This window comes from Clostridium merdae (assembly GCF_900176635.1).
GTDB classification, from domain to species: Bacteria; Bacillota; Clostridia; order Oscillospirales; family Acutalibacteraceae; genus Faecalispora; species Faecalispora merdae.
The window spans coordinates 689,597-803,443 of record NZ_FXLN01000004.1 but is presented as its reverse complement, the minus strand read 5'-3'; the positions used below and the strand labels follow the sequence as shown (position 1 = coordinate 803,443).

The window sequence follows — 113,847 nt, the reverse complement described above, 5'->3', positions numbered from 1 at the left end:
AAAACGCATAATGCCAGACCGAGCAATTTCGATACAAGAATTAATCGTAGAATGTAAAAATTATAGCAAGCCATTATTTCTTGTTGGAGATGGGGCAAAATTGTGCTATAATACGAACGGGTTTCAAGAGCTTGCTGCTGTTCTGCCACCAGAGCCATCGCAATACCAGCGTGCGTTCGGTGTGGGGAAAGCTGCTTTTGGTGCTTGGCAGCGGGGCGAAGCGATTACGGCTTCCGAGCTGCTTCCCATATACCTGCGCTTGCCTCAGGCAGAGCGGGAACTGAAAAAGAAGCTGGAAAATCAAAAGGAGGGCTGAGTATGGTAGTACTGGGAGCTGATCATGGCGGGTTCCGCCTGAAAGAAGCGGTTAAGGATTATTTAGAGAAAAATTCTATCCCCTATCACGATTATGGCTGTTACAGCGAGGAATCGGTTGATTATGCACCGTTTGCTTCAAAAGTAGCCTGCGATGTGGTTGACGGTAAAGCAGATAAAGGCATTTTGTGTTGTGGAACCGGAATCGGTATTTCAATTGCGGCGAATAAGGTTAAGGGGATTCGTGCGGCGGTTTGTACCAATGAATTCTGTGCCGATGCAACCCGCCGGCATAATGATGCCAATATTTTGTGCATGGGTGGGCGCGTAATCGATGAAGAAATGGCCGTAAAGCTAGCAAAGATTTTTCTGGAGACTCCGTTTGAAGGCGGGCGCCACGCTAGAAGAATTGCACAGATAAAGGAAATTGAAGACGGAGAAAAGCTATAAAGGAGTAATTGGATGGAACATCAGGTATTTGAAATGACACACCCCCTCATCCAGCATAAGCTGACTTTTTTGAGGGATAAGAACACTGGCTCGAAGGAGTTCCGTAGTTTGGTAGGCGAAATTGCCATGCTTATGTGCTATGAGGCAACCCGCGACCTTCCTTTGGAAGATACAACGGTTGAAACTCCGGTTGCTACGGCTACCACAAAGGTTCTTTCTGGCCGCAAGCTGGCATTTGTGCCGATTCTGCGCGCTGGTCTTGGCATGGTGGATGCTGTTCTGGAGCTCGTTCCTGCGGCAAAGGTTGGCCATATTGGTTTGTACCGCGACCACGAGACCTTACAGCCGGTAGAATATTACAGCAAGCTTCCGCTTGATACCAACGAGCGCGATGTAATTGTGCTTGACCCTATGCTGGCAACCGGCGGCTCTGCTGTGGATGCTATCACCATTATCAAACGCAGCCACCCCAAAAGCATCAAGTTTATGTGTGTAATAGCGGCTCCCGAGGGTGTGGAGACACTCAGTAAGGCACACCCTGATGTACCGATTTACTGTGCTCATATTGATGACCATCTCAATGAAGCCGGTTATATCATTCCCGGCCTTGGCGATGCGGGAGATCGTATTTTTGGTACCCAGTGATTCCTTTGCCATAATATAAAAGGTAAGAGGCCCTCCCGAAGGCATGGCAGTTATCTGCCAGCTTTCGGAAGGGTCTTTTTGATACCATGCAATCCGTTCGAACCAAATGCAGCACAAAATAATGTTTGATATTGGCAATGGAAGGGCGTTATAATAGAAACAAATATGTAACAGGGAAAGTTTTGAATGAGGAGGATTACAAATTGAAGATTGAGAAAAAGGATTGGGAACGAAAAGAGATATTCGATTTCTTTTCCGAGATGTCAAATCCGTTTTATATGGTTACTTTTACTGTGGACGTAACGCAGCTTTATGATCATGTGAAAAAGCACAATCTATCATTCTATTATTCTTTTATTTATCTGTGTAGCAGAGCGATTAATTCAATAGAAGCATTTCGGTATACGCTACTAAATGGGGAATTACATTTACTCGAGGAGCGGATTCCAAGCTTTACCGATTTAAAAAAGGGGAGCGAGCAGTTCCACATTGTAACCATTCCCTGTACCGGCAGTATGGAAGAGTTTTGCCGTACAGCGGCACAAACGAGTAAGGCACAAACCTGTTTTATCAATACAGATAACGATACCAATAATTATATTTATTATACCTGCTTGCCTTGGGTAGAGCTTACCGCTTTGTCCAACGAGCGCGACATGAATCCCGATGATGCCGTACCGCGCATAGCATGGGGAAAATATAAAGAAGAAAATGGCCGCAAGCGCCTGAACCTATCCATAGAGCTAAACCATCGTTTTGTAGATGGTTTGCATATCGGGCGTTTTTACGAAGCATTAAGCCAATTGATTTCTAAGCTCGATACATAAAACCAGCCAGCCCTTTCCAAACCTTACTTAAAATAGAATAGAAAACCGGCGGTTCCTCTTCCTTTAAAAGGGGATGCCGCCGGTTTTATTTCATCGTACTATAATTAGTCAGAACGTCTATAACCGTTTAATAAAGTTACCGCTAATATCTAGCCTATCATTTATAATAATGAAGGCCTGGGGGTCAATGTCCCGTACGATTCGTTTCATACGATTAATCTCAAATTTAGAAACCACCGTCATAAAAATATACGACTGCTCGTGAGTGTAAGCGCCATAGCCCTGCCAGCAGGTAACACCGCGGTGCAAAAGCTGAACAATTGTATCTGCAACCTCAGGGTGTTTGGTAAAAATCATAGCACTCGATTTGATATTCTGGTAATGGGTTCTGTCCACCACCAAAGAGGTTGCCGCAGAGAAGATAATAGAGTATACCACAACTGCTGCTTCAAAACGAAATAGGCAGTATAAGAAGACAATACTGCTAACGGAAATACCAAGCTTGCCAACACTCATATTGGGGTATTTTTTCGATAAATAAACTCCAATAATATCGGTTCCGCCACCAGAACCTCCGGAGCGAAGTGTGAGGCCAATGCCGGAGCCGGCAATCAGACCACCTATGATACATGCTGTTAAGTAATCTTCAATCAGCGGAGTTGTTGGTACCGGAATAATGGTCATCGCCATTGACTGGGATGCTACCGTGAGCACTGTTTTTAAAAAGAATGTACGGCTAATTTCACGGTAAGCAACAAGCATCAGTGGAATATTTAAGATTAACATCATTACGCCGGCTAAATTAAAGGTTTGCGGAATATTCAGGTGTAGTACATTAATAGCAAGGTCAGAGAGTACTTGAGAAATACCAACAAAACCACCATTGTACAATTTAAGAGGAACGATAATGGTGTTCAGGTTAGCAGCGCAGATGATTCCTCCCAATATGGAGAAAAAGAAGTTCGGAAGCATTTGTAGGTGTTCTTTGCGCAATATGTGCGATTTTTGCATGAATGATCCCCCTGATTTTATATCTAATTCCATTATATCGGCAACATAAAAGAAGTCAAGGGAAGAAATGTATGACTAAAAAATAACTATTTTATCAATATTATGTAAAGTAAGTTTTGGAATATCAAAAAAAATATTTTACTTTTATAAAAAATATGTTATAGTGGGTGACAGTGTTCCTGATATATTAAAAAAGGAGTGGATTCCCCGGGATGAATAGCCCGAATCATGTACTAATTGGGATGATTGTATATGAATATGTGTCTGCAAAATATGGTGTTCCGCTCAACAAAGCGAGTTTCTTAAAAGGAAATACCTGCCCGGATCATTCTCTCTCTTTCCTCAGGCCACACCGCATGCGTTATTGCAAAGATATGGTCAAACGTAAATTAGGCCGTACCTGCCGCTTGGAGTGGGAGGATGAAAACCGCCGACTTTCCAAAAAACTTGGGGTGCTGTGCCATTACTATTCGGACTTTTTCTGTTTGGCTCACAGCTCTAACTACACTGGAACGTTAGCTGAGCATATTCAGTACGAACAGAATTTGTTATTTTACATGGGCGACCACATGGAGTATTTTAAGGGCATAGACTTTGTGCCTGAAATAGAAGTTCCTATGACCGCAAATGAAATTTATGAACATATGCACGAGCGCGTTCAGCAAAAATACAGCCTCAGGCAAGATTTCGAAACAGAGCTGTTTTTTGCGATTCGCTCTTGTATTGAAATGGTGTTATTTGTGTATTATCAGGGTCGTTGCCTGGCAGAGCCAGCTGTACAGCCCTAAGATTCTTTTCGTATTTAATCTTCAAAGAAGAAAGGCACACGTTGTAATTACGTGTGCCTTCTATTGTTTTCGTAATTCCAATGCTTTATATTTTAGAAGAAAGAAATAAAAATAAGTCTCATAACAAGGTAAAAAGCTTCGTTGAGCCGTGAATTTATGACTCCATTGATGACAAATTACGACAATTATGCTATACTAATTATTAAGAAAAGTATATTGAGTGGTTAACGTCGCTCTTTTCGTCAAGAGGAATTGCCGCTCAAAATAAAATAAAGCCAGAAAGAAAAGGAGTTATTTTATGCAAGATGAGAAAAATCAGCAGCATAATAGCGAAACTGAGCCGAAGGACCCATATGAATTCGTATTTATCGATCCGAATTTAATTCGTAGTGCGGCTGCAACCGTGAAGCAACAGCAGGAAGAGTTGCAGGAGCTGATTGTAAGAGCGGAAGAAGAGGATGACATTGAAGCAAAAATGCAGCTTGCACAATGCTATTATAGAGGGGTAAGCGGAGCTGAAAAAGACGGCGACAAGGCCTTTTACTGGTTCCAGAAGGCTGCTGAGCAAGGTGATATTTCTGCCATTTACTATATGGGTGCTTGCTATGAGAATGGTATTGGCGTAGAAAAGGACGAAAAAAGAGCGTTCGAGCTCTACACGGAAGCCTCGGAGGAAGGCTTACCGTCTGCAAAATGTGCTTTAGCGCTTTGCTATGAAGTAGGCATTGGGGTGGAAATTGATAAAGAAAAAGCACTGGAGCTTTACCAAATCTCCGCAGATTTAGAGTATGCTCCGGCACAATGCAATCTAGGCTTTTTCTATTACCATGGTATTGCTGTGGAAGAGGATAATTACCAGGCTATGGAATTATTTGAAAAGTCCGCAGAGCAAGGGTACCCTCGTGCACAGTTTTTGCTGGCGGAATGCTATGAAAACGGTTATGGCGTTGATAAGGATATTGAGAAGGCACTCGAATTGTATGCGGTCGCAGCTGAGGACGAATATCTTCCTGCGCAAACACGTTTGGGTATGATTTACTTAAACGGAATTAATGTAGATGTTGACGAAGACAAAGCATTTGAGTGGTTAACAAGAGCGTCAGATAATGAGTATGGGCAGGCACAGTGCCTTTTGGGTGAATGCTATGAAAATGGCTGGGGCACCGAAGAGAATATGGAAAAAGCAATTGAGCTGTATCGGCTTTCCGCAGCGCAAGACTATTCTCCCGCACAATGCAATTTGGGCTACTTATATTATACCGGAACCGGTGTAGAGGAAGATAATGTTGAAGCCGTACGCTGGTTTAAAATTGCAGTAGAAAATGGTAATATTCGTGCGCAGTGCCTTCTTGGCTTGTGCTATGAGAATGGCTTTGGAATTGAACAGGACAAAGAAAAGGCCGCTGAGTTGTACCGTGCATCTGCGGATGCGGGGTATGTCCCCGCACAGTGCAACTTAGGTTACTTATATTACATTGGCTCCGGGGTGGAAGAGAATAACGAAGAAGCGGTTCTTTGGTTTACCAAAGCGGCAGAGCGTAATTACCCTCGTGCGCAGTATTTTCTTGGTATCTGCTATGAAAATGGCTATGGCATTGAAAAAGACCCAGCTCGCGCGGCAGAGATGTATCTTTCTGCCTCTGAAAGCGAGTACATGGAGGCTCAATGCGCACTTGGTGTTTTATACGAGTATGGCAATGGTGTAGAAGAGGATAAAGCAAAAGCGGTTGAATTGTATCGCAAATCCGCCGATAAGGGGTATGCTCCAGCGCAGTGCAATTTGGCGTTCTGCTATTTAAACGGAATTGGTGTAGAGGAAGATAAAGAACAGTCACTTATCTGGTTTAATAAAGCGGCAGAGCAAAACTTCCCCCGTGCCCTGTGCCTGCTTGGCGAGTTCTACGAAAATGGCTACGATGTAGAAGTTGATAAAGCGAAGGCGGTAGAATATTATACGCTCTCGGCAAATCAAGGCTATATTCCGGCACAATGCAATTTAGGTTTGTGCTACTACCTTGGTATTGGCGTTGAAGAAGACAACGCAGAAGCATACCGCCTGTTCTCCCTTGCGGCAGAAAAAGGTTACCCCCGCGCTCAGAATTTGTTGGGTGAATGCTATGAAAATGGTTACGGTGTAGAGCGAAATATTGAGACTGCTAAAGAGCTATATGAACAGTCTGCCGAACAAAATTACCCGCCTGCACTCTATTCTTTAGCGAACCTGTATTATTACGGGCATTCGGTGGAAAAAGATCCTGCAAAGGCATTTGAGCTATATAGCAAAGCTGCCGAGTTTGACCATTCCCGCTCTCAGCGTATGCTGGGTGTGTGCTATGAATATGGCTACGGTGTAGAGAGTGATCTGACAAAGGCAGTGGAATACTACCGCATTGCAGCCGACAAAAATGACGCCGATGCGCAGTGTGACCTTGGCCTCTGCTATGAGATGGGAGATGGCGTTGAGGAAAATAAGGAAAAAGCGATGGAGCTGTACCACCTTTCTGCCGAACAGGGAAATGCTCGTGCGCAATGCAATATAGGCTTTTTCTACTACCACGGTATTTTTGTAGACGAGGATAATGAAAAAGCTGTTTACTGGTTTGCTAAATCGGCGGAACAGGGCTTTACCCGGGCTCAGCATCTCTTGGGTGTTTGCTATGAACATGGTTGGGGCGTAGAGCGCAATCCGGAGCGGGCAGTAGAGCTTTATCAAATTGCAGCAGATAAAAAACATGCTATCGCACAGTGTGACCTTGGCTGGTGCTATGAAAACAGTGTGGGTGTAGAAAAGGATAGAGTTAAGGCGATAGAGCTGTATCACCTTTCAGCAGAACAGGGTTATGCTCGTGCTCAGTCTAATTTAGGGATTTGCTACTACTACGGCAATGGAGTAGAGGAAGACAATGACCAAGCTTTTTACTGGTTCTCCAAATCTGCCGAACAAAATCATCCTCGTGCTGTGTATTGGATGGGTGTATGCTACGCAAATGGCTACGGCACCGAAAAGAATACCGAAAAAGCCTTAGAATGGTACAATAAAGCTGCGGAGCTCAATGACAGTTTAGCTTTAAATACCCTTGGGTTCCGCTATCGAGATGGAAGAGATGTTCAGAAGGACAGTCAAAAAGCAAAAGAGTTTTTTGAAAGAGCCATTCAGGCAGGGCATGTGGGTGCCTTGGTGAGCCTTGGCCGTATGTATCGCTATGGTGATGGCGTTGAAATTGACTTCAAAAAGGCAGTTTCTTATTTTCAGCGGGCAGTAGAAAAAGGAAATGATGTTTCTTATGGTAATTTGGCAGACTGCTATGAAAGCGGAGAAGGCGTAGAACAGGATTATGCAGAAGCGTTGCGCCTGTTTGGGCTTGGCGCGGAGCGAAACGATGAGACTGCAATGTACAGCATTGGTCAAATATATGAAAATGGACACGGTGTAAAGCAGGATTATGTGAAGGCCGCAGAGTGGTATCGTAAAGCTGTGGAGTTAGGCGAACATCAATCCTGCTGCCAGCTCGGCCTTTTCTATGAAAAGGGTCTGGGTGTTCAAAAGGATATGGAAAAAGCGAAGGAATATTATCGTAAAGCAATCGAACTCGGCAATGATCAAGATGCCGAAAAGGCACTGAAACGCTTAGAGAGCAAAAAAGGCTTTTGGGGCAGTTTGCTTTCCCTATTCAAAGGCGACAAATAAGGCGTAAATTCAAAAAGGCTGGAAAGAGTATAAAATCTCTTTACAGCCTTTTTTATTCAATGTAACGTACATGAAATAATAAAACCAATGCTTTCAGATAATTATTCTTCAAAAATAAGGCAAGATAAAATAAAGCAACTTTTGAGGGTGTATAATATCTTGATTTTACATGAATTTAGTCTGAATTTCGTTACCGGAAATCAACAGAATAATGCTATGATAGGGTAACGGTAAGTCCGCAATGAGGGAGGAGACGTTCTCATGGAAGATAAAAAGAAAAACGAAGCTGCGTCCCCACAGAAAATGGCAGAATTACAGCACTTGGAACTCAAGAATTTCTATAAGCAGGCAGACGAAGAGGTAAAAAAGGAGCAGGCGGAGGATTGCCCCGGCTGCTATTACCCGCAGGCAGAAGATGACGAGAAGAAAAAGCTGAGCAAAGAATGTGCGCAGTGTTTTTATCAGACAGACGACGAACCGGAATCGGACGGAAAAAATCGCTGAGAAGCAGAAAAGGCTGCATCTTTCTATATAATGTGCAGCCCTTTCTTTTGCTTATTTACATACAAGGGGGAGCTGGCGTGAAGCTGGAAGAACTAAAAACACCGGGCGGTGAACGCCTTACGCGCATTGTGCAGGAGATTGTTCCTGGCAAACAAATCACGATGGCGCACGTTATTTGCAGCCCTGACCCCGTTATTTACCAAAAGCTCGGGCTTGACCCAAGGGTGGATTATGTGCATGCGGCGGTAGGGATTATTACCCTTTCCCCGAGCGAAACAGCAATTATTGCAGCAGATATCTGCATGAAAAAATCAGCAATCGAAATTGGCTTTATAGACCGTTTTAGCGGAACGCTGATTGTTACCGGTAGAATGGCAGATGTTATTGTCGCGTTGGAATCGGTACTGGAGTATACCGAAACGGTAATGGGCTTTACCGTGTGTAATTTGACAAAGGCATAGGTGTTAACATTGAAAAGAATTATTTTAATTGGCAGAGCAGAATGCGGCAAAACAACTTTGACACAAGCACTGCGAGGCCATAAATTGCAATACCATAAAACACAAGCAGTGAACCGGCACGATGTTGTGATTGATACGCCCGGTGAATATGCAGAAAATCGGGAGCTTGCAAGAGCTCTTATTTTGTACTCTTACGAAGCGGATGTAATTGCATTAATGCTCAGCGCTACGGAGGACTATTCTCTTTTTAGCCCCAATATAGCGGCTGGCGCGACGCGCCCGGTAATTGGAATCGTAACCCAAATTGACCAGGAAAATGCAAGGCCGGATCGTGCAGAGGCTTGGCTGCGCTTGGCTGGCTGTAAAATGGTATTTCATGTAAGTGCATTTACAGGAGATGGTATTGAGGAGCTGCTCACCTATTTGGATGCAAGCTCGGCCGCCGATGAAAATGTCTGAATTTTACCTGTGGATGTTTGAAATTCACCGGAGTTATTTACGGAAAGGAGCGGCTTTACTTGGGAAAAAACACCAAAGTGTTATTACTAACAGGGGATTTTACTGAGGATTACGAAATTATGGTTCCTTTTCAGACATTACAGACCTTTGGAGTGATTGCAGATGCAGTAACTCCCGGAAAAAGAGCAGGAGAGTACATAAAGACAGCGATTCACGATTTTGAGGGCGACCAAAGCTATACGGAGAAGCCCGGGCATCGCTTTTTACTCAACGCAAGCTTTGATTCTTGCAGTGTGGCTCAATACGATGGTCTGTATCTTACCGGTGGTAGGTGCCCGGAATACCTTAGGTTAAATCCCAAAGTCATCTCGCTGGTTCAAGCGTTTTTTCAGCAGAGAAAGCCCGTTGCCGCCATCTGCCATGGAATACAGATATTAACGGCTGCAAAGGTAGTAAAAGGGCTTCAATTAACGGCATACCCTGCAATCGAGCCGGAGATCGAGGCCGCAGGAGGCGTTTATCTTCCTATGGATGCAAACCAGGCTTACCGAGATGGCAATTTAATTACCGCTCCGGCGTGGCCGGCTCACCCGGCTATTTTACGCACTTTTTTAAAAGCATTGGGAGTTACGGGCTTCTAAATGAAGGCAGGCAAGCGAAAGTAAATAGTAAGAATGCAAAAACAGCAGGCAAAAATGAAGCCTGCTGTTTTTGCATTCTTCAATAAAAAAACCAAAATGGTTCTGTTTGCGTTCTGTTTTTAGTTTGTATTTTACAATTTTATGTCTGGATTGTGTTAGTGTGCGAAAGGAAATATCCCTTATAATGAGAGCGAAACAAAACAGCATCAATATCCACGTTCTGCGTGATTCAACGATTATAAGGGAGGTTGTAAAATGTTAGCGAAAGGTTTTTCACAGCCCACACAAAGGGTAGAGAAGCTGAAAAGAATGATTCTGGACGCGACACCCTATGTGGAGTCGGAAAGAGCGATGCTTGTCACCGAGTCTTTCAAAGAGACAGAAGGTCTTCCGGTTATTCTCAGAAGAGCGAAGGCGGTTGAAAAGATTTTTAATCAGCTGCCAATTACCATTCGGGATGATGAGCTGATTGTAGGTGCCATCACAAAAAATCCCCGCTCTACTGAAATTTGCCCCGAATTCTCTTTCGATTGGGTGGAGAAGGAATTTGAAACCATGGGCAGCCGTATCGCCGACCCATTCCAAATTCCGAAAGAGACTGCCGCTGAGCTTCACGAAGCATTCCAGTATTGGGAGGGCAAAACTACAAGTGCATTGGCAGATTCGTACATGTCTCAGGAGGCAAAATCCGCTATTGCAGCCGGTGTGTTTACGGTTGGTAACTATTTTTATGGTGGTGTGGGTCACGTTTGCGTTGACTACGGCAAGGTTATGCAAATCGGTTTCCGCGGCATTATTACACAAGTAGTAGAGGCCATGGAGAAAATTGACCGCACTGACCCGGAGTACGTCCGCAAAGAGCAGTTCTATAAGGCCGTTATTATCTCGTACAACGCGGCGATCCGTTTTGCCCATCGTTACGCAGAAAAGGCCAGAGAGCTTGCGGCTACCGAAGCAAATGCCAATAGAAAGGCAGAGCTTCTGCAAATTGCAAAGAACTGTGAACGTGTGCCGGAATACGGAGCCACTAATTTCTATGAGGCCTGCCAATCGTTCTGGTTTGTGCAGATGATGCTACAAATCGAGTCCAGTGGTCACTCCATTTCTCCTGGCCGTTTTGACCAATACATGTATCCTTTCTATCAGGCAGATAAAGACATAACTCCGGAGCACGCACAAGAATTAATCGATTGCATCTGGATTAAACTCAATGATGTGAATAAAACACGCGATGAGATTTCGGCTCAGGCTTTTGCCGGCTACGCGGTTTTCCAGAACCTGTGCGTTGGCGGCCAGAACGAAGAGGGACTCGACGCCACGAATGAACTCTCTTATATGGCAATGGAAGCCTGTGCACACGTTCGTTTGCCTGCTCCTTCCTTCTCCATTCGTGTATGGCAGGGCGCACCGGATGAGTTCTTGTACAGAGCTTGCGAGCTGGCTCGCCTTGGCATGGGTGTTCCCGCAATGTACAACGATGAAGTCATTATCCCTGCTCTGGTAAACCGTGGTGTTACCCTGCGCGACGCCAGAAATTACTGCATTATTGGCTGTGTTGAGCCGCAGTGCCCGCATAAGACGGAAGGCTGGCATGACGCCGCATTCTTTAACGTTGCGAAGGTGCTCGAGATTACACTCAATAACGGCAAGGCCGGCGGTAAGCAGCTTGGTCCGGTTACCGGCGAAATGACCGGTTGGAAGAGCATAGCCGACTTCTTTGCAGCGTTCAAAAAGCAGATGGAATATTTCGTCCATTACTTGGCGGAAGCCGATAACTGCGTTGATATTGCTCACCGTGAGAGAGCCCCTCTGCCGTTCCTTTCCGCATTGGTAGATGATTGCATCGGCCGCGGCAAATCCTTGCAGGAGGGCGGAGCGATTTACAACTTTACCGGCCCTCAGGCATTCGGTGTGGCGGACACCGGCGACTCTGTATATGCCATCCAGAAGCATGTGTTCGAAGAAAAAAGCGTTACAATGGAACAGCTCAAAGAAGCTCTTGATGCGAACTTTGGCTACCCAGTGAATGCTTCCCGCGCAGCCGCTCCCTCTGGCAACGCCAGTCAGGATACAGAGCTTAAGGTATACGAAGCAGTGAAAAAGATTTTGGGGAATGCCAGCACGATTAATCTGGCAGATATTCAAAAGAAGATCTCTGCCATGGATTTCTCCGAAACCACCGGTGACCCCGGCAAATACGACCATCTTCGTCGTATGCTGGATGCTACCCCCAGCTTTGGTAATGACGATGATAACGTGGATATGATTGCCCGCAAGTGCGCACAGATTTACTGCTTTGAAGTAGAGAAGTACCGCAACCCCCGCGGTGGTCAGTTCCAGGCTGGTGTTTACCCCGTATCTGCCAACGTGCTCTTCGGTAAGGATGTTGCTGCCCTGCCCGATGGCAGATTGGCAAAACAGCCTTTGGCAGACGGTGTATCTCCCCGCTCGGGCAAAGACAACAAGGGGCCAACAGCCGCTGCGAATTCCGTTGCCAAGCTCGACCACTTTGTGGCTTCGAACGGTACACTGTATAACCAAAAGTTCCTGCCCTCCGCTGTTGCGGGAGATAACGGTCTGAAGAACTTTGCAGCCGTAGTCAGAAGCTATTTTGACCATAAGGGAATGCACGTTCAGTTCAACGTTATTGATAAAGAAACACTGCTTGCCGCCCAAAAAGACCCCGATTCTTACAGGGACCTTGTTGTTCGTGTGGCAGGGTACAGCGCACATTTTGTTGTTCTGGCAAAAGAAGTGCAGGACGACATCATCAACCGCACGGCGCATACATTCTAATCGGCAGGCAGTCGGGTGAAACCCATGAAGCGCTGCGCGGGAAAGCATCACTCAAATGAAATGAAAACCAAGGGAGTTGTGAGAATGCCTTCACCAATCGATTATAGCGCCACCGGTACCGTGTTCAATATGCAGCGATACTCCATCCATGACGGACCGGGGATTCGTACAATCGTATTCTTAAAAGGCTGCCCGCTGTCTTGCCTTTGGTGCTGCAATCCTGAATCACAGAACCCAAAGCCGGAGGTAATGTACCAGGCCTCACTTTGTATTCACTGCGGTAAATGTATTAAGGCTTGTAAGTTTGGAGCAATAGACCCCGAAAATACAGGGCTAGTAAACCACACAAAATGCGTTGCCTGCGGGGAATGCGTAAATGTGTGCCCGACCGGTGCGCTGACCATGAAAGGCCAGCGCCTGACCGTGGAGCAGGTAATACAGGAGCTAAAGCGCGATGAAACCAATTATCGCAGGTCTGGCGGCGGAATTACACTGTCTGGCGGGGAACCCTTGCTGCAGAGCGGTTTTGCAGTTGAACTGCTGAAGGCTTGCCACGCAAAAGGGTGGAATACAGCTATTGAAACTACTGCATATGCTTCTGCCGAAGCAATTGAAACCGTATTTCCTTTTATCGATTTAGCTCTGCTTGATATTAAATCGCTAAATAATGAGATACATAAAAAGGTTACCGGAGTCTCAAATGAAATTATTTTAAAGAATGCAAAGCGGATTTCAGAGCTGACGGAGACCGTGGTGAGGGTGCCTACCATACCAGGAGTAAATGCAAGCCCAGAAGGGATTAAGGCTATATGCGAATTTGTACTCACACTGCATCAGGTAAAAACCATCCATTTGCTGCCCTACCATACGTATGGAGAAAATAAATATGAGCTACTGGGCAGAGAGTACCAAATGGAGGAGAAATTGTCGCTGTCAGAAGAAGAGGTTGCGCATTTGAAAAAGATTGTAGAGAGCTACGGTTTAAACTGTGTTATCGGTGGATAGCAAATTTAAGAGAAACGGAGGATAGACAATGGATCAGCAATTAATTGAGAAAGTGATTAATCAGGTCGCTGAGGAGCTTAAGCAAAAGCCAGAGGAAGCTTCGAAAGCCTCCACTCCTGCCTGCTGTGAGGCTTTGGGGGTGACGGAGTTTGTTGGTACTGCAATCGGCGATACGATTGGTCTTGTAATTGCAAGTGTAGACCCAATGCTGGTTGAAAAACTGAACTTGGGCAAATACCGTTCTATCGGAATTATTGGCGGAAGAGTGGGCGCAGGCCCGCAGATTATGGCCGTTGATGATGCCGTAAAGGCAACCAATACGGAGGTTATCTCCATTGAGCTTGCCAGAGATACCAAAGGTGGGGCAGGCCACGGCAGTTTAATTTACATTGGTGCAGATGATGTTTCAGACGCAAGAAGAGCGGTAGAAATTGCACTTGCCAGCCTCGATAAGTACTTTGGCGATGTGTATGGCAATGAAGCCGGCCACTTAGAGTTCCAGTACACAGCAAGAGCAAGCTACTGCCTCGAAAAAGCATTCGGCACTCCTCTTGGCAGAGCGTTTGGTATGGTGTGCGCCGGCCCTGCGGCAATTGCCACAGTTCTAGCCGATGTTGCCGTAAAAGCCGCTAATGTAGAGATCGTAAGCTACAGCTCACCCTCTCATGGCACCAGCTATTCAAACGAAGTAATTCTCACCTTCACCGGCGATTCCGGCGCTGTGCGTCAGGCAGTTCGTTCGGCAATTGAGGTGGGAAAAAAGCTGTTGGGCGCGTTGGGCAGTGAAGCAAAATCGAGCACACAGCCGTACATTTAAAGTAAGCGCCGGCAAAAAAGCCGGATGATAACAAAGGAGGATCCATATGAATTCAGATGCATTGGGCATGATTGAAACCAAAGGCCTAGTAGGAGCGATTGAAGCCGCCGATGCTATGGTAAAGGCAGCAAACGTTTCTTTGGTTGGGTACGAAAAAATCGGTTCCGGTTTGGTAACCGTAATGGTTCGTGGCGATGTTGGTGCAGTAAAAGCAGCAACAGATGCCGGAGCCGCCGCCGCCAGACAGGTTGGCGAGGTTGTTTCTATCCATGTCATTCCCCGCCCACACTCCGACACAGAAAAGATTATTCCCACAGCAGCTTCCAAGTAATAGCGAGTTAAAAGCCACGGCAGGTGCGGGTAGAATTTACCCCTACTTCATTTTACCCGCACCCATTGCCGGGCGTTAAATTCATGTAACATTTGATTGCGGAAAGGGGTTGTAATCTTTGCTGGATCATGAGCTGCTCAAGCAAATGGTATTAAAGGTAATCCAGCAGTTGGGAGAAGAAAACCTTCTTCCGCCTTTGCGACAGAAAGCCTGTTACCTTATTTTACCGGAACGCTGGCAAGACGATTATTTCGTAAGGCTGGGCGCCCTTTCGGTTCCCCATGATTATCAGGCAGTATTTGTATTGCCCAAAGCACTTTTTAACGATTACTACCTACAAAAGCTAAAAGAACTTTTCCCCGCTTGCTTGGTAATAGAGCAGGAGCATGCACTAAAAGAGCAAAGGGAAGAATCGTTCACGATATACCCTTTCCCCAGCAGGGAATTAATGGCCAAAACCGCACTTTGCATTGAGGATTCCTTTGAAACGAGGTGGGTAGGCCAATGTTTTTCGCAAGGGAAAAAGGTAGTAATGCTACAAAGCGGTATGGAGCCGCTTAGCGGAAAAGAACCCAAAGCTTACCGAATGAAAATAGAACATTATATCCGAACATTATCGGAATTTGGAATAGAACTCAATCAATCATTTATCTTAAACGAGCAACCAAAAGCAACGCCAGAACAGGCAATTACAAAACAGCAGAAAAAAAGAGTTATTACAGAAGCCGACCTCATCACCTGCCAAAAGGAAGGTAGGCTAACCTTGCAGGAGGGCGACATTATTACCCTATTGGCTAAGGAAAAAGCCAATGAATTGGGGATTCAGATTCACCGGGTGTAAGCCATAAAGAACAGGAAACGAGGTGGCCAAATGAACGACGCATTGGGTCTGGTTGAAATCAAAGGTCTTGCCGCGGCAATTGCCGTAGCTGATGCAATGGTAAAAACCGCAAATGTGGGTCTCATCGGCATAGAAAAAGCAAAGGGCTTTGGTTGGATAACAATTAAAATAACCGGTGATGTAGGTGCCGTTACTGCCTCCGTGCAAACAGGCAGGGCTGTGGCAGAGCAAAACGGCCAGCTCGTGTCTTTTAAAGTAATTCCTAGACCAGCGAAGAGCATTGGAGAGGTATTCTGTAAAACTACGCAGGAGCCGCCTCCTGAAGACCCGGAACCGGCTTCGTCGTTACCAGAGTTGCCAGAACCAGATTCACAATCAGAACCCATGGTAAACACGGATGAGCCGGAGAGTATTGCTATGCAGGAAATACCAGAATCAGCAGTAGAGGAAAAGGCTTACTTGCAGCAAAAGCTTGTCATACAAAACGAAGCTACATTAGAGGCTGCATTAATAGAACGAGAGCAGAACCAAATCCCAGTAGATAATCAGGTAATAGAGCCTGTTATGGAGGTCGATGCTCTGCATTCCGAAAGCGAAGCGAAAGAGGAATTGCAGATACAGGCAGAGGAGCAAAAAGAATCTGCTACGGAACAAGAAGCCGCAAAGCCCGCTAAAAAGGGTAGACCGGCAAAGTCACCGGGGCGTCCTCCCAAAAACAAGAAAAAACAAGGGGATTCCGAAATTGCACGTCCAGAGGAGGGGAGTAGATGAATACACAGCAGATTGAAGCCTTAGTCAGCCAAATATATCAGGAGCACCTAAGTGAGCAAACGCTGAAAAGCGGTGTCTTTTGCTCGGTGGATGATGCAGTTGCTGTTGCTTATAGTGCATATCAGCAGTATTCTCTGCTCACATTGAATCAGCGCCAGCAAGTTATTGATGCAATCAAAGTGGATTTATTTCCACTTGTTGAGAGGCTGGCTCAAATGACAGTTGAAGAAACCGGAATGGGAATCGCAGAGGATAAGAAAAAGAAGCTCCTTCTTGTCCTTGAAAAAACCCCGGGAACGGAAGATTTGATTACAGAGGTAAAAACCGGAGACTGCGGTATGACGCTGTATGAGCTATCTTCTTATGGTGTGGCATGTGCGGTACAGCCCTGTACCAATCCCTGCGAAACGCTAATTTGCAACACCATTGGTCTTCTCGCAGCTGGTAATGCAGTCATTCATGTTCCGCACCCAAGGTCGTTGCTTGTATCTCAATATGTAACGGAGCGGATTAGCCAAACAATCAGCCGAACCTGTGGAATTGATAATTTGGTTTCAACCCTCACAGAAACCTCGATGGCGGTCACTCGTGAACTAATGAATCACCCGGATATTCCCTTGGTAATTGCTACGGGAGGAGCAGGAATGCTACGGCAGGCAATGGCCTGTGGGAAAAAGGTGATTGGAGCTGGCCCTGCTAACCCAGTAGCCATTATTGATGAAACAGCAAATTTAAAAAATACAGCGCGAGATCTTGTTTTTAGCTGCTCATTTGATAACAACCTAACGTGTATCACAGAAAAAAGCATTGTGATTGTAGATTCAGTCGCGGATGAGTTTCTGTGTGAATTGCAAAAGCAGCATGCCTGCTGTGTTCAAGATGAGCAAAAAATGCTACAGCTAACGCTGGCTGCTATAACACCAGAGATGGCACCGAATAAAGCCTTGGAGGGCAAAAGTGCAGCTGAGATTCTTTCTGCCGCGGGGATGCAATGTGATAAAACCGTGAAGCTGATTGTGGTAGATACGGCTCGTCAGCATCCGTTTGTAACAGAAGAGCTGCGCATGCCACTCGTTCCACTGGTGCGTGCTAAGGATTTTGAGCAGGCCGTTGAGTTCGCCTGCGAAATTGAACAAGGGATGCGCCATACGGCAACCATTCATTCTCAGATGATAGAACGACTAAATTACGCTGCTCAAAAACTGCAAACAGCGGTGTTTGTGAAAAACAGCTCTGCGCTTGCTGGCATTGGGTTTGATGGCGAAGGCGATACTAGTTTTACCATTGCAACTGCAACCGGAGAAGGTACAACTACGGCCCGGCATTTCTGCCGAAGAAGAAGATGTACACTAGCCAACGCATTTACGATTCGCTGATAGAACAGGAGGAACACCTTTGCACAGCATCTACTTAAAAACGAAGATACATAGCGGAATCGGTTCTTTACAGGTTCTATCGAAGTATAAAGACCAGAAGATATTTTTAGTTTGCGATAATTTCTTGCTCAAAAATGGGGGCGTCCGTCAACTTTTAGAGGTAATAGATTCTACCTGCGATGTGAAAATATTTCATCAGGTTGTACCAGACCCACCTTTAGACACAGTGGCAAAAGCGTTGGCACAATTCCAGCACTTTGCTCCGCAGGTGATGATTGCCTTAGGTGGTGGCTCTGCCATTGATACCGCTAAGGGCGTTCTGTATTTTTCTAGACAAATGTCCGGCAGTTCTCACGTAAAGCTCATTGCAGTACCTACTACAAGCGGAACAGGGTCTGAGGTTACCTCTGTTACAGTGCTTACCGATACGCATTCGAAAATAAAGCACATGGTAGTAGAGGAAAGCATAATGCCGGATGAGGCAATTTTAGATGCTCGCTTGGTGCTCTCCGTGCCGCCCCAAATTACTGCTAACACCGGCATGGATGTATTCACTCATGCACTGGAGGCCTATGTGGCAACAGGTTCCAATCCTTTTTCGGATGCAATGGCTGAAAAAGCCGTAGAATTTGTACGCTCTTCTCTCTTTACTTGTTACAGCAAAGGGGATGATTTGCAGGCAAGAGGGCAAATGCACGAAGCTTCAACTTTTGCCGGTATTGCATTCGATAAAGCGGGTTTGGGTCTTTCGCATAGCATTGCACATCAATTGGGCGGCATTTTTCATATTCCTCACGGTTTAGCCAATGCGATAGTTTTAAAGGATGTGGTGCTGCACAACAGCAAAGATCTGAAGGTTCGCAGCAAATATGCAAAGCTTGCTTGTCACACTGGTATTTCATCCGCAAATAAAAATGAAGAAGAGGCAGTTTGGGACTTGGTTCGTTGTATCGAACACTTCAAATTCCAAATGAAAATGCCGGGAACTGTTCGAGATTGTGGTATTTCTCGAAGAGATTATAACGAGGCAATGCCTACTCTGGCAATCAACGCATTAAAAGATTGGTGTATGACGTCAAATCCGACAAGAATCGAGCCGGAAGATATAGCAAAATTATTAAATTCGATATATTAGTCTTTCCTTATTAAACAAGGGTATATATAATGAAGCTGTGACTTCAATTACTATATTCTTGAAGGAAGGGATGTTACCTATGGAAATGACAGAGAAACCAAAATTTCAACCCGGCTTCCAAACGATTGCTGAAGAAGATGGCTCCATGAGCAATTTCAGTATCGCACGTCTCTTTGGCATCAAGGTTTTAGAAAATATTCAAGATAAAATAGCAAAAGCAACAGGTCTTGCGTTTGTAACGGTAGATTATCGGGGTGAGCCCATTACAGAAATGACTTCGTTTACACCTTTTTGTCGGCAGGTTCGCAAAGAGGAAAGTGCCAAGAGAATCTGTATGTCTTCAGATGCGTTCGGGGCGATACAGGCAGCAGTTACGCAGAAAACCTATGTCTATTTTTGCCCTTGCGGACTTATTGAAATTGCTATTCCTATTATTGTACGAGGACATTATCTCGGTGGTTTTATTGGCGGGCAAATTCGCTGTGAGGATGCCCCAAAGGACATTTGCCGGTTAGAAAATGTACTCCACCACGACCGCAACCACAGAGAAGACCCCAAAATGGATGCGTTGTTTGATTCTATTGCAATTTATCCATACGAAAAGTTTTTTCACATTGCAAACTTAGTTTCTTTGATTGTAAATCAGCTTGCGGAAAAGGAACTATCTCGATTGGTCCTAAAGGAAGATCTCGATAAAGAACTGGAGGCACTTAACGAGCAGAAAAAAGAGAAAGAAGCCGAGCTCGCTGCCCTTAAAACGCAGATGAATCCGTATTTTCTGTTCAAGAGCCTGAATGCAATTTCGAATCTATCTGTGATAGAGGATGCTCCCCGTACCAACCGAGCGATTAATTTGTTCGCAGAATTTATGAAGTTTAATTTTTCTGAGACTAGGGATAACGTTTTCGTAAGTGAAGAAATAGAAAATCTGGAGCGCTATTTAAACATTCAAAAAGAGCGTATGGGTGACCAGCTGCAATATGTTCTTGACATTGCGGAAGATTTAAACATGCAGAAAATCCCGAGCCGCATATTGTTGCCTTTTGTGGAGCGAGCTGTATTTTATGGTATAGGCCAAAAGAGGGAACCTGGTATACTACGCATTACTGCACAGTACCAAGGGGATGATGTTGTATTCAAAATGGAGGATGACGGTCCGGGCTTTAGCGACAGAAAAATCGCTCAGCTGTTTAAGCAGTATAAAGGTTCCTATGAAGGATCTTCCATTGAAGCAAGTATCGCTTTTTCCCGCCAGCGGCTGATAAGTTCCTTTGGCAGTGAATATGACGCAGTGATAAAGAGCATAGACGGAGTTGGCACTACCAGTATAGTTCGTTATCCGAAAAACTTTGATGAAAAGGCTAATTGATATGTATAAGATATTGATAGCAGATGATGAACAGCTCATGCGGGATGCTTTACAGATAATGATTGAAAAGGTGCCCGGATTTGAGGTCGCGTTTTCCGTAGGCAATGGGGAAGACGCCGTAGAGCTGTGCCGTAAGGAAAGGCCGGACATAGTTTTTATGGATATCATGATGCCCGGTATGTCTGGTATTGAGGCTAGCAAACGAATCTATGCCAATAACCCTGAAATCACAATATACATATTGTCTTCGTATAACCATTTTGATTTTGCAATAGAAGCATTGCGTGCAAAAGTGAAAGAGTACATATCGAAACCGGTATCCTGCGGGACAATTCGTACTTTACTCGAAAAATTCAGTCATCATGCACAACCTGAGCTAATCTGCTGGAATATGACCTTGAAGGTCCTAAAAGAAAAAGACTTTAAGCAAATGTATTATCAGGTTCCCGAAATCGTTCAGGAGCTGTTTCGCACCTGCGGCGTAAACCGCGAGCAGGTAACTACCGCCGCCGAACAGCTTGGCCAAAATATACTGAATCATTTGGGGCACATTTCTACTCGGTCGGTTGATTGTGCAGAGCTATTTCCGCTCAGCGAAGCGTTTCTTGCATCTCCCGCAGGAATGGAAATTTGGCTCTTCCGAGTTATGGATTATGTTTTGCAGCAAGAAAGCATTCGCAAGTATGAGCTGCTGCAAAATGTATTTGCGTATATGAATGCACACATTCAGGAGGAAATTGGCCTAACACAGATTATTGAAAACTGTGCAGTCAGCCAAGGGTACCTTAGCCGCATCTTCAAAAATTGCCTGAATGTAAGTGTGATGGAATACTTGCATTTAAGGAAATTGATGCTCGCAAAAGAGCTCTTTCAATACACAGACTTGAGCATTGCAGACGTTGCATTTCGGTTAGGTTATAACGAAAGCGGCTATTTTAGCAAGGTATTTAAAAAATACGAGAATAAAACGGTGTATCAATACAAGAAAGCCGCTGGAGTAACCTCCGAGCGGTAGCTCTCAAGGGCAGGTGAAAACGATGAGTGATTATCTGGTGACTTCTGAATCCGTTACCGAGGGGCACCCCGATAAGGTGTGCGATCAAATATCGGACGCGATTTTGGATGCTTACCTAACCAAAGATCCGCATGCCAGAGTCGCGGTAGAAACAATGGTATCTCCCGGCGTAGTGATGATTGCCGGAGAAGTTACCTCTTGTGAAAAAGTCAATGCGGAAGATGTAGCCCGCAGAGTTTTACAAAACGTAGGCTATACGGAAGTGAAAAAAGGGATGGATTACCGTACCTGTATGGTGCTTACCAATTTAAATACTCAGTCTACGGATATTGCGAGAGGGGTAGACGGCGAAAACCAGCCGGTTGGCTCTGGCAGCTGCCTTGGAGCAGGTGATCAGGGTATTATGTATGGCTACGCGTGTAACGAAACGCCTTCCTACATGCCCCTCACCGCAGAGCTGGCACATAAACTGACCAAACGGCTGGCAGAGGTACGACACCAGGAGCTTTTACCGTGGCTGTATCCAGATGGAAAATCTCAAGTCACCATACGGTATTCTCAGAGTGGAAAGCCGCTTGAAATTACCAGCATTGTTGTTTCTGCACAGCACGATGAGGCAATTGGGTACGAGTACCTGCAAGACGCCATTTTAAATGAAGTGATACACGGCGTGATTGATTCCAACCTCCTTAGTTATCATACGAAAATACATATTAACCCTACGGGGCGTTTTGTTACGGGTGGCCCGGCGGCCGATGTGGGCCTTACCGGCAGAAAAATTATGGTAGATACCTACGGCGGTACAGGGCGACACGGCGGCGGTGCTTTCTCAGGCAAAGACCCAACAAAGGTAGACCGTTCTGCGGCGTACATGGCTCGTTATGTGGCTAAGAACATTGTGGCGGCGGGCTTAGCGGAGCGCTGCGAGGTCTCTTTGGCTTATGCCATTGGCTTGCCTGAGCCGGAGGCGGTAACGGTGAATCCCTTTGGTACACAGCGTATTTCCCTGGATGACCTGAACCAAATTGTAAATGAGGTATTTTCGTTTTCCGTCTCCAGCATTTTAGAACAACTAGAGCTTTGTAAGCCTCAATTTTTAAAGACAGCGGTGTATGGACATTTTGGTCGGGAAAATCAAGGCTTCCGGTGGGAAGAAACCGATAAAAAGGAAGCCTTGCAAAGTAAAGCGGTGAATTGTATTCGCAGTATGTTTCGTTAGTCAAAAAGGAAGGGTTGAGAGGAATGGATTTATTTGCATTGGCGGCGGCTTTTGGCGGGGGAGTTTTGGGTGCGATTTTGGGAGCACTACCGGTATTCATTTTAACAGGTGTGTTTGCAGTAGTAGGCGGCTTGATGGGTATGGCGGGAATCGCCGAGTTATCCGTTGGCAGTATCACATTCGGTTCTATGCTGGGGCCGCATATTGCGTTTGCCGGTGGTGTTGCTGCTGCGGCCTTTGCGGGTAAAAAGAAGCTTATTCCCAATGGAGCAGATATTTTATATTCTCTGAATGGCACCGGCAGCTCCGCAGTAATATGTGTAGGCGGAATGTTTGGTGTAATGGGGTATCTTATGAAGTTCCTCTATGGGGATATTCTTCACCTGAAAACAGATTTACCTGCTATTACGGTGATTACACTTGCCATTATTACACGCTTGGTGTTTGGTAGCACCGGGTTATTTGGCAAATATGAAGGGGAAGAAAAAAGAGCATGGGTACCCACGGGCAACCCGCTGGTATATAACATTCTGCTCGGGTTAGGGGTTGGTGTAGCTGTGAGCGGCGTAGCAGTATCGCTCTTGTCTTCGGGTGCCCCCAAAGAGGCGATGGCAATGTTCCCAATTGCCTGCTTTGGCTTGAGTGCGGTTAGCCTTATTTTTGTGCAAACGGGTTTTGCCGCTCCCGCAACTCATCACATTACATTGCCGGCGGCATCCGCAGCGGTAATGACCGGTAATGTGTGGGTTGGTGTTATCGTGGCAATTTTCTGCACCGTATTGGGAGATACACTGGCAAAAACCTTCAATAGCCACTGCGATACCCATATCGACCCACCCGCATTTACCATTTTTGTCAGCATGTTTCTTGTCAACGGGTTCTTTGCATAATCAATCCGTTTTGGAATAAAACCTTATTTTTAGGAGGAATGCAATATGTCAAGCGAAGCATTGGGTATGATTGAAACAAAAGGACTTGTTGGAGCGATTGAAGCTGCCGATGCCATGGTAAAAGCAGCGAATGTTGTGTTAATTGGTTATGAGAAAATTGGCTCTGGGTTAGTAACCGTTATGGTACGCGGAGATGTCGGCGCGGTAAAGGCATCCGTAGATGCTGGTGTAGCGGCGGCAACCGCTGTGGGCGAGGTAGTTTCTCGCCATGTGATTCCGAGGCCACATTCCGACACAGAGAAGATATTGCCGTAACCTACGGCAAGGATGAAACGGCCCGACCGCACCTTAGCGGCGGGCCGAAATCGAAAGCAGGGAGGTGTGCAAGGGTTGAAGCACACAGATCAAACGGTAGAAACCATTGCAAAGCTGGTTGTGGAGCGGCTGCATGAAATGCAAGCCTATATGGTTCCGGTTGGAGTATCGAACCGCCACATTCATGTTAGCCAGGCAGATTTAGAAATATTATATGGCTCCGGTTATCGGCTAACCCCCATCAAAGACCTTGGTCAGCCCGGCCAATTTGCCGCCAAAGAGACGGTTACTATTCGCGGGCCAAAAGGTAGCTTTGAAAATGTTCGCATTCTGGGTCCGGTTCGCAATAACAGTCAGGTGGAAATTTCTCTTTCAGACAGTTTTCGTTTAGGAGTAAAAGCGCCTATTCGAGAATCTGGTCAGCTGGAAAATACGCCCGGCTTACAAATTTGCGGCCCCGCTGGAACGCTTGAGTTGCCCTGTGGCGCTATTGTAGCACTACGCCATATTCATGCTACGCCAGAAATTGCAGAGCGCATGGGAATTTGTGATAAAGAAATTGTAGAGGTAGAAACCTGCGGCGAAAGGCGCTGTATATTGGGAAATGTGTTGGTTCGTGTTTCAAATCAATACGCTCTGGAAATACATCTGGATACCGACGAAGCAAATGCATGTGGACTTAAGAATAACGATTATGTACTCGTTCGCAAATGCCGCTAATTAGAAAATAATGTTGGTTTATTAGAAACGTAAGGGTTTTCAATAAATTCAATTTCTGTTATTTAAGGAGCTGAAAGCTATGACATTAGATGATAAATTGATTGAACAGGTTACCCGTTTGGTAATGGAAGAAATGAAGAGCAGCACCGCTGAGGAAAGCGAATCGAATAGCACCTGCGGTAACTGTGGAATTTTTGATTCCATGGATGACGCGGTAAAGGCCAGTGAAGAAGCGCAAAGAAAGTATTTGTTTTCTTCCATGGAGGATCGCCAGAAATATGTTGACACCATCCGGAAAACGGTACTGGCTCCAGAGATGCTCGAGAAGCTTTCTCGCATGGCGGTGGAAGAAACCGGAATGGGTAACTATGAACATAAGCTCATTAAAAATCGTGTAGCGGCAGAAAAATCTCCCGGTACGGAGGATCTAATCACCGAGGCGCTTACCGGAGATAAGGGACTAACTCTCGTAGAATACTGCCCCTTTGGCGTGATTGGTGCGGTTACACCTGCAACGAACCCGACAGAAACCATTATTTGCAATTCGATTGCAATGCTTGCCGGAGGGAATACCGTCGTATTCAGCCCTCACCCAAGGGCGAAAAATGTGACCCATGTGCTGGTAACCGCTTTAAATCAGGCACTGCAAGAGGTAGGCGCTCCTGCAAATCTAATTGTAACAGTACGCGAACCCTCTGTTGAGAATACCAATCAAATGATACAGCATCCTAAGGTTCGGGTTTTAGTTGCGACGGGAGGCCCTGGTATCGTGAAGATGGTAATGTCTACCGGTAAGAAGGCAATTGGTGCGGGCGCGGGCAACCCCCCTGTGGTTGTAGATGAAACTGCGGATGCAGATAAAGCCGCAAAAGACATCATGAATGGTTGTAGCTTTGATAATAACCTCCCTTGCATTGCTGAAAAAGAGGTCATCGTAGTTGATAGTATTGCAGACAGCCTGATTTGGCACATGAAAAATGCCGGTGCTTGCGAAATTAAGGAAGAAAGCACCATTAACCGTTTGCTGCAAATGGTTACGAATGATAAGGGTGGCCCTAAGGTAGAGTTTGTAGGAAAGAGTGCCCCATACATTTTAAATAAGCTTGGTATTAACGGTTGTGAGAATGTACGCGTAATTATTATGGAAACAAAGAAAGATCATCCCTTTGTCATGGAAGAATTAATGATGCCGATTCTCCCCATTGTTCGGGCGGCAGATGTGGATGAGGCAATCGAAATTGCATTGGTAGCGGAGAGAGGCAATCGCCATACAGCGATCATGCATTCCAAGAATGTAGATAAGCTTACTAAGATGGCAAAGCTGCTGCAAACCACTATCTTTGTAAAAAATGCACCGTCCTATGCAGGAATAGGAGTTGGCGGAGAAGGCTGTACGACCTTTACCATAGCCGGGCCAACAGGAGAGGGGTTAACCACTGCCCGCTCCTTCTGCAGAAAGCGCCGTTGTGTTATGTCGGACGCACTGCACATCCGCTAAGGAGCATTTCAGAAACGGAGGCGGCAGAGTTGTTGGAATTAGAACGAATCAATGAATATATTTCACAGGTAGAACGCTCAGAAAAAGAAACCTTTGAGCCATGCTCCGGTAAGCTGAAGGTTGGGCTGGATCTTGGTACGGCGTATATTGTACTGGTTGTGCTGGATGCCGAAAATCACCCGGTTGCCTGTGAAAAACAGGCGGCTAGTGTACTGCGTGACGGTGTTGTTGTAGATTACGTTGGTGCTTGCCGTATTGTACGGGAGCTCAAAGAAAAATTAGAGGAGCGGCTTGGCAGGCAGCTAGAGGAATGTGCAATTGCTATGCCAGCTGGAACCGACAGCAGCCTGAAAACACATATTTATGTAGCCGAGAGTGCGGGGATGCAGGTCATCCATGTTCTTGACGAACCCACCGCCGCCAATACCATTTACTGTGTATCAGAGGGTGTGGTGGTAGACATTGGCGGAGGAACTACGGGTCTTGCCATTCTAAAAGACGGTAAGGTGGTTCAAATTGAAGATGAACCAACCGGCGGCACCCACGTAACGCTCGTATTGGCGGGGAGTTATCAAATCCCCATTGCAGAGGCAGAGGCGATTAAGCTCGATTCCTCCCGGCACACAGAAATCTTTCCGGTTGTGAAAGCGGTTATTGAGAAAATGGCGACTATTGTAAAGAAATACGTTAGTAAAGACTCCGTGAGTGCTATTTATCTCTGTGGAGGAACCTGCTGTTTGGCGGGTATTGAATCCATATTTGAAAAAGAGACCGGTATTCCTACTTATAAGCCGGCAAATCCATTTTTGGTTACGCCAACGGGAATCGCGATGAATTGTATACAAAAATAACCCCCTCTATGGGAGTGGGAGGAGCTTTTTATGCTGGTAGGGAAAGTGATCGGAAACATATGGTCAACACGTAAGGAAGAAAGCCTGCGAGGACTTAAATTCTTAGTTGTTTGCCCACTCAATTTACTGGAGGGAGAGAAGCCTGGTACCCCCATCGTAGCGGTTGATAGTATTGGAGCGGGAATTGGTGAAACGGTATTAATCGTTAGTGGCAGCTCCGCACGCACTGCACTGGGGCGTTCTGATATTCCGGTAGATGCAACAGTGGTTGGCATTATCGACGATAAAGAAATTAATACGAATGTGCTCTAGCGAATATATTATTTCTACTTTTTCCAAGTAAAAGCATGTTCATGCGAATTCAAATAGCGACCGGTAGTAATGGCCGTTTAGGATGGTGACGGTATGGATTTCATAGAAGCGGTGAAAGCCGCAGGTGTTGTTGGGGCAGGGGGAGCCGGATTCCCCACCCATGTAAAGTTGGCGGCAAAAGCAGAGTGCTTTATTGTAAATGGAGCGGAATGCGAGCCGCTCATTGAAACCGACAAGTATTTTATGCGTACTTTCCCAATTCAAATCGTTGAGGCAATCAATGCGGTAGCTTCACATATTGGTGCCAAAAGGGCTGTTATTGCACTAAAGAAGAAATATAGCAGGGAGATTGCTGCTCTAAAAAAGGCAATTGCTGAATCAGGCGAACAAATTGAACTGTTTGAAATGCCATCCTTTTATCCCGCAGGGGATGAACAGGTGTTAGTTCAGCAGGTGTGCGGTTGTTCAGTGCCGGAGCGTGGAATTCCGCTTGATGTTGGAGTGGTGGTAGACAATGTAGGCACTTTGCTCAGTGTTTATGATGCTATGCAAGGGATTCCCGTAACAGAGAAGTACCTGTCCATTGTTGGCGAGGTTGAGCGCCCTGTGATGCGTAAGGTTCCAATCGGGACGCCGGTACGGGAATGCATAGCTAGCGCTAAGCCGAAGCTTTCCGAATATGGTGTCGTTGTTGGCGGCCCTATGATGGGTAAGGTGGTACTAGACTCCTCAGAAATAGATCGACTTTCCATCACAAAGACCACCGGCAACCTTATCGTTTTGCCTAAGAATCATTATCTCGTAAGAAGAGCAGTGTTACCACTCACACGGATTAAGCTGCAGGCCAAAAGCGCCTGTGTGCAGTGCCAAATGTGTACCAGCTTGTGTCCACGCTATTTAATCGGGCATCAAATTCAGCCACACCTTTTAATGCGTAATTTGTTTCGGGAGGAACTTATCTCTGATGCTAACGAGTACCAAAAGGTGTTCGGTATGGCTGCTAATTGCTGTGACTGCGGTTTGTGCGAAATGTTCTCATGCCCCATGGGGTTATCACCCCGAAAGGTGAATTCTTACCTAAAGGGCAGGCTGCGTGAGCAGGGAATACAGGTTCCGCGCAATCTTTCCCCAACAGTGAGAGAAGCCTCTTTGTATGGGAAGGTACCGACTGAGCGTTTGGTGGCTCGTCTTGGGCTTTCCGACTATTATCATCAGCACGCTGGGGATGACTGTACCGAGTTGTTCCCACAGCAGGTGTATATTTCATTCCGGCAGCACATTGGTAAGCCTGCTTTGCCTGTGGTAAAGGCAGGTGATACCGTGCAAAAAGGCGATTTGCTGGCAGCGGTTGCTGAAGGGCTTTCTGCCAACATTCACTCCAGTTTGGATGGCATCGTGACAGAGATAAATGCAGACGGCGCAGTGATTCGCCGCAGTAGGGAGGCTTAAGAACAATGAGAGAAGCAGTTGGTGTAATTGAGCTTTCCAGTATTGCACGCGGAATCGATGTTAGCGATCAAATGCTCAAAGTGAGTAACGCGCAGTTAGTGAAGGCCTCCACCGTTTGCCCCGGCAAATATATTGTGATTATTGGCGGCAGTACAAGCGACGTTGAGACCTCTATGAAAAGGGGCAAGCAGGCTGCGGGGGAGTATTATGTGGATAGCCTGCTGATTCCCAATATACACTCCCAATTAATTCCGGCAATCGGCTTGACAAACCCAGTAAATTCGTTAAAAGCGATTGGGGTAATGGAGTTTTACTCTGTAACTTCTGGTATTTGTGCGGCAGATATTGCCGCGAAAGCTGCCAATATTACTCTAATCGAAGTGAAAATCGGGTATGCCATTGGTGGAAAGGGGGTCGTGCTTTTTACGGGAGATGTAGAGGCTGTAAAAACTGCGGTTGCAGCGGCAATTGCAGAAACGGAGCTACTTCTCTCCACTACGGTGATTGCCAGACCCTCCGAAAAGATACTTCAAACCTTGCTATAAATTCATTTTAAGTAAAAGACAAGGGTGCCTAAATAAGCACCCTTGTCTTTTTGTAATTGTGAGTAATTATCTATTCCCACCGGAAGAATCGAATGGAGATGCCCGTACAAATCACTGCCAAACAAAGCATTATAATGGTGTGAAAGAGAATCGATTCGGTCGCCAACCCAAGTGAAGAAGATTTTAAAAGCTTAATTCCCTGTGTGAGGGGCAATAAATCTGCCGCTTTTTGCAGGGCTGGCGGCATAACCTCGTAGGGTAAGGTTGCACCTGAAAATAGTAGCATGGGAAAATAGAGAAGACTAGCCGCAACACCGGCAACCTTTGTATTGGGTGCGAGCCCTCCTACGAGAAGACCAATGCTGAAAATAGATAGCATCACAAGCAGATAAGCACCAAAGAATTGCAGCCAAGAGCCTCGAAGTTGATAACCGAAAAACAGTGCACCGGCAATATAGATGAGTACGAGAGAGGCAAAGGAATAAAGAGCGTAAATAACGACCTGCACGGCCAATAATAGTGCCGGGCTCGTTGGGGTTGTTTGGTACCTTTTTAGTATTTTCTTACTGCGGTAGTCAGAGATGACAAGGGGCAGCCCCATCACGCCCCCTGCGCAAATAGCAATGGTAGCTACCGCGCCAAAGGATTGCTCTAAAAAACTATATGGGGCACCATCGAACGCCGGCTTGCTGCCGAATAGTGCTCCTAAAAGAAGAATAACAACTACCGGCATACAAATAGCGAATATAAACATGTCGATTCCTCGCAGAGAAAGCTTGCACTCTGTTATAAAAATAGTTTTAAATGCTTTCAATTCTTATTTCCTCCTCGTCTGTATACCATAAATACGCATCTTCCAATTTTTCGCAGGCGCTTTCTTGCATCGCCTGCTGTACCGTACCGTAAAAGATGGTTTCACCGTGCTTTAAAATCATAATTCTATCGCAAAGGGCTTCTATCTCATCCATAAAATGAGAGGTTAATAAGATAGTCATTCCTCTTTCTTTTAGCTGTGATAAGCTTTTCCATACATCGCGTCTGGCTCTTGCATCTAGCCCGGTGGTTAATTCGTCTAAAAATACGACCTCCGGATCCGGTATTAACGCAAGGGTTATGAATAAACGCTGCTTTAGTCCACCGGAAAGCTCACTTACATAGCTTTTTTGTTTCTCCCATAGACCAAATTCTTTTAGCAGTGGTTTATAATCCAGCGCCTTTTTGTAGAGCGTTGCCGTAACCTCGCATAACTCCGCAACCCGAATTTTTTCTGGGTAATTGGCTTCTTGAAATTGTACTCCCACTTTTTCAAAAAGCTTTTTACGGTCTTGTTGTGGGCTCATGCCTAAAATCGAGATACTTCCCGTATCTGATTTTTTAGTTCCCAATATACATTCTATGGTTGTGCTTTTGCCGGAACCGTTAGCACCAAGCAAGCCAAACACTTCACCTTGCCTAATGGAAATATTCACATTTTTAACGGCATGAATGTGTTCAAAGGATTTGTTTAGGTTTTGAACCTCAATAACAGTTTCCATGTGTTAATACCCTCCTGTATTCTTATTAAAATAAGAATAACACCAGAGAAAACTCTGGTGTTAAAGTGTAGGGCTTGATGGAAACTGTTTTTTCATACGGTAAATATGAGCCAGCATTTCTTCTGCATTATTTTCAGCGTGTTGTAACGAGGTTAACAGCTTATCGCAGGCCGAAACAATGTCTTCATTTTCTTTTGGGGTGTTAATAATATCTCTTATATCTACTTTGGAATCACTCGATAAGGCGTTGAGCATACGCAAAATAGAGGCAAGAGAATAGTTTGCACAGCGCAAGGAGCGTATCATTTTTAAGCGCTGAATATCAGTTTCGGTGTAAACACGGTAGCCATTTTGCCTGCGTTTTACGGTCAGCAGGCCGTTCATTTCCCAGTTTCTTAATGTGTCGATTGATATTTGAAGGAGTTCGGCAGTTTTCTTCCTTGTTAATAGCAGGGGAGCGTTATCTGGCAAATCTGCTTTTAGTATTGCTTGGGTTATTGCAATGGCTTCCTCTGCATTTTTTTGCTCGCTTTTCAGTAGTTGAATCAATTGTTTTGTGAGGGAGATCGCTTGGTCATAATTTTGTGTCGCAACTATTTTTATTAGCTGAACCGCTTGTTTTCGAATCCCGTTTTGCAATACCTCCACTTTTAATGCCATTCTCGCAAAGCGGAATTGCTCTAAGTGCAGCTCGGTATACACGCGGTATCCATTTGCTCTCCGTTCAGGTTTGGTAATTAAATTCAGCTCCTCATACAGGCGTACTGTATTCGGGTGGATTCCAATACTCCGTGCGATTTCAGACGTTTTATAAATTTTCATTTGCTCACCCCATCGCTATTGTACCATAAATAAAAGTCTGGTGTTTTAATGTAGGGTTGTAGATGCTTTGATTTCTAAGTAATGGATAAATCAAGTTATTATTTCCTCTTGAAATTTTAAAACATATGTTCTATAATAATTGGAAAGAACATGTGTTTGGTGGTGGGCTTTTGGAACGAATGATATTACATTCCGATTGTAATAGCTTTTATGCCAGTGTTGAGTGCTTACATCGGCCAGAAATTCGGGAAAAACCGGTGGCGGTTGGCGGCGATGTGGAACAGCGCCACGGAATTATTCTAGCCAAAAACGAACAGGCGAAAAAATATGGCATTAAAACCGGAGAAGCTTTATGGCAGGCACAACAGAAGTGTCCCGATTTAGTAATTGTTCCACCGCGGTTTGAACTGTATAAGCGCTATTCAAGGCTTTGCCACCAGATTTATTTGGATTACAGCAATCAGGTTGAGCCATTCGGCTTGGATGAGTGCTGGCTTGATGTAACCGCTCAGGGAGTAAATGGGGTGCAGCTTGCAGAAGGAATTCGTGGGCGAATTCAAAAGGAGCTTGGAATCACCGTAAGCATTGGCGTTTCTTATAATAAAATCTTTGCAAAGCTGGGGTCAGATTATAAAAAGCCAAATGCCGTTACAGAAATTAACCGTGAGAATTTTAAAGAGATTGTCTGGCCGCTTCCGGTAGGGGATTTATTGTATGTTGGCAGAGCCACGCAGAGAAAGCTGCAATCTTACTGCAAGCATACTATAGGCGACCTAGCCATAACACCGGAAAAAACGCTCAAAGGTTGGTTTGGCAAATGGGGAAGTGTACTGTATGCCTTTGCAAATGGTTTTGACAACACACCCGTAGCCCGCTATGTTGACCATGAAGAGGTAAAAAGTATTGGCAACAGTACCACAACCCCTCGCGACCTTGTAGATAATGAGGACGTAAAGATTATTATGTATGTTTTAGCGGACAGCGTAGCTCGCCGTTTGCGTGAGCATGGCTATAAAGGAAGAACCATCAGCATAAGTGTGCGAGACAATCAGCTGGAAAGCTTTGTACGCCAGCACACAATGAACCACTATACCAACAGCACGGCAGAAATCGCTCAAGAGGGGATGGAGCTGTTTTTAAAGCATTACCATTGGCAACAGCCCATTCGCAGCCTTGGGATTAGCATTTCAGATTTAGTTAGTGACTCTGCACCTTTGCAATTGGATTTATTTGGAGCAGGAAAAGAGCAACTGCGAATGGAACAATTAGATATTGCCATGGATGACCTAAAAAAACGCTTTGGCACAAATGCAGTACATCCCGCTGTATTGCTGCAAGACCCACAATTATCGGGGTTTGACCCAAAGCGTGACCACACGATTCACCCGGTGGGATTTTTTTAATCAAATAAAATATTAGAATATTCAATCAGAGGATAAAAAAGTCCTCGTTGCAAATAGTTGTGCGGTTGCAGAATCTGCAATTATAGTTAATCTTTTGCTTGACCTTGCAGGGAACTCTATTGTATCAACGTAACAATAATAAAAGCAGGAGAGATGTTACTCCTCTCCTGCTTTTTGCGTATCCTTATGGCATTTATCATTTAGCACATTTAAGAATTCGGTTAATTCGGGGGTGCTTAAAGGAATGAATATTTCACTGCCGCCTGTTATCTCAATGTGTGCAAATTTAGCATCTTTATGGATGTAAGCAATATTTTTGAAACTGATTTTAGAAACTGAAATGCTGGATGTTGAAATAATCTCTGAGTCGGACAAACATAGAGTTTTATCAGTTATGAAAAAATTATGTCCGAGCCTATTAATTTTTGCTTCCGCTTGCTTTGTAATAATGTAATTTTCTAATTTGGAATTGATAAATATTACAATAATAAAAATAAATCCATAAATTACAGCAATCTTTATAGGCGAATGAGTGGAGACTAAAATCATGATAAAAAGCGCAGCAAGAAGTGAAGCTGCTATAAGTAGCGTCTTTTTATTCTCTTGCTTAGCCACAAGCAAGCAAAATTCAAGGTAATCACGCTCATCGTAGCTATATTTTAGTTCCATATTTATCGCCTCTTGCCAATATTTTACCATTTTGGTTTTATTTGTCAATCTATATAACAAAACTTAATGACTTGATCTTTAAATAGAAGTTATCTGCAATGGTTATGTGGCACAAAAGGTAAAATTGGCATGGAAGTGGGCGATGATATATTTTGGAGTAATCAATCTTATTAAAAAAGTGTATGAAAAAGATCCCCCGCTAAAAGAATTTAATTCTTAGCGAGGGATTCTTATTCTATGCAAAATTAAGAATATAAATAACAAAAAAACCGCTTAGTTATAAACTAAGCGGTTCGATTGGAGCTGCTAACGCGATTCGAACGCGTGACCTCGTCCTTACCAAGGAAGAACTGAACCCGCATTAACGCTGATAGAATCAAGCTTTTTTAGAAGATTGACCCTTTTTTGACCCTCCACTAAATATTTCGTTCAATTTTAAAGCCGCATCATCCAGCTTATCCTTTTGTATGTGGGTGTAAATTTCGGCTGTCATTTTAATACTGGAATGCCCTAAAAGGTACTGCGCAGTTTTCAAATCAATTCCTGCACGATATAGGGAAGTTGCATATGTGTGGCGGAGCATATGGCTATGAATGTCAAAGTCAACTGCCTTTGTTACATGCGCCCACATTCTGCGATAGGACATTAAAGTCATTTCGCCACCCATCGGAGGAACGATTACATATAACCCTTCTTTTGAAGCCGCGTTTAATATGTCCTCAAGGGGAGGGGGAACAGGGATAGTACGGTGCGCAGCTTTGCTTTTTAATTCATGATTCGGGTCTTGTTGATTTTTGAGGAAAGTAACCGCTCGATTTACCGTGAGCTTTCCGTCTTGTATATCTGTCCACATAAGCCCCAGAGATTCTTCTCTGCGCAGGCCACAAAACAAACCCAACGCAATGAACACTTTCGCCCGCGGATCTGTCACAGAGTCAAGAAGATGTTCCTGCTGCTCCGGAGACAGTGCTTTAACTTTCTTGGCAATGTTGTGAGCTGTAATCTTTATTCCTTTGCAGGGATTGGTTGAAATTAGCCGGTTCATAATAGCTGTTTCAAATATCTGATTCATCGTATTTAGAACTTTACGTTGCAAATCTTCGGAAAAGCCTGAAACTTGATTCATAACGCTCTGAATGTGAACAGGCCTAATTGCTTTTAAAGGTAGAGCTGCAATTTCAGGAGCAATGTGATTATTGTAAGCGTTCAAATAGTTTTTTATTGTGTTCGCTCGCAGATTCATTTTATAGGTTTTTAACCATATTGCGGCCCATTCGCCAACAAGCGTATTATCACCCACTAAAACTCCAGAATCTGCTTCTTTTAATAAAGCACGCACCTTTTCGTTCAGAGCTGGCACGCTAGCAGCATATACATATTTTACTGAGCCATCGGGCAAAGTTACACTTTTTCGATACCGCCCATCTGCTCTTTTTTTTGGCATAAAAATAGCCCTCCTGTTGATTTTTGAGGGCTAAACAGGTATAATTTAACTGTGATTTTATCATACTGTCAGCCCTTGGTTGATAGTGGCCGCTCTATCCTGCGCTAACAGGGTGGGGCGGTTTTTATTTATTTAGAACTAGATGAAGTATCGAAAGCATCAGGATATGTGGCGCTGTTTAGTACATCCCCGGTTTTAGAGTCAATAAAATCTACTTTTACAGAAATTTCATCTGACTTCTTACCGTCAAGAATCTGATAAAACATCCCTTGTAAACCCGCACCTAAAGCTACAAAAGCGTCCATACTATTTTCATATTTCTCTTTATCTGCTGTGAATTGAATTTGACTGAAATCGTCATTGTATTTCACGTCAGTTATAGATTCATACTCGCTGCTATCTTTGTATTCATTTAGAGTTTTGACAGTTGTATCTTTGGTTTCTTTCATAAGCTTGTTATGTTCAGATTTAGACATTTTGTAGGTGATAGAACCATCTGAATTCTGTGTTACGTTTTTTATACCCTGTTCACCAGCCTGCTTTTTTATAGCATCAAGATCTAATCCTGCAAACATAGAAGCTGGAAATGTGATAGAAACATCGAATACACCTTTGTTGACGTCAATACTTTTCTCCCCTGAGGAAGATAAAGAACTGGTAGAATCCTTTGATGGGGTGCCCGTTGAATTACTGGAACAAGCCGTTATTTGAGCACCCAGCAAGACGCAAATGAATAAAGCTAATAATTTTTTCATAGTTCTCCTCCTAAATTTACAATATTAACCAATACTGTATAATTAATAAAGGAGAGTCGGATGTGAATAACTTTCCATTTTGCCCCACACGCTATTTGCAGTAGTGTGTGGGGTTATTTATGCTTCCTGAGAAACTTGAGACTGATTATTTTTTGTGTACTTACTCGACGAGACTAAGTCATCTGAGTAATCTAACAGTTTTTCCTTGCCTTCATCATTTAAGGCACGGTAATTCTGTATTAGTGTTTGTTCTTGTTTATCTAATTCCCCTGTTTCGGCATTTGCCGGGGCGGGGGAATTTTCATTTTCTGGCATAGTGTCTTGAAACAAATAATTAGCATCTACTTGAAGAGCTTCAAACATTTTATACATAATCGGCTCCTTAGGATGACTAACTTCATTTTCATAGTTAGTTACGGCAGAACCTGTCACACCTAGCAAATCCCCTAATTCTTTTTGCGTAAGCCCAAGCTTTTCACGCGCTTCTTTTATACGCTTTCCAATTCCCATCGTATCACTCCTTGATGAATTCATATTACAACGCCATTATTCAAACGTCAAGAAAAAACATCAAGAAACTTTAGAAAAATATATTGACTCATAAAGTTTCTTGAGTTATTATAAAGCTGTGGACAAGATTCTTGAGATTGGAGGTGGAAAAAGTGAGTGAAACAAAAGATTCATTTATTGAAAGCATAGTTGCATTACAAAAGCTGATTATTAATTTAACAAAAAGTGCAGCCAGCCCAGAAGAGGTATTAGCTCTTGCTAGTCTGACTGCATCCACCGCGTCGTACCGCGAAAGTTTACGGTATAAATCATTAGATAGGTTATCTGTGAATAAGGAGAGCAAAATTACGATTGATCAGAAAGCTGTCGGGAAAGCCACTCGTGATACGCAGCAAGCATGTTCCGCGAAATGAGCAAATTAACAGTCGCTATAGAGGTAAGGTTTGCATTCAGAGAATCTTCACTCAATGGCAATAACTTCATTTTTAGTTGCGCTTCATTTGAGCTACTAACCCATTTAGCTATTTGATCTTCTGAAAGTGAGTTCCAGAAGTCTTGGAAGCTAGGAATTTCCATTATTTCACCCCCTTTCAACACTATTCTACCGCAGGCTTGGGAGGAGGGCAAGTACAAAGAAAGGAGCGATTTAGAATGGATTCTAATCTCGCAGTAAGCATAAGGCGTATTATTCGTCAGCAGGGATATAAGCAAAGTGCAATTGCTGAGCGCGCAGGCATCAACGAAAAAACTTTTAGTAATATGTTAAACGGGCGAAAAATTATTGCTAGCGAGGACATATACAAGATCCTTGCCGCCCTTGGCGTAACGCCAAACGAGCTGTTTGGTTTTGATGACCAGCCGCAAAAGTCGGCATAAAAAAGCCCCGCGCAAGCGGGGCGGATAGGAGGGGTGAGTGTGCACCAGCTTACTATTAAAAATGGTTGCATGTTTTTAGATGCAAAAGAAATTGACGGTGTAATAGGCTTTGAGTTAAAAAGCTCTACTGACGGCACGGCAGAGCTTTTGCTAAAACTAATTGTTGATATTGCTTCAATGTCAATTAGTAAGCATGTTGCTGATGACTTGAGCTGCAATTTGGGCGAGAATGCTTAAGGATTCGGAACCGACTTTTTTAGCGTTTTGCTTTACCTTATTCCAGTTAGTGTCCGTTCTAATATTTGCTAGAAATTCATGCCCGTAAGGTGATAAGTCGTAAATATAACAGTGTGATTCCATAGTCCAATCTACACGAGTTAGAAATCCAGTTAATTTACACTGATTTATGTGGTAGCAAACCTCATCCATTGAGTATTTCTGTAAGTGAACATATTCGTAATTGTTTTTAAAGAAAATTACATTTCTAAAGCTTGACTCTTCTTCAACCATTAGCAAGATATCACGAATACAATCCGGGTTTAATTTCATTGTTTCACCCCTTTCTCATAACCATTTTACCGCAGGCGGGAAAGAGGGACAACCATAAATATAGAGAAAGGAGGTGCATTCATGCAATTTTACACCGTCGAGCAGCTCGCTAAGATGTTTAATAAATCTAGCGACACTATACGGCGCAAAATACGTGCTGGAGAATTTGGAGATACCCTAAATGATGGTAAAGCACATATGGTAAGCGAATCTGGACTACAAGCTTACATAAAAAAACATACTGGCCCCGCAGAGGGATACCGTCGTAATTTTTCCGGCAGTAAAAAAAGAAGCAAGGTTAAATTTGAGCCGCTTCGAAAATTGACCTTAGAGGACGTGATGTCCTCATAAATCTGCCCGTACCCAATAAAAGAAAGGAGACAACATAATGAAATCAACAGGAATGGTAAGGCCGATTGACCAGTTTGGCCGCGTCGTAATCCCAAAAGAAATCCGTAAAAACTTAAGTATTGAAATTGGTACCCAATTAGAAATCTTCGTTGACAATAATCGAATCGTATTGCAGAAGTACCAACGCGATGCCTACACGCCAGAAGAGTTGAGGGAAGCGTTAATTATGGTTTGCAAAGAAACTGGAAAAGACCCAATGGTATACCTGCAAAAATGAAAGGAGTTGCACTATGAAGATTCCCCAGAAACACCTGGACAAGTTCGCCCGCTGTGCGGGTCAACTCAGGAACAAACATAATCTCTCTCCGCGAGAAGCCGGTTGCGCTGTCTGCTGGCTGGCAGGTATCAAACCGCAGTACATTTCGTCTCTTGCTGATGTGATGGACAAGCGCCGGCGGCTTGCTAGGAGGGGGAAAACATGAAATCAGAGTTTTATCCAGCTTTGCTGTTTCTGGCTATGATTTTGCTTATCATCTTTGTTTCAGGCACTGCCGTGTACTTAGATGGCAGGGTTGAACAGCGTCAGCAGAAAAAGGAGCATCAGCGACGTTATAGCAAAGAAACCCACGCGGCAATACGTACTTTTGAGTTGACTCGGGACAGAGTTGGCGGCGAACTCACCGAAGCAGAATTTCAAGCGGCCGTTCAGCAGATTCTCGATGATTATCATCTGGGTACCCGGTCAGGAGGACTGCAGTTCGCGCAGTATAACGTGTATCAGCTATCTATAATGCTCAGCGATGTCATCATTAAACAGCGCAATGACGAGCGCTGGAAGAATATATTTGAGAAGGAGAAATCAGCATGCTAGATTTTACAGAAATAAGGCCCCAGGCGGTGGAGTTATTCAAAAACTCACTTGAGGAGCTGACTAAGATTACTTCCCCTGACGGCACCCGGCAGGCATACCATCAGAACATAGGATACATTACTGGCCTAAATCGTTTGGGTGTACTTAATGATGCTCAGTACGCTGCAATGATTTCATTGCTTGGCTCGACAATGAATGCAAAAAAAGTCGCCCCCGGCGTTGGTAGCACCGAGAGCGATAAAGAAAAATCTATTAATTTCAGTTTAGAGCAAAATCTCAGCGATGTCAAGTCGCGGCCAGATGCCTTTGTACATGCCGACATTTACTCTGGAACAAATCTGCATATGGAAATGTACGGTGAAATACAAAAATTGCTTGCTATCTTAGCTTGCTATACGTTGGATCTGAGGAAAAACGGAGTCCCTGAAAGTGAAATTCAGAAGGCTTACCTTGAAAGCTTTATGGCAAAGGAGGGGAAGACGAATGCTTAACGATTATCAGATAACGGTTGTACGCCGGGCTATGGCTGTAGCTGTGGATAAGGATATTGAGGTTAAGCGCCTTGCAAAGGGGATGCAGGTGAAAGAAAGTGAGATACTGCAAGTTCTGGCACTAATGCCACAAATTCAATGTGATGTTCCGACTTTGCAGGAATCTAATAAGGAACGCTCCGGTAGAACTTGGTGGACCACCAAACAGCTTGAACAGTTGCATCAGTTACGAGCCGATGGCAAAGGTCCGTCTGAAATTGCCCGTATCATGGGGTTAAAAGTTCATCAAGTTCAAAGCAGACTTCATAGTGATAAAAAGTCACGCTCATCTGTAATGCCTTCCACTCCCATGGAAGCTGAGTCAGTACCGGTTGTCAACGATTCTGCGGTTTCTCCTCCAGAATCGCCCCCGGAACTTGAATCTGTAGCATGTGAACTAAAATCACCAAGCAAGAAGGAAGATACATCAGTTATATCAAAGGATAATCCAGACTCATTCCCTCTTTCTACGACCACCATTGTGAAGCGTCCTTTTCTATTTGCGGTTGAGTTAACAGGGTTGATGAGAAGCTTGGAGTATTCTTACCCTCCTGTAGAGATGGGGTATCTTGAAGCGAATCAAACCGCGGGGTGGGCAACCTGCCATTTTAAAGCCGCCGGTGAAGATTATATTATCAGCCTGCGCAGAGAGGAGCAAAGTCATGAAGTTGCTGAGTTTAATTCTTGATAATTATAAGGGAATCAAGCATTTTGAGCTTGGCGCCCAGGGTGCGAATGTAGATGTTTTTGGGGACAATGCTACTGGAAAAACCACACTGGCCGATGCGTATTTTTGGTTATTGTTTGGCAAAGACAGTGCCGGCCGCAGTGATAGTAATTTTGAAGTCAAGACCCGGGGTACCTCCGGGCTTGATTATTCTGTAAAAGGTGCTTTTCTTGGCAATGATGGCCAAGCCTTCACATTGCAGCGTGTCTACCGTGAGAAATTTCGCCGCAAAAATGGTGAAGCAGAACGTGAATTTCAAGGGCATGAAACAGACTTTTATATTAACGACGTACCAAAGCCCAAAAAGGATTATACCTCTTTTATTTCCTCCATCTGCGACGAACAGACATTCATGCTATTGACTGACCCGGATATGTTCGCGGGAAAACTCAAGTGGGATGCAAGGAGAGACATACTGCTCAAGCACTTCGCACCGACGGTGGATGATCTGGAAATCATTAATGCACATGATGAACTAAAGCCTCTCATTCACTATATCGGTACCAAGTCGGTAGATGATTATTCTGAGATAACCAAAGTGCAGCGTCAGAAAATCAATAAGCAGATGGGTGAAATACCTGGCCGGATTGATGAAGCAGAGAAAGCAAAACCTTTTGATTTGCCACAGTCCGATGATGGCCCCGCAATGCTGCGGCTCCAGAAGCAGAAAATGAAGCTGGAAAACGATATTTCGGCCATTCGCAATGGCGAGACAGCAGGTATTCTTCGCAATCAGATTCTGGAAATCAAGTCCAGAATTGCACAGTCATCGGCAGATTACAGCCGTAAATCCTCCACCGGAAACACCGCACTGGAAACAGAAATGGCGCTGGTGCGTTCGGAAATCAGCCAATTTCAAGGAGAGATTACCAAAGCCAAATATTCTGCACAGAGTACCCAAGGTGTTATTGATGGGTTGGCTGTCGAACTGGACGAGTTACGGCAGAAGTGCATGGATACGGCGAACCAGACCTTTGATGAGCATCAAACCGTTTGCCCAACCTGTGGACAAGATTACCCACCGGAGCAGCAAGAGAAAATTCGTGGGGATTTTAAGCAGCACAATGCAGAGTACTTGGAAAAGTTGGAAACCAAGGGCAAGGAGCTGGCAACCACCAAACAGGATCTGGAGAAATCCTTACAGCAACATTTGCAGCAGCAGGCTACAGCAGAAAAAACTCTTGCTGCGGCGAAGACTCGTCTCGAAAGACTCTCCACGCAATATGTAAAGCCGGAACCGTTTGAACATACTACCCATTACTGTGAATTAATACAGGAAGAAGAGCAGTTGGAAAATCAGTTGGTGAAGCTCGATTCTATTGGTGACCAGCGCGTCGCAGAACTGAATCAGCAGCTTCAGACCGTCACTGGCGAGCTGGAAACAGTCAAGCGCCGGGCACTCAATACTGAAATCATTGCCCAGCAGGATAAACGGATTGAGGAGCTCAAGCAGCAGGAAAGACAGCTGGGACAGGAGCTGATTGCACATGAAGATGGAATCCGTCTGGCAGAACTTTTCACTCAACTCAAAGCACAGGACATAGAAGAAAAAGTCAACTTTGCTTTTCGCTTGGTGCGCTGGAAGTTGTTTGATGTCCAGATCAACGGTGGAATCAAGCCATGCTGCGAGGCCACTGTAAAGGGCATTGAGTATGGTACTAACCTGAACAGTGCCGCCCGCATGAATGCTGGTCTTGATATCATCAATACGCTGGGACTTGCCGCTAGAATCTCTGTGCCGGTTTGGGTGGACAATGCCGAGAGTGTCACCAGTATGCTGCCGATCGATGCCCAGGTAATCCGCTTGCACGTTTCTGCTCGGGACAAGCAGCTGAGAGCGGAGGTGCGGTCGTGAGAAAAGATTTGGAACAGAAATTGCTAAGTGTGATTTTCTCCGGCAAGAATCCGGAACCTGTTTTCGGAGAAATATTTCAAGAATATTCTGGGAAAATCTGCAATGCAATTAATCCTATCAATCGAGTATCAGCACCATTTATCATCGCAGCACTGGAAATGTATAAGCGCCAGATTGCTTCCAAAGTTCCGGGTTCGGAAAAAGCAGCCCAGGATTTGATTGATAAGCTGCCTGTACAATATATCATGATGGCTATGAACCGAGGTGAACCGCAGTGACCATCTACACATGCAAATGTGGGAAAACCTTTGAGAAAAACACGGTGGCCGGGACAACCGGCTTCCGTATGCCCGATTATGGGCCGCAGCATGTATGCTATGGCTGCCCGTTCGTTTGCCCGGTTATGACATGGGACCCGACTACGCAAAAGGAAGCAGTACAGAATCATGAATGCCGAGCTAGTAAAGGAATCCGATACGATAGCACGGCAGCACTATCCCTCGGGGATAAATGTGTCGGCAGGATTGATAGCCTTGATTTTGATTTTCTGCACCTCATCCGGGAATATGCCGACAGCTTGGATGGTATCGAGCCTGACCAATACGCTTTTTCTAGTCGTGGTGCTGATTACGGAACTGATGGGCGGTACCGCTTGACCATTTACCCAGCAGCAAACAACAAGGGAATTTCCGCAAAGCAGCAGCTCTTTGATGAGTTTTTTAATCCGGACTGCAGCCGAAAAGATGTTTCACCGGAAGAAGAAAAAGAAATCGTCTTGAACCAGATTCAGGACGGAAAATGGGAGGCACAGCACATTATGATGCAGTACCAACACACCAACAAGGTCTATTTTGTCAAAGAAAATGATAACGGGAAGTTCCGAGCTCACTTTTACTATCTAGAGAACCCTTCTGTACATATTCCAGTAGGAGATATGCCTATTTGCGATACCCAGGAGGTTGCTCAGGAGATGCTGGACGATTATGCCAAGCAGCGTGAATTTGAGTTTTATGAGCCGGATTCCGACGGTGAGAAAAATCCAGAAGTGGAACAGCAGAATTTCGACGAATCTCTGGAAGGAAAAGATGATTCTGTTCCACTTGCCGATAAATTCCCTGAAACGGAACAGGAAGGTGATATTTCTGAATCCGTGAACGATGTTCACACAGAGCAGGAATTATTAGTTGATTCTGAGAACGACGATGGTGAGAATCCTTCGGAGGGTTGCTCCTGGCAGAATGCTTCTGGCGGTGAAGACGCTTCACAAGAAGATGAACAGAAGACCGTTCCTGTAGGTGAAAAAGTCAGCTTAAGAGATGATGATTTCTTTTTCCCGTTAATCGCTGCCTGCGATGATAAGATTAACTGGGCGCTACGTACAGCTGTAACAGCACGACAAGGATTTACCTTTACCGCAAAGGTTACCTTTGAACCTAGAGGGAATGCGTTTGCCGTCAAGTATGAAACCGGATATCAGTTCGAGCCTATTAAGGTAAAAGACAAAGGCGAGCTTTACGAAGAAATTCAGATCACATTGGACGATGCCGGTAACCCGATTATCCCCTATGACCGAGAGCACCAAATGACTTTTGATGAGGTGCCCGATTCGCCGCCAGTCACTACAACTGTAGATGGCAGCACCGGTTTGGTTGAATCGGTAGAGACAGCTGATGAATGGGAGCCGCCAACTTCTGATGACTTAACAAATGATATTTTGGGGGATGAGATGGAGTCAGAGGAGCTACAGAAAGCTCTTTACCCTTGTGGTTGCGCCAATTGCCCGTTTTTTACTGTGGGTGATGACGGCGAAGAGGGCTGCTACTTTGAATCTGAGGATTCGGAGAGCGACAGTTACCCCGGCGATATATGGGAAGCGGTTCATATGAACGGATGTGTGCGGCCGGAAGTGCTGCACTCTTACCATCAGAATGACCCCGAAAATGATGAGGAGGAAGTATCATGAAGACCAATGTGATTAAGTTGCGTTTTGTCCGCAATGGCGAGCCTTCCGGTAGAGAGTACACTTATTTTACAAATACAGAGGTTGCTGTTGGTGATATGGTGGATATTGATGGACGCTCTGGGTTATCCCAGGGCGTCGTCACCGCTATCAATGTACCGGAAGAGGAGATTGCTCCTTTCAAGGACGTTGCCAAGACTATTTTAGGTAAATCCAGAATTAAGGATGATTCGGAAAATCAGGAGGTAAAAACAGATGAGTGATAACAAGGAAATGACTACATCGGTTGGCAGAGATATTACACTTGGAACCAATATTTTCAGCGGATTTCAGGAGTTCCAAGTTGCACAGCGAATGGCGCAGGCACTGGCCAGTTCTACCATTGTACCAAAGGATTATCAGGGCAACATCGGTAACTGCATCATTGCTTTGGAAATGGCCAACCGGCTCAATACCAGCCCTATGATGGTTATGCAGAACTTATATGTTGTAAATGGGCGCCCAGCTTGGAGCAGCCAGTACATTGTAGCCATGATAAATGCAAGTCGAAAATACAAAACTGAATTGCAGTACGAGTTGACCGGCACTGGAACAGAGATGGCCTGCTACGCTTTTGCTGAAGACCATAACGGTCATATCGTAAAAGGCCCTGTTATTACCATGGCTATGGCAAAAGCAGAGGGGTGGATTGATAAGAACGGTTCCAAGTGGAAAACCATGCCCGAAGTTATGATTCGGTACCGTGCCGCCTCATTCTTCGGCCGTCTGAATTGCCCCGATATGATTATGGGAATCTATTCCACCGATGAGGTTGTCGAAATTGGCCCGGATGCCTACCGTGAGGTCAATCCTGCTATTAAAGTTCAGGAGGAAATTAAAGAAAAGGCGAATGCCGCCCCGATTGATCTTCAGATTGATGAGGAAACAGGTGAGGTGATGGACTCGGCGCCGCCCGCAGAGCCGCTAGAGGAAGAAGAGCCTGATGAATCCGAACCGACCCCGCCTGCGCCGGAGGAGCCGCCGAAAGAGAAGCCCCGGCAAACTTCCGCGCCCCGCCAGGCAAAGCCCAACGGCGGCTACATGCCAGGGTTTTAAAACATGATAGAAGTTAAATGCCTTGCTTCCGGGAGCACCGGGAACGCTTATGCCATCGATGACGGCGAAAGTGTCCTGCTTTTGGAGGCGGGCATTCCCGCCAAAAAGATTCTTTCCGGATTTCTGCCGCTGCTGCCACGTGTAGCCGGCTGCCTGATTACCCATGAGCACGGTGACCACTCCGATGGTGCCGCAGGGCTGGCTTCCCGAGGAATTGATTTGTACGCAACTGTCGGCACGTTTGCTGGAATCTCAGGCATAGACCGCCCTTACCGAAAGCATGTGGTACGCGCCGGAGAGCAGTTCCGACTTGGAAGTTGGATGGTGTTACCTTTTGAAACAAAGCACGACGCAGCGGAGCCCTGCGGATATCTGATTTATTCCTACACCGCTCGCGAGAAGCTGCTCTTTGCGACGGATACCTATTACATTCCAAACTCATTCAATGGTCTGAACATCGTCATGGTGGAGTGCAATTACAGCCTACCACTGTTGAATGAAAGCATCGCATCCGGCCGGATCCCGGAGAGTATGAAGCCCCGACTGCTTCGTTCTCACTTTGGGCTCGAGTACGTAAAGAATTTTATACTAGTAAACAACATGAGTACGGTGCGACATATATACCTGTTGCACCTTTCGGGGAACAACAGTGACGCCCGGTTATTTAAACAAGAGATTCAACGTGTTGCCGGTAAGCCGGTAACGGTATTCTAGAGGGCAGGTGATACACAGTGGCATGGATACAAGTCGATGATGGTATTAAGGAACATGATAAGATTTATAATTTGGCAGATGCCCTGAAAATAAGTAATGCGTATGCAGTAGGATTGATGGTTTGCTTTTGGACTTGGGCTGTTAATTCTGCCCCGGATGGTAACGTGACCAACTTCCCGCCGCGTGCAATTGCCAAGGCCGCAGGATGGGAAAAGAAACCTGAAACATTTTACAACGCCATTCTTTCAGATGAAATACATTTTCTTGAACGACGCAATGACGAGATATTTATCCGGAATTGGGAACAGCGCGCAGAACTGCTGATTGATTATGTGGAGCGCAATAAAGAAAAAACACGGCAAAGAGTACAGCGTTACAGAGACAAAAAGAAAGAGAAAGTAACACCAAAAGAAACGTTACCGAGTGATGACAGTGTAACACCTAGTAACGGCGAATGTAACGTTACAGTAACGCCAAGTAACGGTATATACCTAACCAGTACCTTACCTAACCAATACCTAACCAATAACACAACCCCCTTACCCCCGGCTCTTTCAAGGGAGGAATCTTGTGTTGGTATTACTCTGCCGACTGCTTCGGATGCGTTGCGTTGCGTTTTGGATTGTTTTGAAGAGTTTATCCATCCTCCGAAGGCTGGAGAAGCCGAAGTATTCAGGCTACTATGTGAATCCTACCCAGTACAAACCATCCTGGCGGCTATTGGAGAAGCTAAAGGCAAAGGACGAAGCGCAAACTACGTCAAGACCATCCTGGAAGAATGGAAGCGTACTGGGGTGAGAGAATCAAGCAAGCAGGAATCAAGTCAGCCTACATACGACCTTGAGGAATATGAGAAAATTTCAGGAGAAATGAGGGATACGCCTTGAAAGCCAAGCTAGATGCTCCGGCCGAGAACTACGAATTAAAGAGGAGGATTTGAACAATGGAAACTATAATTATCCCTGGATTTGTTCCACCTGCAGCAGCAATGCCCCAGGGACCACAAAGAATTCAATTCGTTGTCCCTGGCCCTCCGCAGGGTAAAGCCCGGCCACGAGTTGTACGAGCCAAGAACGGCATGAGTATGACCTACACACCGGACAAGACCGTGGTCTATGAAGAACTGGTGCGTCTCCGCTTTAAGGCCGCCACGCAGGGATTCCGCTTTTCGGATGATGCCCAGTTGGCTATGCAAATCACGGCATTCTATCCCATACCAAAGAGTAAAAGCAAACGGATTCAGGCTGATATGATGGCTGGTGTGCTCCGCCCAACAAAAAAGCCAGACTGCGATAACGTGATAAAGATTATTTGCGACGCCCTCAACGAGCTCGCCTACAAGGATGATGCTCAGATTGTCGTCACACAAATGTCTAAGTATTATGGAGAGATACCACGGACGCTAGTTAAGATTATGGAGGTAAAGTAAAGTTAGGCAGACCCCTTTGAGGTCTGCCTAACAATATGCAGTCTTATTTTTTATCTTGTGCTTTGTCATTGAAAGTGGAGGATGGGGCGGAAATTATTGCACTGCGCATTAAGGTGTAAAAAACTGGATCCATTCTTTTATTTCTTAGACCCCAGCTTTTAAGCCTTTATACGTTTTCATTAGCGTAGAATTATCGTGCAAAAATTGCAATCCATCTAAAGTAACATACGCCTCATCAATATATAAATCTAGTTCATCGTCTCCGAGAGAAATTACAGCGTTTCTAATATATCCTTTATCCTGCAAATCCAGTACTATATGGACAAATTGCCGGTCTGACAGACCGTAGTCTTTTTCTTTTGGAATACTTTCTTCTGATAACTCATGAAGAATGCTGAATGCGACTTTTAGCTGATCAATAGCCATTGTTATTTCGTCTCCTCAATAAGGTTAATCAACATGTATTTCCGCTCTCATACAATCTATTAATCGGCGTTTATTAACTGTTATAGAATCTTTGTCAATATAGGCACCATATTTAAAGGCGTTTTTTATGGTAACATCGAAGATCACCATCAAGTTTAGTACATCCTGACTAGCATATAAGTTCATTTCAGCCATGTGATTTTCTTTGAATTCGATAAGTTCGTTTTTTGATTTGTTATATTGAATTTTTAACTTCGCTAATTCTCTTTTAGTAAAAATTCTATTAGCAATGTCCGCCTCCAGTTCGTTTTTTTCAGCCAGATTGAGATTCCTATTTTCTTGAATTAGTTTTTCATTGTGCTGAATTTGTATATTTAAAATTCGCTTTACGGTATAAAAATCCCCTCTAAAATTTGGTGGGAAATCCAGTATACTTAAAACTGCATTTGGTATATCTTCAGGAAAAGGAATTAATATTTTAATTAATTTAATGTAAAGCTGTGCCTTCACTCTGTTTTGATAAATTATTTGCTCATTTTTCAAATCATGTACGCTTTTGATTTGACTAACTATGCCATCAATAATTGTCTCTACTATGGCCATTGTATCCCCCTTTTTCTATTTTTTATCCATTATATTCCATATTAGTTTAAACGTAAAGAAGTAACATGCAAAATATACTAACAGTCAGAGAATTAGACACTAGACTAGATATAATTCTAAAATATTACTTTAACTACCAATACGAAAGGATGATGGCGCTTGACAATTAACGAAGTAAAAGAGCTGCTTAAAATTTACTACGATATTCCCCAGATGATTGATGAGGAATTCGCCACCATCCGGCACTGCGAAGAGATGAAAAACACAATAAATTTGCCGTCCGTTAACCTCTCAGGGCTACCGGGCGGCAAAGGCCTGCCTGGGGACCGCACTGCCAACATGGCGCTGGCGGACCCGTCACGATATTATGAAGATGAGATCTTGAACTGCTACTGCCGGATTGCAGCGCTACGCGAGAAAAGAAACTGGCTCGGCCTGGCACTGGGACACCTGGACAAAACCGACCGGTACATATTGGAGCTAAGATACATGGGAGATCCACAGAATCGAAAATATTGCCGCCAGCCAACATGGAAAGAAATCGCAGGCAAAAGCGAATTGAGCGAGGGCCGGGTCCGGGAACGTGTGCGCGTTGCCCTACTCCAACTAATGATTATAGCAGATCAAATTACTTTCCAAGATATGACGCAATAAAAAGCCGCCGCTTTCCGCCTGAGACATTCGGAAACAGTTGATTTAATGCAGGTCAAAGTGTGGTATTATATGATTGGGCATTTCAGGAAAGCGTTCAACTAATAGCTGGGCGTTTATCTGTTCTTTAAAAATTAAACTATTTACTTCCAATTTTCTTCCAATAATTCAATTAATCTATTATAATTGAATTAACAAATTTGGGGAGGAAAATTTAATGCCTACAGACACTAAAAAAATAGAATCTGATTCTGAGCAAAAGAATACTTGTTTTGTTATTATGCCAATAAGCGATCCTGAAGGCTATGCTTCCGGGCATTTCCATAAAATTTATACTCAACTTTTTGCTCCAGCTATAGAAGAGGCTGGTTTTAAACCTCATAGAGTAGATGAGGATAAATCAAGCGACAGTATTCAATTGAAAATCTTACACGAGCTAATTGATGCACCTATGGTTTTGTGTGATTTAAGTACTAGAAATCCCAATGTTTTATATGAACTTGGAATAAGACAGGCATTCGACAAACCTGTTGTTTTAGTACAAGAAATCGGGACTCAACGTATATTTGATATTAATGGGATTGCTACAACAGATTACCGTTCAGGAAGAATATATGATGAGATTATTGAAGATAGGAAAAAGATTATAAAGGCCATTGAAGCTACAGCGAGTGGGAAAAATTTTGGTTCAATAATTAAATTACTTGGATTAAACAGTGCAGAGTTAAAAACTGGAAGTCTATCTCCTGATGATACAATAGCGGTAGTTCTACAAGGAATAATGAACGATATTGGAAGTATTAAGTCTCAAATACAGAATACCGGAGCGGTTATTAAATTTGATTCAGAACTGTACAATGATGTTAAAAATGTTCTTAGGATCAATAAATTATCAGAGGATGAAAAATTACAAAAGCAAATATCTGAATTAGATTATACAATTAAGAATCAGGTTTTGACAAAAAATCAAATAATGCAATGCCTTATGGCAATAGAAGTTATAAAAAATGAGATGAATACAATCAAATTAAATGCCAGTGATCGAAAAAAATATTCTCAAGTACTAGATGAAATGCAAACTTTCCTTGTGAACATTCCTTCTTAATAAGCTATTCTATATATAATTTTAGTACTCAGCTGAGGACGCTTTTCACAGCGTCCTATTTTATACCTGTTTTTAGGAGGTGACCACTCATGACTAATAAACAAAAGCAGTTCTGTGAGGAATATCTCATTGACCTGAACGCTACACAGGCAGCCATACGAGCAGGATACAGCCCTGAAAGCGCTGCTTCTATTGGCAGTGAGAACATGCAGAAACCTGAGATTCGCGCACGTATAGACAAAGCCATAGCTGAACGCTCAAAGCGCACAGGAGCCAACGCGGACCGCGTTATTCGCGAGTTAGCCCGAGTCGCCTTTATCAACGCCAATGATGTTATAGACATAGACAGTGCCACTTTGAAAGTGGATGCCTGTGAAGATGATACAGCAGCCATCGCTTCGGTAAAGGTCAAGACGATTCCCACAGCCGACGGTGAGGGGGTAGAGCGCGAAATCAAGCTGGCCGACAAGCTCAAGGCGCTGGAGCTTCTGGGCAAGCACCTTGGCATGTTTACGGACAAGGTGGAGCACTCTGGCAGTATTGATACGGGCGGTGCGGCTCTGACTTCTATTCTGGAACAGCTGCAGGACGATAACACGAGTAAGGAGCAGGAGCTAACTTCCGGTGATACTGGATGAAGCTGTCACAGAAGTATATTGCCTTCATGAAGCACCGGGCGAAGCTGGAAGTTCTGGAGGGAACCACCTATGCCGGTAAGACTACAGTTGGCATAGTGAAATTCATGTTCCGAGTAGCAGAATCCCACCAGCGGGCGCATATCATGGCTGGCAATGACTTGGGTACTCTTGAGAAAAACGTCATAACAAAAGACTTCGGGCTGCTGGATGTTTTCAGCGGCCTTATTTCTTATCATCCTTCCGGTGGTAAGGGTATTACAATGCCCCACCTGCGGTACTGTACACCGGCTGGAGATAAGATTGTTTATGTGCTGGGTTACGATAATAAAGCACGGTGGAAGAAAGCCCTGGGCGGTCAGTATGGTTGCGTGTACATCGATGAGGCCAACATCGCCGACATGGACTTTGTGCGTGAGGTTTCCATCCGCTACGATTACATGATGATGACCTTAAACCCCGATGATCCGAACCTACCGATTTACAGGGAGTACATCAATCGCTGCAGACCGCTCCCAGAATGGGAAAACGGAACACCGAAAGAACTGCTGAAACAACTGGACCAGCCTACAATGCCGAGGTGGGTACATTGGTACTTTACATTTGACGACAACCTCTCCTTAACTCCAGAGAAACGTGAACAGCTGCTTGCAGGTGTAGCACCAGGAACAAAGTTGTGGAAGAATAAAATCAAAGGTTTGCGCGGCCGCTCCACTGGTCTGGTTTTCGACCTGCAGAAAAAGAATCTTATTAAGGCTTCGGATCTCATGGAACAGATAAAGGACGGTACCGTAAAATTCCAACAGGTATCTGCCGGCGTGGATACTTCCTATTCACAGAAAACGGCCGACACCTTTGCTTTTGTATTCACCGGTATCACAACTGACCGCAAGAAGATAACGCTCGCAGCGCAGGAGCTCAGCAACCGAGGGCGTAATACACCTTTGGCACCGTCGGATATTCCACCTTTACTAATTGACTTTCTAGAGCGCAACAGGGCATTGTGGGGTTTGTTTGCACGTACTGTTTACATTGATTCCGCAGACCAGGCGACGATTATTGAATGTCAGAAGTATAAGCGACAGAACGGCTGCATCTACGACTTCGTACCGGCCTGGAAAAAGACCCAGATTATTGACCGTATCAACCTGCAGGCGGGCTGGATGGCACATTGTGATTTTCTTCTGGTGGAAGATTATTGCCAGCCTGAGATTGATGAACTCAATTCCTACAGCTGGAATGAAGAAAAGGATAATGTGCCGGAAGATGGCAACGATCACACCATCAACGCAGACCAATATAGTTGGTTGCCGTATAAGCATTTAATAGGGAGCGTGAAATTAGATGGGTAAAATCGGGGAGAAGGTGAAAAGTATGGTCAGAAATTGGCTGCAGATTCAGCCGGCAACGGTCAACAGCATTGTGATTCAGGAACCGCTTAGCTTTCAGGCGTCGGTTATCCGGAATCAAATTTGGTACCGGGGTGACGCCAGCGAACTGGAGCAGCTTTACAAACAGCTCGGTGCGCAGGACCCAACCAATGCAGCACGCTGGTGGGCGGCGGTGCCAGGCAATAATCTGAAGCTGCGAAAGATTCACAGCGGGCTTCCTGCCATTTTGGTCGATACTCTGGCTTATCTGGTAAAGTCGGATATGGATAATGTAACATTCAAAACTGACAAAGGGAAAGATGCCTGGGAGGAATTACAGGACAAACTGAACTTTCAAGAGATTGTAGGTAAAGGTATTGTAGGTGCTTTAAAATCCGGTGATGGAGCGTGGAAGATTTCCGTTGACCCGCAGGCTTCGGATATTCCTATTGTGGAGTTCTACGAAGCAGACCGTGTGGAGTATATCAAAAAGCATGGACATATTGTGGGGATACGCTTTTGGACTGATTATGCAGAGAAACATAAAACATATCGCCTGTGCGAAACGTACAGTATAAGCTCCGTATCCTATCGTCTTTATGATGGCGACAGTGAGGTTAATCTAGGCCGAGTTCCAGAACTGGCAGACCTAAAGCCAGTGCAGTTTGCTGGGAACTTTATGATGGCAGTACCATTTAAGGTCTTTGAGAGCGCAAAGTATACTGGCCGGGGGAAAGCGATTTATGAGGGCAAGCTGGACAGCTTTGATGCGTTGGATGAAGTAATCAGCCAATGGTGGGATGCGATCCGTGCCGGCCGTGTGAAAAAATATATCCCAGAAGATTTAGTACCCTCCGACATCACAACCGGGGAGAAGCAGCAACTTAACGATTTTGGCAGTGAGTATATTAAGACCGGCACCGACTCTCATGAGGATGCAATCAGTAAAATTGAGACGATTCAGCCAGAAATACGTTACGAAGCTTTCCTAGCATCGTATACGGCCGCTCTCGATATGTGTCTACAAGGGATTGTTTCTCCGGCCACACTGGGAATCGATGTTGGGAAAATGTCTTCTGCAGATGCCCAGCGTGAAAAGAAGGACGTTACCGGCTACACTCGCAACACCATCACCGGAGTTCTGGAGAAGGCCCTGCCTCAACTGATTTGTGCGATTCTGATGACCTATGATGTGATGCAGGGACGCACACTGGAAAATTATGAGCCCTCAGTTGAGTTTGGCGAGTATGGGGCGCCTAGCTTTGACTCCCGGGTGGAAATCGTGAATAAAGCCGCCACAGCGAACACCATGAGTGTGGAAACCCAGGTAAATGAAATGTGGGGAAATAGCAAAGACGATAAATGGAAGGCTGCCGAGGTAACTAGAATCAAGCAGCTTCGCGGAATAGAATTTGTGGATGAACCGCCGAAGGTTGGTGACGAACTGCAGGTTGGCGGTGAGGCGTAATGCTCTCATGGAAAGACATTGCCGATCTGTTTGTTGAGATGGAGCAGCGCCTGGTTGCCTCCTTAAAGCGCAACCTAGCGAGGCATAAAGCTTGGGAACGTGATGAGGGCTTTAACTGGCCTGCGTGGCAGGCTGAAAAGCTGCAGAACATCGAGCGATTCCGGCAGGAGAATAAGACCATTATGTCGGAATATACAGATGTGATTGATGCTGAAACTCAAACGATGCTGGCGGAACAGTTTGCCGAGGGTATCGATAAGGTAAACCAAGAAGCAAAAGAGGCTCTTGGGGTTTCCAGTATTCCGGACAACCATTTCTTCCGCGTGAATGACCGCCGTCTTGAAAACCTAATGCGGGATATGCACCAAGCCGAGAGTAAGGCACAGACGGCCGCCCTGCGCATGATGGACGATGTATACCGCCGAACCATATCACAGGCAGCTACGGCAATGGCGGCCGGCGCGACAACGCTGCCGCAGGCAATTGACATGGCGGTGCAGGATTTCCTAAAAGCTGGAATTAACTGCATTGAGTACAGAAACGGCTCACGGGTGAACATTGCTGATTATGTTCAAATGGCGCTACGAACGGCGGCAACGCGCTCTTTTCTGCAGGGGGAAGCAAAGCGCCGGGCAGAGCTCGGTATTGATACGGTGCTGGTCAGCCAATACGGAGCTTGCTCTGAGACTTGCCTGCCGTGGCAAGGGCGAGTTTATATTGATGATGTACGGGGGGAGTTCGCCGGACAGAGCAAAAGAGGTAGGGGGTTGAGTACAAACGACAACTGGTATCCGCTTCTATCAATTGCAGTAGAGGCTGGTTTGTTTCATCCTAACTGTCGGCACACAGTATCAACATGGTTCGAGGGAATCAGCCGTTTGCCGAATCCAATGGATACTGCCAAAGTTAAAGAGAACTCGGAACTGGAGCAACAACAGCGAGTACTAGAAAAGAAAGTTCGGGAATACAAGCGTATGGCAGAGGGTGTTCAACAACCTTCCCTGGAAAAGGAATATAAGCAAAAGGTTTCTGCTTTACAAAAAGAGCTCCGGGACTTCATCGCCGAACACGACGACGTTCTCCGACGAGATTATTGGCGTGAAAAAACATATGGTGTTCCTATTGAAATCTCTAGGGAAGATGCTATACTGAAAGCAGATATCCGTACGGAATCTATTCTAACAATATCTCCTGGAAAACAGGGTAAGCATATTCTAGGACATAATAACTACATCCCCGGGCGCAGTTATTTGACAATATCAACGCAGGAAGCCCAGGAGTTGGTGGAACAGTATGCGGGAACCGGTGAGCTGCTGCGGGATAGTAAGAATCGTTGGAAGCAAACGGAACTTGTGGAGACTGGAAGGGCAATCGGAATGGCGGTCGACCAGGATGGAACGGAAGTCTCTACTTCCAGATTTATTATTCATTATAGCAAGACAGGGACACATATAGTCCCAACAATGAGAGAGGTGAAACCCCGTGACGGAAAAAGAACTCTATGAATATCGCGGCAAAAATATCCACGTGAACTGTACCGACGGTCAAGTTCTCAGCGGCTTTTGCTGCATTGTAACCCAGGCATTGGACAATGACCCAGAAGTGGCGAGTATTGTGATTGAACGTGAGAGTGGTCTTACGGAGATTATGCTCCCGGAAATCGAATCCATTACAGTCGAATAAATACCACCTGCCGAAATGGTAAGGTGGTATTTTTATACCCATTTTCAAGAGGTGATCCGAATATCTCGCTCTAAAGCCTAGCGTAATAGGCTTTATTTTTATGCCAAAAACATGCTGATGGCACAAAAAGCAGCAAGGAAATTACAGCCGACAGCCTCTAAAAGGAGTTGTTTATTATGAGTAAATACCTTAGACCCAACATTCAGTTATTTGCAGAACCACCCGCCGGCGATGAACCTGATTCAAAACCGAAAGACCAAGCCGCTGAGTCCGTCTCTGAGGAACTGCCCAAAACGCAGGAGGAACTTGACGCGCTTATCGCCAACCGCCTAAAGCGTGAACAGAAGAAGTGGACAAAGCAGCAGGTAACACCGGCGCCCGCTACTAAGCCTGCGGACTTACCGGCAGGAAAACAGGCTACAGCCCCGGCACAGCAAACAGCGACAACCCCAGCAGACAACACCGAACTTTTGGAAGCCCAGCGTAATCTGCTTCAGACCCGCGCAGAGCTTTCTGCTTATAAGTCTGGTGTAAAGCCGGAAGCTGTGGAAGACGCCGTGTTGCTGGCTATTCACAGCGCCGAAAAAAGTGGGGAAGACGTGGATGAGGACAGTATTGCGGATGCCCTAAAAGAGGTCTTAAAGCGGCACCCGGAATGGAAGAAAGAAGAGGACCCAAGGAGAACCAGCAACGCCGGTTTTCGTGTAGGCGCTGGCAGTAAAGAAACGCCAATTGCGGAGGATGACCAACTCTCTTTTGCTTTCGGCAACTTTAAAAAATGAAAGGATTGATTTTACATGGCAGTTTATGATTATGCAGAAATGTTTGCTCGACAGCTCGCCCAGAAATATGAAAGGGAGTTGTGCTCCGATGCACTGACCAAAAGTAATTCCGGCGTGCAGTTTATCAATGCCCAGACCATCAAGTTACCTCGCATGACACTTAGTGGATACAAGGACCATACCCGTTCGCCTGGTTTTAATGCCGGTATGATGTCTAACGATTGGGAGCCCAAGAAACTATCTCATGACCGTGATATAGAATTCTTTATCGACCCCATGGACATCGACGAAACAAACTTGGTTATGGCTGTTGCCAATATCCAGAACACATTTGAGGAGGAGCAAGCCATCCCCGAAAAGGATTCCTATCGCTTTTCTAAGCTTCATGCAGAGCTAACTACTTATTCAGGCAATATCGATAGCACTGTGCTGGATGTTAAGAATCTGCTGGAACTCTTTGATGCTCAGATGGAAGGAATGGACGAAGCCGGTGTGCCGGAGGAAGGTCGTATTCTATACGCTACTCCTACCGTTCGGAAGCTTCTGAAAGAAGCCGAGGGAATCCAGCGCATTATGACAGTGACTACCGCAAGCACTATTAACCGAAAGGTTCATGGTCTAGATGATGTAAGCATTAAACCGGTGCCTTCCGCGCGGATGAAGACCAAGTACGACTTCACTAACGGCTGTGTCGCAGCTGCAGGTGCAAAGCAGATTAACTTTATTCTGACCCATCCTTCTGCTGTGATTTGCCGCGATAAGTATAGCTACATCAAACTATTTACTCCCGGCACCGATTCCCGTACCGCAGACGGTTATCTGTATCAGAATCGCAACTATGGGGATTTGTTCCTCATTGAGCGCAAGGCCGCCGGCGTTGCAATGAACGTGCAGGCATAAAGGAGGTTACTTCATGAAAGCAGTAAAAGGAAACAAGGAATATACCATCGCCGAAACCCAGAAAGAACAGTATGTCCGTGATGGGTTTGACATTGTAGACGATACCGGTAAGGTGTTGCAAACAGGCGCAGGAAAGTCAGTTCCTTTCGCCCAGCATCAGGCCGTACTGGAGGAAAACGCCAGCTTGAAAGAGCAGATTAAAGCACTACAGGCCGCGCTGGATGAAGAGGCGGGTAAAGAAGCAGCTCCGCCTAAAAAATAATGTCCCTTAGTGCGCTGCGGTACCTATCAGTGGAGGAATACAAAGAAATGAATTCAACCGGGTCCGCAGCTGAAAGCGACTTGCTACAAGCGGAATTTGATGTGGATTCCCTGACGTTCAACCGGATCCGCGGCGCCGGTGGAATCAGGAAGCTTACCGAGCTGCAGCAGGAGCTGATAAAGCGCGCAGTTGCTCTGCAGGCAGAATTTCGGCATGAGTATGCAGACTTGCTGAACAATCCTCTCAGCAGCTATGGAATCAACGGAGTATCCATGTCATGGGACAAATCTGTACTGGTGCAGCAGAGCGGGGTGTTTACCACAAAGGCGGTGCTTTCTCTCTTGCGACAGACAGGGCTGACCTACAGGGGACTTGAAAGGCGGCGGTATTCATGAAATGGCCGCAGTTGGTACCAGAATCTGTATGCCATACACCGGTGGAGGTACAAATCACTGACGGAATTGACGAGAATGGAATTCCAAAGGTGGTTGCGGTTTGGGCTGGGAAATGCAACTATTCTGAAAAGCAGAAGCAGACTCTTGATGCTGAACGCCGACTGATTACGCTGGAGGCAACCGCGTTATTCTCAGGTGACATTTTCCCTGGGAGTGAAAAGCTTGAGGGAGAAGCACTAATCGACGGCGGCAGTATTACCCGCATCATCTACCGTGGCAGCCGAGCACGGAATCCGGATGGTACCGTGAATTTTACACAGCTGGAGTTGATGTGATGAGTATAGGAATCAAGATTCAGCTGGATGCCGCAGCAATCGCCAAGTTGGAACGCGCGGTGATAGTAACCGCAGGAATGACGATGGAAGCACTGAAAACTGATGTGATAGCAGCGCAGGTAATGCCATTCGATGGAGGCGATATGCAGAATGTTCAGACCTTTGTTGTGCAATCCACTGACGGAACAGAAGCTCGCCTTGTAACCGGTTCACCTCAGGCGCGCCGGCTCTATTATCACCCAGAATACAACTTCCAGACGGTGAACAATCCAAACGCCGGCGGCGAGTGGCTAGAGCCCTGGGTAGATGGCGACCGGAAAGACTTTGTGCAAGACACTTTTGTAGAACTTTATAAAAAGGAGGCTGGGCTGTAATGCTGACGTTAGGGCAACTCCGTGACTGGATTAAAATGCAGATGCCTGAGCTCCGGGATTGTATCGCTGTAGGCTCCATTGATGGTAACAAAGATAAGTTTGTGGGTGTGTACCCCCTGAAACTCCCCAGCAGCATGCAGCGCATCTGCCTGGGGGGCGAAGAACAAACCGGATACCAGGAGCGCGGTGCTTCAATTCTTCTCCACTGGACGAAAAATGTGGATGAGGCGGAGCAACAGGCAATGGAACTGTATCGCCTGTTTTATGGCTCGTCGCGCGTCGTTATGGGGGATAACCTCGCTATTAAGATTGACCCGGGCGCTGGTCCCATTCCGGTTGGAAAAGATAAGAATGGGGTTAGTGAGTTTGTCGTACAAATAAAAATTACTTACGAAAGGATTTGATTAAATGGATGGTGTTTTTCCAGTATTTGAAAATAAGTTCAAAGTTGGCACGAAGGGCGAAGCGAGCACTTCTGCCGACATGATGACCGTAATGGAAATGGAAACCTTTTCTGTGAAAATGGACGGTAAGGTGGAAGAGTGGACTCCGATGGATGCTGCCGGCTGGCCCAAGCGTCTGATGACCGGTAAAGGTTTCTCTATCACAATGTCGGGTAAGCGTTACAACGGCGACCCAGGCAACGATTATGTCGCGGGGCTGGCGTGGAAATCTGGCCGCGATTGCAGCAGTAAGTTTATTTGGGAGTTTCCCAGTGGTGGAAAGCTAGAGTTTAATTGCGTTATTAACGTTACTGCCCCGGGTGGTGGAGACAGTACGAATGTTGATAAGCTTGAGTTTGATGTTATGAGCCACGGGAAACCCGTTTACACTCCCCCCGGCTCTTCTTCGGGCGAATGACACTAATGTCGAAAATAAGAAACGGCCCTCTGCATCTGCAGGGGGCTAGATTTTTAGGAGGAATTTTAAATGGGAAAGTTATACACACTCGATGAAAAATTGTTAGTAGGCACTCCGGAAATCCGTATTGGAGATAAAGTTTACCCGGTTGATGACCGACAGAAAACAGTTAAAAAGCTGATGAAGATGACAAATGACAAGGACAGCGTAGAAAAAAACATGGACGATGTACTGCGACTTGCACTGGGAGAAAAAGCAGCCAAAGAGATTGACGAAAAGGATCTGCCTTTCCCTGCATACCAGAAGCTATTTGAATTAGTTATGTCTGCAATGACAGGGGAAGAACCAGAGGAAGTGGCCGCCCGATTTCAGGCAGAAAAATCATCAGTTTCCGAGCAGTAACCAGTGGTATGACGTGGATCATGATCGGGTGCTGATTGAGCAGAGTGTTGCCAAGCAGTATGGAGTGCTGCCATCAGAACAAGAGAATTTAAAATATTCCGATTGGTCTAAGATGGTCAGCGGATTAATGGATGACACTCCGCTCGGCCGAGTTGTTGGAATTCGCTCAGAAACCGACCAAGAAATCATTCACCGGTTTACACCAGAGCAACGCTCTGTAAAAGCGGAATGGGAGAGCGTAAGAGCAGAGCGAATACTGTGCTTACCGGAACAGGATTTGCGGCAGCAGTTTGCTCGGATTGAGCAAGCAATGGCGTCGATGTTTGCGCCGAATGGGAAGTGAGTACATGGCAGGTGAAAATTCTGGCACTTCTGTTGGTGTTATAACGCTGGATTTGCGTATCGCATCAAAGCTTAATGAGCAGATGCAGGCGATAGCGGCCGGTGCCAATCAATCGGCACAACGCAGCTTTGAGGGACTTGGAAAAACAGTTGAACAGTCTATATCAAAGCCAGTAGAGCGTGCGGGAAAGGCAATGGAGCAGGCAATCTCTGCTCCTATGGAAAAAGCCACGCAGGCTGCAAAAGCTCCGTTGCGGCAAATGACGGACCAGTTTGAGCAATCTGCGGAGGAAATCCAAGAGATAGCGGAACGAGCCGCCAAGCGTGTGGCAGATAGCGTATCCCCGAATGCAGGACCATCCCCTTTGCCCACGGCCGCGCCTCGAACAAATAGTGCAACAGCAACCGAAATCTATAAGCGGCGTGGAGTCGGAGCAGAGGTGCCAGCTTCAGATGCAAAGGACATTCCGGATTTATCTGATGCGTTTAAGCCGGCAGTTGATTCCGCGGAGCTTCTAAAGCAGAAGATGGCCAATATTCAGATGCAGTTTGATGCTGAGCGCGAAAAGCTGGCAGCTCTGAATGCAGAGTTTAGCAAACTTGAAGTTGGAACAAACGCCTGGGAAAAGTTAAGTGAAAGAATCACAGCCTCGGAGAGCCGCCTCATTTCTTTTCAGTCAACATTGAATGCAACACAAGCAAAGATTGACGAACCAGCGAAGAAAGCAGCTACTGCTGCGGAGAAAGCATCCGCTGCAACCCAAAGAGCGCAGGAGAAAGCCGCGGCAGCGGTAGAAAAGGCAGCCCAAAAGGCAGCGGCCGCTCAAGAACGAGTTGCAGCAAAACAGGAAGCAGCACAAAAAAGAGATGCAGCCGCTGCGGCGACTGCATCTAGGCGCAGAATGTCAGACTTGCGCACTCAGACGAACGCCACTCTTTCTGCGCTTACCAGCACTTCAAAGGGTATTGCTCGGGTGGGTGTTCTCGGTCGTGCTTTTTCTGCGGGATTGGTTGGCTCACTCGCAATAGCGGGGCCTCTTGCTTTGGCTGCAGGAGCATTTGCAGTGCTTCGTAAGTCAATATCATTAGCCACAATTAACAATGATCAGTTTAAGCGGTCACTGAATGAGATAAAGGCGAACCTACAGGTTGCTTTTACACCCATTTATCAGGCAATCCTGCCAGCCTTAAATGCTCTTATGGCAGGTTTGGCATCGATAACTCAATATATTGCAACCTTCATTTCTGCAATCTTTGGAAAAACCTATGCGCAATCATTAGCTGCCACCAAGCAAATGCAGAAAAATGCTGCAGACGCTGGAAAGAAGAAGTCTAGCGGTGGATCCAAAGAGAAGGGTTCGTTGGCAGGGTTTGATGAGCTTACTGTAATTGGGCAAAAAAGCGGCTCTTCAGCTGCGGGCGGAATCGACTATGATGCGATTAACGCTAAAGGTTCTACCGCTGCCATGCGCGTAGCAGAAAAATTCAAAGCGGCATGGCAGAATATCGCAGCAGGTTTCAATGATTATGTTATTCAGCCAATTCAGGACAACCTTTATAAATTCGATTCGCCAATAGAACGATTCAAAGCATTATTTGCTGGGATTGGGCAGCAGTGCCGGGAATGGATGATTCCATTATCCAATTGGTTCCAGACAGACCTAAAAGGTGCTATAGCGCAGGGCATTGGCGACACTTCTACAATTCTGTCCGGATTTATGGATAGCCTGGCCATGGTGGCAGAAACAATCTGGAAGACGCTGCAGCCAGCAATTAACTGGATTGTTATTAAAGGACTGCCGATGCTCACAGATATCTTTAAAGAGATTAGTAAAACGGCCGTAATTGTTTTTAATGTCCTGAAGACAGTGTTTGATACCCTCTGGCAGGGTGTAATTGCACCATTCACGCAGTTTGTTAGCAAAGCCGTTACCGATGTACTGAATCTGTTCTCCAGCCTTTGGGAGCAGTATGGAGCATCAACCTTTGAAAAGATCCGCGCCGCAATCAGCAGCATAAAGGACCTGTTCCTAAATGTGTGGAACAACGTTCTGAAGCCGATTTTTGACCAGATATTCCTGACACTGAATCAGCTTTGGACAGAACACCTGCTGCCGCTGATGGGTCAGATAGGCGAGTTCGTGATGAAGTTTATAAATGCTGCTTTGGATATCTACAACAAGTTTATCTCTCCAATTGTCAACTGGTTTGCAAAAACATTAGGGCCAATAATTGCTGCAGTCATAAGTGAAATTATTAAGCTGGTTGGTAATGTTGTAGGTAACATAGCCGATGCCGCGAAGAATATCCTGAAAGCTCTCGGTGGCGTATTGGATTTTGTTATCGGCGTTTTCACAGGTAACTGGGAAAAGGCATGGAATGGCGTTAAGGCGATATTTAAAGGGGTTTTTGAAGCCTTATTTGATATTGCAAAAGCTCCTCTAAATGGAATTGTCGGCCTTATTAATGCTGTTATTTCAGGTTTAAATGTGCTTATTAGTGGATTAAATAAGATTCATTTTGAAATCCCTGATTGGGTACCTGGGAAAATGGCGGGAAAGTCTTTTGGGATAAACATAGACCCGATACAGGACATCCCGTATCTAGCCAAAGGTGGTATTTTAGAGCAGCCAACGCTGGCTATGATGGGAGAATATCCAGGAGCGAAGAGTAACCCGGAAATTGCGACACCGCAATCATTGATGCAGGAAACATTCCTCGAAACGATGGTACCTCTATTGAATGAACTGGTAGCTTTCCGCGAGGATGTCCTGCAGTTGCTCCGGGAAATTATCTCAAAAGACCCCAGCATAACGTTGGATGGCACTACACTTTCGCGCCTCATTAAGCCGTATTTGGATGAGGAAAATAAACGTGTTGGTGGAAGTATTTTCTAAGTGGGGGGCACTCGTATGAAATATAAAGGTGAAATAAAAGTAAATGGTGTTTGGGTGCCTTCTGTAACTACACTGGATTTTTCAGTAGAGGATTTGGATTTGGAGGCCTTTCGTTCCACAGATGGCCTGCTGCATCGACAGCGCATCGGGGAGAAGATAAAGCTTAATTGTGCTTGGCAAGTTATAGAGGATAGTGACGATTTTAAGGAAACCTTTAACGCTCTAAACAATTTACCTGAATTCTTCCCGCTGGTATTTCCGCATCCCGGTGGTAACCTGTCCTTTGAAATCACTGCCTACCGGGGGCCGTTGTCTACCTCAATGAAAACCTTTTACTGGGACCAGCAAAAGCGAAAGATGGCAGAGTGGAGAAATCTAAAGACAAATTTCATAGAGCGATAGGGGGCGGAGTGGTTGATACGGGTTTCTGATTTGTATTATGATGCCGCCCGAGCGCCGGCGCGTACCTGGCGCGGAAAAGTATCCTTTGGTGTGTTTGACGTCGCAGCGCGCGGTGACGCAACGGCTGCAGCGAAAGGGCAGCCGTTTACAGATATCGTACAGACTTTGGATACTGTTACCACTGCACCGGCTGTTGGAACGTGTGAGATGGAGCAATTTAAGGTGGATGGAAGCATGAGCCTTTTTCCTGACGCTCCACCAGCGGGTATAAATTTTGGATGGTGGTCTTCAACAATATCAAAAGCTGATGGTAGCTTCGCAGTGCCACCAATTATTAGCTACACGTTTACACAGCCTCATAGTTCTGTGGGACTTACGCTCCAATTTCAGGAACTAGTGCAGGACATCACGGCAACTGCATACCGGGGTGACACAGTTCTTGCTGCAAAAACCTTTACAGGCATTAATTCCGCACTGGCTGTTCTGGACTTTCCGGTTGAAAACTATGATAAAATCGCAATTCAAGTTTTGCGGGTACAGTCATATCATTACGCTAAGCTGCTGGAGATTAGTTTCGGTGTGGAATATGTATACGATGATACTGTTTTGACTGGATTTGACGTTTTGGAAGATATCGACCTCACAAGCAACACTCTTAGTGTCAACACGGCTACCATCACTCTGAATAATTTGGATCAGCGGTTTAACATGTTCAATCCAAAGAATGAGGTACGTTTTCTTCAGGAGCGTCAACAATTGATGCTGTCGGCATCCCTTTTGGTCGGTGATAGCTTTGAAAACGTTCCGCTCGGAAAGTTTTATCTCAGCAAATGGGAGAGCCCCACGCAGAACACAACGAAGTTCACCGCCTATGACCTTCTCTCGCTAATGGATGGGACTTATTACAAATCCCGTCTGTACCAAGGAGAACGTGCGGAAGTTGTGCTGCTTGAGCTGTTCCGGGATTTGAATCTATATGATGTGCAGGGTAACGCACTATTTTATATCCATCCCAATATTCGTAATGTGACAATTAGCGGCTATCTAGCGCCAATGAGCTATCGTGATGCACTGCAACGGATTGCATTTACTCTGGGAGCCGTAGTCAAAAGTGACCGGTCAGGAAAACTACTAATCTACCGTGCCACCGAAGAAACGCGCAATGCCATTATAATTGACAAGTACACGATTTATCAAGGAACCCTTACGGCCGGAACTCTTGTCGCCGGCCAAGGAATCATACTGCCACGTACCACAGTGCCTTTACCAAACCCCGTTGTAATAGACCGGTCTCTGTATAAAGAACCTAAAACGACGCTGAGTAAGTATTATAATCGCGTCAATGTGGAGCAATATGGTTGGAAGCAGAAGGAAGAGCCAGAAACGTTATACGAGGGATCCGTTGCTGGTGATGCAATTATTCAGTTTTCTGCCTTTCCTGCGTCAGAAGTGAGCGTGGAAGGAACCTGTGAAAGTGTGGAGGTATACGCCTGTGCTTGTAAAATCACTGGCGCAGTCGGCTTCATCACGATTACCGGGCGGGTTTATGAACCTCTTAAAAAAATTGTATCAGCGCAACTTTCACATGCGGCTGCGGGAGTTATGCAGAATGCACTGGATGTCAAGGACGTTACGCTAATTGCCCAGGAGGATACGGCGCAATATGTAGCGGTTTGGCTGCTAGAGCGGCTTCAGAATCGAATCACACAAAGTTTTTCTTGGTGCATTATTCCATCGGTTGAACCCTCTGACTACTGTAAAGTAGAAACGACCTTCGGCGAGTATCGTGAAGCTCAAATCAAAAAAATGCACTTTATTTACAATGGTGCTTTAACGGGTGATAGCGAGGTGATTGGATGAAATGGGAGCCACCTAGGCAGTGGGAGAAGACGGACACAATTAATATTTCTGACTGGCAGCGCATTGAAAATAACACTCAATGGATAGCGGAGTTTTATGGAGTGACACTCCAGTATAAAACCTGGCAATATACCAGTTGGCCTACATGGCTGGAAGTCACAAGAATTGAAAGCAATATTAATGCCCTACTGGAGCAAACTCACGGCTTCCAAAGTAAATTCGATTGGCAGCTGCTTAATGATATTGAAGGTTGTCTTTTAGCACTGCACGAAAAGGTCGTGCAGCTGCAGCTCAGCGTTCGTCGCTCTGGTACGTTTTGCGCAGGACAAGAAATTTATATCCCGATAGGAGTGGTTTAAATGGCGAAGATTACAATTGTAAATGAAGAAGGGCAGAACCTAAACCGCTATCTGATTACACCAACGGATGGAGGTACACCGTTTACTGCCGATTTGGCACGCGCAGCCAATATCACTAAGCAAGGTACTCCGTTTGCTGCCCAGACCATGGAACATTATGTACAGTCGGAGGATTTGCTAGAGCATACCGAAAACTCCGTTGTTCATGTGTCTGAGCAGGAACGTGAAAAGTGGAATGACGGCCTAACTGCCACCGCCCTCCACACCCGCACCGGCACGGTTAACAATCTGGCCATCCCCACCGGCGCAAAAAACCTCACATTTTTAGCGACCGCAGGTGTTGGCGATAATGAAAAGTGGACAGTAAATGGTCAACCCGTAACAGCTATGCTTCGAACTGGTCGCACTCCACTCCCTGCTACGTTATTTGCACCGGGAAGCTGGGTTACGGGGGTAAGGCTATCAGACGATGGAAAAAAATTGACATTCCCGGGTACACCTCCGATAGCGTATGATGCCGAATCGATACAGAGCGCCCTCACGTTGTCTACCTCAGCACCGTCCTATTACATCGGCGCGGGTAAGATTTGGGGTGTGTACTGATGCCGGAGTTATGGCTACCAAGCGGTGGCGTGAACCGTAAGCAAAAGGAGTTGTGGCTACCCCAAGGTAGTGTGAACCGAAAACAGAAAGAGCTGTGGGTAGCAAGTGGGAGTGTGAATAGAAAGATTTTCACTAGCGGAGTAGGTTATACAATTAGTTGGCGTACGGTGCAGAACGATTGGAATCTATATGTAGATGATTATGGAAATTTAGTAATGAGTGTATCTCAATCCAATAAAAACAGTATAATTGCTTTTCAGTGTGCTGTGGATTTTAAACTTGATGCTGCAATTAGCATAACTAAACTACAAGAAGTTTTTAATTTTTATAGTTGCACAGTGGAAAAAGATTATGCTGAAGTAGCCATAGGTTTATCTTTTCCAGATTTTCCTCCCACAAGCCCGCCTTTGTGGGAGAATGGACGAGTCGTAAGTCGTGCGATCTTATCCCGCTCATTTACTTTAACCAGTGTAAATTATAATATTTATGGAATAGAAAATATTTCCTTTTACATTAGTGCCACTCTTACATCGACAAGTTCACACGGCTCCAGTTTTTACTTTAAATGCCCCATGTTTTATTTTATGGGAGAAATAATTAACGGCACAACAGGTAGTTTGCCTATATACCAAGATTAATCTAAGGAGGAGATAAAATGACACAGCAAATTTTTTTCGCAGACGGAACAACCATTAACGTCGCAAATATTAACGCAAATGGTATTTACCATCAAGGAGCGCAGCGGGACAGCCTTGAAATCCAGATTGCTAAAGATACAATTTCTTTTGATGCTTTAGATGCCTTAACCTCAGAAGCTAGCAAAACCGACCGCCTGACCATTGTCACGCAGGATGGTGATAAGCAGATGCAGGAGGTCTACGACCATTATGTGCTGCGCACAGCGCTGACACTCAAGCCGATAACAATTACACCTGACACGGCAGATGCAGCTGCGGTTACGGAGGACAGGATTTGTATTACATTGGCGCAGCTTACTTACACAGAGGTGCAGCAAGCAACGCAGGCGGCTGAGATTGCCGATATGCAAGCCGCTATTGCTGCTTTGGCGTTCGGAGGTGAGGCATAATGAGTATTTTACTTAAAATTACTTGTCAAGTAATTGCACGTAGAAGGGCAAACGGGGAAGCTTTTGAGGATATAATTAAGGACTACCCCCGCATGGCTACGGATGATGTAGTCCAATTGAGAAAGGAGCTGGATATAAATGTTTAAAGGTATCGACGTTAGCAACGCCAACGGGCGTGTTGATTGGGACAAGCTCAAGAGTAACATCAATTATGCCATCCTACGCTGCGGGTATGGCAGTGATATGGTTAGTCAAGACGACAAACAGTGGTTACGAAATGTAGCTGAGTGCAATCGGTTGGGCATTCCGTGGGGTGTGTACCTGTACAGCTATGCTATGTCAACTGCGGATGCAGAGAGCGAGGCGGCACATGCCTTACGATTACTTAAGGGTTTAAAGCCCACATATCCCGTGTACATTGATATGGAAGATGCCGACGCCTACAAAGCAAAACGTGGCGGAATTAGCAAACAGGTGGCAACAGATATTTGCCGTATCTTCTGCGAGCATATCTCCGCTGCCGGGTATACCGCCGGAGTGTATGCAAATAAAGATTGGGCGGTCAATCGGCTCGACATGGCGCAGCTCTCCAAGTGGACGTTTTGGCTGGCACAATATAATAGTAAAGTAACTTATGCAGGCAAGTACGATATGTGGCAGTATTCGAGCGACGGGAGCCTCCCGGGACTTAGTACGCGGGTTGACCTCAATTACTGTTTAAAAGATTTTACCTCTCATAATACCCAACCTCCTGCCGTTACTGGCCTTACACTTGACACCAGCAGCAAGGACATGGCTTCCGGGGAGAAATACACACTGCTTGCAAAGTGCAAGGACAAGCCTAACATGGACACAACCGGGCGAGATGTAATAGCGGTATCTGAGCCGTACAAAGACTCTAAAGGCCGAGGCTGGTTGATTGATGTACAGGGCTTGCCGCCGAAACCGGTTGCCAGGCATGCACATATCAAAGTAACTGCTGACGGTGTGACGCAGCAGTGCAATTTTAATGTAGTTTGAGGGGGATAACATAATGCTTCTATCTGCAAAATCTATGTACTTTTCGGCGCTGACCGCATTTTCTGCGGCCGGCGCCGCTATTCTTTCTGCTCTGGGCGGCTGGGATGATAGCCTGCAATTTTTAATCGGTATCATGGCTGTGGATTATGGCCTGGGCATCCTCATTGCTATGGTGTGGCACAAATCTCCAAAGACTGCTGATGGAACCTTCGAAAGCAACGCTTCATTAAAGGGGCTGCTTCGCAAGTTGAGTGTACTGCTGATTGTTTATGTCGCGGTGCAGCTTGATACCGTAGCCAATACCGGTGGGTATCTGCGCACAGCAGTGATTCTGTTCTTTATCGCAAATGAGGGCTTCTCAATTATTGAAAATTTTGGCATCATGGGTGTGCCGATGCCGGATGTAGTGAAAAATGCTTTTGCAGCAATTAAACAGCAAACGGAAAAAGCTGAATAAACAAAAATTCCCGTCCTGTGTTGATGCAGGACGGGAATTTTTTGGTTTATAGGTATGAAGTAATCACAAGTCTGGCTTGTCGGTTGACAAAAGACAGTGTCAATTGTTTTGATAATTTATGCTTGTTTTGTCAACCACATAGGCATCAGGCTTTTATGTAGCTGTAATCGCAAAATTCCTTTTATATAAAGTGGTAGAAAAGAATTTCTAATACTTATAAATGTGTTAGTATAATAGAAAATTTTATTAGGTGTGAAGTTCACTATGTCAATTCAAATATTCCTTATATCCGGTCTTATTTATATTGTCGGATCCATTTTGATAATGATAGTTTATAATTATCTTCCAGTGTTTATTATTGGTTTTTTTCCTAATCACAGAGCAAAAGACTTGAATGCGTCTGATATTGAGAAAATTAAAAGAAGTGGAATTGTTCATATTACAGAGAATAGAAAAGTTAAATCGATTGTGAGTGATAGCTTAATCAAAAGTAGTTCACGGAAAAAATCATATTCCTGCCAATTTACACGAGCATCTTATTTCTTTATATCCGAATGTCTAAACGCTAAAGATATAGTTTTTAACTTTAAGATAAGAAAAAATAAGAATTATTCAAGAATACATATACAAAATATAACAGACAAGCAAATTCAGAAATTCAAAATTCGCACCCATGATAATACGATTATGTATGTGGGAGATTTTTCTTTTGATATTGAAAATAAAATAATAATTACAAAGTTACAAACTGACTCCAAACTCTGTAGCTTGAAGAATCACATAAGCCTAAGAAGTATTATGTTTTTTATCTTTATAGTAATTATCCCATTTCTAATTTCCCTCACTTTAATCATCCTACTATTTATATATTTATTTTTCCCTTTATTTAAATAAAAACTTAAGTTTATTTCCCACATCTAAAAGTAAAGTTCTAGTTGTGGGGGTTACTAAGGATAGTTCTTTGTGATTGATTTTATAATATAGTTTTATCTGTAAAATTGAATTTTGATGGAGTCAGAATTATGGAACAAATAACTCACAATAATCATTACGTTCCTCAATTATATCTGAAAAATTGGGGCGACTTTCAAAATAAAGTTTGGCAATATAGATTATTAGTTCCTCACAAAAATTTCGATGTGTGGAAATTAAAACCGGTTGTATCTACTGCCAGCCAGAATGATTTATATACATATTTTAGATCTGGAAAAGAAACAGACCAATTTGAAAAGTGGTTTAATCAAGAAGTTGAAATACCTGTCCAGGATGTATTGTTTAAGGTGATAAATAATATAAAACTTAATTCTGGAGATATTCAGACTATTACAAGATTTTTAGCATCACAATATGTGAGAACACCTGCACGTCTGAATAGGCAATTGCGTTTTTATAATAATGTATTACCAGATTTATTTGAAAGTAACATACGTAATACATTATCTGAACTGGAAGAAAATTTAAGGAGTGGGAAGCCGATTTTACAAAAACAATATGAAGAAATCTATAATCTAGTACCTGCCCAAATCAAAATATCTGAACAAGAAAATGGCAAATCTCTTCTAAACTACAATGTTTTAATTGGAAGAGGTATTTGGTTATTTGAGATTAAACATGTTGTATTGAACACGAGTAAGGTTCTCCTTAATCATCACTGGGAAGTAATAAGGGCCTCTAAAGGGATGCACTGGTGCACTAGTGATGATCCTGTTATATGTTCAAATTTTTATGAAGATAATACATATGATTTTAAGGGGGGATGGAAACGAAAAGGAAGCGAGATTATTTTCCCTTTATCTCCATACCACATTTTATACACTCAAGTAGGGGATTATAACGACCATCCTAGTCTACAGCAAAATCCAATTTTTTCTTATTATGTTCAAAAATTAATAATTGATCACGCTCATCGATTTGTATATTCAGCGAGTCCTCTACAAGACATAGAGTCGTGCAGGGGAAGATTAATCAATGCCAAGTTATTTAATGAAGAAAGAGAGATATGGAAAAATTGGCATCAAGAACAAAGTGTTGCTGAAATTCAATTTCTTTAAATACATTATCCCGCTTCTGGAGGTATCCTGAAGCGGGGGATTTTTTTGTTTGCACCGAATAATCACGATCCTAATTCACCGATGTACAAGATTAGTGTCAACTACATAGCTGATTTAAAAAGGATAAATGAATATCAGGCAATACATCGTTAACCGTTTTACCTTGAATAAATTGGAAGGGATATTTCAAACGCTAGTTGTATTTAATTTCCATTGATAAACCAGAACACATGTTCTATACTTTCATCACATAGAATATAGTACAAGTGTTTGGTGGTGATGAAGTGGAACGGTTAATATTACACAGTGATTGCAACAGTTTTTACGCTTCGGTGGAATGTCTACACAGACCAGAGATAAGAAATAAACCTGTTGCCGTGGGCGGCGATGTAGAGCAGCGTCACGGTATTATTTTGGCAAAAAATGAGCTGGCGAAGAAATATAATATTAAAACTGGCGAGGCGCTTTGGCAAGCTCGGCAGAAGTGTCCCGAACTGGTGATTGTGCCACCTCGCTTTGAGTTATATCAGCGCTTCTCACACCTGTGTCATGAGATTTATCTCGACTATACAGATCAGGTGGAACCTTTCGGGCTAGATGAGTGTTGGCTCGATGTCACGGCCGCCGGCGCGAACGGTGTGAATATTGCTCACAAAATTCGTGAAAGAATTAAATTTGAGTTAGGAATTACCGTGAGTATCGGAGTATCTTACAACAAAATTTTTGCTAAGCTGGGGAGCGATTACAAAAAGCCTGACGCTGTAACGGAAATCAGTCGGGCAAATTACCGAGAGATAGCTTGGCCTCTGCCGGTGGGTGACTTGTTGTATGTAGGCAGCGCTACCCGGCGTAAATTGGAGTCTTATTGTAAGCATACAATAGGAGACTTAGCCGCAACACCAGAAAAAACTTTGAGAGGTTGGTTTGGCAAATGGGGCAGCGTGCTGTATGCCTTTGCAAATGGGTTTGATATTTCTCCTGTTTCACGTTATGTTGATAGAGAAATAGTGAAAAGTATCGGCAATAGCACCACTACACCGCGTGACTTAGTTGACAACGAGGATGTGAAAATCATCCTGTACATATTGGCAGACAGCGTTGCCCGGCGACTCCGAGAACATGGCTGTAAAGGGCGGATAATCAGTATTAGTGTCCGAAATAATCAGCTATCCGGTTTTACACGGCAACACGCCTTAGCCAATTACACTAACATTACCACTGAAATAGTGCAGGCTGGTATGGAATTATTTTTGAAACATTATGATTGGCAGCATCCTATTCGCAGTTTAGGTGTGAGTATCTCCGAATTGGTCAGTGATGTTGCTCCCTTGCAGCTGGATTTATTTGGACAGGGAATGGAACAGTTGAAGATGGAGCAACTTGATATAACTCTGGACGGTTTGAAGAAGCGTTTCGGATCGAAGGCAGTTCGCCCCGCGATATTATTAAAAGACGCAGAGCTTTCAGGTTTTGACCCCAAGCGTGACCATACGATTCATCCGGTAAGTTTAATTCGAGGACCTTTGTAAAAGATAAGTAAGAGGTGAGTTATATGTGTGGAAGATACGTTTTGTTCAGTGATCCCGAGATGGCCGAAATTAGAGAAATTATTGAAGAAGTTCAGAGAAAACATCAAGAAATAAAAACAGGCGAAATTTTCCCTACCAACAAAGTACCAGTTTTGATACAAGAAGATGGAAAAATAACGCCTGAAGCTGTAAAGTGGGGCTTTCCTAATATTCACAATAAAGGTACTGTAATTAACGCCCGAGCAGAAACTGCACCTGAAAAGCCAATGTTTCGGCGTAGCTTAGAAACGAAACGCTGTATTATACCCTCCTGTGGTTTTTTTGAATGGTCGCATTCTGGTACGAAAACTAAATACCAGTTTAACCTACCAGAAAAAGAGGCTCTATATATGGCTGGTCTTTATAATGATTTTAACGGAGAGCGCCGGTTTACTATACTAACGACAGCCGCCAATCAATCCATAGCAGATATACACAATCGAATGCCGGTTGTATTGACTCATATTGAAATAGATCAGTGGCTTGAAAGCTATCAAGGCGCTTTGGATATATTGCAAACCGACAGGCCGAAGTTGGTAAAGCGGTTGGCATAAAAGAAAAATCATTATATTGCCAGGAATGGGGGGGGAGTTCAAAAAATTTAATATAATAATATATTTTTGACCCTTTTTTGACCCTTTATGACCTCTCAAAACACCCCAAATTCATCATTTATAAAATAAGAATGAATAACAAAAAAACCGCTTAGCCTTAGAGCCAAGCGGTTCGATTGGAGCTGCTAACGCGATTCGAACGCGTGACCTCGTCCTTACCAAGGACGTGCTCTGCCAACTGAGCCATAGCAGCAAATTGGCGACTCGGAACGGGTTCGAACCGTCGACCTCTAGCGTGACAGGCTAGCGTTCTAACCAACTGAACTACCGAGCCGTGTAATCACACGGAACAATTTGCCGGGACAACGATAGTAATTATATCTGGTTTTCTTTCATATGTCAATACGTTTTTTTAAATTAATTTTAGTTTTTTTGAAAAAGATTGGAAGGGGAAAAATGGCAGTTTTATAATTACTATAATGAAAAATGGAAAAATACGTCGAACCCGTTTAGTTGTCAATTAAGCATATTTCAGGTATAATAAAGGCAATACAATTATTAAGAACTACATAGTGAGGATTCTAAAATGTTTGAGAGATTTTTTTCAATGCTAGGCAGAGAAATCGGCAATAGCGTTCGAGGTGTGGTTCATTCAGAGGAGTTCCGCGACTTAAAACAGGAAGTTAAAGATACAATATATGATGCAGTAGGCGATGGCGGCTCTCGTAAGCGGCACCACCGTGCTCGCGCTCCAAAGCGGCCGAAGGCCCCCTACCCAGATTCGTCTTACCCGGCAGAGGCGCGCCCCCTGCGGTATTCAGATTCTCGCTTTCCTTGGAAGCAGGTGTCAAGCATACTGCTGCTTATATTTGGTGGGATTTTAGGTGTATTTTCTGTAGTCTTGCTGATGGGTTTAATTGTAGCATCGATAAGCATGACTGCGATGAATACGATTTTAGCGGGTATAGTCGTTTTACTGCCAACTAGTGGTCTTTCCACTTGGATGTTAACGCTAGGAATTAAACTACGTGGCAGACTAAACCGAATTGTACGTTATTTAAATGGAGTAGGCAATGCGAATTTCTGTTCCGTTGAGCAGTTAGCAAGGCTAGTTAATAAATCACCCAGCTTTGTCGTAAAAGATTTGGAGAAGATGATTCGAACCAACATGCTACCGGACGGCTATTTGGATGACCAGAGAACCTGCCTTATGATTGGGGAAAAGACATACCAACAGTATCTACAAGCGCAGCAATCTATGCAAGATCGTGAGAGTGGCAACGCCGATAAAGAAGAGAAAGCCGAAGAAAAAAGTGAGCCCTCAAAAGGCCGCGATTTACTCAATCAAATTAGTCAGGCAAAGAATTTTATTACTGATGACGGTATTCTATTTAAAATATCACGAATTGAAAATGTTACAGAGAAAATACTGAGTTATGTGGAAGCTCACCCGGAGAAGCAGTCGCAAATACGAAAATTTAATGAATACTATTTGCCTACTACGTTAAAGTTGATTCATTCTTATTGCCACTTCGATAGCCAACCGGTGCAAGGTGAAAACATTACATCAGCCAAAACGCAGATTCGTGAAAGTTTAGATACCATCAATACCGCATTTGAAAATTTGCTCGATAGTTTATTCGGCGATGCAACAATGGACATTTCTTCTGACATCTCTGTTCTTGAGGTTATGCTGGCTCGTGAAGGCTTAACCGGAGATGAGTTCAAAATCAAATAAAACAGAATTTTACTTCTTTATTTCCATGTAAATAATTGCATTTGAAAACAGGTTACAAAAGTGTTACACTTTAGCCACATTCAAAAACCGACTTGAATGAACTCGGTTAAAAGGAGGATGTGGACTATGAATTGCAAAGATTTATTGAACCTGCTGCTCCAGTATATGAACAAGTGCAGCAAATAATGGAATGTATTTAATTGATAGGATTATTTCGGAGTAAAGGAGAGTTTGACTATGAATTGCAAAGATTTATTGAGCCTGCTTCTTCAGTATATGAATAAGTGCAATAAGTAATTTAAAGATTTTGGAAGCATTCGATATACCAAAAGGAGAATGATTATGAATTGCAAAGATTTACTGAATCTGTTGCTCCAGTATATGGGTAAGTGCAACAAATAAAGAATTTTAAACAGCCTTTGAATGGTAAAATTCAAAGGCTGTTTTTTGTTTTTGATTTGTTTTATTTCGGTTCATAGTTTTCACATATCTTCGCTCTATACTAAAAACATCAACAAAACACTGCATTAACCGCCTGCGGTTGGTCGGAATACCGGGCCGCAGGCTGGCAGACAAATTATAAGTGCCTATAAAAGGCTTACCATACAGAACTCCTTTTGAAACATGCTAACGATTCCGCCGGATGGCGGAAAAACCCCCTCCACAAATCCGGCTCTGAATTTGTGGAGGGGATTATTTTTGTTAAAAGACCACCGATAAAACCGGTGGCCTTTTTAAAATTAGAACTGGCGTGTAAAAATATCGCTATGCTCAAGAAGATCTTCTACCGTATCAAAGCCCAAACGATGTAACAGCTCAATTACATAAGGATTATCTATAGGGGTGGGGTAGGTTGCTGTGTCGCCATATTCAAACACATTCTTGCGGCCTTCCTCTTTGGGGATGAGAGCCTTTGGTCCGCCTACGCAGCCACCAACACAACCCATTCCTTCAATAAAGTTTGCGGTAAGCTTACCTTCGAGTGCCTCGCTGAGCATATCTTTGCAAGCACGTACGCCATCGGCGTGGGCAGCACGAACAGAAATTTTACGGTCGGGGTTTAGGCGTGCAACCGTGCTTTGAACGGCTTCACTCACGCCGCCGGTTCCTGCATAAATTCTGCCTGCGCGGGAGGAATGGTCGCGCTCATCTTCCGGCATGGAAGCAAGGTCAATTCCGGCAAAATCAAATACATCTTTAATTTCCTGAAAAGTGAGAACAAAATCTGTGGAATCAGAGACATCCGGCTCCTTTGCTTCGGCTTTTTTTGCAAGGCAAGGCCCAATAAAAACGGTAATAGCCCCGGGGTATAGGGTTTTAATGGAGCGTCCGCAAGCTACCATGGGGGATACAGCACCCGGAACATGAGGGATTAACTGCTTGTACACCTTGCGAATCATGGCGATCCACATGGGACAGCAGCAGCTGGTTAGTTGATAATCTGCTTCATTTTGAATATTCTTATCAAATTCTAACGCTTCTTTCAATGTAAGAATATCTGCAAATAGTGCAACCTCCAGCATTCCGTCAAACCCTATTTTCTTAAACGCACTGCGCAACTTACCGGGAGTCACGTCGCTGCTAAATTGGTTAATGAATGCAGGTGCTACCATTGCGTATACCGGAGTTTTCGCCTCCTGAATAGCAGCCAACGCAGGTAGAATATCGCGGCTTTCTGTTAGCTTCTTAGCGTGGCAATTGGTAACGCATTCGGTACAGCCCACACATAAATCTTTGTTTATGGACATATTACCTTTCTCATCACGGTACAGTGCATCGAACAGGCACTTTCCGGCACAAGAGGCATCTGATTTGTCGGTACACTCACAATCGCCAATCCGGATTACTGGCGCAAATTTAGAAGGGTTCAATAAGCAATCTAAATGGTGAGGATCAAATCCATCTTGACGAGCCTGCTCCAGCTCATCCTCCAAATGGTTTTCGACGGATGCTTTGACCAATCTGCGATAAAGCTCTTCAAAAGTTGTCATAATCATGCTCCTTCTGCCCGGGCGCAGTATCTATTTCTAAAAAGCGCCCATTCCATATTATTTTGGGAATATATAGATTTATTATACGATGATTTCCATTTATATTCAATCAATTGGCAACATTAAAATGCTAAAATAGCAACAAAGAATAATAGCTGAATTACCTCTATTTGCTATATATCCTGCTAAACTTGTAAAATAAGAATGCTCTTTGCTTAAAAAAAATTAATATATGTTTAGATATTAATCGTAAAATATAAAAGCCTTCTAGCGCAGGCAAAACTGCGGCAGAAGGCTTTGAAGTATAAGTATGAGTCCTGTATGGTGCTAAATATCCATTGTATTCATCAGGCTGCGCATTGCAAGAATGGTACGCTCAATCAACTCGTCCAAAGACCAGCCCAACATGTCAGCGCCTCTTGAGATAACATCTCGTGAGCACCCTGCGGCAAAACTGGTAGATTTAAATTTCTTCTTAACTGATTTTAACTCTAAATCGGCTACACTCTTAGAGGGTCTCATCAGTGCTACTGCACCTATCAAACCGGTAAGTTCGTCTGTAGCATATAAAATCTTCTCCATCATATGCTCGGGTGCAATATCAACCCGCAAAAGGTAACCGTGGCTTGCTACGGCTCGAACCAGTCGTTCATCCAAACTCCGCTCTCTCATAATCTCTTGGCATTTGATGCAGTGCTGTTCAGGGTATTGTTCAAAATCCAAATCATGAAGCAGACCCACCACTTTCCAAAACTCTACATTTTCGGGGTCATATTCATTTGCAAAATACCCCATAACGCCAGATACAATTTTTGCATGGCGAAGATGAAACTCATCTTGATTGTATTCTTCTAACAAAGCCTGTGCTTGCTCCAGTGTAGGAACAAATCCCATAGTTGGTCACTCCTTTTTGGTGTATTGACGTAAGTATAACGCAGAAAGCAGTGCCTGTCCATATTACACCGATGAAATAAGAGGAGATAAGAGGAAAAAGGAACCAAGGGTTAACCCTCGGTTCCTTTTCAGTAGATCAAATAATATTGGTTAGATCAAATGGTAATTCATTGCCTTGCTTATCGGAGATTTCGATTGTTCCATCGCAGTTGTCTTTAGATTTGGATAGCGTAACAACAAATGGTTCGCTGGAGTTGACCTCGTAAACCTCTGTGGCAAGCTCCTTGTTCTCGTAGGTAATCTGTACTTTAGCCACATTTTCTCGGTTTAGCGAAAGAATAGCTTCTCCATTTTCTAAGTCAAAGCTAATAATCCCTTCGTTTAGCTTTTCCGCTCCGGATTCTTTAGGAAAATAGCCAAACGATAAACCCGGCTTTGTAGCGTAAATAGAGTACCGATATTCCGATAAATCGGAATTGTACAAAAGCACAGCAGCTACATTTTCGCTCACAGAAGAGGCTGCATGCCAGCTTTCATTAACATTTTGTGTTTTTCTGGCATTTGCTTCTAAACTGCCTTTGGTTAATCCAATAACTGGAGAGGGGAACGCCGCCAAAATGGCAATGAGAAGTAGGCACAGTACACCAACGGATAACAATACTCGCTTTTTCATTTCAAATCCTCCCTTTCCCAATAAAATACGAATGACTCAATGTTTTAAAAAATAAACCAGAATACTACTAATCCCCATTACAATTGTAAATGCGAGACCAACCTTTTCATTAAATATATGAAGCATATTATAGATTTCTTCCGTTTGCAAAAGGTGAAAAATGTCTTTTGCATATTGACCGTCCTTGCGGATTTGGTGACGTAAGAAAAAATAAGAAAACACATAAAAAATAGATAATACAATGTAGAACATGATCATTCCAATAGAGGTGTCACGCCCCATAGAGAATTCAGCAAAAGCGTAAGCGAACATTAGCATTGTAAAAATCATCATGATATGGATTAAGTAATACTTTATGTACTTCAAGAGAAAATCCTTCTTTCATTTGGGATTCCAAGTATTTTAATCTTCCAGCGAGCCTTTTGTTTGATTTTGCCCATAAGAATCTAAGAAGCTATGGGTTTGGCCGCCCTGCCGGTAACCAAGAACGGTATCTAAATTCACGTTGTGCATACTGCGGAATAGATTAATGTCTACCTGAGGGTTATCTTTCCGAAGTTTTGCAATCAGCTCTTTTACCATTGCTCGCTTTGAGCCGTTATTTTCTTTTTCGGTACATACAGGCACTTGCTCAGAGAGGGGACACCCACAGCGTACAAACTCAAGGGAGTTATAGCGCCTCCAAGCCAATATGTCGCGCTCACGCACCAAGTAAAGCGGGCGGATAATTTCCATCCCGGGAAAATTGGTGCTCGGGAGCTTTGGCATCATCGTACGAATTTCAGCACCATAAAGCATGCTCATCATCGTGGTTTCAATTACATCATCAAAATGATGCCCCAACGCTATTTTATTGCAGCCAAGCTCTTTTGCTTTGGCATAAAGGTGGCCGCGGCGCATTCGAGCGCACAGGTAGCAGGGGTTTCCACCCGAATTGCTCACAATCTCAAAGATACGGGAAGTAAAAACCGTTAGGGGGATTCCGAGTTTTTCAGCGTTTTGCGCAATGAGCTCTCGATTGTACCCGTCGTAACCGGGGTCCATCGATAAAAACTCCACCTCAAACGGGATTTCGGTATGGCGTTTCAGCATTTGCAAACACTTAGCCAAAAGCATCGAGTCTTTCCCGCCAGAAATACAAACCGCAATGCGGTCGCCGGGGAGAATAAGCTGATAGTCTTTTATGCCGCCTATCATGCGGTTCCAGATTTCTTTTTTGTACTTCTTTAGGATGCTTTGCTCTAATTTTTGGATCTCTTCCATGTTCTTCTGCCTTTAATAATTAGATTTCTCTCTAAAGCTTCTTGACTTTAGAATGAGGTTTAATAGGTATTTACCTTAGCTTTTGAAAGTCTTGATTTCTGTTTACATATTTGAATATTATAGCATGATATTCCGTTAGGGGCAATCGCAAACAAAAGAGAAGCAGCTATTGCTGCTTCTCTTAAATAAATATTGTAATTAGTTGTTTTTCTAGAAAGGTTTTACGTCGTTTCTGCTGGGCAGAGGAACCTCCGGCATCAGCTCATCGTACATTACATTTAAAATATAATCGAGCTGAGTGACCTCCTCCGCGGTAAAGCGCTCTTTAATTCGGTCAATCACGGTTAAAATATAGCCGTGGTTCAGGTTGTAATACTCAAAGTACTTTGGAGTTACCTCTAAATAATACTCCCGTTTATCGGTTTTGGAACGGTTCTTCTTTAAATAACCCTTTTGGATTAAATTAGTCACTTTATAAGCGGCATTTGGAGGCGAAATTTGAGCAAAGGAGGCAAATTCATTGACCGTAGGGTTCCCTAGTGCATGAATGATTTCTATGCAGTAGGTTTCCACAGTAGTCAGGCTCGCTTCGCGGTTATCGATACGGGAAAACACCTTTCGATAAAAATGAAGTTTAAATTTCGTATATACGTCAGACAAGGATTGTTCCAGCATTCGTGCTCTCCTTTGCGGGTATGCGAGCTGCATAGAGCAGCCCGCTTTCTCTTTTATTCTTTCAATGGGTCAATCGCCTATTGCGAAAGTCAGCTCGGCGGTAGCTGCTACATTACCATTTACCGTAGCGGTTGCAGTGCCAAAGCCAATCGGGCCGCGCTGGCGGGTGAGCTCACAGGTGAGCTCTAATACGTCTCCGGGCAGCACCTGCTGCCGAAAGCGGGCATTCTTTATGCCACCCATAAAACCTATTTTTCCTCGATTTTCTTCAAGGGATAAAATTGCAACTGCACCAACCTGAGCAAGTGCCTCAATAATGAGAACACCGGGCATTACATGTTTCTGCGGGAAATGACCGCAAAAAAACGGTTCATTTACGGTAACACATTTGATTCCTTTTGCCCACTTGCCGGGTTCGCCATCAACTATTTTATCAACGAGCAGGAACGGGTAGCGGTGGGGGAGGATTTCCTGTATTTGATTTGAGTCAAGCTGCATGATTATTCCTCCCAGCGTTTCAGAATAAGGCTTGCGTTGTGCCCACCAAAACCGAGGGAATTGGAGAGTGCATAGCGCAAATCTGCTTTTCGGCCGGTGTTCGGTACTACATCCAAATCGCAATCTTCATCCGGTTCACGGTAGTTAACGGTGGGGGGGACAAAGCCTTCTTTCAGCGCAAGTGTGGTTAAGAGTGCTTCTACTGCGCCGCTTGCGCCGAGAAGATGACCGGTCATTGACTTTGTAGAGCTAATCATTAGCTTTTTGGAATGCTCCCCAAACACCGCTTTTACAGCGGCGGTCTCACTTTTATCGTTCAGTGGGGTAGAGGTTCCGTGTGCATTGATATATGCAACCTCTTCCGGATTAATTTTGGCATCTTCTATGGCTTGGCGCATACATTCCCGTGCGGCAGTTCCTTCCGGGTCAGGTGCAGTAATGTGGTAAGCGTCGCAGGTAGAGCCATAGCCTACTACTTCTCCATATATTTTTGCACCGCGCTCTTTTGCGTGCTCTAAGCTTTCTAAGATCAGCATAGCGGCACCCTCACCCATTACAAAGCCGTCTCGCTCTTTATCAAAGGGGATAGATGCTCGGTTGGGGTCTGTGGATTCAGAAAGTGCTTTCATTGAGGTAAAGCCGCCCATGCCCAATGGGGTAATGGAAGACTCTGCACCGCCGCAGATGGCAACATCCGCATAGCCGGCGCGAATCAGACGCATCGCGTCGCCAACTGCATTTGTACCGCCGGCACATGCGGTAACCGGGCAGGTTACCATTCCGCGAAAACCAGTGCGAATGGCAATGTGCGCCGCACCCATGTTCGCAATGCACATGGGAATGAAGTAAGGGGATACACGGTCAAAGCCCTTTTGTTCACCACGGGCATGCTCGGACTCAATGGTGCCAAGGCCGCCAATACCACTGGAGACGATTACAGCACAGCGATAAGTGTTTTCTTTTTCCATAACTAAACCGCTATCCTGAAACGCTTGGTCGGCAGCCGCAATTGCTAGCTGTGTAAAACGGTCAAGCTTTCTGGCTTCGCGTTTATCAATATAGTTTTCCGGTTGAAAGTTTTTTACCTCTCCGGCAATTTTAACCTTCTGATTCGCTGTATCATACAGCGTGATTTCTCCAATTCCGCAGACTCCGTCTTTTGCGGAGCGCCAAGTTTCGTCTGCGGTAATTCCAATGGGAGTTAATGCACCAAGTCCGGTGATAACAACACGTCGTTCCGTCATAGTAACCTCCTGAAACTGCCCGCCAACTGGCGGTAGTCTAAAAATAAAAGATTGGTTAAACGGCCATTCCGCCGTCTACACAAAGCACCTGGCCGGTGATGTAGCCAGCCTCTTCACTGGCAAAAAAGGCAATTGCGGCTGCAATTTCTTCCGGTTTACCGGCACGTGACATGGGAATACCCTGAAGAAGCTGCTCTTTTACTGCATCCGGCAGAACGCCGGTCATATCTGTTTCAATTAAGCCGGGGGCTACTGCATTCACCGTAACATTGCGCCCGGCAAGCTCTTTGGCTAATGATTTGGTCATACCGATTAATCCGGCTTTACTGGCGGAATAATTGATTTGCCCTGCATTACCGCGTACACCGGCAACACTGCTCAGATTAATCATTCTGCCCCAGCGCTGTTTCATCATAATACGGGAAGCCAGTTTCATGCAAAGAAACGCACCCTTTAAATTGGTATTGATAACATCATCAAAGTTCTCTTCGCTCATGCGGAGAATGAGGCTGTCTCGAGTTATTCCAGCATTGTTTACAAGTATGTCAATGCTTTGAAAGGATTCCTGCGCCTTCGCAAAGATTTCTTCGCAGCCTGCTGCGGAAGAAACATCGGCTTGTACCAGAATAACTTCTGCACCAAGCTCACGGCATTCGGCGGCGGTTTCTTCCGCGGCCTGAAGATTACCGGCGTAGTTGATGACAATGTTCTTGCCCTCGGAAGCGAACTTTTTGCATACGGCGCGGCCAATGCCACGGCTTCCACCGGTAACGATGGCGGTTCTTACAGTCTGGCTCATTGTGCGGCTCCTTTCAGTGCTTCAATTGTAGCGCGCAGGCTTTCCACGTCTTCCACGGAATACGTTTTCAAGTTCTTTGTGGTTTTGCGTACGAAACCGGCTAAAACCTTACCGGGGCCAATTTCCACTAAAGTATCAATGCCCGCCTGCTCCATGTAACGAATGGAATCTTCAAAATAGGTACTGCTCTGCACCTGGCGTTCCATTAAAGCCGGAATGCTCTCGTTCGGTTGAAGTGGTTTAGCAGATACATTAAAGATAACAGGTACTTTCATCTCACCGAACGTAATTTTCTTGAAGTACTCAGCGAGTGCATCACCCGCAGGGTGCATAAGCGAGCTGTGGAATGGGCCGGGCAAATGCAGCGGAATACAGCGGCGGGCTCCAGCTGCGAGCGCCAGCTCACTGGCTTTTTCAACGGCAGCCTTTTCGCCTGCAATTACCATTTGTCCGGGGCAATTGTAGTTTGCAATCTCAACGATTCCAAGGGAAGAAGCTTCATTGCAAACCTGTTTTAGAGCGTCCCTATCCAGATTCATAATGGCTGCCATTGCACAAGGGAGATCTCCTACGGCAGTTTCCATTACCTTGCCACGAAAGGCGGTCAGAGCGATTGCCGTATCGGCATCAAAAACTCCTGCGGCAGTAAGCGCGGAATACTCTCCTAGGCTTAAGCCTGCTACCATTTCCGGGTGAATTCCCTCTTGCTCTAAAAGAGCAGTAATTCCAGAACAAAAAGCGACCATGCAGGGCTGTGTTTTTCTGGTTTGATTAAGTTCCTCTTCAGGGCCATTTTCTATCATTTCTTTGATATTAAAGCCTGCGGCATCGGTATCGTAAAAACGACGGAACTCGGGGTATTGTTCATATAAATCCATACCCATTCCAACGTGTTGACTCCCTTGGCCAACATAGATAAAAGCCAATCTCATTAGGAATCCCTCCATCCTTGTTTCAGTTCTTCCAGCAGCTTTTGTACAGGCAGAATGCGATCAAGCTTCCAAGCATTGCTGCCACAGAAGAATAGGCCTTCGTCCCAGTTGCCGCGCACGGCTTCTGACAAAGCTTTGGTAATGCAGTACGGTGTTGTAGCTGGATTACAGGGGTGCAAACAATCCACGCATTTTTGTACGGGAATTCTCAGCTCATTGCGTAAACGCTCAATCAGGGGAGAGTTGAGTGCGCGCCCCGGCATTCCAACCGGGCTTTTAATAATACAAATATCCTCTTTTTTGGCATTTACTAATATTTCTTTATAACGTTGGGAGGCATCGCACTCCTCCGTAGCGATAAAACGGGTTCCCACTTGAACCCCTGCCGCACCCAGCTTTAAAAAGCGAGCAACATCTTCAGCGGTGTAAACACCACCGGCAACGAACACCGGGATTTGCTTTTGATATTTCTCTTCATACGGTTTTATTTCTTTAAGAACCTCCGGTAGAATTTGTTCCGGAGTTTGAGCCGTACCATTTTCCAGCTCGTCTGCGTGAAAGCCGAGATGCCCGCCAGCCATTGGCCCCTCAATTACAATAAAGTCCGGGCAAACCTTGTGGCGTTTATCCCACATACGGCAAATGGTATGCGCCGCTCTTCCGCTTGAAACAATGGGGGCAATAGCCGTATTGCTGCCTTTTACATAAGCAGGAAGATCTGAGGGGAGACCAGCCCCTGAAATGACAGCATCTGCGCCTGCTTCTACGGCAGCCTGAATTGTTTCAGCATAGTGCGTAGTGGCAACCATCGCATTGATGGCAACCCAGCCATTTCCCTGCGCAATCTGCTTTGCTTTCTGTATTTGGTCTTTTAGGGCATTAATATTACACCGGAGCGCGTTTTTCCAAAAATCCGGCTCGGCAAAGCCTGGGTTTGCCGCACTGATAACACCCATTGCGCCGTGCTTTGCTACATGCCCTGCCAAATTACCAAGGGAAACACCAATTCCCATTCCACCTTGAATAATAGGCAGCAGCAAGGGTCTTTCTTTGACCAGAACCATAGTTAGCGCTCCTGTTCCAGCTTTGCAAGGGCATCAATATACCCATTATAAAGCTCTTCAAATATATAACGCAGTGGCTTTATCTCGTGAAGTTGACCTGCAACCTGCCCCGCCATAAGTGAACCGTTGTCAACGTCACCCTCCAAAACTGCACGGCGCAGTGAGCCAAGTGTGTAGTGCTCGAGCTCCATTTTATCTGCTCCTGCAGTTTCTTTTTTCAGGTATTCACGTACCATCTTATTTTTTAGGAGGCGAACCGGAACACCCGCCGAACGGCCGGTAACGGTAGTGCCATTGTCTTTTGCCTTCAGAATTGCAGCTTTATAATTGGCATGAACAGGGCATTCTTCACTCACGAGTAGGCAGGTACCAAGCTGTGCACCAATTGCACCTAAGGCAAAGGCTGCTAATAGCTGCCTGCCGCTGGCAATACCACCCGCAGCAATCACGGGTATATTTACTGCGTCTGCGACCTGAGGCACAAGTGCCATAGTGGTAAGCTCACCTACGTGGCCACCGCTTTCGGTACCCTCCGCAATTACAGCATCTGCACCGTAATCAGCGACACGTTTCGCAAGGGCTACGCCTGGTACAACCGGAATCACCTTAGCTCCGGCATCCTTCCACATAGAGATATAAGAGCTGGGGTTGCCCGCGCCGGTTGTAATAACAGGTATTTTTTCCTGTGCAGCCAGTTCAGCCATTTCTTTGGCCTGCGGGTGCATGAGCATAATATTAACGCCGAAAGGCTTATCTGTTTTTTCTTTGCAAATCCGGATGTTCTCTGCAAAGGAATCCAGATTCATCCCACCTGCACCGATTAAGCCAAGGCCGCCTGCATTAGAAACCGCCGCGGCAAATTCGCCCGTGGCAATATTGGCCATACCGCCTTGAATAAACGGAAACTCAATTCCGAGCCAGTTGTTCAGTCTCATGTTGATTCCTCCTTTTTACCATTCCAGAATAGCGCCGCCCCAGGTAAGACCAGCACCAAAACCAACACATAGCGTACGGGTTCCGGGGGTTAGCAGACCCTGCTCTGCCATTTCGTCCAAAGCAATTGGAATGCTAGCAGCGGAGGTATTGCCGTAGTTGTGCACATTTAAGTAAAACTTTTCTTCTGGTAAATGTGTTTTGCGAATCACACTGGATATAATGCGCTGATTTGCCTGATGGCAAACAAAATAATCTATTTGGTCAGCGGAAAGCTGCGCTTTTTGAAGCGTATCTTCAATGGAGCGCGGTACTGTTTCAACGGCAAAGCGGAATACATCGCTTCCATTCATAAAAATTCGATGTGGTTCTGCTCCGTGAGCATTGGTACAGCCTAGAAGAGTATCATCTCCGCGGCAGCCAAGTACGCTGGTAAACGAATGCTTGTCAGAAAGCTCAATAACTGCGGCACCCGCACCGTCACCAAACAATACGCAGGTGCTTCGGTCCTCAAAATCCAGCACGCGGGAGATAACTTCGCTTCCAATTAATAAAGCGCGGGTATATCCGCTTTGCATCAAAAGTCCGCGAACAACGGTAAGGCCATATAAAAAGCCAGTGCAGCCCACGCTAATATCAAAAGAAGGGCAGTCCTCCGGCAAAGCAAGCCGACGCTGAACCTGCGTTGCAACGGCAGGGGACATATGGTCCGGTGTAAAGGTAGCCACCACACATGCGCCAATTTCTTCCGGGCGTGCACCGGCCTTTTCCATCGCCTTTTTTGCAGCAGCGGTTGCTAAATCCGCATTGCTTTCGCCCTGCACAAAATGCCTTTGGCGAATTCCGGTTCGAGTGGAAATCCACTCGTCGTTTGTGTCGGTCAGCTTGCTGATGTCGTCATTTGTCACTATTTTTTCCGGGATGCAGCGCCCGGTTCCTAATATATGAATTCCAGTCATATGGCCTCCTTTGTCGTCCCAATCCTTCTAAACTTATCGTACCTTTGATTGGCCAAATTCTCTTCACTGAGTGGTAAAAGCTCTTTTAGGTTGCGAAGTATAGCTTCATCCAGTGCAGAATAAATTGCATTGTGGTCGCGGTGTGCACCTCCGCGGGGTTCGGCAATAATCTCATCTGCTACCCCAAATTGCAGTAAATCTTGAGCGGTTAGCTTCATCATTCCGCTTGCTTCGCCGCTTCGGGTGGAATCCTTCCACAAAATCGATGCAAACCCCTCCGGCGAAAGAACCGAGTAGACGGCGTGTTCCAGCATGAGCAGGCGATTGGCAACACCAAGCGCCAAAGCACCTCCGCTTCCGCCCTCACCGGTAACAATTGCAATTACAGGAACCGTAAGCTGGCTCATTGCCGCCAAATTACGTGCAATGGCTTCGCTCTGACCGTTTGTTTCCGCTTCCAGCCCGGGGAATGCGCCGGGAGTATCAATAAAAGTAATAATGGGGCGCCCAAATTTTTCAGCTTGCTTCATCAGTCGTAAGGATTTACGGTACCCTTCCGGGCCGGGCATGCCAAAATTATAATACATGTTTTCTTCCAGATTTTTACCCTTGCAGTGACCTATTACGGTAACGGGGATACCATGGTAAAAAGCCACTCCACCAAGAATGCTTTTGTCGTCTTTATTCAGGCGATCGCCTCTTAGCTCAAAGAAATCTTGAAACAACGCCGCTGTATAGTCGCGGATACCCGGGCGCTTTGGCCGTCTAGCAAGGTAAACCTTATCGGCAGGGGTAAGCTCAGCGTATGCTTCCAATAGCTTTTTGCGTTCTCCCTCCAACTGCCAAATTCGAAGCTGGGGTATTTTAGATTTCTCTCGCAGGGCGGTAAGCTCTTGGTCAAGCTGGTCCAGCTTAAGTTCCGTCTCTTTAATCATGCAGGCATTCCTCCTTTTTGGTGAATCTGAAGAAGAAAGCCTAAGGTAGACTTCATTTCTCCTCGGGGAACAATACGGTCTACAAAGCCGTGCTCCTCCTGAAATTCAGCGCGCTGAAAGCCCTCGGGCAGCTTTTGGCGGATGGTCTGCTCAATTACGCGTGGGCCGGCAAAACCAATGAGAGCACCAGGCTCTGCAAGAGTAATATCGCCAAGGCCGGCAAAGCTTGCGCTAACACCGCCGGTTGTGGGGTGTGTTAGGTAAGAGATATATAAACCGCCTTCTTTTGCAAACCGTGCCAACGCAGCACTGGTTTTGGCCATTTGCATTAAAGAAAGGATTCCCTCCTGCATTCTGGCGCCGCCGCTCGCACTGAAAATGACTAAGGGAAGGTGATTTGCAAGCGCGTACTCAACGGCACTTGTAATAATTTCCCCAACTTGTACTCCCATGCTTCCCATAAAAAAGCGACTGTCGAGCACTGCCACAACAGCAGGCTGCGAATGAATCTCTAATGAGGCAAATAAAGCGGCATCCGCTAACCCTGTTTTTTGCCGGTTTTCTTCGAGCTTTTCCGGGTAACCGGGAAAGTTCAAGGGGTTTTCTGGGCATGCGGGAAGATCAAGCATATTCAGCGTACCGGGGTCAGCAATCAAGTTTAGGCGTTCTTGGGCGGAAATAGGTAGGTGATGCCCGCACAAGGGGCAAACCATTTGCTTTTCTGCTAATTGTGCCCGTGAAATATCTTTTTTGCAGCTTGGGCAAGCCGTATAGCCCAGCACCTCTTTGTCGCTAGACTCCTTACGGGTCTTTTGCGTTGGAAGGCGAAGCATTGAAAATAACGTCATCTTTGGGTGTGAGGAAGGGTTATTCATGGCATATTCCTTTCTTTTACGTAAAACAATGTCCATCTGTTCATTTTTGGTTGCTCTGTTGTTCTATAAATGCAACAATATCGCTTACTGTTTGAAAGCGGACAAGTTGTTCGTCTAATATTGTTACTTCAAATGTGTCTTCTAATTCCATAGCCAGTTCTGCAAGGTCAAAAGAATCGAGATTAAGGTCATCTTTTAATGAGGCCTGCATGGTAATTACAATTACACTAAGGGTTGTTCTATTGGCAATTAAATCTCTGATTTCTTCGAAAATCACGATTTTGAACCTCTTCTCTGAGCGCTTTGGTGAAAAATACTTAAAAATATTTAATTAAAAAATTTTAATCTCATCCTATTCCAATTCAACGAAAAAGTCAAGAAAAATTTATGTAAATAAATGGGTTTTCGAATGGCCAGAGTATGCTGTGCTTGACTTTTCCAATCTCTTCCAGTACAATCAAAATCAAGGTGATCCTCGCCTAAAACGGTTCTGTTTGTCTCGTTTTTATCAAGAAAACGAGCAAATAATGAGGGTGGATTAAAACAAGATTGAGAGAGACCTCATAGGAAAAATGCGACTCGCGGGCAAAGTACCTTGCGGGTGTTTTTTTATCTCTTTACTATCGTTAGAAATACTGTCCACACTGCTTTGAGGTGAGGGAAATTAGCCAAGTATGAAAAGAGATGGCTAGAAAACAAACTGCAAAGATGGGAGGTTGCAGATGGAAAGAATAAGGATTGGTTGCCACGAAGATAAACTTGCAATCATTCATACAAGACGCATTATGCAGGATATAAAAAGAGCGGATTCAGCATGCCAGCTCGATTTGATGCCTATCTCAGCGGCGGAGGAACCAGTGCAGGAGCAGACGGGGCAACCCCCCGTGGAAGAAAAGCCAATTTGCGTATTACAGCGTGCTCTTTTAGAAAAAAGAATTGACCAAGTAGTATATGATTTAGCAGAGTTACAGCATAATCTCGCACCGGGGTTAAAGATTGCGGCGTATTGTACACGCCTAAACGTTAAACACACTCTAGTTCTTCCCATTGGAGCACAACAGCCGGAGTTAGACAGACCAATTGGTGTGTCAGGAGTCCATAGGAGAGTTCAGGTAGGCTCGTTCTACCCACGTTACGACATTGCACCGATTCGCGGAGATGTACATAGCCGGCTGAAACGATTAGACAGAGGGGATTATTCTGCTCTGATTTTACCGTGTGATGAGCTGTTTCTGTTAGGCTTACGTAACCGTAGCGGGCGAATTTTTACAGAGCAAGAGATTGTTCCTGCGGCGGGGCAAGGGATCTTTGCCATAGTAACAAGAATTGGTGAACCACACTATTGTCTTTCGGGAGTGGATGATTTTGAAAGCCGCTGCTGTGCAAAGGCGGAACTGGCATTTTTAAAACAGTTTAAAAATCCAGGTGCGGATCCTATTGCTGCATTTGCAAAAATAGAAGAGAATGAGATTGTATTAACTGGTTTTTACAACGATGGCAAACAAAGCGTAAAAAAGCAAATGAATGCACCAATTGCTGAGGCAGCAAAGCTTGGCGAGCACTTAGCAAACGTAATCTTAAATTAACCTAGCTAGAATAAACGTTAAATGTATATGGTAAGTTCAGTAGGGGATAACAGATTTATAAAAAGTTAGTAAAACTAAAGTTTGTGAAGAAAATAGGAATTAATTTGTAAAATATTTTAAAATTGATAATTATTCTTAAAAATCTATTGAAATTCAAAAAAGCTTCCTGTATAATAGGTGTTAGTAAAGAGTAACGGTTTAATACGGTTACAAAAATTTATGATACGTATTAGGAGGTAATTTAATATGACAAACTTAATTGGACGTGAACTACCGGATTTTAAACTGCAGGCGTATCATCAGGGTGAGCTAAAAGAGGTAACTCGTGAGGATTTGGAAGGCAAGTGGAACATTCTGTTTTTCTATCCCGCTGATTTTTCTTTCGTTTGCCCCACTGAATTAGGCGACCTTGCAGATTATTATAGTGAATTCCAGAAAATTGGCGCAGAGATTTATTCCGTTTCAACCGACAGCCAGTTTGTTCATAAAGCTTGGGCAGATGCGTCTGAGACCATCCAAAAGATTAAATACCCCATGCTGGCAGACCGTGCCGGCGTGCTCTCAAAGGAGCTGGGTATTTATGTAGAGTCTGCTGGCTTGGCACTGCGTGGTACCTTTATTGTAAACCCGCAGGGTAAAATTGTTGCTTATGAGGTAAATGATTTGGGAATCGGCCGTAATGCAGAAGAGCTTTTGCGCAAGGTGCATGCAGCTCAGTTTGTAGACAAGCATGGCGATCAGGTTTGCCCGGCCAAATGGAAGCCCGGTGAAGAGACTCTTTCTCCCAGCTTAAACTTGGTAGGTAAGCTGTAATTTTGAACAATTTGGGCCGCTGCCGTATTGGCGGCGGCCTTTTTTAAAAGGGGAGTATTACAACATGAATCCGATTTATGATTTAATAATTATCGGCGCTGGCAGCGCCGGATTAGCGGCGGGAGTCTATGCAGGCCGCGCAAAGCTCAAAACACTTATTTTAGAAAAAAGTAACCCGGGCGGTCAGGTAGGGAACACTGCCGAGGTTGTAAACTACCCCGGCATCCGCAAAACGGGAGGCCCCGAGCTTGTAGAAGAAATGAAGAACCATGTTCGTGATTTTGGCGTGAAGATTGAAACAGCGGAAATTGAGCGTGTGGATTTTTCCGGAGAGATTAAAACGCTCTACGCTTCCTCTAGAACGTACCAAAGCCGCTCGGTCATTATTGCCACCGGTGCATCTCCCCGCAAAGGCGGGTTTGATGGGGAAGAGCAGTACAGCGGCCACGGAGTTGCGTATTGTGCAACCTGTGACGGTGAGTTCTTTAGTGGGCTCGATATTTTTGTAATTGGCGGTGGCTTTGCTGCGGCAGAAGAAGCTATTTACCTAACCCGTTTTGCAAAGTCGGTTACTATTGTGATTCGCGGGAGTGATTTTAGTTGTGCAAGAACGGTTGCAGACAAGGCATTGGCACACCCCAAAATCACCGTAAAGTTTAATACACTGCTCGACAAGGTAGAGGGTGATTCGCTTCTTCGTAGAGCCTACTTTAAAAACAAGCTAACAGGTGAAACAGAAGTATACGAAGCTGGGGAAAACGGAACATTTGGTGTTTTTGTTTTTGTAGGATACGACCCAGCTACCGAACTCTTTCAAGGTCATGTAGAGATGGATAAGGATGGCTATATTCTTACAGACGAAGCCATGCACACCAATATTCCAGGCGTTTTTGCCGCAGGTGATTTGCGCCCCAAGCTGCTTCGACAAATAGTAACCGCGGTAGCAGACGGTGCAGTAGCGGCAACCTCCGCTGAAAAATACGTCACCAAAGAAAAAGAACGCCTTGGCATTCCCATGTTTGAAGAGGATGCTGTAACCATTGAGGAAGCACCGGCATCCGAGCAAAAAGAAGGCTCGGCAAAGCCTGTGGCGCCGAATGGTGATTATTTAAGTGGTGAACTTAAGGGTCAGCTTTCACAAGTATTCCAACGGCTCAAAAAAGACATGACCATAGTTACGGTAGTGGATTCCTCAAACAAGAAGTCTTTGGAGTTGGAGGTTTTTCTGCGTGAAATTGAATCGTTGAGTGACCATATTCACCTGCAAGTATACCAAAAAGGTGAAAATCCAGAAATTGAGCAAAAGCTGGGAATTGAACGTTTTCCCGTAGCCGCTTTTCTAAATGATGTAGGTCAATTCAGCGGAGTTAAATTCAGTGCAGTTCCCGGTGGACACGAGATAAACTCGTTTGTACTTGGGATTCTGCATTTGGCGGCCGAGGATAAGCTAACTCCGGAGCAGGTTGAAAAAATCCGTCAGTTACCACCCAACACAGTTTTAAAGGTTGGTGTAACTTTGGCGTGCCCCTATTGCCCAGATGTTGTTGCGGCAGCACATTCCATTGCGATTGCCAGCGGTGGTAATGTAACGGCAGAAATGCTGGATGTTGCTTTATTCCCAGACATTCGAGAAAAATACCGCATAATGAGTGTTCCGGCACTGATTGTAAATAATAATGAGCAGGCTACCTTTGGTTCTCAAACCTTTGATCAAATTCTTAAAAAAGTGATTGAGGGATAAATTAATTCTTAGTGAAAAACGAACGGTTTTCTTATAAAAGAGAAATGCCTCCGATTTAATCGGGGGCTTTTTTCACCTATCCATTGTAAACTATTTTAAAATAAATTGGTTGACAATATAAATCCTCCCTGATACAATAAAACAAACGTGGTTGGCCGGCCTTACGAAAGCCCTCAAAAAAGAGAGAGTGGAAATGTAGCATTCTCTTTTTGGGATGGGCAAAGAAAAAAGATACGCAAGTATTAGGAGGAAGTCTTTTAATGAGTATCGTTCATGATTGGAAAGAAAAAATCCTTGCTGGGGAAAAAATTAATCGCTCCGGTGTTGAGGAATTGCTCATAATGCCTTTAGAGGAGCTGTGTGAGGCGGCAAATCAAATTCGAGAAACCTTAAATGGAAATGTGCTGGATACCTGCTTGATTTTAAATGGGAAAAGTGGCTTGTGTACCGAAAACTGTAGGTACTGTTCCCAAGCTCGTGGGCATAAAACCGGAGTGGAGGAATATTCGCTCCTGACGGTAGATCGTATTGTGGAAGAGGGCCTGCAAACAGCGGAGCAGGGTGTTGACCGTTTTTCGGTCGTAACCTCTGGCGTGCGGGTATCGGATGCGGAAATTGATGTTTTATGTCGTGCTTATTCTAAAATCCGAGAGGAATCCGACATTCAGCTCTGTGCCTCTCATGGGTTAATCAATCACGAACAATTTTTACGATTAAAAGAAGCAGGTATTACCCGTATCCATAATAACTTAGAAACTTCTCGTCGCTATTTTCCGCATGTTTGTACCACCCATACATACGATGATAAAATCAAGACCATTCGTGACGCACAAAAAGCGGGTCTTGAAATATGCAGCGGTGGAATTATTGGTATGGGGGAAGAGATGAGCGACCGCTTAGATATGGCCTTTGAGCTGCGCGACTTAGGTGTTGAGTCCATCCCTGTAAATGTGTTAATGGCGATTCCCGGCACGCCGCTACAAGACCAACCCTTGCTGCCGGAAGACGAAATTCTGCGTACCATTGCATTGTTCCGCTTTATTAACCCTACGGCAAATATTCGTTTGGCCGGCGGTCGTAACTCAATGACGGACTGCGGCAGACTGGCGTTACATGCCGGAGCAAATGCCTCCATTACTGGCAATATGCTAACAACCTCCGGCAATACCGTAAAGCAGGATTTTGAAATGTTTGCTAAGGCGGGCTTTCAGCTAAAGTGCCAGATTCGAGCATGACCATTTTATCGAAATAATAAGAGTTCTCTCACAACATACGGAAAGAGGAGATGGCTTACGCCATCTCCTCTTTCCGTATGTAATCTAATTTTGCGAATCTTCTTCTGTTAAAAATGCCATCTTTTTTCGGCTCTTTATCCATTCTAGCCCAAAATGAAATATGGGTAGTAGAAAAAGATAAAATGCAAATAAAATACTGGTAGTAGGTGCTCCAACGGTCATGAGTGGCATACCGCCTGCTATGCTCCAAGGGATGAGGGGGGCAATGACAATAACCGTATCTTCTAAAATAAGAGCAAGCTTTTTACGGTCGGGTACAATGGAATCACACATTTGAAAAGTGAGCATGGTTGCCAGCGTTTGGTTACAGCTAATGGCACTCATTAACACGGATGTAAATAAGACTGAGCCAACCGGTGTGATTTTATAAGAAGATGCCTCTACAAGTTTGCGAATTTCTGTAAGCAGCTCTGTTTTTTTGAATATACCAAAGTAGGAGGTGGAAATTAGAATGATTCCTGCTACCTTTGCCATTGAAAGGATTCCGCCACCGTTTAACAATGACCCAAGCTCTGTATTTGAAGAATGGTACCCCAGTAAGAGACTGGGTAACAGCTCTGTTATGGGTGTTTTTTGTACGGTAAGGCAAATCAAACACGCCAATAAAATGCTGATTACCATTGTTGTTTTAACTGGTACGCGAAACAAGGATAATAGAATAATCAAAAGAGCAGGTAAAACTACAATAAAAGAAAGATTAAAATTCTCGCGGAACAAATTCAGTGAAGCAACATTACCCGTTTGAGAAGTAGTTCCCTTTGCAAAAAAATAGAATAGGCAGGAAAGCACAAATGGAACAACAGAGGTTTGAAACATCCGGCGAATATTGTCGTAAATATCCGTTCCAGTTAGCTCGCTGACCAATAAAGCACTCGAGGACATAGGGGAGCAGCGGTCGCCAAAATAAGAGCCCGCTAAAATAGCACCACCGCAAAGAACAGGGTCAACCTGAAGGGAACGTGAAATCATCATGCACACAACTCCCATGGTTGCGGCTGTTCCAAAAGAGGTTCCCATCAGAAAAGACATCATACAACATAATAGAAAGGTGTACAAGACAAATAAAGTAGGGTCTAGAATTTGAATGGCGTGATAAATTAAGTATGGTATTGTGCCGGAGATTCGCCAAACAGAGGTAATCATACCTATCAATACAAATATAATTAGAATATTTTTTGCTCCGCGTATTCCGTCCAGCATCATGGCTCCCATTTGTAAGAGTGTGTTTTTCTTTATTAATCCGTACACTAAAAAGCAAATCAGCCCAAAGGTAAGAGCCAATAGGATGGGAAGTCCACTCACAATACAAGCAATCAGCCCAAATAAAAAGAAAGAAAGCGTAATTCGTTCTGCCACAATAAAATCCCCCACATAAATCAATTGTAATTTATTATAGCGAAATCATAGGAACTTTCCAATCTTTTCTTTCATAAAAGTGATGGCGTTGATTTTCCATAAGTAAAACAGTATTATAATTCTAGAATGCTACTATTTTACTTATTATTTCAAGGAGTTGGGGAGTGAATAATATGACACTGCGGCATTATAAAATATTCCTTGTAGTTTGCGAACATATGAATATGACAGTTGCGGCAGAAAATCTATTTCTATCTCAGTCTGCGGTAAGCCAAGCAATTGCGGAGATGGAAAAGCACTACGGAGTTCGTTTGTTTGAACGAATGTCCCGCAAATTATTTTTAACTACCGCAGGGAAAAAGCTAATGCGTTATGCAAACCAAATTGTTCGAATGGATATGGAAGCGGAAGATAATATGAAAGCGCTTCAAAAGGATGGTTCCATACGAGTGGGGGCAAGCGTGACCATAGGCGCTTATATTCTACCGAAATTAGTGTCGCACTTTCAGCAAAATCGACCAGGAACAGATGTATTTGTGGTTGAAGATAACACGGCAAACATTGAGACAATGCTGTTGGGCGGCCAGCTCGATCTTGCCTTAGTGGAGGGCGATACAGTATCGTCTGACCTCATTAGTTTACCGTTTCTCAGTGATGAGCTGGTGTTGATCTGCGGGCAAGGGCATCCATTTGCCGGCAGAATGAAAATTGAGCCACAAGAACTGGAGCAACAGACGTTTATTATAAGAGAAAAAGGGAGTGGAACCCGTAAAACGTTCGAAGATGAAATGGCGGCAAAATCGTTAACTTGGCGAGAGGGGTGGATTTGCAATAATGCCGATACCATTAAGCTTGCCGTGCAGGAGGGCCTTGGGGTTTCTGTGATTTCTCGCTTAGCCGTAAAAGAAGAATGCAAAACGGGGAAGCTCTATGCGATTGAGGTAAAAGGTATGCAATTTCGAAGACTTTTTAAAGCGGTGTACCACAAAGGGAAATACCTTACCGATGCAATGACAGAGATGATTACAATTTGCAAAGAAGAACAAAGCCAATTGAATTAATACGAAATCCAATAAAAACTGCAAATGTTATAGACAAAACCAGTGCTCTGCATTACACTGTTTTAGGCAGAGAGTTAGTACGTCTGCTTTAAAACAGTTTGTAAGACTGCGAAAAAGCAGAGCATGAAAAGAAATAGGGGTTGAAGAGAATACATATGAAAAAAGGTTATTTGTTCATTTTAATTACTGCCATATTTTTTAGTACGATGGAGATTATGCTCAAGATTACGGCAGGTGCATTTCACCCGCTGCAAATTACTGTACTACGGTTTTCCATTGGGGCTCTGGTTTTATTACCCTTTGCGCTGCGGCATTTAAAGAAAAAGAACTGCCGCTTAAACGCAAAAGATTTGATTTACCTATCGTATACCGGCTTTTGCTGTGTAGTTATCAGCATGGTTTTGTACCAAATGGCGGTCATTTATTCCGATGCGTCTATTGTTGCAATTTTATTTAGCTGTAACCCCGTGTTTGTCATGATTCTGGCGGCGTTGCTCTTAAAAGAAAAAGTATATAACTATTCCATTGTTTCTATCATTGTAAGTATTTTGGGTATGGTAGTTATAATAGACCCCTTTCACGCGAAGGGTTCAGCTACCGGAACCATTTTAACCATTTTGGCGGCGATTACCTTTGCACTATACAGTGTGTTGGGGAAAAAGCACGGCGCACGTTATGGCAGTGTGGTAACCACCTGCTTTAGCTTTATTTTTGGTGCGGCAGAGCTATTTGCTTTGGTATTGCTCACAAAAACCACATGGTTTAGTCAGATTTTAACCGATGTGGGTCTTGGTGTGTTTGCAAATACCCCCATATTCAAAGGCATTACACCTGAGCTATTGCCAAGTCTGTTGTACATTGGCGTTGGTGTTACCGGTTTAGGTTTTGCGTTTTATTTTATGGCGATGGAAGCAACCTCGGCAATTACCGCCTCGCTGGTGTTTTTCATCAAACCAGCTCTTGCTCCCATACTCGCTTTTATCATTCTGCATGAGCCGCTTACTTCCACAAAGGTAGCTGGTATTGTTCTAATTTTAATCGGTTCTATGATTACGTTTATTCCCAGTTGGAAAAGGCAAAAAGCAGCTTTAGCAGAACAAACAGAGTCTATTTTAGAAAAAACGCATGAGAAAGTACGAAACGATTGAAATTAGAAAATTATAAAAAGGGCTATGGAACAGCAAGGTGTTCATAGCCTTTTTTCATTTAAATATTAGATAATAGAAACGCAGTACTTGTCGAACGATTTTCTGTTCCTTTTTCTTTGCAAGCACGTTGAAGAACAGCTGTCAAAATGCTATAATAATGATTAACCTCGCGAAGGCAGGCAAAGAGTAATTACCATCTTTTTGTAAAACATATAAAATTTCGTATTTCTATTTAAAATTGTTTTTACTTTTGATACGGTAATTTCAAAATGAATCGTGTATGAGAAGCCACTCCTTACGGAACACTATTGTGCAGGAGGTGGCTGAAAAAATGGGTAAACAACGCTATCAGCAGATAGAAAACCCGTCCACGCGTGAGAATGAAAACGAAGAATTGGAGCCAGCACCGGTTGGCAGTGAAAAGCAAACCGATCAAATTACTGAAAATGGTTCTGTTTTGGCAGGTGACCCAGATCACATGATTCACTGCCTGACGATTATTGGTCAGGTAGAGGGTCATTATATTTTGCCATCACAAAATAAAACAACAAAATATGAGCACGTTATTCCACAATTGGTTGCGATTGAGGAAGAACCGAAAATTCACGGTCTTCTGATTATCTTGAATACCGTTGGCGGCGATGTTGAGGCCGGTTTGGCAATTGCCGAACTGGTAGCAGGTATGAAAAAACCAACCGTTTCACTCGTTTTAGGAGGAGGGCACTCCATTGGTGTGCCACTGGCGGTTGCCGCAAAGCATTCTTTTATCGCGCAGTCGGCATCCATGACCGTTCACCCTGTTCGCATGAGTGGGTTAGTGCTTGGTGTTCCGCAAACGCTGGAATATTTTCAGCGGATGCAAGAACGCATTACTCGTTTTGTTACGCAGAATTCGAAAATGTCTCCCGAGCGTTTTTATGAGCTCTCCATGAACACACAAGAGCTGGTGATGGATGTAGGAACGGTACTCACTGGGTCTGACGCTGTGGAGGAAGGATTAATTGATTCTGTCGGCACATTGTCGGATGCAATTGATTGCCTCCGAGGTATGATAGACGAGAATCGAGTGAAAGAGAAAAAGACAAAACCACGTTCTTCTAAAAAATCGACAAAAGCTGCAAGAGAAACAAAATAAAATAACTTAATAACTCTTGCACTACTACGGCTGGCTCCGCAATGCGGTTGCCGCCGAATTACATAGTATGGAGGTTCACATTGAGTATACTACAAGCAATTATTCAGGGGATTATTCAGGGTGCCACAGAGTTCTTACCGGTCTCCAGCAGTGGTCACCTTTCTTTGGCGCAGCATTTTATGGGAGTAAAGGTAGAGAGCCTATTGTTCGATGTTATGCTGCACCTTGGTACCTTACTAGCCGTTTTAATTGTTTACCGCGATTTGATTATGCGCCTCATTGTGGCGTTCATCCGTTTGGTAAAAGATGTATTTACAGGCAAATTCCAGTGGTCGCGCATGAGCGCTGACCGTCGTTTACTTATGATGCTGATGATTGGTTTATTACCATTGTTCTTACTGTTTCTCCCCGTTCCTGGCACGGGGCATAAAATCAAAGATTTTGCAGACCTTTGGGCAACTGATTCCGATATTGTGGTAGAAGGCTGTGCTTTGATTTTCACTTCTGTCCTTTTAACCCTCGGTATTCTTGCGACAAAAAGACAGCAAGGGCGTGGGGGAGCTAGAGCTATTTCAGGAAGACGCAATTTTGATGTGCCAGACGCGCTCGCAGTTGGTTTAGCACAATGTGTTGCCGCTGTTTTCCCAGGATTATCTCGTTCGGGATCGACTCTTTCCGTGGGTTTAATGAGAGGAATCAGCCGCCAAACTGCTTTGGATTATTCCTTTGTTATTGGTATTCCGGCGATTGTAGCAGCAGCACTGCTTGAACTAAAAGACGCGATGAGCCAGCCAATTACCGTAGGCATTGGCCCCATTCTAGCCGGTGTAATTACAGCAGCGATTGTAGGCTTTTTAGCCATTAAGCTCCTGCGTTGGATGGTTGCCTCCGATAAGCTGGCAGTATTTGTGTGGTATACTTTTATTTTAGGTATTATTACCATTGCAATTGGTGTTTACGAACACCAAACCGGGCAGATTATTACTTTCTTTGCTTCTTAAAGAATGGAACTATTAATTGTAAAGTATTTGTACTGTGTTTGCGGCAGAGCATAAAAATCAGGTTGATAACACGAATGAATTGAAAAACAAGGTGAGAGTGCAGTGGCAAAACAAAAAACAGTTCAAAAGCAACCAACTCAAACAAAAAAACAAACGAAGCGACCTCCAACTGCGAATCGGCGTCAAGGCTCTTCTGCTTCCACATCAGCAAAACAGAAGCCCCGAACCGAACGCGAATTGGAGGCTTTGCGTCATCGCAATCAAATGACGGCTGTGGTTATTTTCGCTGTGGCGGTGTTAATGGCGTTTTTAGTCCTTGTAAAGGGAGACCATGTATGGAACTGGGCGCATAATGTTCTTCTTGGCTTGTTCGGTAATTGTGCAATTTTATGGCCCATCCTATTCCTTTACATATCAGTTATCACCGCCATAGAGCGCGTGAATGATAATATGAAGCTGAGGATTGGAATGATCTCAGGCATTATCATAATGGTTTGTGCCACCGTTTATATTTACGGGCCCGAAATAGGCGCCATTCAACCCGGTGGGTATATGAATCACCTAAAAGAGCTTTATGTGCAGGGTGTTGCTCAACGTGGCGCTGGTTTGGTGAGTGGCCTCATTGGCGTTCTATTTGTATCTACACTTGGCTCAGTGGGTTCAAAGATTGTAATCATTCTTCTTCTGTTTGTTATGATTATGCTACTCACAGGCACCAGCCTAATTCAGCTATTTAAAACCGTTACAAAGCCTGTGGACTTAGTTGCCGAAAACCTGGACGCAGTACGCGAGCGCCGCTTACTTGATAAAGAAAGAAAGCGCGACCCCAATATTGATATTGCTCTGGATGCAGACGAGCTTCCGGCACACCCGGTTCGCTCAGAACGAACTCCGGCAGATACGCCCGAGAAGAGCGAAAAGCTCGAGCAGTTAGAAAAGCTATTTCAGTTTACTGGGGCAAGTGCAACTCAGGAGAAAGCAGAGAGCACACCGCAGGCAGAAGAGCCGGTGGTTACAATTCCTCTACCCGTTGCGGCACCTGCTTCTACGAGTGTGGGAACAGCTTCCGTTGTTCCGCCAGCTGCTGTGCCGGTTGCACCAGCTTCGCAGGATGCCTCAGGCTCTGCGGCAGCGGCTGCCGCTTTTCTTCAGAAAACCGCTATGCTGCAAAATTCTGTGCGAGAAACAGCCGTAAGGGCGGCAGACCCTGCCCCTCAGGCAGAAGGCTACCTGTTCCCACCGCTTTCTATGCTGGAGTATTCCGCAGGTGCAAACCAGGAAGATATTACTGCCGAGCTGCAAAGCAATGGGAACATGCTGGTTGGTACATTAAAAAGCTTTGGTGTACAAACCAAAATAGTAGACATCAGCCGCGGCCCGGCGGTTACACGCTATGAGCTGCAGCCAGCCCCCGGTGTTAAGATTAGCAAGATTACCAACCTTAGCGATGACATTGCAATGAACCTCGCAGCGGCTGGTGTGCGTATTGAAGCGCCGATTCCCGGAAAGGCCGCTGTTGGTATTGAGGTTCCCAATAAAAATGTAAATGTGGTTCGCATGCGCGATTTGGTGGAATCCAATCCCTTTGTATCTGCAAAAAGTAAGCTGACGGTTGCTCTTGGGAGGGATATTGCTGGGTCTGTTGCAGTAACCGATTTGGCGAAGATGCCCCACCTGCTCATTGCGGGCTCCACGGGTTCGGGTAAATCGGTTTGCATTAACTCTCTTATTGTGAGCTTGCTCTATAAATCAACACCCGATGAAGTACGATTCTTAATGATTGATCCTAAGGTAGTAGAGCTAGGAATTTATAACGGAATACCGCATTTGCTGGTACCCGTGGTAACAGACCCCCGTAAGGCAGCTGGTGCGTTGGGATGGGCTGTTACAGAAATGCTGAAACGTTATAAAATCTTTGCAGAAAATAATGTAAGAGATTTAGCCTCTTATAATAAACTGGCAAAAAGCAAGGGTAATCAGGATGATGATGGCAATCCAATGCCACATCTACCACAAATTGTGATTATTATTGATGAGTTGGCGGATTTAATGATGGCTGCCCCGAATGAGGTGGAGGACTCCATTTGCCGTTTGGCACAAATGGCTCGTGCGGCAGGTATGCACCTCGTAATTGCAACGCAGCGCCCTTCGGTAGATGTTATTACCGGTATTATTAAGGCAAATATCCCAAGCCGAATTGCATTTGCAGTTTCATCGCAAATTGATTCCCGTACGATTTTAGATATGGGCGGTGCGGAAAAGCTGCTCGGCCGCGGCGACATGCTTTTTTCCCCGGTCGGTTCGCAAAAGCCGATTCGTATACAGGGTTGCTTTGTAAGCGACAGCGAAATTGAGTCGGTTGTTACTTACGCAAAAAAGGTGCAGGAATCCGGCTATGACCAATCTGTAATTGAAGAAATTGAGCGGAATGCGATCGCAGAAAAAAGTTCATCCGACGGAGATGCGAAGGATTCTGAGCTGACAGACCCTATGATGAATGAAGCCATAAAATGTGTTATAGAGGCAGGACAAGCGTCTACTTCCTTACTGCAAAGGCGACTTCGTCTTGGCTATGCCCGCGCAGGCCGCTTAATTGATGAAATGGAGCAGCTCGGGGTAATTGGCCCTCATGAAGGCTCAAAGCCTCGTCAGGTGTTGCTTTCACGCCAGCAGTACCTTGAAATGACCATGCAGCAAGACGGCGGGGAGCAGTCTTAAGCACTGCCTTTGCTTAAAGGAGAAGTTTTCAATATGGAGCAAGCGAATGCCGGGAAAAGCTTTCGCCATAAAAGGGCGGTATACACCGTACTGGCAGTGCTACTGCTTGCACTGGGTCTTTTGCCGGTTTTCTTTCCCTCGGGGTATTCCGCTTGGTGGCGGGCAGTCTATAATTCGGTTGGTCTATCTGATTTTTCATCCATTGCAAAAGATTACCCAATGTCGTTACATGTACTAAACGTTGGGAAAGCGGATTCTATTTTAGTCGAATGTAGTGGAAAGTATCTTTTGGTGGATGGCGGAACACCGGATCAAGCCGAAACGGTAAATCGATACTTAGCCCGAAGAGGGGTAACCACACTCGACTATATGATTAACACCCACCCAGACAGTGACCATGTTGGAGGGCTAAGCGGTGTCATTGAGGAATTTAAGGTAGACCATTACTTTATGCCGCAATTACCACAAAGCCTGTTACCCTCTGATTCTGCATTTACAAATACCATGCAATCTTTGAGCCGGCAAGGGCTTTCTCCAGAGTATCTGCAAGGGGGCAACACCTTAACTATGGGCGATTTAAGCATAGAGGTTCTGGCGCCCTTATCCGTTTTAAATACTACCAATGAAAATTCAATTGTTCTAATGCTCACATATGGAAAAACCCGATTTTTACTGATGGGTGATGCAGAAGTCGGGGAAGAGTCTGCACTTTTGGCCACTCGAAAAGACTTACATGCAGATGTACTAAAGGTAGGCCACCACGGCAGTAAAACATCTAGCACAGCGGCTTTTTTGGCGGCCGTAGAACCAAAATATGCGGCAGTGTCTGTTGCAGACAGCCAATATGAATTGCCAAACCGTGAGGTAATGGATCGCCTCAATCGTTTTTCTTCTACCGTAGGGCGTACCGATGTAAGTGGAACGTTGCTTTATTGTAGTGATGGAACAGCGATTACCTATCAAACAGAAAGGTGATAATATGAAAAATCTGATTATTGATCGTTTTGAAGGCGTGTACGCTATTTGTGAGGGGGAAGATAAGAAGTTTTTCGCCATTGATTTGTCGGAACTGCCGAAGAATGTTCGCGAGGGTGATGTACTTGAAATCAGTGATGATGGTACTTTAATTGTTAGCGAAGAGAAAACAGCAGCGCGCCGTAATCTCATTCGTCAAAAACAAAACTCCTTATGGGAGCATTGAGAGTTAGAACAGCTCGGGAGGGAGGATTAAATTTTTAATCTATCCCTCTTTTTTAACCTGAAATATGAATATTTTAAAGCAAAAGGCTCAAGCTTTTATTATGAATTTAAAAATATTTAATATGAAGGAATTGACAAATACAATGATTGGGTATAATATAATTACAACATCTAGTTTTTAAAACTACATAACGTAGAATGGAGGTGCCTTGAATTGGCGGAACAATCAGAACGAGCTTTGCATATGAACTCATATGCAGTGAGAGAAAAGGAAAGACAAGATAAAAATGAGTGGCGCAAAGGAAGAAGAAATGAATTGGGGTTGCCAACCTACAGTGTGGGTGAAGAAATTGCAAATGCGGTTACGCATGGGCTAGGGGCAATTTTAGCAATTGTAGCGTTATTTTCTTTGCAGGCGGCAGCGCCAAACGAGATATTCCCGCAGGCGGTTGTAACCATATATGCAGTGACGCTGTTCCTGTTATATTTTGTTTCAACTATGTACCATGCGTTAGGCGTTTGCAAGGCGAAACGAGTGTTTCAGGTGCTGGATCATTGCACCATATTTATATTAATAGCAGGTTCGTATACTCCAATTACTCTGCTTGCTTTGGCAGGGCAAACAGGTTTTGTTCTTTTTTCGATTGTATGGGCTGCTGCAATTGCAGGAATCCTTTTGAATATTATTGATATGGAGCGCTTTCGTAAAGTATCGATGGTATGCTATATTGCAATGGGCTGGATTGTTGTATTTGCCTTTGGCCCTCTGATTCAAGCACTGGATTTACAGGATTTGATTTTACTAATTGCAGGTGGCGTTGCCTACACAGTAGGTGCAATTATCTACCAAAAAGGGAAGAAGATTCCTTACCTGCACGCTGTGTGGCACTTATTTGTTCTGGCTGGCAGCGTTTTGCAATATGTTATGATATACCATGTGGTAGATAAGCTTTGATTTACCGTTTCTTAAATAACCACAGGCATTGTGTGGGTGGTTCAAAATAGAATAGAAGCCGCCGATGATGGGTTTATCCCTCGTCGGCGGCTTCTTTCTTTATTATTACATTCCGATTTAATTTAATGTAGAAAGCTTTTTACTCATTAATTCTACATTGCTGCAATAGGTCAATGCACTATCTTTTGAGATGATTCCCTCACGATGCAAGCGCAGTAAATCGTTATCCATTGAGAGCATACCAATGGCAGCGTTTGCACTGATTGCATTATCAATTTGGTGTGTTTTTGCTTCGCGAATCATATTGCGGATGGCATTATTAATAAGTAGAATTTCAAATGCCGGTACAAGAGTTCCATCCAGAGAGGGGATAAGCTGCTGCGAAACAATAGCCTGCAATACCATAGAAAGCTGAACACGAATTTGGTATTGCTGGTTCTCAGGGAATACATCAATAATACGGTCTATGGCGTTCGAAGCGCCCAAGGTATGCAGGGTAGATAAAATAAGCTGCCCGGTTTCCGCCGCTGTTACTGCGGTTGAAATGGTTTCGTAATCACGCATTTCTCCAATTAAAATCACATTTGGAGCTTGACGAAGAGCGGCACGGAGTGCTTGTAGGTAGCCTTTCGTATCGTTTTCTATTTCTCGCTGGCTCACAATACTTTTATTATGAGGATGCAGAAACTCAATGGGGTCTTCAATCGTAATGATATGGCTGTTACGTGTTTGATTAATTTGCTCAATTAAACACGCTAAGGTAGTGGTTTTACCGCTCCCCGCGGGGCCTGTAATGAGTACTAGTCCCCGCTCTTTCGTAGCAATATCCATTACCGCTTGAGGAATATGAAGTGCATGGGGTTTTGGGAGCTCGAATCCCAATATGCGGAGTACAGCTGCACAAGAGTTTCGCTGTAAATACGCATTACAGCGAAAGCGCCCCAGTTTTGGAATCGAAAAGGAAAAATCATCGTCCCCCTTTATTAAAAAGGCTGAAAAATCTCTCTGCCCAGCAAGCGCAAAGATGGTAGAAATAATATGCTTGGTTGTGTCCGGCATTAGCTTTTCTTCATTCATCGGCTGAATTATATCGTGTATTTTATAAGAGACAGGGCAGCCAGAAATAATAAAAATATCAGAGGCGCCTTTTGATACGGCTGTTTGCAGCATTTCAAGAATTTCCATAAGGAGGGTATTTCCTTTCCGGTCGATTAAGAATGAGGGCCCTGCCACACGGTTAGGGGTTGGTTGTCTCCATCCCATTCCTGTGATGCAGCTAGTTTGTACTTAATAATTTGGTACCTCTTTTCTCCTATTTGGGGTAGGAGAGTAACCTGTATTTCTTGAATGGAACCGGTTGGGACTGAAAAGGTAATGTAACTTTTATCAGCGCCCTCGGCAATCGAAAGAGTAATACCGTCAATAACAGTGCCATTTAGTTTCTTTGCCAGCGCTTCTTCCGCAATGGAAGGGGTTTCATTATGTATACGGAGGATTTTGGCATCGAACTTACTGAGGATTGATTGCGCTTTTGCATCAGCGGCATAATAGCTTTGAATGCTTTGCATGTGTTTGTTGGTAAGCTTCCAGTCTGATTTCACAGCGGAAAAAGAAAGCACTGCAAAAGCAGTGAGGCATAAAATAACAAACACCATAAAGAGGGAGGTAAGGCCTGCACCTGAAAAAAACGGAAGTTTTTTTTGCTTCATTCGCTTACCCTCCCATTGTTGGTAGAAGAGGGGAAATAGCGTTTTGCCGTCAAGGTGTAAAGCTCACTTTTGCCTTTTTGAATGGTAATGCTTAATGTTGCCATTGTTCCAGCTTCTGTGGGAGAAAAGTTGAGCCTTTTTTCGGCAGCAAAAATCCCTCCAGTTGAAACGGGTACCCATTCATTATTGTACTGGGTTTGAAAAACATTTCCCTGCCGGACTGCACTTCCTTCAGCAAAAGCACGGGTCGCATCTTCTGGTGTATTCACAGAATATAACAGTTCCGCTGCCGTTTGCGCGGTTGCCATTGCATATTGTGTGTCTATATTTTTATTAGAAATTGCTTTTGTAGCCAGGTGAATTTGCAAAACAGCAATAGAAGAAATTGCTAAAAACAAGATAACGAACAGCATTTCAATATAATAAGGGTGAATTTTCGTGGTGTGTTTCATTGGTTTCCCCCTCGGTTTTTAAGAGGCTCTCGGGCATACAGAGACGGATATTTGATTCCCATTGAATGCAGTTGCTGAAATAGCAAACAATCTTCCGTTTTTATTGATAGAGAATTGTTTGATTTCCGTAATTTTTTCACCCTGCTCCGGTACAAATGGTTCTTCATCGCTTGTGAATAGCTCCATCAAAAATCCGTTATGAAAATAGAGATAAGTGTTGCCGGTTTTAGATGCCTCCTGCGAATGGATACGAAGCACCTGCTGACCATCCACCGTGTTTACCACAATATTTTCTGCATGGTCTGCGGAACGAATTTGATTCGCAGTGTAAGAGAGTGTAGCACGAATTTGGTGGTTAACGGTGATCGATTGCAAACTATTCCGGTACGCGTCGGCTCCGAGCAGCACTAAAAATAGTGATATTGCAGTGAAAATACAGGCGATAAGTAAGACAAAAAGCGTTTGTGTAGATTGGTGCATTCTCAGGTTCACGGTTTAACCTCCTCGGAACGCCACCGTTCCACGAAGCGAATCTCTGGTTTTATATTTGCGGCGAAAATCTGATAATCAACATAATATTTTTGAGTATCTACATGAATGTCATAATTACTTTCCAAGTACTCAAAGCTGGGAGGATAAGCGCCCTCAATCGCGTAGCAATTTACAACAGCACGGTCAATTTTTTGAAGAAGCAGCTTGCTCGAATTCCGGTGATTTACCTGCTCAATACGGGTAAAGCCAGCCACAATAATAAAAAGCAGTACCGCGAACAAGCCTAATGAGAAAAAACGACGCATATAGTAGCTCACCCTCTCTATGCAATACTGCTCATAATCCCGATTAGCGGGAGCATTACGGAAAGCAACAAAGTACCAATAATAACAGAGACCAAGCCGACTAATAACGGCTCTATAAAGGCTATTTTTCTGCTGATAAGCTCCAATGCCTCATCGTTATCTTTATCTGCAATTTTTGTGAGCACTTTTTCAAGATTCCCTGTGCTTTCACCAACTCGAAGCATGCTAAAACGTACTCCGGTAAAAAGACCCGTTTGCTGCAATGCTGTGGTTAAAGAGGTACCTCCTTCAACGGCCAGTGCAGCTTTCTGAGCATTTGCCAGATTACGTGGGTTTTGCAGTATGTTTGGCATAAGATGCAACGCTTCGGATACATCGTACCCGCTGCTGAGCAAAATGGATAAAGCCGAAGCAAATTGTGCTGAATCTGCTCGATTGATAATTCTTGTAAGAAAGGGGAGACGATTGGCCAGGGAAAGGGAGTAAACGCGCCCCTTTGGAGTTCCGGATAAAAACAGGATAAATAAAATAAGTGACCCGATTAACAGCATAGCAACCACAGCAAAATGCCCGGCGGCGATGCCGAGGTTTACAGCATGAAGAGAAACGGCCGGGTAATCATCATTTAGGCCATCAAAGACCTGCAAAAACACAGGTAGTATTTTATTGCTAAGCACACCTAGAATCGCAGCAATCATAAAGATTAGCACGAGTGGGTAAGTGAGCGCACCTTTTACCTGGTACAGTAATTGATCTTCACGTTCGTAATAAATAGCCAGCTTCGCCATAACTTCATCTAATCTGCCGGTTTTTTTCCCGATTTCAACCATATGTATCATATAAGAAGGGAAATAACCAGATTCATTCACAGATTGGCTGAAAGACCCGTTTTGTGCAATTAAATCACACACGTGTTGCAGCATCTGTTTTTGTTCTAGATTTTCTGTATTCTCACAAATTACGGCAATTCCTTCTTCCAAAGGAATTGCCGATTCTAACATCCACGAAATTTGAGAGCACATGTAAGACAACTCAGCGGCCGTAAATGCGGTTCTCTTTTTTAGTTGCATAGAAATACCCTCCGTGTTGTCTTTTAATAGATACGAGCAGTAGTATATCCCTTACCAACAGTATTCGAGGCACCTAAGGTGGGGTCTATGAGCTTCCAACCGGTATTGGAGACCTCAATTTTAATGGTAATCCATCCCGTACCTTTTAAATACACTTCGTTCCAGGCATGTGTTACGGCAAGCGTATCCACAGAGCCAACGACTACTTTCGAAGGAATCCCCTGTGAACGGAGCATCGCCGCCATAAGGGAAGAGTAATCAAAACAAATACCTTTTTGTGTAGTGAGTATGGTATCCACATTTGGTACATAACCGGAGGTTACCTTTGCCGCTTTTTCGAAATCATATTTAATATTTTTAATCATATAGTTGTAAATGAGCTTTAATTTTTCAACATCTGTATTGGCACCGGCAGTTAATTCAGTTGCCTTTTTTGTCGCTAAAGAAGAAGTAGTGAAGCTTACATATTGATTAGGGTATAGAAAAGGAGCTGTTTCGCTAGAAAGTGTGACGGCCAGCGGCGCATTGCATACTTCTTTATAATAGCTGCCAGACACATTTTCTAAAACCCTTATTGAATATTGGCCATTGCCCATTTGTAAGGAATATGTTTCGGTTATTCCTTTCCCATTTAGGTCGTAGTTATAGGTGGAGGTGTCTTTTTTCACCTGCACTTTTAGCTTTTTTTCGGGTCCGGTATATTTTATTTGAACATAACCGTTCCCAGCTGCACTTGCATCGATTACAACACCATTTTGAGAGAAAACAGACACGGACGAAGCCAGCGTTTGCAACGGTGTTGTCTCATAAGAGAGTTGTTTTAAAGCAATGGTTTTGTTTTCAATGGTTTGGTTACTTGCATGTTGAGCAGGCAAAGCATTGGCTACTGCCATTACAGCAGAAGCCGTCTTCCCTGCGGAAGAAACACTGGCGCAGGAACTTAATATACAGGAGCTTGCCAAAATGAAAGAGAAGCAAACTTTGATTTTTCTATGAGAAAAGCTGAATACTTTCATAAATATCCCTCTCGAAATAAAAGCAAAAAGTTTATATAATCCAAATCGTCAATCAAATCAAAAAACTTCCCTTCATAGCTCGTGTTTCAGAATTATATATAGGTTTTATTGGCTATTTCAGGAAGTATTATTGTTATTTTTAGTATATCATGGGTCATAAAAAAATACAAGAAAATAATCGAGTGAATGCATTTCTAATTGTAGGCTTGAATTATTATTAAATACCAAGAATTAATACAGGAGTACCCATTGGAAAATCGAGTAAATCAAAGAAAAGGGGCCTAATTTTCATGTTTTTTACTGTGAGCATGCGAAGCAAAAAAAGCTTGATTGCACTTGCAATGGTTATGATTCTCCTTATTACTAGTGTAACCAGCGCAACCGTAGGAGCAATAAACAGCAAGCAGAAATTTGAAGGAATACCGCTAACAATCATCATGTACCATGGTGTAATTAAAGATAGCAAACACCAAGGAACCTATATGATTTCACCACAGCTTTTGGAAAGTGACATGAAGTATTTAAAGGATAACGGCTATAACGCAATTGTAATACAAGACCTGATTGATTATGTTGACGAGGGAAAACCATTACCAGAAAAACCGGTAATGCTCACGTTTGATGATGGATACTACAACAATTATTTATATGCCTATCCCTTGTCCCTTAAATATAATATGAAAATTGTGATCTCTCCGATAGGATATTTTACGGAAAAGTACAGTGAAAATGGGGAAGAAAATGAACTGTACTCGCACATTACATGGAAAGAAATGAAAGAGATGATTGATTCCGGAATGGTAGAAATACAAAACCATAGCTACCACCTGCACGGAACAAAAGATACCGGCCGACTTGGAACACAAAAAAAGAAGCAAGAAAGTGCAGACGCCTATGAAAAGCTGTTGGTCAACGACTTAACGGAGATGCAGGAGCTTATGCGTACCAATACTGGCTGGACACCAACCGCGTTTACTTATCCCTTTGGCATCATTAGCAAAGAATCCATCCCAGTAATACGCAGCATGGGGTTCCGTGCTTCATTAAGCTGTGAAGAGCGAATTAATGATATTACGCGTGACCCCGAGGGACTGTACCAATTAGGACGATTTTTGCGAGGTCCTGGAAAATCAAGCAATCAGTTCTTTGCAGGGTGTCTAAAATAATTCTTTTTCTATTACCTGTTTGATTCTTCTTGCATATCATAAAACAAAAGGAGGAAGCTGTATATGCCCAATATTTATCTTAGCCCATCCCTGCAGCCGTATAACCAGTACGTAAACGGCGGAAGTGAGCAATACCATATGAATATTCTCGCGGACGACATGGAGCCTTACCTAAGAGCAAATGGAATTCGTTTTACTCGAAATACGGTAGGAATGACTCTGGGTCAGGCCATTCGGGAATCAAACGAGGGGTACCACGACTTGCACCTGGCTCTGCACTCAAACGCTGCTCCTCCGGCACTTGCCGGGCAGCTCCGCGGTACCGACGTTTATTATTATCCATACAGTGCTGCCGGCAAACGGGCAGCAGAAATTATAGCAAATAACTTTAAAGAAATTTCCCCTACGCCAGATAAGGTAAGAATCATGCCAACTACTACACTGGCTGAGATTACAAAAACAAACGCCCCATCTGTGCTAATTGAAACGGCATACCACGATAACCCCGAAGATGCCGAGTGGTTGGTAAATAACATGCCACTCATCGCGAAAAACCTGGTGAAATCGCTTACAGAGATTTTTGGAATCCCGTTTATCGACAATCCACAGCCAGCTCGTTCCGCAAAAGTAGTTACCCAAGGCGGTAATTTAAACATTCGCAGTAAACCTAGCCTAGATGCTGCGGTAATTGGTCAGGCACCAAATGGTGCCGTTATTACGGTGTTAGGCGAGTGGCAGGGTTGGTATGTTGTAAATTATAATGGAACCATCGGCTATGCTAGCAGCCAATTCATTCGTTGAGTTATTTCTTTTAATCTAGATAAAAGTGTTAGTAAATAAAATCGGGGAGGCAGCCAAATAGGCTCCTCCCTGACTTTATTATGCCATTCAAGACATTCTATAAAAACTAATTTTGAGAATAATACGAAGCCAATGCTTCCATTTGCTCTTGTGTAATACCGAAGTTCGCTAACAGAGCGGTAAGCTCCGGGTCTTTTTTCATGGTCTCAGCTAGGTACTTAATTGTATTAATGGAAAGCTCATTTGCAGCCTCATTTGATTCAATCGTTGTAAGGTCAACCACCTTACTTGCCTCTGGCTTAGTTGGAATTGTGGTTTCGCCTATGGTTCCACGAGATTTCTCCGTAGCGCTTACTGTCATGAGTTTGGGCACTGCAAATGAGATTGCGCTTTGTAATTCATCTCCATTGAGTGCAGTGTCTACTGTTAAGCTCATTTTGTGGAAATCCCTAAAGGATGCAGGTATATCCGTACCCTTAAATGTATTTTCAATCTCTTTGTCGGGATCATTCAAGGTGATAGTATATTTACCAGTTAGAATTTCATAATCGAGGTAGGGCACGATTTTGGCAGCACTGTAATCTACATTTAATCCTGCTGTTTTAGTGCCTTTCTCGGCTATCGCATTCAGCTGTAATCTACCAGCATCTTTCTCTGTCATTGTGTTTGAAAAACGGAGGGCAGACTTCTCATTTACCATAAGTTCAACCGCTTGTTTTTTCTCAGCAATCAAGTAAGTGAGGTTTGTAGTGTCACTGGTTTCTTTGATTGTGTAAGAATGTGCCAAAAGTGCTCCGTTTTGAGCAATGTAAGAGGTTGCAGAGAAAGCAGGCTTGTTTATGTCTAAATCTTTAATAAAGAACATTTTGTCTATCTCAGAGTCAAACTGCTCTTTCGTAAGTGTTTTCGACTTGGTATCGCCGAATAAGTTGGAGTACAGATTATAGTTATCTGAAATCATCGTAAATAGGTACTCATCTTCTTTTACCGCTTTGGCAAGTGCGTTTACCAATTCTGCAGTTTGCTGCTCGGTTAAAGATGCAGTTAGCTTTTGCCCTTGCACAGTTTCGCCATCTACCGTAACGCTTGCATCATTTTGTGCGGTTACTTCTGCATTAGCGAGTGCGCCTGCATAGATGTCTGCAAGCTTATTTAGACTTGCTTTCAGTTTTGCAGAGTCATATTTTGTTTTTGCTAATGAATAAGGGGAGAGGGTAGAATTACCGGTATCTAAGTACTTATCCAAAAGCTCTGGGAATTGAACGTACATTTTGCCATCTTCATAAGACAATGTGTTGATGGAAAGCTTTAATGCGGAAGGATCTTTTAATACAAAACTTGACTGCATTCCTTCTTTATTTATTAATAACTTCGAATCAACCTTTAAGCTGTTTATATAACTTACTAATTTCTGCATTGTCTCAGAATCTTCTTTTGAAAGACCAGAATCCTTTAAGAACTCATCTTCGAATTTTAAGTTGAGTTGCATATTTGATTCCATTGTTTTCGGCTTTGTGTATGTTTGCAATAAAGTGTGTCCCTTATCCAAACCAGTTACAATAAAATTAGCGCTCTGTTTTGCCGTTGTCAGCTCAATTTTTTGTGCATACTTGGTTTTGCCTTCCAGTAACTGAGAAAAATCTCGATTAAAGAAGAGCTTGCCAACTGCAAAAATACCAACTACTACAACAAGTATAGAGATTACTGCAATAATAGCGGGATTCAATTTCTTTTTGGGCTCCTGTGGAGCAATTTCGTTCTCCACAAATGATGGGGATTGGTCATCGACAGGGGACTGCTCAGTTAAATTTTCTTCGTTTTCCGTAGTACTGCCGCCATTGGTGCTAAACATCCGGGAACACTCCTTCAATATAATATTTTTTATTGGAGGTTATAATTATAGTATAAGAGAATTCCCGTTTATTTCCATAAAATCATTATACTGCATTTTATTTCAAATTCCGACAATAATTATAAGTAATCTTATTTTGCTCTAAGATGGATGTTAGAGAGTTGCTGTACATGATAAATTCTTTTCACGGTATGATATACAATTGTTATTACACAAGCAGAAAATATCATCATAACAGCAGTTACGAGGAGCATAGATGGGGAGAGACTAACAAGAGAGAAGAATTCATGGTACAACAGCATTGCGGCAAAAAATCCTCCAGACATTGTATAAAACAGCACTTTCCTTAAAGTGTTAAAAGGCAAGCAAATGCTTAAAAGGTTTAATAAGCCTGTAAAACCGATTAAAATGACGCTTACGGTAGAAATTTCATCGCCAGAAAGACCAAAATGACTGCTTACTGGCATTAGAATGATAATGGTTAGTGCCATTGCTAACATGCCGGGAAGAGACTTAGTAAGAATATTCACGATGAATTTGCCGCGAATTCGGTCTTTATTGGGCTCCATAGCAAGGATAAACGAGGGTACCCCAATGGCAAATAAATTAATTAATGAAAACTGTATCGGCTGTAAAGGGTAGTCGTACGGAGCGAAAATAAAGAAGACAGCTATAATTGCTGAGAAAAATGCTTTCACCAAAAAGAGGCAGGCAGAACGCTGTAAATTGTTAATGGAGCGCCGGCCCTCATGCACTACCTTGGGCAAAGAGGCAAAGTTTGAATCAAGCAATACTAGCTGCGAAACCGTTCTGGCTGCATCACTTCCAGATGCCATTGCAATACTGCAATCGGCTTCTTTTAGGGCGAGCACATCGTTAACGCCATCTCCCGTCATCGCTACGGTGTGGTT

At 44.3% G+C, this 113,847-nt stretch carries 126 protein-coding genes, 2 tRNA genes and 1 pseudogene (2 of these 129 only partly in view); 90 read left to right on the top strand and 39 right to left on the bottom strand.

All coding sequences use genetic code 11. The features are described 5' to 3' along the window. The 4 genes from tsaB to CAN90_RS09360 form a co-directional block, all read left to right on the top strand. Positions 1-316 carry the final stretch of a tRNA (adenosine(37)-N6)-threonylcarbamoyltransferase complex dimerization subunit type 1 TsaB gene (tsaB, locus tag CAN90_RS09375; RefSeq protein WP_085833567.1) on the top strand. Its footprint begins 398 nt before the window's first position, so the window shows 316 of its 714 coding nt (coding positions 399-714); the start codon falls outside the window, past its left edge; the stop codon is at positions 314-316. Positions 317-318: 2 nt separating this feature from the next. Further along, positions 319-765: a ribose 5-phosphate isomerase B gene (rpiB, locus tag CAN90_RS09370; protein WP_085833566.1), complete on the top strand. Its 447-nt coding sequence runs from the start codon at positions 319-321 to the stop codon at positions 763-765. Positions 766-777: 12 nt separating this feature from the next. Continuing rightward, the gene (gene upp, locus CAN90_RS09365; protein ID WP_085833565.1) at positions 778-1,410 is read left to right on the top strand and encodes a uracil phosphoribosyltransferase; all 633 of its coding nucleotides are present in this window, start codon (positions 778-780) and stop codon (positions 1,408-1,410) included. Between the two features lie 203 nt (positions 1,411-1,613). Then, positions 1,614-2,237: a CatA-like O-acetyltransferase gene (locus CAN90_RS09360; protein WP_200807582.1), complete on the top strand. Its 624-nt coding sequence runs from the start codon at positions 1,614-1,616 to the stop codon at positions 2,235-2,237. Between the two features lie 117 nt (positions 2,238-2,354). On the opposite strand, the gene CAN90_RS09355 is transcribed toward CAN90_RS09360, so the two are convergent. Next, entirely contained in the window at positions 2,355-3,248 is an 894-nt protein-coding gene (locus CAN90_RS09355; RefSeq protein ID WP_085833563.1) for a YitT family protein, read from the bottom strand. A gap of 212 nt (positions 3,249-3,460) precedes the next feature. Between CAN90_RS09355 and CAN90_RS09350 the strand changes: the two genes are divergently transcribed. The 25 genes from CAN90_RS09350 to CAN90_RS09230 all read left to right on the top strand — a co-directional run bounded on the left by CAN90_RS09350 (position 3,461) and on the right by CAN90_RS09230 (position 29,044). Continuing rightward, positions 3,461-4,036, top strand: coding sequence for a zinc dependent phospholipase C family protein (locus tag CAN90_RS09350; RefSeq protein ID WP_085833562.1), 576 nt, complete (start codon positions 3,461-3,463; stop codon positions 4,034-4,036). 298 nt (positions 4,037-4,334) lie between these two features. Then, positions 4,335-7,724 carry an SEL1-like repeat protein gene (locus tag CAN90_RS09345; RefSeq protein ID WP_085833561.1) on the top strand — a complete coding sequence of 1,130 codons (3,390 nt, stop codon included), beginning with the start codon at positions 4,335-4,337 and terminating at the stop codon, positions 7,722-7,724. Positions 7,725-7,985: 261 nt separating this feature from the next. Further along, positions 7,986-8,228: a hypothetical protein gene (locus tag CAN90_RS09340; RefSeq protein WP_085833560.1), complete on the top strand. Its 243-nt coding sequence runs from the start codon at positions 7,986-7,988 to the stop codon at positions 8,226-8,228. A gap of 77 nt (positions 8,229-8,305) precedes the next feature. Next, complete coding sequence (locus CAN90_RS09335; RefSeq protein WP_085833559.1) at positions 8,306-8,689, top strand: BMC domain-containing protein; 384 nt, start codon at positions 8,306-8,308, stop codon at positions 8,687-8,689. A 9-nt stretch (positions 8,690-8,698) separates the two neighbouring features. Next, positions 8,699-9,148 carry a EutP/PduV family microcompartment system protein gene (locus CAN90_RS09330; protein WP_085833558.1) on the top strand — a complete coding sequence of 150 codons (450 nt, stop codon included), beginning with the start codon at positions 8,699-8,701 and terminating at the stop codon, positions 9,146-9,148. Between the two features lie 59 nt (positions 9,149-9,207). Next, a complete protein-coding gene (locus CAN90_RS09325; protein ID WP_278335044.1) occupies positions 9,208-9,789 on the top strand; it encodes a DJ-1/PfpI family protein in 582 nt (193 codons plus the stop codon). Between the two features lie 255 nt (positions 9,790-10,044). After that, positions 10,045-12,585 carry a glycyl radical protein gene (locus CAN90_RS09320; protein WP_085833556.1) on the top strand — a complete coding sequence of 847 codons (2,541 nt, stop codon included), beginning with the start codon at positions 10,045-10,047 and terminating at the stop codon, positions 12,583-12,585. Positions 12,586-12,669: 84 nt separating this feature from the next. Beyond that, positions 12,670-13,590: a glycyl-radical enzyme activating protein gene (locus CAN90_RS09315; protein ID WP_085834330.1), complete on the top strand. Its 921-nt coding sequence runs from the start codon at positions 12,670-12,672 to the stop codon at positions 13,588-13,590. A gap of 28 nt (positions 13,591-13,618) precedes the next feature. Further along, positions 13,619-14,407: a propanediol utilization microcompartment protein PduB gene (gene pduB / locus CAN90_RS09310; protein WP_085833555.1), complete on the top strand. Its 789-nt coding sequence runs from the start codon at positions 13,619-13,621 to the stop codon at positions 14,405-14,407. 46 nt (positions 14,408-14,453) lie between these two features. After that, a complete protein-coding gene (locus tag CAN90_RS09305; RefSeq protein WP_085833554.1) occupies positions 14,454-14,738 on the top strand; it encodes a BMC domain-containing protein in 285 nt (94 codons plus the stop codon). 118 nt (positions 14,739-14,856) lie between these two features. After that, positions 14,857-15,579, top strand: a complete 723-nt coding sequence (locus CAN90_RS09300; protein ID WP_085833553.1) for a hypothetical protein — start codon at positions 14,857-14,859, stop codon at positions 15,577-15,579. A gap of 30 nt (positions 15,580-15,609) precedes the next feature. Continuing rightward, on the top strand, positions 15,610-16,350 hold the full coding sequence (locus CAN90_RS13880) for a BMC domain-containing protein (protein ID WP_085833552.1): 741 nt from the start codon (positions 15,610-15,612) through the stop codon (positions 16,348-16,350). Beyond that, positions 16,347-17,726 carry an aldehyde dehydrogenase gene (locus CAN90_RS09290; RefSeq protein WP_085833551.1) on the top strand — a complete coding sequence of 460 codons (1,380 nt, stop codon included), beginning with the start codon at positions 16,347-16,349 and terminating at the stop codon, positions 17,724-17,726. Before CAN90_RS13880 ends, CAN90_RS09290 begins: the two co-directional genes overlap by 4 nt. A gap of 19 nt (positions 17,727-17,745) precedes the next feature. Beyond that, positions 17,746-18,861, top strand: coding sequence for a 1-propanol dehydrogenase PduQ (locus CAN90_RS09285; RefSeq protein ID WP_085833550.1), 1,116 nt, complete (start codon positions 17,746-17,748; stop codon positions 18,859-18,861). 79 nt (positions 18,862-18,940) lie between these two features. Next, positions 18,941-20,230 (top strand): sensor histidine kinase, encoded by a 1,290-nt coding sequence (locus CAN90_RS09280; protein WP_085833549.1) that lies wholly within the window; start codon positions 18,941-18,943, stop codon positions 20,228-20,230. 1 nt (position 20,231) lies between these two features. Further along, positions 20,232-21,245: a response regulator transcription factor gene (locus CAN90_RS09275; RefSeq protein ID WP_085833548.1), complete on the top strand. Its 1,014-nt coding sequence runs from the start codon at positions 20,232-20,234 to the stop codon at positions 21,243-21,245. 22 nt (positions 21,246-21,267) lie between these two features. Beyond that, the gene (gene metK, locus CAN90_RS09270; RefSeq protein WP_085833547.1) at positions 21,268-22,464 is read left to right on the top strand and encodes a methionine adenosyltransferase; all 1,197 of its coding nucleotides are present in this window, start codon (positions 21,268-21,270) and stop codon (positions 22,462-22,464) included. Positions 22,465-22,487: 23 nt separating this feature from the next. Then, the gene (locus CAN90_RS09265) at positions 22,488-23,354 is read left to right on the top strand and encodes a DUF7973 family transport facilitator (RefSeq protein WP_085833546.1); all 867 of its coding nucleotides are present in this window, start codon (positions 22,488-22,490) and stop codon (positions 23,352-23,354) included. 45 nt (positions 23,355-23,399) lie between these two features. Beyond that, the gene (locus tag CAN90_RS09260) at positions 23,400-23,669 is read left to right on the top strand and encodes a BMC domain-containing protein (protein WP_085833545.1); all 270 of its coding nucleotides are present in this window, start codon (positions 23,400-23,402) and stop codon (positions 23,667-23,669) included. Between the two features lie 75 nt (positions 23,670-23,744). Continuing rightward, complete coding sequence (locus CAN90_RS09255; protein WP_085834329.1) at positions 23,745-24,389, top strand: phosphate propanoyltransferase; 645 nt, start codon at positions 23,745-23,747, stop codon at positions 24,387-24,389. A gap of 79 nt (positions 24,390-24,468) precedes the next feature. Further along, on the top strand, positions 24,469-25,887 hold the full coding sequence (locus CAN90_RS09250) for an aldehyde dehydrogenase family protein (protein ID WP_085833544.1): 1,419 nt from the start codon (positions 24,469-24,471) through the stop codon (positions 25,885-25,887). 29 nt (positions 25,888-25,916) lie between these two features. Beyond that, positions 25,917-26,738 carry an ethanolamine utilization protein EutJ gene (gene eutJ, locus CAN90_RS09245; protein ID WP_085833543.1) on the top strand — a complete coding sequence of 274 codons (822 nt, stop codon included), beginning with the start codon at positions 25,917-25,919 and terminating at the stop codon, positions 26,736-26,738. Positions 26,739-26,768: 30 nt separating this feature from the next. Next, positions 26,769-27,050 carry a EutN/CcmL family microcompartment protein gene (locus CAN90_RS09240; protein ID WP_085833542.1) on the top strand — a complete coding sequence of 94 codons (282 nt, stop codon included), beginning with the start codon at positions 26,769-26,771 and terminating at the stop codon, positions 27,048-27,050. 93 nt (positions 27,051-27,143) lie between these two features. Next, positions 27,144-28,499 (top strand): 4Fe-4S dicluster domain-containing protein, encoded by a 1,356-nt coding sequence (locus CAN90_RS09235; RefSeq protein WP_085833541.1) that lies wholly within the window; start codon positions 27,144-27,146, stop codon positions 28,497-28,499. Between the two features lie 5 nt (positions 28,500-28,504). After that, positions 28,505-29,044 carry a BMC domain-containing protein gene (locus CAN90_RS09230; RefSeq protein ID WP_085833540.1) on the top strand — a complete coding sequence of 180 codons (540 nt, stop codon included), beginning with the start codon at positions 28,505-28,507 and terminating at the stop codon, positions 29,042-29,044. A 70-nt stretch (positions 29,045-29,114) separates the two neighbouring features. Here CAN90_RS09230 and CAN90_RS09225 read toward each other — a convergent pair whose 3' ends face one another. From CAN90_RS09225 to CAN90_RS09215, 3 genes are read right to left on the bottom strand one after another with little or no spacing between them, the layout of a single operon-like run. Continuing rightward, entirely contained in the window at positions 29,115-29,858 is a 744-nt protein-coding gene (locus CAN90_RS09225) for an ABC transporter permease (RefSeq protein ID WP_085833539.1), read from the bottom strand. Beyond that, complete coding sequence (locus tag CAN90_RS09220; protein ID WP_085833538.1) at positions 29,845-30,579, bottom strand: ABC transporter ATP-binding protein; 735 nt, start codon at positions 30,577-30,579, stop codon at positions 29,845-29,847. Before CAN90_RS09220 ends, CAN90_RS09225 begins: the two co-directional genes overlap by 14 nt. Positions 30,580-30,639: 60 nt before the next feature. After that, the gene (locus CAN90_RS09215) at positions 30,640-31,401 is read right to left on the bottom strand and encodes a MerR family transcriptional regulator (RefSeq protein ID WP_085833537.1); all 762 of its coding nucleotides are present in this window, start codon (positions 31,399-31,401) and stop codon (positions 30,640-30,642) included. Positions 31,402-31,571: 170 nt separating this feature from the next. Here CAN90_RS09215 and dinB point away from each other — a divergent pair, with 170 nt between their 5' ends. Further along, a complete protein-coding gene (gene dinB, locus CAN90_RS09210) occupies positions 31,572-32,804 on the top strand; it encodes a DNA polymerase IV (RefSeq protein ID WP_085834328.1) in 1,233 nt (410 codons plus the stop codon). A gap of 156 nt (positions 32,805-32,960) precedes the next feature. Here dinB and CAN90_RS09205 read toward each other — a convergent pair whose 3' ends face one another. The 4 genes from CAN90_RS09205 to CAN90_RS09190 all read right to left on the bottom strand — a co-directional run bounded on the left by CAN90_RS09205 (position 32,961) and on the right by CAN90_RS09190 (position 36,182). Continuing rightward, entirely contained in the window at positions 32,961-33,473 is a 513-nt protein-coding gene (locus tag CAN90_RS09205) for a hypothetical protein (RefSeq protein WP_085833536.1), read from the bottom strand. 376 nt (positions 33,474-33,849) lie between these two features. Beyond that, on the bottom strand, positions 33,850-34,917 hold the full coding sequence (locus CAN90_RS09200; RefSeq protein WP_085833535.1) for a site-specific integrase: 1,068 nt from the start codon (positions 34,915-34,917) through the stop codon (positions 33,850-33,852). A gap of 128 nt (positions 34,918-35,045) precedes the next feature. Continuing rightward, on the bottom strand, positions 35,046-35,672 hold the full coding sequence (locus CAN90_RS09195; RefSeq protein ID WP_085833534.1) for a hypothetical protein: 627 nt from the start codon (positions 35,670-35,672) through the stop codon (positions 35,046-35,048). Between the two features lie 117 nt (positions 35,673-35,789). Further along, positions 35,790-36,182 carry a helix-turn-helix domain-containing protein gene (locus CAN90_RS09190; protein WP_159450365.1) on the bottom strand — a complete coding sequence of 131 codons (393 nt, stop codon included), beginning with the start codon at positions 36,180-36,182 and terminating at the stop codon, positions 35,790-35,792. A 152-nt stretch (positions 36,183-36,334) separates the two neighbouring features. Between CAN90_RS09190 and CAN90_RS09185 the strand changes: the two genes are divergently transcribed. From CAN90_RS09185 to CAN90_RS13490, 3 genes are all read left to right on the top strand, one after another. Beyond that, complete coding sequence (locus tag CAN90_RS09185; protein ID WP_085833532.1) at positions 36,335-36,595, top strand: hypothetical protein; 261 nt, start codon at positions 36,335-36,337, stop codon at positions 36,593-36,595. Positions 36,596-36,737: 142 nt separating this feature from the next. Beyond that, positions 36,738-37,058, top strand: a complete 321-nt coding sequence (locus CAN90_RS09180; protein WP_341456302.1) for a helix-turn-helix domain-containing protein — start codon at positions 36,738-36,740, stop codon at positions 37,056-37,058. Positions 37,059-37,097: 39 nt separating this feature from the next. Beyond that, positions 37,098-37,295, top strand: a complete 198-nt coding sequence (locus tag CAN90_RS13490; protein WP_143750816.1) for a hypothetical protein — start codon at positions 37,098-37,100, stop codon at positions 37,293-37,295. On the opposite strand, the gene CAN90_RS09175 is transcribed toward CAN90_RS13490, so the two are convergent. Then, positions 37,239-37,607, bottom strand: coding sequence for a DUF2513 domain-containing protein (locus CAN90_RS09175; RefSeq protein ID WP_085833530.1), 369 nt, complete (start codon positions 37,605-37,607; stop codon positions 37,239-37,241). The two genes, CAN90_RS13490 and CAN90_RS09175, sit on opposite strands and share 57 nt — an antisense overlap. Before the next feature lie 81 nt (positions 37,608-37,688). Between CAN90_RS09175 and CAN90_RS09170 the strand changes: the two genes are divergently transcribed. The 13 genes from CAN90_RS09170 to CAN90_RS09105 all read left to right on the top strand — a co-directional run bounded on the left by CAN90_RS09170 (position 37,689) and on the right by CAN90_RS09105 (position 47,139). Continuing rightward, on the top strand, positions 37,689-37,958 hold the full coding sequence (locus tag CAN90_RS09170; protein ID WP_085833529.1) for a helix-turn-helix domain-containing protein: 270 nt from the start codon (positions 37,689-37,691) through the stop codon (positions 37,956-37,958). 37 nt (positions 37,959-37,995) lie between these two features. After that, on the top strand, positions 37,996-38,235 hold the full coding sequence (locus tag CAN90_RS09165; RefSeq protein ID WP_085833528.1) for an AbrB/MazE/SpoVT family DNA-binding domain-containing protein: 240 nt from the start codon (positions 37,996-37,998) through the stop codon (positions 38,233-38,235). Positions 38,236-38,436: 201 nt separating this feature from the next. Next, entirely contained in the window at positions 38,437-38,829 is a 393-nt protein-coding gene (locus CAN90_RS09155) for a hypothetical protein (RefSeq protein WP_085833526.1), read from the top strand. After that, on the top strand, positions 38,823-39,320 hold the full coding sequence (locus CAN90_RS09150; protein ID WP_085833525.1) for a hypothetical protein: 498 nt from the start codon (positions 38,823-38,825) through the stop codon (positions 39,318-39,320). Before CAN90_RS09155 ends, CAN90_RS09150 begins: the two co-directional genes overlap by 7 nt. After that, a complete protein-coding gene (locus tag CAN90_RS09145; protein WP_085833524.1) occupies positions 39,313-40,047 on the top strand; it encodes a hypothetical protein in 735 nt (244 codons plus the stop codon). The genes CAN90_RS09150 and CAN90_RS09145 overlap by 8 nt, the downstream gene beginning before the upstream one ends. After that, the gene (locus tag CAN90_RS09140; protein ID WP_085833523.1) at positions 40,022-41,941 is read left to right on the top strand and encodes an AAA family ATPase; all 1,920 of its coding nucleotides are present in this window, start codon (positions 40,022-40,024) and stop codon (positions 41,939-41,941) included. Before CAN90_RS09145 ends, CAN90_RS09140 begins: the two co-directional genes overlap by 26 nt. Further along, a complete protein-coding gene (locus tag CAN90_RS09135; protein WP_085833522.1) occupies positions 41,938-42,219 on the top strand; it encodes a hypothetical protein in 282 nt (93 codons plus the stop codon). The genes CAN90_RS09140 and CAN90_RS09135 overlap by 4 nt, the downstream gene beginning before the upstream one ends. Beyond that, complete coding sequence (locus CAN90_RS09130) at positions 42,216-43,904, top strand: hypothetical protein (RefSeq protein ID WP_085833521.1); 1,689 nt, start codon at positions 42,216-42,218, stop codon at positions 43,902-43,904. The genes CAN90_RS09135 and CAN90_RS09130 overlap by 4 nt, the downstream gene beginning before the upstream one ends. Further along, positions 43,901-44,164 (top strand): hypothetical protein, encoded by a 264-nt coding sequence (locus tag CAN90_RS09125; RefSeq protein WP_085833520.1) that lies wholly within the window; start codon positions 43,901-43,903, stop codon positions 44,162-44,164. The genes CAN90_RS09130 and CAN90_RS09125 overlap by 4 nt, the downstream gene beginning before the upstream one ends. Beyond that, complete coding sequence (locus CAN90_RS09120; RefSeq protein WP_187138326.1) at positions 44,157-44,996, top strand: hypothetical protein; 840 nt, start codon at positions 44,157-44,159, stop codon at positions 44,994-44,996. The genes CAN90_RS09125 and CAN90_RS09120 overlap by 8 nt, the downstream gene beginning before the upstream one ends. Positions 44,997-44,999: 3 nt before the next feature. Further along, positions 45,000-45,710, top strand: a complete 711-nt coding sequence (locus tag CAN90_RS09115) for an MBL fold metallo-hydrolase (RefSeq protein ID WP_085833519.1) — start codon at positions 45,000-45,002, stop codon at positions 45,708-45,710. Positions 45,711-45,727: 17 nt separating this feature from the next. Beyond that, the gene (locus CAN90_RS09110) at positions 45,728-46,597 is read left to right on the top strand and encodes a DnaD domain protein (RefSeq protein ID WP_085833518.1); all 870 of its coding nucleotides are present in this window, start codon (positions 45,728-45,730) and stop codon (positions 46,595-46,597) included. A 56-nt stretch (positions 46,598-46,653) separates the two neighbouring features. Next, positions 46,654-47,139 carry a RusA family crossover junction endodeoxyribonuclease gene (locus CAN90_RS09105; protein WP_341456301.1) on the top strand — a complete coding sequence of 162 codons (486 nt, stop codon included), beginning with the start codon at positions 46,654-46,656 and terminating at the stop codon, positions 47,137-47,139. Positions 47,140-47,283: 144 nt separating this feature from the next. On the opposite strand, the gene CAN90_RS09100 is transcribed toward CAN90_RS09105, so the two are convergent. Then, positions 47,284-47,565, bottom strand: coding sequence for a YjcQ family protein (locus tag CAN90_RS09100; RefSeq protein WP_085833517.1), 282 nt, complete (start codon positions 47,563-47,565; stop codon positions 47,284-47,286). Positions 47,566-47,589: 24 nt separating this feature from the next. Further along, on the bottom strand, positions 47,590-48,168 hold the full coding sequence (locus tag CAN90_RS09095; RefSeq protein WP_085833516.1) for a hypothetical protein: 579 nt from the start codon (positions 48,166-48,168) through the stop codon (positions 47,590-47,592). A gap of 159 nt (positions 48,169-48,327) precedes the next feature. Between CAN90_RS09095 and CAN90_RS09090 the strand changes: the two genes are divergently transcribed. The 29 genes and pseudogenes from CAN90_RS09090 (at position 48,328) to CAN90_RS08945 (ending at position 72,591) form a co-directional block, all read left to right on the top strand. Next, positions 48,328-48,822, top strand: a complete 495-nt coding sequence (locus tag CAN90_RS09090; protein WP_085833515.1) for a sigma factor-like helix-turn-helix DNA-binding protein — start codon at positions 48,328-48,330, stop codon at positions 48,820-48,822. A 214-nt stretch (positions 48,823-49,036) separates the two neighbouring features. After that, positions 49,037-49,924, top strand: coding sequence for a hypothetical protein (locus CAN90_RS09085; protein ID WP_085833514.1), 888 nt, complete (start codon positions 49,037-49,039; stop codon positions 49,922-49,924). Between the two features lie 89 nt (positions 49,925-50,013). Then, positions 50,014-50,562, top strand: a complete 549-nt coding sequence (locus tag CAN90_RS09080) for a terminase small subunit (protein WP_085833513.1) — start codon at positions 50,014-50,016, stop codon at positions 50,560-50,562. After that, entirely contained in the window at positions 50,559-51,911 is a 1,353-nt protein-coding gene (locus tag CAN90_RS09075; protein ID WP_085833512.1) for a terminase, read from the top strand. The genes CAN90_RS09080 and CAN90_RS09075 overlap by 4 nt, the downstream gene beginning before the upstream one ends. Before the next feature lie 22 nt (positions 51,912-51,933). Continuing rightward, positions 51,934-53,397 (top strand): capsid protein, encoded by a 1,464-nt coding sequence (locus CAN90_RS09070; protein ID WP_200807581.1) that lies wholly within the window; start codon positions 51,934-51,936, stop codon positions 53,395-53,397. Further along, positions 53,397-54,902 (top strand): phage minor capsid protein, encoded by a 1,506-nt coding sequence (locus CAN90_RS09065; RefSeq protein WP_085833510.1) that lies wholly within the window; start codon positions 53,397-53,399, stop codon positions 54,900-54,902. The genes CAN90_RS09070 and CAN90_RS09065 overlap by 1 nt, the downstream gene beginning before the upstream one ends. Next, entirely contained in the window at positions 54,880-55,080 is a 201-nt protein-coding gene (locus tag CAN90_RS09060) for a hypothetical protein (protein WP_085833509.1), read from the top strand. The genes CAN90_RS09065 and CAN90_RS09060 overlap by 23 nt, the downstream gene beginning before the upstream one ends. 176 nt (positions 55,081-55,256) lie before the next feature. Next, positions 55,257-55,862 (top strand): hypothetical protein, encoded by a 606-nt coding sequence (locus CAN90_RS09055; protein WP_085833508.1) that lies wholly within the window; start codon positions 55,257-55,259, stop codon positions 55,860-55,862. Positions 55,863-55,877: 15 nt separating this feature from the next. Further along, positions 55,878-56,762, top strand: coding sequence for a capsid protein (locus CAN90_RS09050; RefSeq protein WP_085833507.1), 885 nt, complete (start codon positions 55,878-55,880; stop codon positions 56,760-56,762). A 13-nt stretch (positions 56,763-56,775) separates the two neighbouring features. Then, on the top strand, positions 56,776-57,024 hold the full coding sequence (locus CAN90_RS09045) for a hypothetical protein (RefSeq protein WP_085833506.1): 249 nt from the start codon (positions 56,776-56,778) through the stop codon (positions 57,022-57,024). Positions 57,025-57,071: 47 nt separating this feature from the next. Next, positions 57,072-57,419, top strand: coding sequence for a head-tail connector protein (locus tag CAN90_RS09040; RefSeq protein ID WP_085833505.1), 348 nt, complete (start codon positions 57,072-57,074; stop codon positions 57,417-57,419). Continuing rightward, positions 57,416-57,754 (top strand): hypothetical protein, encoded by a 339-nt coding sequence (locus tag CAN90_RS09035; protein ID WP_085833504.1) that lies wholly within the window; start codon positions 57,416-57,418, stop codon positions 57,752-57,754. The genes CAN90_RS09040 and CAN90_RS09035 overlap by 4 nt, the downstream gene beginning before the upstream one ends. Beyond that, on the top strand, positions 57,754-58,128 hold the full coding sequence (locus CAN90_RS09030; RefSeq protein ID WP_085833503.1) for a hypothetical protein: 375 nt from the start codon (positions 57,754-57,756) through the stop codon (positions 58,126-58,128). The genes CAN90_RS09035 and CAN90_RS09030 overlap by 1 nt, the downstream gene beginning before the upstream one ends. Then, complete coding sequence (locus CAN90_RS09025; protein ID WP_085833502.1) at positions 58,128-58,532, top strand: phage tail terminator protein; 405 nt, start codon at positions 58,128-58,130, stop codon at positions 58,530-58,532. Before CAN90_RS09030 ends, CAN90_RS09025 begins: the two co-directional genes overlap by 1 nt. Before the next feature lie 4 nt (positions 58,533-58,536). Further along, positions 58,537-58,989 carry a phage tail tube protein gene (locus tag CAN90_RS09020; RefSeq protein WP_085833501.1) on the top strand — a complete coding sequence of 151 codons (453 nt, stop codon included), beginning with the start codon at positions 58,537-58,539 and terminating at the stop codon, positions 58,987-58,989. A gap of 69 nt (positions 58,990-59,058) precedes the next feature. After that, positions 59,059-59,391 carry a hypothetical protein gene (locus CAN90_RS09015; protein ID WP_085833500.1) on the top strand — a complete coding sequence of 111 codons (333 nt, stop codon included), beginning with the start codon at positions 59,059-59,061 and terminating at the stop codon, positions 59,389-59,391. A gap of 1 nt (position 59,392) precedes the next feature. Next, positions 59,393-59,734: pseudogene (locus CAN90_RS09010) on the top strand (Gp15 family bacteriophage protein); the annotation flags it as partial. 4 nt (positions 59,735-59,738) lie between these two features. Beyond that, positions 59,739-62,630: a phage tail protein gene (locus CAN90_RS09005; RefSeq protein WP_085833498.1), complete on the top strand. Its 2,892-nt coding sequence runs from the start codon at positions 59,739-59,741 to the stop codon at positions 62,628-62,630. 15 nt (positions 62,631-62,645) lie between these two features. Further along, positions 62,646-63,032, top strand: a complete 387-nt coding sequence (locus CAN90_RS09000; protein ID WP_085833497.1) for a hypothetical protein — start codon at positions 62,646-62,648, stop codon at positions 63,030-63,032. 321 nt (positions 63,033-63,353) lie between these two features. Further along, the gene (locus tag CAN90_RS08995) at positions 63,354-64,892 is read left to right on the top strand and encodes a hypothetical protein (RefSeq protein WP_143750815.1); all 1,539 of its coding nucleotides are present in this window, start codon (positions 63,354-63,356) and stop codon (positions 64,890-64,892) included. Next, positions 64,889-65,251 carry a hypothetical protein gene (locus CAN90_RS08990; RefSeq protein WP_085833495.1) on the top strand — a complete coding sequence of 121 codons (363 nt, stop codon included), beginning with the start codon at positions 64,889-64,891 and terminating at the stop codon, positions 65,249-65,251. Before CAN90_RS08995 ends, CAN90_RS08990 begins: the two co-directional genes overlap by 4 nt. After that, positions 65,252-65,854, top strand: a complete 603-nt coding sequence (locus CAN90_RS08985) for a hypothetical protein (protein WP_085833494.1) — start codon at positions 65,252-65,254, stop codon at positions 65,852-65,854. Continuing rightward, on the top strand, positions 65,854-66,492 hold the full coding sequence (locus tag CAN90_RS08980; RefSeq protein ID WP_085833493.1) for a hypothetical protein: 639 nt from the start codon (positions 65,854-65,856) through the stop codon (positions 66,490-66,492). The genes CAN90_RS08985 and CAN90_RS08980 overlap by 1 nt, the downstream gene beginning before the upstream one ends. Positions 66,493-66,509: 17 nt before the next feature. Beyond that, a complete protein-coding gene (locus CAN90_RS08975) occupies positions 66,510-66,941 on the top strand; it encodes a hypothetical protein (RefSeq protein ID WP_085833492.1) in 432 nt (143 codons plus the stop codon). Positions 66,942-67,079: 138 nt separating this feature from the next. After that, complete coding sequence (locus CAN90_RS08970) at positions 67,080-67,961, top strand: glycoside hydrolase family 25 protein (RefSeq protein ID WP_085833491.1); 882 nt, start codon at positions 67,080-67,082, stop codon at positions 67,959-67,961. 13 nt (positions 67,962-67,974) lie between these two features. After that, entirely contained in the window at positions 67,975-68,418 is a 444-nt protein-coding gene (locus CAN90_RS08965) for a phage holin family protein (RefSeq protein WP_085833490.1), read from the top strand. A gap of 1,022 nt (positions 68,419-69,440) precedes the next feature. After that, positions 69,441-70,469, top strand: coding sequence for a DUF4238 domain-containing protein (locus tag CAN90_RS08955; protein WP_085833488.1), 1,029 nt, complete (start codon positions 69,441-69,443; stop codon positions 70,467-70,469). Between the two features lie 284 nt (positions 70,470-70,753). Further along, complete coding sequence (locus tag CAN90_RS08950) at positions 70,754-71,998, top strand: Y-family DNA polymerase (RefSeq protein ID WP_085833487.1); 1,245 nt, start codon at positions 70,754-70,756, stop codon at positions 71,996-71,998. Positions 71,999-72,021: 23 nt separating this feature from the next. Further along, positions 72,022-72,591 carry an SOS response-associated peptidase gene (locus CAN90_RS08945; RefSeq protein ID WP_085833486.1) on the top strand — a complete coding sequence of 190 codons (570 nt, stop codon included), beginning with the start codon at positions 72,022-72,024 and terminating at the stop codon, positions 72,589-72,591. A 177-nt stretch (positions 72,592-72,768) separates the two neighbouring features. Here CAN90_RS08945 and CAN90_RS08940 read toward each other — a convergent pair. After that, positions 72,769-72,844 (bottom strand) — tRNA-Thr (locus CAN90_RS08940). Between the two features lie 4 nt (positions 72,845-72,848). Next, a tRNA-Asp gene (locus CAN90_RS08935) sits at positions 72,849-72,925 on the bottom strand. A gap of 252 nt (positions 72,926-73,177) precedes the next feature. Between CAN90_RS08935 and CAN90_RS08930 the strand changes: the two genes are divergently transcribed. Then, positions 73,178-74,329, top strand: a complete 1,152-nt coding sequence (locus CAN90_RS08930; RefSeq protein ID WP_085833485.1) for a 5-bromo-4-chloroindolyl phosphate hydrolysis family protein — start codon at positions 73,178-73,180, stop codon at positions 74,327-74,329. A 740-nt stretch (positions 74,330-75,069) separates the two neighbouring features. On the opposite strand, the gene CAN90_RS08925 is transcribed toward CAN90_RS08930, so the two are convergent. The 16 genes from CAN90_RS08925 to CAN90_RS08850 all read right to left on the bottom strand — a co-directional run bounded on the left by CAN90_RS08925 (position 75,070) and on the right by CAN90_RS08850 (position 88,341). Next, entirely contained in the window at positions 75,070-76,320 is a 1,251-nt protein-coding gene (locus CAN90_RS08925; protein WP_187138325.1) for a [Fe-Fe] hydrogenase large subunit C-terminal domain-containing protein, read from the bottom strand. A 327-nt stretch (positions 76,321-76,647) separates the two neighbouring features. Beyond that, a complete protein-coding gene (locus CAN90_RS08920) occupies positions 76,648-77,214 on the bottom strand; it encodes an HDIG domain-containing metalloprotein (RefSeq protein WP_085833483.1) in 567 nt (188 codons plus the stop codon). A 136-nt stretch (positions 77,215-77,350) separates the two neighbouring features. Then, positions 77,351-77,887, bottom strand: a complete 537-nt coding sequence (locus tag CAN90_RS08915; protein ID WP_085833482.1) for a hypothetical protein — start codon at positions 77,885-77,887, stop codon at positions 77,351-77,353. A gap of 36 nt (positions 77,888-77,923) precedes the next feature. Then, the gene (locus tag CAN90_RS08910) at positions 77,924-78,253 is read right to left on the bottom strand and encodes a hypothetical protein (protein ID WP_085833481.1); all 330 of its coding nucleotides are present in this window, start codon (positions 78,251-78,253) and stop codon (positions 77,924-77,926) included. Positions 78,254-78,289: 36 nt separating this feature from the next. Next, complete coding sequence (locus CAN90_RS08905; protein WP_085833480.1) at positions 78,290-79,150, bottom strand: tRNA 2-thiocytidine biosynthesis TtcA family protein; 861 nt, start codon at positions 79,148-79,150, stop codon at positions 78,290-78,292. Between the two features lie 210 nt (positions 79,151-79,360). Then, positions 79,361-79,825, bottom strand: a complete 465-nt coding sequence (locus CAN90_RS08900) for a MarR family transcriptional regulator (RefSeq protein WP_085833479.1) — start codon at positions 79,823-79,825, stop codon at positions 79,361-79,363. 69 nt (positions 79,826-79,894) lie between these two features. Next, positions 79,895-80,323: a 3-hydroxyacyl-ACP dehydratase FabZ gene (fabZ, locus tag CAN90_RS08895; RefSeq protein WP_085833478.1), complete on the bottom strand. Its 429-nt coding sequence runs from the start codon at positions 80,321-80,323 to the stop codon at positions 79,895-79,897. A gap of 2 nt (positions 80,324-80,325) precedes the next feature. Further along, the gene (gene fabF / locus CAN90_RS08890) at positions 80,326-81,567 is read right to left on the bottom strand and encodes a beta-ketoacyl-ACP synthase II (RefSeq protein ID WP_085833477.1); all 1,242 of its coding nucleotides are present in this window, start codon (positions 81,565-81,567) and stop codon (positions 80,326-80,328) included. Between the two features lie 55 nt (positions 81,568-81,622). Next, positions 81,623-82,366, bottom strand: a complete 744-nt coding sequence (gene fabG / locus CAN90_RS08885) for a 3-oxoacyl-[acyl-carrier-protein] reductase (RefSeq protein WP_085833476.1) — start codon at positions 82,364-82,366, stop codon at positions 81,623-81,625. After that, complete coding sequence (gene fabD, locus CAN90_RS08880) at positions 82,363-83,298, bottom strand: ACP S-malonyltransferase (RefSeq protein ID WP_085833475.1); 936 nt, start codon at positions 83,296-83,298, stop codon at positions 82,363-82,365. Before fabD ends, fabG begins: the two co-directional genes overlap by 4 nt. Beyond that, positions 83,298-84,362 carry an NAD(P)H-dependent flavin oxidoreductase gene (locus CAN90_RS08875; protein WP_085833474.1) on the bottom strand — a complete coding sequence of 355 codons (1,065 nt, stop codon included), beginning with the start codon at positions 84,360-84,362 and terminating at the stop codon, positions 83,298-83,300. The genes fabD and CAN90_RS08875 overlap by 1 nt, the downstream gene beginning before the upstream one ends. A gap of 2 nt (positions 84,363-84,364) precedes the next feature. Next, the gene (locus CAN90_RS08870) at positions 84,365-85,297 is read right to left on the bottom strand and encodes a nitronate monooxygenase (protein WP_085833473.1); all 933 of its coding nucleotides are present in this window, start codon (positions 85,295-85,297) and stop codon (positions 84,365-84,367) included. A gap of 15 nt (positions 85,298-85,312) precedes the next feature. Beyond that, positions 85,313-86,254 (bottom strand): beta-ketoacyl-ACP synthase III, encoded by a 942-nt coding sequence (locus tag CAN90_RS08865; protein WP_085833472.1) that lies wholly within the window; start codon positions 86,252-86,254, stop codon positions 85,313-85,315. Beyond that, positions 86,251-87,189 (bottom strand): acetyl-CoA carboxylase carboxyltransferase subunit alpha, encoded by a 939-nt coding sequence (locus CAN90_RS08860; RefSeq protein ID WP_085833471.1) that lies wholly within the window; start codon positions 87,187-87,189, stop codon positions 86,251-86,253. Before CAN90_RS08860 ends, CAN90_RS08865 begins: the two co-directional genes overlap by 4 nt. Continuing rightward, on the bottom strand, positions 87,186-88,022 hold the full coding sequence (gene accD, locus CAN90_RS08855) for an acetyl-CoA carboxylase, carboxyltransferase subunit beta (RefSeq protein ID WP_423236550.1): 837 nt from the start codon (positions 88,020-88,022) through the stop codon (positions 87,186-87,188). Before accD ends, CAN90_RS08860 begins: the two co-directional genes overlap by 4 nt. 82 nt (positions 88,023-88,104) lie before the next feature. After that, a complete protein-coding gene (locus CAN90_RS08850; protein ID WP_085833470.1) occupies positions 88,105-88,341 on the bottom strand; it encodes an acyl carrier protein in 237 nt (78 codons plus the stop codon). 445 nt (positions 88,342-88,786) lie between these two features. Here CAN90_RS08850 and CAN90_RS08845 point away from each other — a divergent pair, with 445 nt between their 5' ends. The 4 genes from CAN90_RS08845 to bioB all read left to right on the top strand — a co-directional run bounded on the left by CAN90_RS08845 (position 88,787) and on the right by bioB (position 93,439). Next, entirely contained in the window at positions 88,787-89,650 is an 864-nt protein-coding gene (locus CAN90_RS08845; protein ID WP_085833469.1) for a hydroxymethylbilane synthase, read from the top strand. Positions 89,651-89,896: 246 nt separating this feature from the next. After that, positions 89,897-90,463: an alkyl hydroperoxide reductase subunit C gene (ahpC, locus tag CAN90_RS08840; protein ID WP_085833468.1), complete on the top strand. Its 567-nt coding sequence runs from the start codon at positions 89,897-89,899 to the stop codon at positions 90,461-90,463. 64 nt (positions 90,464-90,527) lie between these two features. Then, positions 90,528-92,204, top strand: a complete 1,677-nt coding sequence (locus tag CAN90_RS08835) for an FAD-dependent oxidoreductase (protein WP_085833467.1) — start codon at positions 90,528-90,530, stop codon at positions 92,202-92,204. Positions 92,205-92,464: 260 nt separating this feature from the next. Next, positions 92,465-93,439 carry a biotin synthase BioB gene (gene bioB / locus CAN90_RS08830; protein ID WP_085833466.1) on the top strand — a complete coding sequence of 325 codons (975 nt, stop codon included), beginning with the start codon at positions 92,465-92,467 and terminating at the stop codon, positions 93,437-93,439. Positions 93,440-93,523: 84 nt separating this feature from the next. On the opposite strand, the gene CAN90_RS08825 is transcribed toward bioB, so the two are convergent. Beyond that, entirely contained in the window at positions 93,524-94,855 is a 1,332-nt protein-coding gene (locus tag CAN90_RS08825; protein ID WP_085833465.1) for a Na+/H+ antiporter NhaC family protein, read from the bottom strand. Between the two features lie 173 nt (positions 94,856-95,028). Between CAN90_RS08825 and CAN90_RS08820 the strand changes: the two genes are divergently transcribed. The 8 genes from CAN90_RS08820 to trhA all read left to right on the top strand — a co-directional run bounded on the left by CAN90_RS08820 (position 95,029) and on the right by trhA (position 104,073). Further along, positions 95,029-95,916, top strand: coding sequence for a LysR family transcriptional regulator (locus CAN90_RS08820; protein WP_085833464.1), 888 nt, complete (start codon positions 95,029-95,031; stop codon positions 95,914-95,916). 155 nt (positions 95,917-96,071) lie between these two features. Beyond that, positions 96,072-97,064, top strand: coding sequence for a DMT family transporter (locus CAN90_RS08815; protein WP_085833463.1), 993 nt, complete (start codon positions 96,072-96,074; stop codon positions 97,062-97,064). Positions 97,065-97,395: 331 nt separating this feature from the next. Then, positions 97,396-98,199, top strand: coding sequence for a ClpP family protease (locus CAN90_RS08810; RefSeq protein ID WP_085833462.1), 804 nt, complete (start codon positions 97,396-97,398; stop codon positions 98,197-98,199). Between the two features lie 80 nt (positions 98,200-98,279). Next, positions 98,280-99,200, top strand: coding sequence for an undecaprenyl-diphosphate phosphatase (locus CAN90_RS08805; protein WP_085833461.1), 921 nt, complete (start codon positions 98,280-98,282; stop codon positions 99,198-99,200). Between the two features lie 102 nt (positions 99,201-99,302). Further along, on the top strand, positions 99,303-101,918 hold the full coding sequence (locus CAN90_RS08800; protein WP_085833460.1) for an FtsK/SpoIIIE family DNA translocase: 2,616 nt from the start codon (positions 99,303-99,305) through the stop codon (positions 101,916-101,918). 33 nt (positions 101,919-101,951) lie between these two features. Then, positions 101,952-102,893: a ComEC/Rec2 family competence protein gene (locus tag CAN90_RS08795; protein WP_085833459.1), complete on the top strand. Its 942-nt coding sequence runs from the start codon at positions 101,952-101,954 to the stop codon at positions 102,891-102,893. A gap of 4 nt (positions 102,894-102,897) precedes the next feature. After that, positions 102,898-103,119, top strand: coding sequence for a DUF3006 domain-containing protein (locus CAN90_RS08790; protein WP_085833458.1), 222 nt, complete (start codon positions 102,898-102,900; stop codon positions 103,117-103,119). Positions 103,120-103,332: 213 nt separating this feature from the next. Continuing rightward, complete coding sequence (gene trhA, locus CAN90_RS08785; protein WP_085833457.1) at positions 103,333-104,073, top strand: PAQR family membrane homeostasis protein TrhA; 741 nt, start codon at positions 103,333-103,335, stop codon at positions 104,071-104,073. 117 nt (positions 104,074-104,190) lie between these two features. Here the strand turns inward: trhA and CAN90_RS08780 are convergent, their stop codons facing one another. Genes CAN90_RS08780 through CAN90_RS08750 form a run of 7 tightly spaced genes read right to left on the bottom strand, consistent with a single transcriptional unit; the run spans position 104,191 to position 109,117 of the window. Beyond that, positions 104,191-105,258 (bottom strand): type IV pilus twitching motility protein PilT, encoded by a 1,068-nt coding sequence (locus CAN90_RS08780; RefSeq protein WP_085833456.1) that lies wholly within the window; start codon positions 105,256-105,258, stop codon positions 104,191-104,193. A gap of 26 nt (positions 105,259-105,284) precedes the next feature. Continuing rightward, positions 105,285-105,782 carry a hypothetical protein gene (locus CAN90_RS08775; RefSeq protein ID WP_085833455.1) on the bottom strand — a complete coding sequence of 166 codons (498 nt, stop codon included), beginning with the start codon at positions 105,780-105,782 and terminating at the stop codon, positions 105,285-105,287. After that, positions 105,779-106,234 carry a hypothetical protein gene (locus CAN90_RS08770; RefSeq protein ID WP_085833454.1) on the bottom strand — a complete coding sequence of 152 codons (456 nt, stop codon included), beginning with the start codon at positions 106,232-106,234 and terminating at the stop codon, positions 105,779-105,781. The genes CAN90_RS08775 and CAN90_RS08770 overlap by 4 nt, the downstream gene beginning before the upstream one ends. Before the next feature lie 18 nt (positions 106,235-106,252). Then, positions 106,253-106,726, bottom strand: coding sequence for a DUF4860 domain-containing protein (locus CAN90_RS08765; protein ID WP_085833453.1), 474 nt, complete (start codon positions 106,724-106,726; stop codon positions 106,253-106,255). After that, positions 106,723-107,031, bottom strand: coding sequence for a hypothetical protein (locus tag CAN90_RS08760; protein ID WP_085833452.1), 309 nt, complete (start codon positions 107,029-107,031; stop codon positions 106,723-106,725). The genes CAN90_RS08765 and CAN90_RS08760 overlap by 4 nt, the downstream gene beginning before the upstream one ends. Positions 107,032-107,048: 17 nt before the next feature. Beyond that, the gene (locus tag CAN90_RS08755) at positions 107,049-108,101 is read right to left on the bottom strand and encodes a type II secretion system F family protein (protein ID WP_085833451.1); all 1,053 of its coding nucleotides are present in this window, start codon (positions 108,099-108,101) and stop codon (positions 107,049-107,051) included. A gap of 23 nt (positions 108,102-108,124) precedes the next feature. After that, a complete protein-coding gene (locus CAN90_RS08750; protein ID WP_085833450.1) occupies positions 108,125-109,117 on the bottom strand; it encodes a transglutaminase-like domain-containing protein in 993 nt (330 codons plus the stop codon). A gap of 290 nt (positions 109,118-109,407) precedes the next feature. Here CAN90_RS08750 and CAN90_RS08745 point away from each other — a divergent pair, with 290 nt between their 5' ends. Both CAN90_RS08745 and CAN90_RS08740 read left to right on the top strand, forming a co-directional pair. Beyond that, positions 109,408-110,283, top strand: a complete 876-nt coding sequence (locus CAN90_RS08745) for a polysaccharide deacetylase family protein (RefSeq protein ID WP_085833449.1) — start codon at positions 109,408-109,410, stop codon at positions 110,281-110,283. A 63-nt stretch (positions 110,284-110,346) separates the two neighbouring features. After that, entirely contained in the window at positions 110,347-111,084 is a 738-nt protein-coding gene (locus tag CAN90_RS08740) for an N-acetylmuramoyl-L-alanine amidase (protein WP_085833448.1), read from the top strand. Between the two features lie 106 nt (positions 111,085-111,190). On the opposite strand, the gene CAN90_RS08735 is transcribed toward CAN90_RS08740, so the two are convergent. Both CAN90_RS08735 and CAN90_RS08730 read right to left on the bottom strand, forming a co-directional pair. Next, positions 111,191-112,936, bottom strand: coding sequence for a hypothetical protein (locus CAN90_RS08735; RefSeq protein WP_085833447.1), 1,746 nt, complete (start codon positions 112,934-112,936; stop codon positions 111,191-111,193). A 131-nt stretch (positions 112,937-113,067) separates the two neighbouring features. Further along, a protein-coding gene (locus CAN90_RS08730; protein ID WP_085833446.1) for a cation-translocating P-type ATPase crosses the window boundary here: on the bottom strand, positions 113,068-113,847 show its 3' portion. 1,608 nt of this gene lie beyond the right edge of the window; only the last 780 of its 2,388 coding nucleotides appear in the window; the start codon falls outside the window, past its right edge; its stop codon occupies positions 113,068-113,070.

What these genes read in the sequence shown, in the direction of transcription:
- rpiB (WP_085833566.1), top strand. Translation starts at nt 319, where the DNA reads ATGGTAGTACTGGGAGCTGATCATGGCGGGTTCCGCCTGAAAGAAGCG.
- upp (WP_085833565.1), top strand. Translation starts at nt 778, where the DNA reads ATGGAACATCAGGTATTTGAAATGACACACCCCCTCATCCAGCATAAG.
- CAN90_RS09355 (WP_085833563.1), bottom strand. Translation starts at nt 3,248, where the DNA reads ATGCAAAAATCGCACATATTGCGCAAAGAACACCTACAAATGCTTCCG.
- CAN90_RS09350 (WP_085833562.1), top strand. Translation starts at nt 3,461, where the DNA reads ATGAATAGCCCGAATCATGTACTAATTGGGATGATTGTATATGAATAT.
- CAN90_RS09345 (WP_085833561.1), top strand. Translation starts at nt 4,335, where the DNA reads ATGCAAGATGAGAAAAATCAGCAGCATAATAGCGAAACTGAGCCGAAG.
- CAN90_RS09340 (WP_085833560.1), top strand. Translation starts at nt 7,986, where the DNA reads ATGGAAGATAAAAAGAAAAACGAAGCTGCGTCCCCACAGAAAATGGCA.
- CAN90_RS09320 (WP_085833556.1), top strand. Translation starts at nt 10,045, where the DNA reads ATGTTAGCGAAAGGTTTTTCACAGCCCACACAAAGGGTAGAGAAGCTG.
- CAN90_RS09315 (WP_085834330.1), top strand. Translation starts at nt 12,670, where the DNA reads ATGCCTTCACCAATCGATTATAGCGCCACCGGTACCGTGTTCAATATG.
- pduB (WP_085833555.1), top strand. Translation starts at nt 13,619, where the DNA reads ATGGATCAGCAATTAATTGAGAAAGTGATTAATCAGGTCGCTGAGGAG.
- CAN90_RS09305 (WP_085833554.1), top strand. Translation starts at nt 14,454, where the DNA reads ATGAATTCAGATGCATTGGGCATGATTGAAACCAAAGGCCTAGTAGGA.
- CAN90_RS13880 (WP_085833552.1), top strand. Translation starts at nt 15,610, where the DNA reads ATGAACGACGCATTGGGTCTGGTTGAAATCAAAGGTCTTGCCGCGGCA.
- CAN90_RS09290 (WP_085833551.1), top strand. Translation starts at nt 16,347, where the DNA reads ATGAATACACAGCAGATTGAAGCCTTAGTCAGCCAAATATATCAGGAG.
- CAN90_RS09280 (WP_085833549.1), top strand. Translation starts at nt 18,941, where the DNA reads ATGGAAATGACAGAGAAACCAAAATTTCAACCCGGCTTCCAAACGATT.
- CAN90_RS09275 (WP_085833548.1), top strand. Translation starts at nt 20,232, where the DNA reads ATGTATAAGATATTGATAGCAGATGATGAACAGCTCATGCGGGATGCT.
- metK (WP_085833547.1), top strand. Translation starts at nt 21,268, where the DNA reads ATGAGTGATTATCTGGTGACTTCTGAATCCGTTACCGAGGGGCACCCC.
- CAN90_RS09265 (WP_085833546.1), top strand. Translation starts at nt 22,488, where the DNA reads ATGGATTTATTTGCATTGGCGGCGGCTTTTGGCGGGGGAGTTTTGGGT.
- CAN90_RS09260 (WP_085833545.1), top strand. Translation starts at nt 23,400, where the DNA reads ATGTCAAGCGAAGCATTGGGTATGATTGAAACAAAAGGACTTGTTGGA.
- CAN90_RS09250 (WP_085833544.1), top strand. Translation starts at nt 24,469, where the DNA reads ATGACATTAGATGATAAATTGATTGAACAGGTTACCCGTTTGGTAATG.
- CAN90_RS09240 (WP_085833542.1), top strand. Translation starts at nt 26,769, where the DNA reads ATGCTGGTAGGGAAAGTGATCGGAAACATATGGTCAACACGTAAGGAA.
- CAN90_RS09235 (WP_085833541.1), top strand. Translation starts at nt 27,144, where the DNA reads ATGGATTTCATAGAAGCGGTGAAAGCCGCAGGTGTTGTTGGGGCAGGG.
- CAN90_RS09230 (WP_085833540.1), top strand. Translation starts at nt 28,505, where the DNA reads ATGAGAGAAGCAGTTGGTGTAATTGAGCTTTCCAGTATTGCACGCGGA.
- CAN90_RS09220 (WP_085833538.1), bottom strand. Translation starts at nt 30,579, where the DNA reads ATGGAAACTGTTATTGAGGTTCAAAACCTAAACAAATCCTTTGAACAC.
- CAN90_RS09215 (WP_085833537.1), bottom strand. Translation starts at nt 31,401, where the DNA reads ATGAAAATTTATAAAACGTCTGAAATCGCACGGAGTATTGGAATCCAC.
- CAN90_RS09205 (WP_085833536.1), bottom strand. Translation starts at nt 33,473, where the DNA reads ATGGAACTAAAATATAGCTACGATGAGCGTGATTACCTTGAATTTTGC.
- CAN90_RS09200 (WP_085833535.1), bottom strand. Translation starts at nt 34,917, where the DNA reads ATGCCAAAAAAAAGAGCAGATGGGCGGTATCGAAAAAGTGTAACTTTG.
- CAN90_RS09195 (WP_085833534.1), bottom strand. Translation starts at nt 35,672, where the DNA reads ATGAAAAAATTATTAGCTTTATTCATTTGCGTCTTGCTGGGTGCTCAA.
- CAN90_RS09190 (WP_159450365.1), bottom strand. Translation starts at nt 36,182, where the DNA reads ATGGGAATTGGAAAGCGTATAAAAGAAGCGCGTGAAAAGCTTGGGCTT.
- CAN90_RS09175 (WP_085833530.1), bottom strand. Translation starts at nt 37,607, where the DNA reads ATGAAATTAAACCCGGATTGTATTCGTGATATCTTGCTAATGGTTGAA.
- CAN90_RS09170 (WP_085833529.1), top strand. Translation starts at nt 37,689, where the DNA reads ATGCAATTTTACACCGTCGAGCAGCTCGCTAAGATGTTTAATAAATCT.
- CAN90_RS09165 (WP_085833528.1), top strand. Translation starts at nt 37,996, where the DNA reads ATGAAATCAACAGGAATGGTAAGGCCGATTGACCAGTTTGGCCGCGTC.
- CAN90_RS09155 (WP_085833526.1), top strand. Translation starts at nt 38,437, where the DNA reads ATGAAATCAGAGTTTTATCCAGCTTTGCTGTTTCTGGCTATGATTTTG.
- CAN90_RS09150 (WP_085833525.1), top strand. Translation starts at nt 38,823, where the DNA reads ATGCTAGATTTTACAGAAATAAGGCCCCAGGCGGTGGAGTTATTCAAA.
- CAN90_RS09145 (WP_085833524.1), top strand. Translation starts at nt 39,313, where the DNA reads ATGCTTAACGATTATCAGATAACGGTTGTACGCCGGGCTATGGCTGTA.
- CAN90_RS09140 (WP_085833523.1), top strand. Translation starts at nt 40,022, where the DNA reads ATGAAGTTGCTGAGTTTAATTCTTGATAATTATAAGGGAATCAAGCAT.
- CAN90_RS09125 (WP_085833520.1), top strand. Translation starts at nt 43,901, where the DNA reads ATGAAGACCAATGTGATTAAGTTGCGTTTTGTCCGCAATGGCGAGCCT.
- CAN90_RS09120 (WP_187138326.1), top strand. Translation starts at nt 44,157, where the DNA reads ATGAGTGATAACAAGGAAATGACTACATCGGTTGGCAGAGATATTACA.
- CAN90_RS09115 (WP_085833519.1), top strand. Translation starts at nt 45,000, where the DNA reads ATGATAGAAGTTAAATGCCTTGCTTCCGGGAGCACCGGGAACGCTTAT.
- CAN90_RS09105 (WP_341456301.1), top strand. Translation starts at nt 46,654, where the DNA reads ATGGAAACTATAATTATCCCTGGATTTGTTCCACCTGCAGCAGCAATG.
- CAN90_RS09100 (WP_085833517.1), bottom strand. Translation starts at nt 47,565, where the DNA reads ATGGCTATTGATCAGCTAAAAGTCGCATTCAGCATTCTTCATGAGTTA.
- CAN90_RS09095 (WP_085833516.1), bottom strand. Translation starts at nt 48,168, where the DNA reads ATGGCCATAGTAGAGACAATTATTGATGGCATAGTTAGTCAAATCAAA.
- CAN90_RS09085 (WP_085833514.1), top strand. Translation starts at nt 49,037, where the DNA reads ATGCCTACAGACACTAAAAAAATAGAATCTGATTCTGAGCAAAAGAAT.
- CAN90_RS09080 (WP_085833513.1), top strand. Translation starts at nt 50,014, where the DNA reads ATGACTAATAAACAAAAGCAGTTCTGTGAGGAATATCTCATTGACCTG.
- CAN90_RS09075 (WP_085833512.1), top strand. Translation starts at nt 50,559, where the DNA reads ATGAAGCTGTCACAGAAGTATATTGCCTTCATGAAGCACCGGGCGAAG.
- CAN90_RS09070 (WP_200807581.1), top strand. Translation starts at nt 51,934, where the DNA reads ATGGTCAGAAATTGGCTGCAGATTCAGCCGGCAACGGTCAACAGCATT.
- CAN90_RS09065 (WP_085833510.1), top strand. Translation starts at nt 53,397, where the DNA reads ATGCTCTCATGGAAAGACATTGCCGATCTGTTTGTTGAGATGGAGCAG.
- CAN90_RS09055 (WP_085833508.1), top strand. Translation starts at nt 55,257, where the DNA reads ATGAGTAAATACCTTAGACCCAACATTCAGTTATTTGCAGAACCACCC.
- CAN90_RS09050 (WP_085833507.1), top strand. Translation starts at nt 55,878, where the DNA reads ATGGCAGTTTATGATTATGCAGAAATGTTTGCTCGACAGCTCGCCCAG.
- CAN90_RS09045 (WP_085833506.1), top strand. Translation starts at nt 56,776, where the DNA reads ATGAAAGCAGTAAAAGGAAACAAGGAATATACCATCGCCGAAACCCAG.
- CAN90_RS09040 (WP_085833505.1), top strand. Translation starts at nt 57,072, where the DNA reads ATGAATTCAACCGGGTCCGCAGCTGAAAGCGACTTGCTACAAGCGGAA.
- CAN90_RS09035 (WP_085833504.1), top strand. Translation starts at nt 57,416, where the DNA reads ATGAAATGGCCGCAGTTGGTACCAGAATCTGTATGCCATACACCGGTG.
- CAN90_RS09030 (WP_085833503.1), top strand. Translation starts at nt 57,754, where the DNA reads ATGAGTATAGGAATCAAGATTCAGCTGGATGCCGCAGCAATCGCCAAG.
- CAN90_RS09025 (WP_085833502.1), top strand. Translation starts at nt 58,128, where the DNA reads ATGCTGACGTTAGGGCAACTCCGTGACTGGATTAAAATGCAGATGCCT.
- CAN90_RS09020 (WP_085833501.1), top strand. Translation starts at nt 58,537, where the DNA reads ATGGATGGTGTTTTTCCAGTATTTGAAAATAAGTTCAAAGTTGGCACG.
- CAN90_RS09015 (WP_085833500.1), top strand. Translation starts at nt 59,059, where the DNA reads ATGGGAAAGTTATACACACTCGATGAAAAATTGTTAGTAGGCACTCCG.
- CAN90_RS09005 (WP_085833498.1), top strand. Translation starts at nt 59,739, where the DNA reads ATGGCAGGTGAAAATTCTGGCACTTCTGTTGGTGTTATAACGCTGGAT.
- CAN90_RS09000 (WP_085833497.1), top strand. Translation starts at nt 62,646, where the DNA reads ATGAAATATAAAGGTGAAATAAAAGTAAATGGTGTTTGGGTGCCTTCT.
- CAN90_RS08990 (WP_085833495.1), top strand. Translation starts at nt 64,889, where the DNA reads ATGAAATGGGAGCCACCTAGGCAGTGGGAGAAGACGGACACAATTAAT.
- CAN90_RS08985 (WP_085833494.1), top strand. Translation starts at nt 65,252, where the DNA reads ATGGCGAAGATTACAATTGTAAATGAAGAAGGGCAGAACCTAAACCGC.
- CAN90_RS08980 (WP_085833493.1), top strand. Translation starts at nt 65,854, where the DNA reads ATGCCGGAGTTATGGCTACCAAGCGGTGGCGTGAACCGTAAGCAAAAG.
- CAN90_RS08975 (WP_085833492.1), top strand. Translation starts at nt 66,510, where the DNA reads ATGACACAGCAAATTTTTTTCGCAGACGGAACAACCATTAACGTCGCA.
- CAN90_RS08970 (WP_085833491.1), top strand. Translation starts at nt 67,080, where the DNA reads ATGTTTAAAGGTATCGACGTTAGCAACGCCAACGGGCGTGTTGATTGG.
- CAN90_RS08965 (WP_085833490.1), top strand. Translation starts at nt 67,975, where the DNA reads ATGCTTCTATCTGCAAAATCTATGTACTTTTCGGCGCTGACCGCATTT.
- CAN90_RS08955 (WP_085833488.1), top strand. Translation starts at nt 69,441, where the DNA reads ATGGAACAAATAACTCACAATAATCATTACGTTCCTCAATTATATCTG.
- CAN90_RS08945 (WP_085833486.1), top strand. Translation starts at nt 72,022, where the DNA reads ATGTGTGGAAGATACGTTTTGTTCAGTGATCCCGAGATGGCCGAAATT.
- CAN90_RS08930 (WP_085833485.1), top strand. Translation starts at nt 73,178, where the DNA reads ATGTTTGAGAGATTTTTTTCAATGCTAGGCAGAGAAATCGGCAATAGC.
- CAN90_RS08925 (WP_187138325.1), bottom strand. Translation starts at nt 76,320, where the DNA reads ATGACAACTTTTGAAGAGCTTTATCGCAGATTGGTCAAAGCATCCGTC.
- CAN90_RS08920 (WP_085833483.1), bottom strand. Translation starts at nt 77,214, where the DNA reads ATGGGATTTGTTCCTACACTGGAGCAAGCACAGGCTTTGTTAGAAGAA.
- CAN90_RS08915 (WP_085833482.1), bottom strand. Translation starts at nt 77,887, where the DNA reads ATGAAAAAGCGAGTATTGTTATCCGTTGGTGTACTGTGCCTACTTCTC.
- CAN90_RS08905 (WP_085833480.1), bottom strand. Translation starts at nt 79,150, where the DNA reads ATGGAAGAGATCCAAAAATTAGAGCAAAGCATCCTAAAGAAGTACAAA.
- CAN90_RS08900 (WP_085833479.1), bottom strand. Translation starts at nt 79,825, where the DNA reads ATGCTGGAACAATCCTTGTCTGACGTATATACGAAATTTAAACTTCAT.
- fabZ (WP_085833478.1), bottom strand. Translation starts at nt 80,323, where the DNA reads ATGCAGCTTGACTCAAATCAAATACAGGAAATCCTCCCCCACCGCTAC.
- fabF (WP_085833477.1), bottom strand. Translation starts at nt 81,567, where the DNA reads ATGACGGAACGACGTGTTGTTATCACCGGACTTGGTGCATTAACTCCC.
- fabG (WP_085833476.1), bottom strand. Translation starts at nt 82,366, where the DNA reads ATGAGCCAGACTGTAAGAACCGCCATCGTTACCGGTGGAAGCCGTGGC.
- fabD (WP_085833475.1), bottom strand. Translation starts at nt 83,298, where the DNA reads ATGAGATTGGCTTTTATCTATGTTGGCCAAGGGAGTCAACACGTTGGA.
- CAN90_RS08875 (WP_085833474.1), bottom strand. Translation starts at nt 84,362, where the DNA reads ATGGTTCTGGTCAAAGAAAGACCCTTGCTGCTGCCTATTATTCAAGGT.
- CAN90_RS08870 (WP_085833473.1), bottom strand. Translation starts at nt 85,297, where the DNA reads ATGAGACTGAACAACTGGCTCGGAATTGAGTTTCCGTTTATTCAAGGC.
- CAN90_RS08865 (WP_085833472.1), bottom strand. Translation starts at nt 86,254, where the DNA reads ATGACTGGAATTCATATATTAGGAACCGGGCGCTGCATCCCGGAAAAA.
- CAN90_RS08860 (WP_085833471.1), bottom strand. Translation starts at nt 87,189, where the DNA reads ATGATTAAAGAGACGGAACTTAAGCTGGACCAGCTTGACCAAGAGCTT.
- accD (WP_423236550.1), bottom strand. Translation starts at nt 88,022, where the DNA reads ATGCTTCGCCTTCCAACGCAAAAGACCCGTAAGGAGTCTAGCGACAAA.
- CAN90_RS08845 (WP_085833469.1), top strand. Translation starts at nt 88,787, where the DNA reads ATGGAAAGAATAAGGATTGGTTGCCACGAAGATAAACTTGCAATCATT.
- ahpC (WP_085833468.1), top strand. Translation starts at nt 89,897, where the DNA reads ATGACAAACTTAATTGGACGTGAACTACCGGATTTTAAACTGCAGGCG.
- CAN90_RS08835 (WP_085833467.1), top strand. Translation starts at nt 90,528, where the DNA reads ATGAATCCGATTTATGATTTAATAATTATCGGCGCTGGCAGCGCCGGA.
- bioB (WP_085833466.1), top strand. Translation starts at nt 92,465, where the DNA reads ATGAGTATCGTTCATGATTGGAAAGAAAAAATCCTTGCTGGGGAAAAA.
- CAN90_RS08820 (WP_085833464.1), top strand. Translation starts at nt 95,029, where the DNA reads ATGACACTGCGGCATTATAAAATATTCCTTGTAGTTTGCGAACATATG.
- CAN90_RS08815 (WP_085833463.1), top strand. Translation starts at nt 96,072, where the DNA reads ATGAAAAAAGGTTATTTGTTCATTTTAATTACTGCCATATTTTTTAGT.
- CAN90_RS08810 (WP_085833462.1), top strand. Translation starts at nt 97,396, where the DNA reads ATGGGTAAACAACGCTATCAGCAGATAGAAAACCCGTCCACGCGTGAG.
- CAN90_RS08795 (WP_085833459.1), top strand. Translation starts at nt 101,952, where the DNA reads ATGGAGCAAGCGAATGCCGGGAAAAGCTTTCGCCATAAAAGGGCGGTA.
- CAN90_RS08790 (WP_085833458.1), top strand. Translation starts at nt 102,898, where the DNA reads ATGAAAAATCTGATTATTGATCGTTTTGAAGGCGTGTACGCTATTTGT.
- CAN90_RS08780 (WP_085833456.1), bottom strand. Translation starts at nt 105,258, where the DNA reads ATGGAAATTCTTGAAATGCTGCAAACAGCCGTATCAAAAGGCGCCTCT.
- CAN90_RS08775 (WP_085833455.1), bottom strand. Translation starts at nt 105,782, where the DNA reads ATGAAGCAAAAAAAACTTCCGTTTTTTTCAGGTGCAGGCCTTACCTCC.
- CAN90_RS08770 (WP_085833454.1), bottom strand. Translation starts at nt 106,234, where the DNA reads ATGAAACACACCACGAAAATTCACCCTTATTATATTGAAATGCTGTTC.
- CAN90_RS08760 (WP_085833452.1), bottom strand. Translation starts at nt 107,031, where the DNA reads ATGCGTCGTTTTTTCTCATTAGGCTTGTTCGCGGTACTGCTTTTTATT.
- CAN90_RS08755 (WP_085833451.1), bottom strand. Translation starts at nt 108,101, where the DNA reads ATGCAACTAAAAAAGAGAACCGCATTTACGGCCGCTGAGTTGTCTTAC.
- CAN90_RS08750 (WP_085833450.1), bottom strand. Translation starts at nt 109,117, where the DNA reads ATGAAAGTATTCAGCTTTTCTCATAGAAAAATCAAAGTTTGCTTCTCT.
- CAN90_RS08745 (WP_085833449.1), top strand. Translation starts at nt 109,408, where the DNA reads ATGTTTTTTACTGTGAGCATGCGAAGCAAAAAAAGCTTGATTGCACTT.
- CAN90_RS08740 (WP_085833448.1), top strand. Translation starts at nt 110,347, where the DNA reads ATGCCCAATATTTATCTTAGCCCATCCCTGCAGCCGTATAACCAGTAC.
- CAN90_RS08735 (WP_085833447.1), bottom strand. Translation starts at nt 112,936, where the DNA reads ATGTTTAGCACCAATGGCGGCAGTACTACGGAAAACGAAGAAAATTTA.